This window comes from Ammoniphilus soli (genome assembly GCF_040813775.1).
On sequence record NZ_JBEGDL010000008.1, the window covers coordinates 115,344 to 230,686 of the forward strand.

General features: G+C 43.3%; 104 protein-coding genes and 2 pseudogenes (2 of these 106 cut by a window edge). 24 read left to right on the forward strand and 82 right to left on the reverse strand.

What is annotated here, in order from left to right; translation table 11 throughout:
- From ABLT31_RS17005 to ABLT31_RS17055, 11 genes are all read right to left on the reverse strand, one after another.
- Positions 1–477 carry the start of an acetyl-CoA C-acetyltransferase gene (locus tag ABLT31_RS17005; protein ID WP_367753715.1) on the reverse strand. The gene continues 705 nt to the left of window position 1, outside the view, so 477 of the gene's 1,182 nt are visible here — the first part of the coding sequence; it begins with the start codon at positions 475–477; its stop codon lies off the left edge, out of view.
- Positions 478–483: 6 nt separating this feature from the next.
- Positions 484–1,263: an enoyl-CoA hydratase/isomerase family protein gene (locus ABLT31_RS17010; protein ID WP_462976510.1), complete on the reverse strand. Its 780-nt coding sequence runs from the start codon at positions 1,261–1,263 to the stop codon at positions 484–486.
- A 13-nt stretch (positions 1,264–1,276) separates the two neighbouring features.
- Positions 1,277–2,134 carry a 3-hydroxyacyl-CoA dehydrogenase family protein gene (locus tag ABLT31_RS17015; RefSeq protein ID WP_367753720.1) on the reverse strand — a complete coding sequence of 286 codons (858 nt, stop codon included), beginning with the start codon at positions 2,132–2,134 and terminating at the stop codon, positions 1,277–1,279.
- Between the two features lie 317 nt (positions 2,135–2,451).
- The gene (locus ABLT31_RS17020) at positions 2,452–3,765 is read right to left on the reverse strand and encodes a TRAP transporter large permease (RefSeq protein WP_367753722.1); all 1,314 of its coding nucleotides are present in this window, start codon (positions 3,763–3,765) and stop codon (positions 2,452–2,454) included.
- A complete protein-coding gene (locus tag ABLT31_RS17025) occupies positions 3,766–4,281 on the reverse strand; it encodes a TRAP transporter small permease subunit (RefSeq protein WP_367753724.1) in 516 nt (171 codons plus the stop codon).
- A gap of 175 nt (positions 4,282–4,456) precedes the next feature.
- A complete protein-coding gene (locus tag ABLT31_RS17030) occupies positions 4,457–5,533 on the reverse strand; it encodes a TRAP transporter substrate-binding protein (RefSeq protein WP_367753726.1) in 1,077 nt (358 codons plus the stop codon).
- A gap of 125 nt (positions 5,534–5,658) precedes the next feature.
- On the reverse strand, positions 5,659–6,762 hold the full coding sequence (locus ABLT31_RS17035) for an amidohydrolase family protein (protein ID WP_367753728.1): 1,104 nt from the start codon (positions 6,760–6,762) through the stop codon (positions 5,659–5,661).
- A 20-nt stretch (positions 6,763–6,782) separates the two neighbouring features.
- A complete protein-coding gene (locus ABLT31_RS17040; protein ID WP_367753730.1) occupies positions 6,783–7,139 on the reverse strand; it encodes a Rieske (2Fe-2S) protein in 357 nt (118 codons plus the stop codon).
- Entirely contained in the window at positions 7,136–8,230 is a 1,095-nt protein-coding gene (locus tag ABLT31_RS17045) for an amidohydrolase family protein (RefSeq protein WP_367753732.1), read from the reverse strand. The genes ABLT31_RS17040 and ABLT31_RS17045 overlap by 4 nt, the downstream gene beginning before the upstream one ends.
- 22 nt (positions 8,231–8,252) lie before the next feature.
- Positions 8,253–8,909 (reverse strand): dihydroxyacetone kinase subunit DhaL, encoded by a 657-nt coding sequence (gene dhaL, locus ABLT31_RS17050; RefSeq protein WP_367753734.1) that lies wholly within the window; start codon positions 8,907–8,909, stop codon positions 8,253–8,255.
- A 12-nt stretch (positions 8,910–8,921) separates the two neighbouring features.
- Positions 8,922–9,920, reverse strand: a complete 999-nt coding sequence (locus tag ABLT31_RS17055; RefSeq protein ID WP_367753737.1) for a dihydroxyacetone kinase subunit DhaK — start codon at positions 9,918–9,920, stop codon at positions 8,922–8,924.
- Positions 9,921–10,085: 165 nt separating this feature from the next.
- On the opposite strand from ABLT31_RS17055, the gene ABLT31_RS17060 reads away from it, so the two are divergent.
- Positions 10,086–11,003, forward strand: a complete 918-nt coding sequence (locus ABLT31_RS17060) for a LysR family transcriptional regulator (RefSeq protein WP_367753739.1) — start codon at positions 10,086–10,088, stop codon at positions 11,001–11,003.
- 167 nt (positions 11,004–11,170) lie between these two features.
- Here the strand turns inward: ABLT31_RS17060 and ABLT31_RS17065 are convergent, their stop codons facing one another.
- The 3 genes from ABLT31_RS17065 to ABLT31_RS17075 all read right to left on the reverse strand — a co-directional run bounded on the left by ABLT31_RS17065 (position 11,171) and on the right by ABLT31_RS17075 (position 15,059).
- Positions 11,171–12,142: an alpha/beta hydrolase fold domain-containing protein gene (locus ABLT31_RS17065; RefSeq protein ID WP_367753741.1), complete on the reverse strand. Its 972-nt coding sequence runs from the start codon at positions 12,140–12,142 to the stop codon at positions 11,171–11,173.
- 563 nt (positions 12,143–12,705) lie between these two features.
- Entirely contained in the window at positions 12,706–13,851 is a 1,146-nt protein-coding gene (locus ABLT31_RS17070) for an MFS transporter (protein WP_367753743.1), read from the reverse strand.
- Between the two features lie 80 nt (positions 13,852–13,931).
- A complete protein-coding gene (locus ABLT31_RS17075) occupies positions 13,932–15,059 on the reverse strand; it encodes a 2-methylaconitate cis-trans isomerase PrpF family protein (protein ID WP_367753745.1) in 1,128 nt (375 codons plus the stop codon).
- A 148-nt stretch (positions 15,060–15,207) separates the two neighbouring features.
- Between ABLT31_RS17075 and ABLT31_RS17080 the strand changes: the two genes are divergently transcribed.
- Together ABLT31_RS17080 and ABLT31_RS17085 are read left to right on the forward strand one after the other, a co-directional pair.
- Complete coding sequence (locus ABLT31_RS17080) at positions 15,208–16,074, forward strand: LysR family transcriptional regulator (RefSeq protein ID WP_367753747.1); 867 nt, start codon at positions 15,208–15,210, stop codon at positions 16,072–16,074.
- A gap of 177 nt (positions 16,075–16,251) precedes the next feature.
- Entirely contained in the window at positions 16,252–17,562 is a 1,311-nt protein-coding gene (locus ABLT31_RS17085; protein ID WP_367753956.1) for a CitMHS family transporter, read from the forward strand.
- 80 nt (positions 17,563–17,642) lie between these two features.
- Here ABLT31_RS17085 and yyaC read toward each other — a convergent pair whose 3' ends face one another.
- The 8 genes from yyaC to ABLT31_RS17125 form a co-directional block, all read right to left on the reverse strand.
- On the reverse strand, positions 17,643–18,176 hold the full coding sequence (gene yyaC / locus ABLT31_RS17090; protein WP_367753749.1) for a spore protease YyaC: 534 nt from the start codon (positions 18,174–18,176) through the stop codon (positions 17,643–17,645).
- Positions 18,177–18,316: 140 nt separating this feature from the next.
- Positions 18,317–18,511 carry a hypothetical protein gene (locus ABLT31_RS17095; protein ID WP_367753751.1) on the reverse strand — a complete coding sequence of 65 codons (195 nt, stop codon included), beginning with the start codon at positions 18,509–18,511 and terminating at the stop codon, positions 18,317–18,319.
- 20 nt (positions 18,512–18,531) lie between these two features.
- Positions 18,532–19,941 (reverse strand): triphosphoribosyl-dephospho-CoA synthase CitG, encoded by a 1,410-nt coding sequence (gene citG / locus ABLT31_RS17100; protein WP_367753753.1) that lies wholly within the window; start codon positions 19,939–19,941, stop codon positions 18,532–18,534.
- 24 nt (positions 19,942–19,965) lie between these two features.
- A complete protein-coding gene (gene citC, locus ABLT31_RS17105; protein ID WP_367753755.1) occupies positions 19,966–21,009 on the reverse strand; it encodes a [citrate (pro-3S)-lyase] ligase in 1,044 nt (347 codons plus the stop codon).
- Between the two features lie 23 nt (positions 21,010–21,032).
- On the reverse strand, positions 21,033–22,574 hold the full coding sequence (citF, locus tag ABLT31_RS17110; protein ID WP_367753757.1) for a citrate lyase subunit alpha: 1,542 nt from the start codon (positions 22,572–22,574) through the stop codon (positions 21,033–21,035).
- A gap of 13 nt (positions 22,575–22,587) precedes the next feature.
- On the reverse strand, positions 22,588–23,460 hold the full coding sequence (locus ABLT31_RS17115; RefSeq protein WP_367753760.1) for an aldolase/citrate lyase family protein: 873 nt from the start codon (positions 23,458–23,460) through the stop codon (positions 22,588–22,590).
- A gap of 11 nt (positions 23,461–23,471) precedes the next feature.
- Positions 23,472–23,828, reverse strand: coding sequence for a citrate lyase acyl carrier protein (gene citD, locus ABLT31_RS17120; RefSeq protein ID WP_367753762.1), 357 nt, complete (start codon positions 23,826–23,828; stop codon positions 23,472–23,474).
- Between the two features lie 160 nt (positions 23,829–23,988).
- Positions 23,989–25,467 (reverse strand): NAD-dependent malic enzyme, encoded by a 1,479-nt coding sequence (locus ABLT31_RS17125; protein ID WP_367753764.1) that lies wholly within the window; start codon positions 25,465–25,467, stop codon positions 23,989–23,991.
- Between the two features lie 243 nt (positions 25,468–25,710).
- On the opposite strand from ABLT31_RS17125, the gene ABLT31_RS17130 reads away from it, so the two are divergent.
- Positions 25,711–26,589, forward strand: coding sequence for a LysR family transcriptional regulator (locus tag ABLT31_RS17130; RefSeq protein WP_367753766.1), 879 nt, complete (start codon positions 25,711–25,713; stop codon positions 26,587–26,589).
- 87 nt (positions 26,590–26,676) lie between these two features.
- Here the strand turns inward: ABLT31_RS17130 and ABLT31_RS17135 are convergent, their stop codons facing one another.
- The 4 genes from ABLT31_RS17135 to tcuA all read right to left on the reverse strand — a co-directional run bounded on the left by ABLT31_RS17135 (position 26,677) and on the right by tcuA (position 32,116).
- Positions 26,677–28,755, reverse strand: a complete 2,079-nt coding sequence (locus tag ABLT31_RS17135; protein ID WP_367753768.1) for a (Fe-S)-binding protein — start codon at positions 28,753–28,755, stop codon at positions 26,677–26,679.
- Positions 28,756–28,832: 77 nt separating this feature from the next.
- Positions 28,833–29,813, reverse strand: coding sequence for an electron transfer flavoprotein subunit alpha/FixB family protein (locus ABLT31_RS17140; protein WP_367753770.1), 981 nt, complete (start codon positions 29,811–29,813; stop codon positions 28,833–28,835).
- A gap of 14 nt (positions 29,814–29,827) precedes the next feature.
- Positions 29,828–30,583, reverse strand: a complete 756-nt coding sequence (locus ABLT31_RS17145; protein WP_367753772.1) for an electron transfer flavoprotein subunit beta/FixA family protein — start codon at positions 30,581–30,583, stop codon at positions 29,828–29,830.
- A 15-nt stretch (positions 30,584–30,598) separates the two neighbouring features.
- Positions 30,599–32,116, reverse strand: coding sequence for an FAD-dependent tricarballylate dehydrogenase TcuA (gene tcuA, locus ABLT31_RS17150; RefSeq protein ID WP_367753774.1), 1,518 nt, complete (start codon positions 32,114–32,116; stop codon positions 30,599–30,601).
- A gap of 203 nt (positions 32,117–32,319) precedes the next feature.
- Here tcuA and ABLT31_RS17155 point away from each other — a divergent pair, with 203 nt between their 5' ends.
- The gene (locus ABLT31_RS17155) at positions 32,320–33,177 is read left to right on the forward strand and encodes a LysR family transcriptional regulator (protein ID WP_367753776.1); all 858 of its coding nucleotides are present in this window, start codon (positions 32,320–32,322) and stop codon (positions 33,175–33,177) included.
- Between the two features lie 138 nt (positions 33,178–33,315).
- Here ABLT31_RS17155 and ABLT31_RS17160 read toward each other — a convergent pair whose 3' ends face one another.
- The 8 genes from ABLT31_RS17160 to ABLT31_RS17195 form a co-directional block, all read right to left on the reverse strand.
- A complete protein-coding gene (locus ABLT31_RS17160; protein WP_367753778.1) occupies positions 33,316–34,842 on the reverse strand; it encodes a tripartite tricarboxylate transporter permease in 1,527 nt (508 codons plus the stop codon).
- 12 nt (positions 34,843–34,854) lie between these two features.
- Complete coding sequence (locus tag ABLT31_RS17165; RefSeq protein WP_367753780.1) at positions 34,855–35,310, reverse strand: tripartite tricarboxylate transporter TctB family protein; 456 nt, start codon at positions 35,308–35,310, stop codon at positions 34,855–34,857.
- Positions 35,311–35,389: 79 nt separating this feature from the next.
- Positions 35,390–36,427, reverse strand: coding sequence for a tripartite tricarboxylate transporter substrate binding protein (locus tag ABLT31_RS17170; protein ID WP_367753958.1), 1,038 nt, complete (start codon positions 36,425–36,427; stop codon positions 35,390–35,392).
- 500 nt (positions 36,428–36,927) lie between these two features.
- Positions 36,928–37,992 (reverse strand): tartrate dehydrogenase, encoded by a 1,065-nt coding sequence (locus ABLT31_RS17175; protein WP_367753782.1) that lies wholly within the window; start codon positions 37,990–37,992, stop codon positions 36,928–36,930.
- A 110-nt stretch (positions 37,993–38,102) separates the two neighbouring features.
- On the reverse strand, positions 38,103–38,786 hold the full coding sequence (locus ABLT31_RS17180; protein WP_367753783.1) for a GntR family transcriptional regulator: 684 nt from the start codon (positions 38,784–38,786) through the stop codon (positions 38,103–38,105).
- Between the two features lie 158 nt (positions 38,787–38,944).
- On the reverse strand, positions 38,945–40,471 hold the full coding sequence (locus ABLT31_RS17185) for a tripartite tricarboxylate transporter permease (RefSeq protein ID WP_367753785.1): 1,527 nt from the start codon (positions 40,469–40,471) through the stop codon (positions 38,945–38,947).
- 12 nt (positions 40,472–40,483) lie between these two features.
- Positions 40,484–40,939 carry a tripartite tricarboxylate transporter TctB family protein gene (locus ABLT31_RS17190; protein WP_367753787.1) on the reverse strand — a complete coding sequence of 152 codons (456 nt, stop codon included), beginning with the start codon at positions 40,937–40,939 and terminating at the stop codon, positions 40,484–40,486.
- Between the two features lie 62 nt (positions 40,940–41,001).
- Complete coding sequence (locus tag ABLT31_RS17195) at positions 41,002–42,033, reverse strand: Bug family tripartite tricarboxylate transporter substrate binding protein (protein ID WP_367753789.1); 1,032 nt, start codon at positions 42,031–42,033, stop codon at positions 41,002–41,004.
- Positions 42,034–42,420: 387 nt separating this feature from the next.
- Between ABLT31_RS17195 and ABLT31_RS17200 the strand changes: the two genes are divergently transcribed.
- Entirely contained in the window at positions 42,421–43,284 is an 864-nt protein-coding gene (locus tag ABLT31_RS17200) for a LysR family transcriptional regulator (RefSeq protein ID WP_367753791.1), read from the forward strand.
- Between the two features lie 190 nt (positions 43,285–43,474).
- Here ABLT31_RS17200 and ABLT31_RS17205 read toward each other — a convergent pair whose 3' ends face one another.
- The 4 genes from ABLT31_RS17205 to ABLT31_RS17220 form a co-directional block, all read right to left on the reverse strand.
- On the reverse strand, positions 43,475–43,762 hold the full coding sequence (locus tag ABLT31_RS17205) for a hypothetical protein (protein ID WP_367753793.1): 288 nt from the start codon (positions 43,760–43,762) through the stop codon (positions 43,475–43,477).
- A 121-nt stretch (positions 43,763–43,883) separates the two neighbouring features.
- Entirely contained in the window at positions 43,884–45,101 is a 1,218-nt protein-coding gene (locus ABLT31_RS17210; protein WP_367753795.1) for a chromate transporter, read from the reverse strand.
- A 30-nt stretch (positions 45,102–45,131) separates the two neighbouring features.
- Positions 45,132–45,440, reverse strand: coding sequence for a PadR family transcriptional regulator (locus ABLT31_RS17215; protein ID WP_367753797.1), 309 nt, complete (start codon positions 45,438–45,440; stop codon positions 45,132–45,134).
- Positions 45,441–45,577: 137 nt separating this feature from the next.
- The gene (locus ABLT31_RS17220; protein WP_367753799.1) at positions 45,578–45,790 is read right to left on the reverse strand and encodes a hypothetical protein; all 213 of its coding nucleotides are present in this window, start codon (positions 45,788–45,790) and stop codon (positions 45,578–45,580) included.
- Positions 45,791–45,930: 140 nt separating this feature from the next.
- On the opposite strand from ABLT31_RS17220, the gene ABLT31_RS17225 reads away from it, so the two are divergent.
- Positions 45,931–46,158 carry a hypothetical protein gene (locus ABLT31_RS17225; protein WP_367753801.1) on the forward strand — a complete coding sequence of 76 codons (228 nt, stop codon included), beginning with the start codon at positions 45,931–45,933 and terminating at the stop codon, positions 46,156–46,158.
- An 80-nt stretch (positions 46,159–46,238) separates the two neighbouring features.
- On the opposite strand, the gene ABLT31_RS17230 is transcribed toward ABLT31_RS17225, so the two are convergent.
- The gene (locus ABLT31_RS17230) at positions 46,239–46,514 is read right to left on the reverse strand and encodes a chorismate mutase (RefSeq protein WP_367753960.1); all 276 of its coding nucleotides are present in this window, start codon (positions 46,512–46,514) and stop codon (positions 46,239–46,241) included.
- A gap of 266 nt (positions 46,515–46,780) precedes the next feature.
- Here ABLT31_RS17230 and ABLT31_RS17235 point away from each other — a divergent pair, with 266 nt between their 5' ends.
- From ABLT31_RS17235 to ABLT31_RS17245, 3 genes are read left to right on the forward strand one after another with little or no spacing between them, the layout of a single operon-like run.
- Positions 46,781–48,286, forward strand: coding sequence for a spore germination protein (locus tag ABLT31_RS17235; protein ID WP_367753803.1), 1,506 nt, complete (start codon positions 46,781–46,783; stop codon positions 48,284–48,286).
- A 6-nt stretch (positions 48,287–48,292) separates the two neighbouring features.
- Positions 48,293–49,384 carry a GerAB/ArcD/ProY family transporter gene (locus ABLT31_RS17240; RefSeq protein WP_367753805.1) on the forward strand — a complete coding sequence of 364 codons (1,092 nt, stop codon included), beginning with the start codon at positions 48,293–48,295 and terminating at the stop codon, positions 49,382–49,384.
- Positions 49,377–50,477, forward strand: coding sequence for a Ger(x)C family spore germination protein (locus tag ABLT31_RS17245; protein WP_367753807.1), 1,101 nt, complete (start codon positions 49,377–49,379; stop codon positions 50,475–50,477). The genes ABLT31_RS17240 and ABLT31_RS17245 overlap by 8 nt, the downstream gene beginning before the upstream one ends.
- Before the next feature lie 397 nt (positions 50,478–50,874).
- On the opposite strand, the gene ABLT31_RS17250 is transcribed toward ABLT31_RS17245, so the two are convergent.
- The 13 genes from ABLT31_RS17250 to ABLT31_RS17310 form a co-directional block, all read right to left on the reverse strand.
- Positions 50,875–52,191: a phytoene desaturase family protein gene (locus tag ABLT31_RS17250; protein WP_367753809.1), complete on the reverse strand. Its 1,317-nt coding sequence runs from the start codon at positions 52,189–52,191 to the stop codon at positions 50,875–50,877.
- A gap of 239 nt (positions 52,192–52,430) precedes the next feature.
- Positions 52,431–53,861, reverse strand: coding sequence for a sigma-54 interaction domain-containing protein (locus ABLT31_RS17255; protein WP_462976506.1), 1,431 nt, complete (start codon positions 53,859–53,861; stop codon positions 52,431–52,433).
- A gap of 277 nt (positions 53,862–54,138) precedes the next feature.
- A complete protein-coding gene (locus ABLT31_RS17260; RefSeq protein ID WP_367753813.1) occupies positions 54,139–54,693 on the reverse strand; it encodes a YitT family protein in 555 nt (184 codons plus the stop codon).
- A 16-nt stretch (positions 54,694–54,709) separates the two neighbouring features.
- Entirely contained in the window at positions 54,710–56,278 is a 1,569-nt protein-coding gene (pruA, locus tag ABLT31_RS17265; RefSeq protein WP_367753815.1) for an L-glutamate gamma-semialdehyde dehydrogenase, read from the reverse strand.
- 63 nt (positions 56,279–56,341) lie between these two features.
- Positions 56,342–57,604, reverse strand: coding sequence for a Glu/Leu/Phe/Val family dehydrogenase (locus tag ABLT31_RS17270; protein WP_367753962.1), 1,263 nt, complete (start codon positions 57,602–57,604; stop codon positions 56,342–56,344).
- 292 nt (positions 57,605–57,896) lie between these two features.
- Entirely contained in the window at positions 57,897–58,799 is a 903-nt protein-coding gene (gene rocF / locus ABLT31_RS17275) for an arginase (RefSeq protein WP_367753819.1), read from the reverse strand.
- A 367-nt stretch (positions 58,800–59,166) separates the two neighbouring features.
- Positions 59,167–60,858: a glycerol-3-phosphate dehydrogenase/oxidase gene (locus ABLT31_RS17280; protein ID WP_367753821.1), complete on the reverse strand. Its 1,692-nt coding sequence runs from the start codon at positions 60,856–60,858 to the stop codon at positions 59,167–59,169.
- Between the two features lie 146 nt (positions 60,859–61,004).
- Positions 61,005–62,495, reverse strand: coding sequence for a glycerol kinase GlpK (gene glpK / locus ABLT31_RS17285; protein WP_367753823.1), 1,491 nt, complete (start codon positions 62,493–62,495; stop codon positions 61,005–61,007).
- A complete protein-coding gene (locus tag ABLT31_RS17290) occupies positions 62,495–63,070 on the reverse strand; it encodes a glycerol-3-phosphate responsive antiterminator (RefSeq protein ID WP_367753824.1) in 576 nt (191 codons plus the stop codon). The genes glpK and ABLT31_RS17290 overlap by 1 nt, the downstream gene beginning before the upstream one ends.
- Positions 63,071–63,169: 99 nt before the next feature.
- Positions 63,170–65,596: a glycoside hydrolase family 31 protein gene (locus ABLT31_RS17295; protein WP_367753826.1), complete on the reverse strand. Its 2,427-nt coding sequence runs from the start codon at positions 65,594–65,596 to the stop codon at positions 63,170–63,172.
- 52 nt (positions 65,597–65,648) lie between these two features.
- Positions 65,649–66,950 carry a TRAP transporter large permease gene (locus tag ABLT31_RS17300; protein WP_367753828.1) on the reverse strand — a complete coding sequence of 434 codons (1,302 nt, stop codon included), beginning with the start codon at positions 66,948–66,950 and terminating at the stop codon, positions 65,649–65,651.
- Positions 66,951–66,971: 21 nt separating this feature from the next.
- Positions 66,972–67,451: a TRAP transporter small permease gene (locus ABLT31_RS17305; protein ID WP_367753830.1), complete on the reverse strand. Its 480-nt coding sequence runs from the start codon at positions 67,449–67,451 to the stop codon at positions 66,972–66,974.
- 107 nt (positions 67,452–67,558) lie between these two features.
- A complete protein-coding gene (locus ABLT31_RS17310) occupies positions 67,559–68,590 on the reverse strand; it encodes a TRAP transporter substrate-binding protein (RefSeq protein ID WP_367753831.1) in 1,032 nt (343 codons plus the stop codon).
- Between the two features lie 287 nt (positions 68,591–68,877).
- Between ABLT31_RS17310 and ABLT31_RS17315 the strand changes: the two genes are divergently transcribed.
- On the forward strand, positions 68,878–70,065 hold the full coding sequence (locus ABLT31_RS17315) for an ROK family transcriptional regulator (RefSeq protein ID WP_367753833.1): 1,188 nt from the start codon (positions 68,878–68,880) through the stop codon (positions 70,063–70,065).
- Positions 70,066–70,162: 97 nt separating this feature from the next.
- Here the strand turns inward: ABLT31_RS17315 and ABLT31_RS17320 are convergent, their stop codons facing one another.
- The 10 genes from ABLT31_RS17320 to ABLT31_RS17365 form a co-directional block, all read right to left on the reverse strand.
- Positions 70,163–70,411 (reverse strand): PDZ domain-containing protein, encoded by a 249-nt coding sequence (locus tag ABLT31_RS17320; protein WP_367753964.1) that lies wholly within the window; start codon positions 70,409–70,411, stop codon positions 70,163–70,165.
- 367 nt (positions 70,412–70,778) lie between these two features.
- Complete coding sequence (locus ABLT31_RS17325) at positions 70,779–72,719, reverse strand: M23 family metallopeptidase (RefSeq protein ID WP_367753835.1); 1,941 nt, start codon at positions 72,717–72,719, stop codon at positions 70,779–70,781.
- A gap of 196 nt (positions 72,720–72,915) precedes the next feature.
- Complete coding sequence (locus ABLT31_RS17330; RefSeq protein ID WP_367753837.1) at positions 72,916–75,993, reverse strand: efflux RND transporter permease subunit; 3,078 nt, start codon at positions 75,991–75,993, stop codon at positions 72,916–72,918.
- The gene (locus ABLT31_RS17335; protein WP_367753838.1) at positions 75,990–77,399 is read right to left on the reverse strand and encodes an efflux RND transporter periplasmic adaptor subunit; all 1,410 of its coding nucleotides are present in this window, start codon (positions 77,397–77,399) and stop codon (positions 75,990–75,992) included. Before ABLT31_RS17335 ends, ABLT31_RS17330 begins: the two co-directional genes overlap by 4 nt.
- A complete protein-coding gene (locus ABLT31_RS17340; protein WP_367753839.1) occupies positions 77,387–78,838 on the reverse strand; it encodes a stalk domain-containing protein in 1,452 nt (483 codons plus the stop codon). The genes ABLT31_RS17335 and ABLT31_RS17340 overlap by 13 nt, the downstream gene beginning before the upstream one ends.
- 179 nt (positions 78,839–79,017) lie before the next feature.
- The gene (locus ABLT31_RS17345; RefSeq protein ID WP_367753840.1) at positions 79,018–79,905 is read right to left on the reverse strand and encodes a hypothetical protein; all 888 of its coding nucleotides are present in this window, start codon (positions 79,903–79,905) and stop codon (positions 79,018–79,020) included.
- 204 nt (positions 79,906–80,109) lie between these two features.
- Positions 80,110–80,244: a hypothetical protein gene (locus tag ABLT31_RS17350; protein ID WP_367753842.1), complete on the reverse strand. Its 135-nt coding sequence runs from the start codon at positions 80,242–80,244 to the stop codon at positions 80,110–80,112.
- A gap of 647 nt (positions 80,245–80,891) precedes the next feature.
- Complete coding sequence (locus ABLT31_RS17355) at positions 80,892–82,403, reverse strand: hypothetical protein (RefSeq protein WP_367753844.1); 1,512 nt, start codon at positions 82,401–82,403, stop codon at positions 80,892–80,894.
- 964 nt (positions 82,404–83,367) lie between these two features.
- Positions 83,368–84,552 carry a replication initiation protein gene (locus ABLT31_RS17360; RefSeq protein ID WP_367753845.1) on the reverse strand — a complete coding sequence of 395 codons (1,185 nt, stop codon included), beginning with the start codon at positions 84,550–84,552 and terminating at the stop codon, positions 83,368–83,370.
- A 135-nt stretch (positions 84,553–84,687) separates the two neighbouring features.
- Positions 84,688–86,091 carry an MFS transporter gene (locus tag ABLT31_RS17365; RefSeq protein ID WP_367753846.1) on the reverse strand — a complete coding sequence of 468 codons (1,404 nt, stop codon included), beginning with the start codon at positions 86,089–86,091 and terminating at the stop codon, positions 84,688–84,690.
- A gap of 183 nt (positions 86,092–86,274) precedes the next feature.
- Here ABLT31_RS17365 and ABLT31_RS17370 point away from each other — a divergent pair, with 183 nt between their 5' ends.
- The 10 genes from ABLT31_RS17370 to ABLT31_RS17415 all read left to right on the forward strand — a co-directional run bounded on the left by ABLT31_RS17370 (position 86,275) and on the right by ABLT31_RS17415 (position 95,408).
- Entirely contained in the window at positions 86,275–86,718 is a 444-nt protein-coding gene (locus ABLT31_RS17370; RefSeq protein WP_367753847.1) for a MarR family winged helix-turn-helix transcriptional regulator, read from the forward strand.
- Positions 86,719–86,720: 2 nt separating this feature from the next.
- On the forward strand, positions 86,721–87,920 hold the full coding sequence (locus ABLT31_RS17375; protein ID WP_367753848.1) for an MFS transporter: 1,200 nt from the start codon (positions 86,721–86,723) through the stop codon (positions 87,918–87,920).
- Between the two features lie 138 nt (positions 87,921–88,058).
- On the forward strand, positions 88,059–89,654 hold the full coding sequence (locus tag ABLT31_RS17380) for a spore germination protein (protein WP_367753850.1): 1,596 nt from the start codon (positions 88,059–88,061) through the stop codon (positions 89,652–89,654).
- A gap of 11 nt (positions 89,655–89,665) precedes the next feature.
- Positions 89,666–90,856, forward strand: coding sequence for a Ger(x)C family spore germination protein (locus ABLT31_RS17385; RefSeq protein ID WP_367753852.1), 1,191 nt, complete (start codon positions 89,666–89,668; stop codon positions 90,854–90,856).
- Between the two features lie 11 nt (positions 90,857–90,867).
- Positions 90,868–91,101 carry a hypothetical protein gene (locus ABLT31_RS17390; RefSeq protein WP_367753853.1) on the forward strand — a complete coding sequence of 78 codons (234 nt, stop codon included), beginning with the start codon at positions 90,868–90,870 and terminating at the stop codon, positions 91,099–91,101.
- Between the two features lie 16 nt (positions 91,102–91,117).
- On the forward strand, positions 91,118–92,236 hold the full coding sequence (locus tag ABLT31_RS17395) for a GerAB/ArcD/ProY family transporter (RefSeq protein WP_367753855.1): 1,119 nt from the start codon (positions 91,118–91,120) through the stop codon (positions 92,234–92,236).
- Between the two features lie 200 nt (positions 92,237–92,436).
- A complete protein-coding gene (locus ABLT31_RS17400; RefSeq protein ID WP_367753857.1) occupies positions 92,437–92,697 on the forward strand; it encodes an HPr family phosphocarrier protein in 261 nt (86 codons plus the stop codon).
- 346 nt (positions 92,698–93,043) lie between these two features.
- Positions 93,044–93,127, forward strand: coding sequence for a YjcZ family sporulation protein (locus ABLT31_RS17405; protein ID WP_367753966.1), 84 nt, complete (start codon positions 93,044–93,046; stop codon positions 93,125–93,127).
- Positions 93,128–93,366: 239 nt separating this feature from the next.
- On the forward strand, positions 93,367–94,380 hold the full coding sequence (locus tag ABLT31_RS17410) for an HD domain-containing phosphohydrolase (protein WP_367753859.1): 1,014 nt from the start codon (positions 93,367–93,369) through the stop codon (positions 94,378–94,380).
- Positions 94,381–94,496: 116 nt separating this feature from the next.
- Complete coding sequence (locus ABLT31_RS17415; protein WP_367753861.1) at positions 94,497–95,408, forward strand: manganese catalase family protein; 912 nt, start codon at positions 94,497–94,499, stop codon at positions 95,406–95,408.
- A 201-nt stretch (positions 95,409–95,609) separates the two neighbouring features.
- On the opposite strand, the gene ABLT31_RS17420 is transcribed toward ABLT31_RS17415, so the two are convergent.
- The 13 genes and pseudogenes from ABLT31_RS17420 to ABLT31_RS17480 all read right to left on the reverse strand — a co-directional run bounded on the left by ABLT31_RS17420 (position 95,610) and on the right by ABLT31_RS17480 (position 108,310).
- Positions 95,610–96,239, reverse strand: a complete 630-nt coding sequence (locus ABLT31_RS17420) for a bifunctional 2-keto-4-hydroxyglutarate aldolase/2-keto-3-deoxy-6-phosphogluconate aldolase (RefSeq protein WP_367753863.1) — start codon at positions 96,237–96,239, stop codon at positions 95,610–95,612.
- A gap of 84 nt (positions 96,240–96,323) precedes the next feature.
- On the reverse strand, positions 96,324–97,172 hold the full coding sequence (locus ABLT31_RS17425) for an SDR family oxidoreductase (protein ID WP_367753865.1): 849 nt from the start codon (positions 97,170–97,172) through the stop codon (positions 96,324–96,326).
- Complete coding sequence (uxuA, locus tag ABLT31_RS17430) at positions 97,159–98,244, reverse strand: mannonate dehydratase (RefSeq protein ID WP_367753866.1); 1,086 nt, start codon at positions 98,242–98,244, stop codon at positions 97,159–97,161. Before uxuA ends, ABLT31_RS17425 begins: the two co-directional genes overlap by 14 nt.
- A 30-nt stretch (positions 98,245–98,274) precedes the next feature.
- Positions 98,275–99,693: a glucuronate isomerase gene (gene uxaC, locus ABLT31_RS17435; protein WP_367753868.1), complete on the reverse strand. Its 1,419-nt coding sequence runs from the start codon at positions 99,691–99,693 to the stop codon at positions 98,275–98,277.
- A 469-nt stretch (positions 99,694–100,162) separates the two neighbouring features.
- Entirely contained in the window at positions 100,163–101,188 is a 1,026-nt protein-coding gene (locus tag ABLT31_RS17440; RefSeq protein ID WP_367753870.1) for a LacI family DNA-binding transcriptional regulator, read from the reverse strand.
- Between the two features lie 383 nt (positions 101,189–101,571).
- Positions 101,572–101,916, reverse strand: coding sequence for a hypothetical protein (locus ABLT31_RS17445; protein ID WP_367753872.1), 345 nt, complete (start codon positions 101,914–101,916; stop codon positions 101,572–101,574).
- Positions 101,917–102,068: 152 nt separating this feature from the next.
- Positions 102,069–102,578, reverse strand: a pseudogene (locus tag ABLT31_RS17450) (cysteine hydrolase family protein).
- A 147-nt stretch (positions 102,579–102,725) separates the two neighbouring features.
- Positions 102,726–104,072, reverse strand: a complete 1,347-nt coding sequence (locus ABLT31_RS17455; RefSeq protein ID WP_367753874.1) for a TrkH family potassium uptake protein — start codon at positions 104,070–104,072, stop codon at positions 102,726–102,728.
- A gap of 17 nt (positions 104,073–104,089) precedes the next feature.
- A complete protein-coding gene (locus ABLT31_RS17460; RefSeq protein WP_367753876.1) occupies positions 104,090–104,764 on the reverse strand; it encodes a potassium channel family protein in 675 nt (224 codons plus the stop codon).
- 204 nt (positions 104,765–104,968) lie between these two features.
- A complete protein-coding gene (locus tag ABLT31_RS17465; protein WP_367753968.1) occupies positions 104,969–105,955 on the reverse strand; it encodes an NAD(P)H-dependent flavin oxidoreductase in 987 nt (328 codons plus the stop codon).
- Positions 105,956–106,439: 484 nt separating this feature from the next.
- On the reverse strand, positions 106,440–106,955 hold the full coding sequence (locus ABLT31_RS17470; RefSeq protein ID WP_367753878.1) for a DoxX family membrane protein: 516 nt from the start codon (positions 106,953–106,955) through the stop codon (positions 106,440–106,442).
- Positions 106,956–107,375: 420 nt separating this feature from the next.
- Positions 107,376–107,825 (reverse strand): CBO0543 family protein, encoded by a 450-nt coding sequence (locus ABLT31_RS17475; RefSeq protein ID WP_367753880.1) that lies wholly within the window; start codon positions 107,823–107,825, stop codon positions 107,376–107,378.
- A gap of 38 nt (positions 107,826–107,863) precedes the next feature.
- The gene (locus ABLT31_RS17480) at positions 107,864–108,310 is read right to left on the reverse strand and encodes a hypothetical protein (RefSeq protein ID WP_367753882.1); all 447 of its coding nucleotides are present in this window, start codon (positions 108,308–108,310) and stop codon (positions 107,864–107,866) included.
- 320 nt (positions 108,311–108,630) lie between these two features.
- Here ABLT31_RS17480 and ABLT31_RS17485 point away from each other — a divergent pair, with 320 nt between their 5' ends.
- On the forward strand, positions 108,631–108,804 hold the full coding sequence (locus ABLT31_RS17485) for a DUF3973 domain-containing protein (RefSeq protein WP_367753884.1): 174 nt from the start codon (positions 108,631–108,633) through the stop codon (positions 108,802–108,804).
- Between the two features lie 192 nt (positions 108,805–108,996).
- Here ABLT31_RS17485 and ABLT31_RS39020 read toward each other — a convergent pair whose 3' ends face one another.
- Both ABLT31_RS39020 and ABLT31_RS17495 read right to left on the reverse strand, forming a co-directional pair.
- Positions 108,997–109,182: a hypothetical protein gene (locus ABLT31_RS39020; RefSeq protein ID WP_462976507.1), complete on the reverse strand. Its 186-nt coding sequence runs from the start codon at positions 109,180–109,182 to the stop codon at positions 108,997–108,999.
- Positions 109,172–110,182, reverse strand: a complete 1,011-nt coding sequence (locus ABLT31_RS17495; protein ID WP_367753886.1) for a DUF3231 family protein — start codon at positions 110,180–110,182, stop codon at positions 109,172–109,174. Before ABLT31_RS17495 ends, ABLT31_RS39020 begins: the two co-directional genes overlap by 11 nt.
- Before the next feature lie 170 nt (positions 110,183–110,352).
- Here ABLT31_RS17495 and ABLT31_RS17500 point away from each other — a divergent pair, with 170 nt between their 5' ends.
- Positions 110,353–110,535: a DUF3231 family protein gene (locus ABLT31_RS17500; protein WP_367753970.1), complete on the forward strand. Its 183-nt coding sequence runs from the start codon at positions 110,353–110,355 to the stop codon at positions 110,533–110,535.
- A 7-nt stretch (positions 110,536–110,542) separates the two neighbouring features.
- Positions 110,543–110,782: pseudogene (locus ABLT31_RS17505) on the forward strand (YvdQ family spore coat protein); the annotation flags it as partial.
- A gap of 96 nt (positions 110,783–110,878) precedes the next feature.
- On the opposite strand, the gene ABLT31_RS17510 reads toward ABLT31_RS17505, so the two are convergent.
- The 5 genes in view from ABLT31_RS17510 to ABLT31_RS17530 are tightly spaced (at most 28 nt apart) and all read right to left on the reverse strand, a layout consistent with a single transcriptional unit that may run on beyond the window.
- On the reverse strand, positions 110,879–112,198 hold the full coding sequence (locus ABLT31_RS17510) for an ABC transporter substrate-binding protein (protein WP_367753888.1): 1,320 nt from the start codon (positions 112,196–112,198) through the stop codon (positions 110,879–110,881).
- A gap of 28 nt (positions 112,199–112,226) precedes the next feature.
- Positions 112,227–113,060 carry a carbohydrate ABC transporter permease gene (locus tag ABLT31_RS17515; protein WP_367753890.1) on the reverse strand — a complete coding sequence of 278 codons (834 nt, stop codon included), beginning with the start codon at positions 113,058–113,060 and terminating at the stop codon, positions 112,227–112,229.
- A gap of 12 nt (positions 113,061–113,072) precedes the next feature.
- Positions 113,073–114,023 (reverse strand): carbohydrate ABC transporter permease, encoded by a 951-nt coding sequence (locus ABLT31_RS17520; protein WP_367753892.1) that lies wholly within the window; start codon positions 114,021–114,023, stop codon positions 113,073–113,075.
- Positions 114,020–115,315 carry an alkaline phosphatase family protein gene (locus ABLT31_RS17525; RefSeq protein ID WP_367753894.1) on the reverse strand — a complete coding sequence of 432 codons (1,296 nt, stop codon included), beginning with the start codon at positions 115,313–115,315 and terminating at the stop codon, positions 114,020–114,022. The genes ABLT31_RS17520 and ABLT31_RS17525 overlap by 4 nt, the downstream gene beginning before the upstream one ends.
- Before the next feature lie 20 nt (positions 115,316–115,335).
- Positions 115,336–115,343 carry the end of an HAD-IIA family hydrolase gene (locus ABLT31_RS17530; protein WP_367753896.1) on the reverse strand. Its footprint extends 820 nt past the window's final position, so 8 of the gene's 828 nt are visible here — the last part of the coding sequence; its start codon lies beyond the right edge, outside the window — the gene reads right to left on this strand; it ends in the stop codon at positions 115,336–115,338.

Consider the following 115,343-nt stretch of genomic DNA (forward strand, 5'->3'; position numbering starts at 1 on the left):
CATTGTGCAATCGCCAACCGTATCATAAAGCCCATCCCATACCCAATCCTCTATGACGGGACCTCCTAACGGACTACCCCAACGCATGCCGCGGATGACATGCGGGGTCTGGCTCATATTTTCCGTTCCGCCAGCGAGGGTCATTTTGGCTTCGCCTGTCATGACCAATCGCGCGGCCTGAATAATCGCTTCCACCCCCGTTCCGCACAGCCTGTTGACGGTCACAGCCGGAACATGGATGGGCAGATTAGCCTTCAAAGCAACATGGCGGGCCAGTATATGGGCATTCACGCTAGATTGCTGAACATTGCCAAACACGACTTGATCAATCTCTTCCGGATCTACGTTAGCTTTTTGAATCGCGCCCTTTGCAGCAATGGCGCCTAAATCTATTGCCGTTATGTCCCTGAAGGATCCGCAGAACTCCGCGAACGGAGTTCTCGCTCCTTCCACAATCACGATGTCCTTTCGAAGCATGTCAAATCATCTCCCCACAAAATTCGCTTTTCTCTTTTCAGCGAAAGCTGTCATGCCTTCCACCCGATCTTCACTGGCAAAGGCGTTTCCAAAGCATGCCGTTTCCAGATCCAAAGCCGTAGCCAAATCCACTTGTGCCCCGCCATTCACGGAAGTTTTGATCATTTGCATTGCTACCGGAGCTTTCTCCGTCAGCTTCAGCGCCCATTCCGTTGCACATCCGATCAACTCTTCGGCAGGCACCACCTTATTGACTAGTCCATAATTTAACGCTTGATCAGCTGTAATCATGTCCCCAAAGAACAGCATTTCTTTGGCACGGGATTGGCCGATTAGTCTCTGCAGGCGCTGAGTCCCGCCACCCCCTGGAATAATGCCGAGATTTACTTCTGGCAAAGCAAATTTGGCTTTATCCGAACTGATGCGAAGGTCACATACCAGAGCAAGCTCTGTTCCTCCTCCTAAAGCTAAGCCGTTGACTGCTGCAATAACCGGCTTGGATAATCGCTCCAGTTTTTCAAAGGCTTTGCGGGAAGCTACGCCCATTTTGGCAACACCGGCTGCATCCAGCTGGCTCATTTCCGTGATATCGGCCCCCGCTGCGAAAGCGCGTTCACCGCTTCCAGTCAAAATGACCGCGCGTACATTTTCGTCATCCTCGATTTGTTCAAGCAAATCATAAAGCTCTACAAATAATTTCTTGTTTAGCGGATTAAATGGGGGACGATTCAAATAAATATACCCTACTCGATTTTCTACGCGATATTGTAAAGTTTCCATGATCAATTCATTCCTCTCTTTACTTGTTATAGTCATACCAGCCAGCTCCTGTCTTTTTGCCCAATCTTCCCGCCTGGATCAATCGCTTAAGAGACAATGGCGCAGCAAAGCGGTCATCCTTAAATTCTTCATAGAAGTAATCCATAACATGAAGGCCGATATCTACCCCTGCGAAATCCTGCAATTCAAATGGACCCATTGGATAATTCAGACCCAGCTTAACAGCCTTATCAATATCCTCCGGAGTTGCTACCCCTTCTTCGACCAAACGGATCGCTTCAATGAACTGCGGAGTCATGATACGATTAACGATAAAGCCTGGAGAATCCTTCTTCACTTCAATTGCTTCCTTGCCTAGCTCCCTTGAAATATGCATGAGGGTCGAAACCGTTCCATCGCTCGTCTTAAACCCTCTTACCACTTCTACCAGTTTCATGATTTGCGCTGGATTAAAGAAGTGCATACCAGCCACGCGATCTTGCCTTTTCGTAGCTTCTGCAATGACCGTAATAGACATAGAAGAAGTGTTTGTCGCAATGATCGCATCAGGCTTTAGGATTTTATCCAATCGGCTGAACATTTCTTTTTTAGCCCCTAAGTCCTCAATAATGGCTTCGATAACCAAATTAGCAGGCTCCAGCAATTCAAGCTCAGTAGTCGTTTGAATTCTTTCTAGCGTCTCACGCTTCTCTTCTTCCGTCATCTTGCCCCTTTGAATGCTCTTGTCCATAAAAGTGTTCATACGATCCAGGCATCTATTCAGTAAATCATCGTTCATATCCCAAAGAATGACCTTAAATCCTTTCATCGCTGCAAGATGGGCAATGCCGCCCCCCATCGTACCAGCACCCGCTACACCAATCATCCACTCTTTCATCTTCTTCCACCTTCATTCTAAAAATTTTTCATCAATTCCTTATATTCGTATTATAGAATTTCATGTGCTTGAATCATATGTTCATGGTGAAGGAAAACAAAACTAGTTTTCGGTTATCGTGAAGCAAAAAAGGTAAACAGTTTGCTAGAAAAAACTTGGCTGACGCTAAGCTTAAGTTCGGCGTCTAAAAGTTTTTCTCGTGGTGTCCTAATGGTGTACCGAAGTCATAAATTCTGACAGTAGAATACAAAAAAGAAGGAAAAAAACCTCCTTCTTCAATACTAATATTACTTCGAACCGTTCCCAGCAAATACATTTTACTTCATGACCAAATTAGGTAACCAAAGGACTACTTCCGGGAAGATCATAATGATTGCAATTACAATCATATAAAGGAAAACAAATGGAATAACAGCCCTATAAAGCTCTTGCATTTGAATATCTGGCGCAACACCCTTAAGGACGAATAGACTCATTCCAAACGGCGGCGTCAAATAAGCCATACAGCCGTTTACAATAAATAAGATACCAAACCAAATCAGGTCAAACCCTAGATCTTTAACCAATGGCAAAAACACAGGGGCCGTAATGAGCAGAATCGCTCCAGGATCTAAGAACATTCCTAGTATGAAATAAACCACTTGAATGGCTATTAAAATAACCCATCGATTCATCTCTAAACCGGAGATTAACTCGGCAACCCAAGCCCCTACCCCTGTGGCGGAAACAACTCGGGCATAAGCTACTGCTCCAATAAGCAGCCAAAAAACCATACTATTCAATTTCACTGTCATGACAACCATGTCCTTAAGGTTAGCCCATGTCAGCTTGCGCTTGATTCCTGCACATATTAAAGATCCTACAACGCCGACTGCAGCAGCTTCCGTAGGAGTGGCGAGCCCGCTAAATATGGACAGTAACACAAATACTATGATAAGCAGCGGCAAAATGACTCCTTTAAGGGAATCAAATTTCTCTTTCCAGGTAAACCTTTCCTCTTTAGGTAAGGATGGTCCCATTTTCGGATTAAGATAGCTAATGATAATGGCATAGCCCATAAAAATGATAGCCGCTAGGATGCCCGGAATAAATCCTGCAAAAAATAGTTTACCCGCAGATACATTGGACTCCATGGCGTAAATGATCATGAGAATACTAGGAGGTATAAGAATCCCAAGTGCCCCTCCGGCCATGATCACGCCGGAAGCCAGCTGATCATTGTAACCCCTTTTGATCATTGAAGGACGAGCGGTTAAACCAAGAGTAGCCGTTGCTACCGTTGCTATGCCCACCATGGCCCCAAACATGGCAGCGATAAACGTTGTGCCTGCCGCCAGCCCCCCCTTAATGCCTCCAAACCAGCGATAAATAGCTTCGTACAAATCATCCGCTAAATCGCTGAAGCGCAAAATTCCTGCCATGAGGATGTACATGGGTAGTGCAGTCAAAGTAAATTCCAACACTTTTCCATACGATCCGAGGATAAAACCTACGATACTCGCCTCACCGTTCCAAAACAGAAATCCGATCACAAGGGAGATGCCTCCCATTGCAAACCCTACGGGAACACCCAGCATTAAGAAGAATACTAGGGACCCAAATATGATAAAAGTTAAAAGTCCAGTGTCCAACTATTCTACCTCCTCCCACAATCGTTTCCCCGTCTTCGCGTGGTAAATGTCTTTGATTAAGTTAATAACGGCCTGAAGACCCAAGAATACCCCTCCGATGGGGAGTATGCTCCACTTGATCCATAATGGGATATTTAACCCAGTACTTGCTACGGCACCCGATTGCATGAATTGCAACACGCGAGCTCCCCCATACCGAACAAGGGCGAATGCTATGAATAAGGTGAAAATACCAGTCAAAATTCCAATAACACTCTTTCGCCTTTCAGAATAGCGATCATAAAAAATATCAACACGGATGTGCTCATTATGGAGCAAGATATATCCCCCCGTTAGGAATGCGGCAATTCCCGTTAACCATGTAGATAAATCGAAAGCAAACTTTGTAGGACTATTAAAAAAATAACGTGCAATAATATCATAGAAAACTACAAAACTTAGCAAAAATATAACGAAGCCACCTATGATACCCATAAATTGGTTAACCGTACCTAAGATACGAACTATTTTTTTCATATGAATCCTCCCGGGGCTTACTGACGAAACAAATGTTAACGGATAGCATGAAAATACGTAACATAAATAATTGCTTGTCCATAATGTAATCTCCTATAAAACAATAAAGCGAAAGAATATATAGGGGGATCTATTCTATCCCCCGCATATATCCACATTGATTGCCTTGCTTTAACTACTGCCCAGCCTTTTTCAATTCTTCTCGTAAAATCTCAATGATGCGCTTATTATTTTCACTCATGCTTGCGAATTTCTCCCAAGCCGCTTCTCCGCTTACCTTCCACTTCTTTACCTCTTCTTCTGGTAAAGTGATGATTTCAACATTATATTTCTCAGCCATCTTATTGTTATTCTCATTAAAGATTTTGGCACCCTCGATAGACTTCTGTTCCATATCTGCTGCAACTTCAGAGACAATCTTCTGGAGATCTTCCGGAAGTTTATTCCAAGCATTTTGGCTTCCGTAAGTAATCATATATGTTGAGGCATTTACGGCAGGTCTAATCATATATGGGGCCACTTCATGATAGTTAAATGTTTCGATATTATGATAGGGTGTTCCCGTAGCATTAATCGTACCTCTCTGCAACGCCTCGTAGCTTTCTACCACACTTACATTGGCTGGTGCAGCTCCCATTTTTTCATACCAGGCATTCCACAGGCCTCCGCCTGCTCTTATAAGAAATCCGTTAAAATCCTCAAATTTCCTAACAGGCTTATTACTTACGAATCCATATTCACCTGTCGGTCCCCACATCATGATTTTTGCTCCGTAATCTTCAATTTCTTTTTCTAAGATATCACCGATTTCTGTTTCTTTCAGAATATGGAAAGCAAATTCGTCCGATTGGGCCCAGAATGGAAGAGTAGAAAAGCCAGCTGAAGTTACGATATCCCCATAAAATCCCGGTGAAGTCAGTACAAAATCTACCGTACCTGCTGCTAGTGCATCCAACACTTCATTCTGGGGAATCAACGAATTGCTATAGGATTTTTCAAATGTAATACGGCCATTTGATTTTTCTTCAACCTGCTTTACGAACTCCTCCATCATATAATAGGCGGCCTCATAATCGTGTTTTGCAGCAGGAAAAACGGAGGTATACGAAAACTTAAATTTTTCCTGACTTGTCGCATTCGAACTGTTATTGCTATTTGAAGCGGGTCCTCCTGTGCTTGATGAACAAGCTGCTAACAAAATGAAAGACAGTATGGACATCCAGGAAATGTATAACCTAAGATTTTTCCTCATTATTTTCCCCCAATATTATTTATTTACTATTAAAATCATAATAGTTTGATAAAAACACTTCTGGAAAATATTATCTACCAAGTGATTATAAAAGTAAACTTTGCATTTCACTTCCTTACAGCTAACTATTTGCTAGAATGGCGGACAACCTGATTCACTTTTTCTTTTAATCCATAAAGGTTTATTGCATTTTCAGCAAATATTTTTTTCTTTATGTCTCTCGGGAATGCTGCAAGAGCCATTTGTGGATTATCGTTGTCCCAATGGGGGTAATCAGAAGAAAACATAATGCAGTCCTCTGCCCCAGCCATATTAATGATTTGCACTAAATATTCGGGATTTGGCGGTTCCTCTATCGGCTGCGTAGTCAATAATATATGATCCTTGATATATTCTGAAGGAAGTCTTTTTAACCACGGCGCTTGGTCTCGCAACGCTTTGTAGTTCTTATCCATCCTCCACATCAAATGCGGCAGCCAGGATATTCCTCCTTCAATTGCAACGAATTTCATTTTCGGAAATTTCTCAAATACACCCTCACATACTAAACTGTTTACTTGGCCCATAAAATTAAGAGGCAAAATATTTTCCCATTCCATAAAGCGCGTTGGATATCCGGATGGAGTTGGAGGAGGTGTTGGTCCTAATCCTTCATTCCCGGGATGTACCGCAACCGGCAATCCATTTCGTTCAGCGGCTTCGTATATGGGATGGTAGAATCTTTGTCCAAAGGGTATCTTTGAGGCACTGGACATAATGATTTGTACCATATCCGGATGACTTGCCATTCTGTCAATTTCCTTCACAGCTGCCTCAGGATCGGAAAAATTAACATGAATCGATCCTTTATAACGAGGATCCGCTTTTAGCCAAGTTTCTATGGTCCAATCATTCAGAGCGGATGCCAATGCATTCCCATAGTCCGGATCGTAACAGAGGGAAATGGCGTTCATTACCGGGGTGCCCGTTAATATGGCGTAATCAATCCCATACCTCTCAATATGATGGGAAATCAGGAAGTGAGGATCACTTGCGGGTTTAACACCTTCCTTCGGATTTGCATCTTTGCGATATACGCCAACCGGAGTAAACGCTTTCGATCTTTCCGTCCCAACGCCGCTTTCCAGCCATTGCTGATGCCACACTCTTGGCAGATAAGGAATCAGTTCTTTAGAATCTGCCATCGCATTGTGAACATCCGTATCGATTAATCTTGGAACTTCATGCACCCATGATCCCTCCTCTTCCTCTATCTGTTCAGGAGCACGTAAAGATCTTCTCCATCCTTTTCAATCGGGTAACCCCTAAGCTTAACCTTTTTATCAACCAGATGTTCTCCCGTTTTCAAATCAAATTCCCAACCATGCCATGGACAGCGCAATATCTGTTGATCCCGTCCATACTCATATTCATAGACCATGGATGGCAGTCGCGTTCCGCAAACGACGCCTTCACAGGCAGGAGCGGCAGCGTGAGGGCAAAAATTTCTCCAAGCGTAATATTCCCCATCCACTAAAAATATCCCGATTTCCAGGCCCTGCACTTCTACAATTTGACGGCCGGTTTCCTGCAGGTCCGACACTTTCGCAACAGCATATTTATTCATCGCACTTCACCTCCTGCTGGTACTTTTTCATATAATCCATAAAGTTTCATTGCATTTTTCGCAGCGATCTTTTCTCTCATGTCCCTCGGGAAGGCAGAAAGCGCAATTTTGGGATTATCATTATCCCAGTGTGCATAGTCTGAGGAAAACATCACAATGTCTTCTGCTCCGCACATTTTGAAAATTTGCACTAAGTACTCCGGATTTGGCGGCTCCTCTATGGGCTGCGTCGTTAAATAAATGTGTTCCTTGATGTATTCGGAAGGCAACTTTCTCATCCAAGGCACCTGATCGCGCAAAGCCTTATAATTTTTATCCATCCTCCACATCAGATGCGGCAGCCAGGAAATCCCGCCTTCTATGGCAACGAACTTAAAATCCGGAAATTTTTCAAATACTCCTTCGCACACTAAACTATTAACATGTCCCATAAAATTAAGAGGTAAAATATTTTCCCATTCCATAAAGCGCGTGGGATATCCCGATGGAGTTGGAGGATAAGTGGGCCCTAAACCTTCAGCTCCTGGGTGAACGGCTACCGGCAATCCATGTCGCTCCGCTGCCTCGTAAATAGGATGGTAGTACCTCTGTCCAAAAGGGATTCTAGCAGCACTGCACATGATGATTTGAACCATGTCCGGATGACTCGCCATCCGCTCAATTTCTTTTACAGCAGCTGCCGGATCAGAAAAGTTCACATGTATTGATCCTTTATATTTTGGACTGACTTGGAGCCAATTTTCTACCATCCAGTCATTAAGCGCTGATGCCAAAGCATTTCCATAGTCCGGATCATAGCAAAGGGAAATAGAATTCATATAGGGTGTACCAGTCAAGATCGCATAATCAATCCCGTTGGGCTCAATATGATGCTTAAGCACATAGCGCGGATCGCTTGCCGGCCTTCCCCCGTTTTCGGGATTTGCATCTTTTCTAGTCAACCCGACAGGACTAAACGGTTTTCCCCCTAGTTCAAAACCGCTCTCGATAAATTGCTGATGCCATACCTTCGGCAAAAACGGCAGCAGCTCCTTTTGATCATTCATGGAATTATGCACATCTGTATCAATTAATCGCGGTGCTTCAATCATTTCTCCATCTCCTTGTTTTATATCAGCTAATCTCATTGTTTCCTTGTTCAACCCATTCACGCATGGATTTCAATATGATCCACACTGAGGTCGCTCCAGCATCTTGATGCCCAATCGATCGCTCTCCTAGCGATTTGGCTCTTCCAAACTTTGATATATAGCTTTTCGTATTTTCCACTCCAACTCTTGCGCTTTCTTCTGCAGCCATCAGCCCGCCTAACAGGCTATTGGAGCCATTGGAGAATTCTTGCAATGCTTTGACTGCCGGTTCAAGGGCATCAATCATCGTCTTATCGCCGAATTCGGCTTTTCCCCGTTCTTTAACCGATTTCAAAGAATGGTCCAAAATCATAGTCAAGGTCTCTAAATTTAGAGTTTCTTTGGGAGGCAAATGTTTAACTCCACCTGCGAACATCGTTCCAAAAATCACTCCTGAGGCTCCACCCATCGAACTAATCATGGCCATGCCGATTGTCTTGAAAATGTCATTCACATTTGTCCAATCTTTTTCATTCAGTTTATATAGAGCCTCGGTAAAGCCTACAGACATGCCTATTCCATGATCCCCATCTCCGATGGCCCTATCAATTTCCGTAAGCAACGGTTTGCTTTCAATGATCTTTTCCCCAACATATCGAAACATTTCGCGTGTTTGATCTGGAGATAAACCCTTGGACATAATGAACAGCTCCTATCTACTTTTTTTCATATAAAACGGGGAATAGGCCGGGGAATCAAAGTATCTCTTCAGCTCCTCATCCAATCGCATTAGCGTTATCGATATGCCCCCCATTTCCTGCGTGGTGCAATAATTATTCATCTGAGTATTATAAATAGTAATGCCTTGATCCTGTAGAATATGTGCCACCTTCCGGTTTACAATCATGAATTCCATAAATGTCGTCGAGCCGAGTCCATTAACAAGAACACAAACCTCATCGCCCTTTTGAAAAGGAAGATCGCCTAGTATATAATCCATCATCTTTGCAGTTAGATCATCTGCCTTCATAACTTTCGTTCGTTGCACTCCAGGTTCCCCATGGATCCCCATGCCAAACTCGATTTCATCGTCACCAAGGGTAAAAGTCGGAAGCCCTGTGCTTGGAAGGGTTCCGGGAGTTAAGGCTACTCCAACAGAACGTATGGAATCGATTGCTTTTTGGGCAATCCTTGACACTTCATCCAATGGGAGTCCTTGCTCTGCTGCAGCACCCGCAAGTTTATAAACCAGTACAGCTCCTGCAATACCTCTTCGGTCTTCCTTTCTCTCTACTGGGGCAGATACCACATCATCGCAAACACGAACAGTTTTCGTAGTGATGCCTTCCATTTCTGCTAATTCTGCACCCATTTCAAAGTTTAGAACGTCACCCGAATAATTCACAATAATATGTAAAACGCCTCGCCCTGCGTCGACGGCTTTCGTTACCTCATGCACAGCGTTGGGAGTCGGAGCAGCAAAAACATTTCCAATGGCCACACCATCGGCTAAACCCTCTCCTACATAGCCCAAGAATAATGGTTCGTGACCGCTTCCTCCTCCGATGACGATCCCTACTTTGTCCTTTTTATTTTTTAGGACAACCCCATTTACCCCGTCTACTTTTTTGTAATCGTTACCAAAAGCAGCGATAAAGCCTTCTATCATTTCTTTGACTGCCTCTTCTGGTTGATTTAATATTTTTTTCATTAGATCTCCTCATTTCTTTGACAAGATTAATAAGTATAAGTAATTATTTTGATTTGAATAAATATTTTATACATTTATACTATAATAACAGTTATAATAATGTAAAATTAACATTTTTAAACTATACTTAAGTGAAAATGATATACGGGATGGGTGAGTGAATGAATGAACATAGAACAATTTACCTATATTGTTGAAGTTGCCAAAACAAATTCTGTATCCATCGCCTCGGAGAATCTGCATGTCTCCCAATCTGCCATCAGCCAATCAATCACTAAACTTGAAGAAGAACTTGGAGTCAAAATTTTCAAGCGTTCCCGGATGGGCACATTTCCTACAGAAGAAGGAAAAAGAGTTATTAAGAAATCATACGAAATTTTGTATAAACTACGGGAATTAGAAGAAGAAACAAAAATCTATAAGACACAGATCACAGGAGATTTGAAGGTTTCGGTTATTCCAAACATGATGATGCTGTTGTTCAATACATTGACCGCTTTTAAAAGTGAATACCCTTATGTGAATATTGAAATTATTGAAAAAGGGTCATCTGATATCTTAGAAGACCTGAAGCAAAATAAAACGGATATTGGGTTGCTTACGATCAATAGTAGTACCCTACATGCTAATGAGCACTTTATCTTTGAAAAATTGGTCAATGGAAAAGTAAAAGCCTTTGTCGGAAAAAATACAGCTTTGTCGTACAATGATTCCATTACCTCGGAAGAATTCATCAAATACCCTCTTATATTATTTAAAAGCGAATACGTCAAGCGACTAGTTCAAGACCTGTCAACTAAATATGGCCCATTGAACGTTCTGTTCACGACAGACAGCAATGATGTGGTTAAACGCGCTATCGTGGAAGGATTGGGAGTTGGAATCGGTACAAACCATATGATAAAATTCGATCCGCAAATAAGAAGCGGTGAGATTATCACCTTAGACATCAGTAATTACATTCAAGGGGATGAATTATATTTCGGATGGATGAGCACAAAAGGAAGAGAATTATCCGCTGCTGCAAAAAAATTTATTCATCACCTTAAACTTCAAATTCAAGAAGCTCAAGAAAACTATTAGCAGGAAAGGACGAGTACAAGTAAGTAGTGGCTAGCCTAAGAAGACTTGCCTTTTCACCAGGCGCCAAGTACTTTTTGTCTCGGCAATAATTTACGGTAACAAAAAAGGAAGAATTTCCTTCTTCCTTTTTTACTAAATATATTTTAGCAACATTACAATTTACATTCTTAGTTTTTAAGATGCTTATCCAAGAAATCAATCATAATTTTAATAACTTCCGGCTGATTCCAATGCGGTCCGCCATGACCCGCATCCTTAACCAGATAATATGTGGAATCCACCCCTTCGTCTAACAAAGCATCATGTAAGATTTCCGTTTGATTCGGAGAAACAAGTGTATCCTTATCCCCATGCATAATCAAGAATGGCGGTGCATCCTTCGTGATATAGCTTATTGGGTTAGCTTTCGCTGCTTTTTCAGGGTGATCTAAAATGGAGCCGCCAGGACTCATGACAGCCGGTCCATTTACCCACATCGCTTCTGGAGCGGAAGGTGATTTGTGAGCTTCCTGAATTTCCTCTAAGTAACCGAAACCAACTTTGGTTAAATCAGATAGACCATATAAATCGATAACCGCCTTCACATCATCCCGTTGGTTTAGATAATCTCCTTTGGTAAATTCAGTTAACTCATTTGTAGTTCCAGCCAACGCGGCAAGATACCCGCCAGCCGAGCTACCCATTACAGCTATATTTTCAGGATCGATATTAAACTTTGCCGCATTGGCCCGCAAGTAGCGAATGGCAGCTTTCACATCCTCGAGGGGAGACGGGAATGTACTCTGTGGCGTCACCCGATATTCAATACTCGCAACAACGTAGCCAGCCTCCGAAATCGCCATTCTTTGTTGGATGGATTTATCTTTATTGGAGGACATGAAACCGCCGCCAGGCACAAATAAAACGACAGGAAGGGGTTCTTTGCTTACAGGTTTTAAAATATCCATCTCAAGTTGGAAATTAGGATATCCGTAAATAGGCTGTTGAGAGTAAGCGATATCAGAAATCAAATCAACAGAAGGTGCCTTCATCGATACTTCCAACAATTTAGCCTTTTCTGCGGCAAAGGCAAATCCACTTGAAGAGGCAAGAATGCCAACCATCAATAAGGACAATAAGGGAGCTTTTTTCTTTTTCATGAATAATATCCTCCTTTAACTATGAAAGCGATAACTAGAATGGCTTATAGCTGCCCATGCAGATCATCTATTAAAAATATAAATTTTATTCTGTTAATTTAATACGTTCATGATACATGAAAAAAATAATTAAATTCCTGCACTGTGTTCACAAATAGTAATTGAAGTAAAACCGGTTAATAGTTTCTAAGGCTTGATTTACCTGCTAGTAACCGGCAAATTTGCGAGGAAAGGTAGAGAGATTTGAAGTAGGTGGAATTTCTCCAATTAAACCACAAGATCCTTAACTTTTCTTGAGTTTAGGTGGAAAAACGACCACTATTGGCTGTAAAACGACCAAAAATGATAGGATTGAGCTACTTAGGTGGCGATTTTCCCACTACTTCAACTTTTATTTGTTTAAATTTGCTTTTAGTTGGCAGTTCTCCACCTACTCGCCGTCCCCCCCTAAACACTCACAAAATAAAGCAAAAAGAGGCCAAATCTCCAAAGGTCCATTAAACGGACTTTTGGGACAGCCTCACTTCTTATTTTACGGAATGGAAATTGCCTCTCACCCCGTTTCACGATGCAATCACATCATCTTTGGAGTTGGATCTCGTCAAGAATGCTCCACCGATAAGAAATAACCCACTCATATAAAACACCGTCAGCAGTCCTCCCCAGGACCCTATCACACCAAAAATCAAGGGTGCTACAAGTTGAGAAAGCCGATTGGAAGCCAATCGAAGACCAAGGATTTCGCCTGTTCTTGTTTTAGGGGAAGCGTTGTAGGTGGTTGTCATCGAGAGCGGTTGTCCGCACCCCAACCCAATACCCATTATCGAACTAAGCAATCCAAACAAATATACATGTCCCACAATGGGAACCAAGATAAATGAAATGCCGGCAATCAAAATGGAGCCAAGCAAGACCAAATTCCGTCCATACTTATGGGTTAACCTCCCTAGAAACAAACGCACGGCCATCATGGATAACCCTTGGATCGCGATAATCCAGCCGATCTCGGATGCAGTCAAGCCAAAGTGCTGCCCGAGTAAAGGGAAATAGGCCACAAAGATATCCTTTGAATATAGCACCAGGGCACTGGAGGCTAGCGCTTTGCGAAGCAAAGGCAGCTTTAGCAGCGTCAACGGGCTCCCCAAGGCTGCTTCCCCTTTCATCTTTTGTACGCGTATCAAGGGAACGAAAAAGGAAAAGGCAATGGGTACGATCCCCAAAAGAGCGGCAATCAAAAAAGCAAGAGCATAGGATAAGTGCTCGGCCAAATAACCTCCAATGATCGGACCTATAAACGCTCCCATAGCGACGAACATGCTAAAAATATTGAAATAGTGATCCCGCGTTTCTTTGGTAGAGACATGACCGAGAACGTTCTGCAATGAAACAGCGAGGACCAAGTGAGACATACCCACAATTATTTGTGAGGCATATAGCATACTCATTGTCGGGGAGAAAAATGGTAGTGTTAATCCTACCGTACAACCAATGCTTCCCCATAATATCGGTATTCTATCCCCCATCTGATCCGAAATCTTGCCCGCATGGATGGCAAAAATCAGCGGAAAGAAAGCAAAAGCAGCTGTCAAAAGACCAATCTCAAATGTATTAGCTCCCAAACTAGAGGCGTATAAAGCAATGAGAGGTCTCGTTATGCTAACCATCGTATGAAAGCTAAGCGTAATGATAAGGACTGTTCTTAGTGTCATGTTGTTACACCCACCTGTTTTGAATTCCTCAACTGCTTAAAAGCCATACACATGGTATGGCTTTTCTAACTTTTCATTATTTAAGCTAATTGATAGGCAAGATCATAATTTTTTTTCGTATACACGTAGCCCTCTAAGATCATTCTCGCTGTACGTACAACCTTAATGGCACGTATGTGGCCTGCCAAGAAATCTACTTTTGTTTCCATAATACCCGCTGGGTGTGCCATTCGAAAAATCTCCTGTTTAATGTTTACCATATCAGACAGGATGGTATCCTGTAAAAAGGCTCCTGCTGTGGTACAGATGGCACCCGTGATTGCAAGGGCTTGATGAGGCTTTTGCATCGACATCATTCTAATCATCAAATCCATATCTGACGCTTTTCTTTCCGTTCCGCTCAGATCAACATAGTCCATCGGAGGTGCGATAATTGTCATTTTTGGCACAGCAGGAGATTTCAGTGTAGCCAATTTTCTATCAGAAAATTGGCACATTTCTGCTGCGATTGATCGGATTTCTTCTAATTCATTCAATTTTTCCTGAGAGTAATCCGCAGGTAACTCGCTTCCGGTCAGACCGATGTCCTGCGCCCTTACAAAAACGAGTGGATTGGCGACATCAATAATGGAAACGGGGATCAGACGGTCCTTTGTTTTAATCATGTCAACTGGATTGCCTGTTGGAAAGAGCTTTCCAGTAACCGCCCCTTCTGCACGAGTAAAAGAAAGATAAACGGGTGATCCTGTACCTGGCACACCTGGAATGGAGCAGCTTCCTTCGGTTTTCACTTGCCCATTTTCCACTTCTACTTCAGCAATAATCAGTTTTTGGGTATTCGTGTTAAAAATCCTTACCGTTGTAACTGGCTCTTGTGCCGGAACTAATCCTTGCTCAATCGCATATGGCCCTACAGCAGAGGAAATATTTCCGCAATTCCCTTTAAAATCAACCATTTGATTCTCAATGCTTACCTGCGCAAATGTATATTCCACATCAAATTCTGGTGAATCTGATTTTTTGATAATCGCTGCTTTACTTGTCAACGAATTCGCTCCGCCAAGACCATCAATTTGTCTGCGATCCGGACTGCCCATCACATCTAGCAGGAAGTCCCCCCAATTCGAGCGATCCGAAGGCATATGTTCAAAGTTTAAAAAAACACCTTTACTTGTTCCACCGCGCATTACTGCTACTGGTACTTTCATTGCTATAACCACCTTTTCTCGTCTATATTTTAGCAGTCCCGATTCCTATGAAAATATAGTATGATAGGTGTAGTGATAAGTAAAATACATGTTTTTTTAAAAAAACACACGAAAAAACTTATAACCCAAAAAGTTAGAGGTGATGGGGATGGATGAAAAAGACTGGGTTGCAATAAGCGTTTTATATGAGGAAAAAAATATCAGCCGGGCGGCAGAACGTTTATATATATCACAGCCAGCGTTAACTTACCGCTTGAAAAATCTGGAAAAAGAGATCGGGACGGAATTATTTTTCAAAATAAAAGGAGGTATTGAGTTTACATCAGAGGGCATCCATTTAGCGGGTTACGCGGAAGAGATGATCAAAAAGCTGCAAAAAACGAAAGATTATATACTGAATATGCAAAAAGAAGTGAGAGGCACGCTACGGATCGGCGTTTCCAGCAACTTCGCCCAATATAGGCTTCCTAAAATACTGAAAGGATTTTCAATCAAACATCCTCATGTTCAATTTAATGTGAATACAGGCTGGAGTACAGAAATTATGAATCTTCTTGATTCTTCCAATGTTCAATTGGGCATACTCCGCGGCAATTATGAATGGTATGGCATCAAGACATTGCTGAATAAAGAACGGCTTTGTTTAATCTCCAAAAAAGAAGTGGATCTGGAAAACCTGCCAAAACTCCCATTTATTAACTACAAAACAGACAGTTCATTAAAAAATCTAATTTACGGCTGGTGGCATGACAGATTTTCAGAGCCTCCATTAGTAACCATGGAAACCGATCGACAGGAGACTTGCAAAGAAATGGTTAAAAACGACCTAGGGGTTTCCATTTTGCCGGAAATATGCCTACAGCCATCAGATAACTTGTATACGTACGGGTTGTCCTATAAAAATGGGGAACCCTTATTAAGAAATACATGGTTAATGTATAACCAGGATTCCTTAAAACTCTCGACTGTGAAAAACTTTATTGATTATTTGAATAAAAATGCCAATCTTTATTAAGAAAAGCACAGTAAAATTATTCCCCCCATTTATTGTGCTTCTCTATTTTTCAGCCTGGAAAAAATGGGATTATAAGATTTTTTTTAAAAAAACCTTTAAAAAAATCGATTTTACTTATTTGGTCAAATGTACTATTCTGTCAATAGAAAGCGATTACTTCATCTGGGGGGGATCTATATTCTTACGTTCTTAGGAATTTCAATGGTCGTTGTCTTTACTTACTTAATTATGTCCAAACGCTTATCTCCGGTGGCCGCACTGACCATCGTTCCGATAGCCTTTGCTGTCATTGGCGGATTTGGTCCAGAACTCGGGAAGATGATGCTGGATGGATTAAAAGTTGTCGCCCCATCAGCCGCATTATTGCTGTTCGCCATCCTGTTTTTCGGCATTTTGATTGATGCAGGCCTTTTCGATCCGCTAATTAAAGCCATGTTAAAAATTATCAAAGGGGATCCCGTTAAAATAGCAATTGGAACCGCAGTAATCGCGATGACTGTTGCTTTAGACGGGGATGGAACCACGACGCATATGATTACGATTTCCGCTATGCTTCCGCTTTACCTGAGGCTTGGCATGAATCCGCTTATCCTTGCAACCATTTCCATGCTTTCTGTCAGTGTTATGAGCGGCATGACACCTTGGGGTGGGCCTGCTACAAGAGCGATAGCGTCTTTAGGTCTGGATGCTCATGAATTTTTTGTTCCGATCTTGCCGACCATGCTCGCAGGAATGGCTTCTATTCTCTTTACGGGATATGTGCTTGGAAAAAAGGAGCGCAAGAGACTTGGCGTGGTCGATATTAAAACCGCTCCTGCGATGAGAGCTGCCCTTGGTGAAGCAGCGGTTGCTTCCGCCATAGAAGATGATATGAAGCGCCCTCATTTAAGATGGGTCAATCTTCTTTTAACGCTTACTGTGATGGTCATTCTAGTTATGGGGGTAATCCCAGCGCCGGTATTATTTCTAGTAGGGTTTGTCATTGCGGCCATGATTAACTATCCTAATCTAGAAGAGCAAAGAAAGAGAGTTGCATCACATGCAGGCAATGCTTTAACAGTTGTCACATTAGTATTTGCGGCCGGTATTTTCGCAGGGATTTTTTCCGGTACGAAAATGGTAGACGCCGTCGCCAATTCATTAGTGGCCATCATTCCGGAATCTTTGGGCTCCTTCTTGCCAACAGTCGTTGCCCTGACTAGCATGCCATTAACCTTCGTTCTATCCAATGACGCTTACTACTTTGGCGTTTTGCCGATTCTTGCTGAAGCTGGAGCTGCTTATGGAGTGGATCCCTTAGAAATTGCGAGAGCTTCCGTGCTTGGACAGCCTGTGCATTTCTTAAGTCCACTGGTGGCATCAACTCTATTGCTGGTAGGGATGGTCAAAACAGACATCGGGGAATTCCAGCGGTACGCTTTTAAATGGACTTTATTTTGCAGTTTATTCATGATCATTGTTGCTGTATTCACAGGAGCAATCGCTTAATCATTCATCGAAATACGAAAAAGGGGATGTCCCCCAAACCATTTTTACAATGGTCTTTGGGACAACCCCTTTTTTGTTTTTTAACCGATTTCAGAACTCTCGTCGGCAGCTTGTACAACCATGCTTACTATCGTTTTCGCAAGGTTCATAACCGTGTATAAGCGAGTATCATTTAAAAATTGCATGCTTGGCAATGGATCTATATAATTGACCATCCCTATAATATGATAGTCCCCCACTTGAGGCAAGACCTTTTCCAGAGCTTTTCCCGGAACAAGCGGTCCTTCTTTCAAATATACATGACCGACCTGGTCTTGCTCGCCTAAACAAGCATCTACACTAAAAATGAGCGGCTTTTTAAAGCGTTTTTTAATTTCTTTTAAAATATCTTCTAAATTAAATGCATGAACAGGATGTTCCAAAGTCCCGTAAATACGATAAGGCACCTGGTTTTCTTCAAGCATCGTCCCAACTAAAGGTCCTAATGAATCTCCTACAGAACGGTCTGAACCAATGCAAAGAAAGATAATATCTTCATTTTGATAACCGGAAGACCGAATAATTTCTTTCATTTTCAATGCTAATCTTTCCGTATGTTTATCGTTCGGATCCACGAATGATTCTTCCCCTTTTACTTTAGATAGAATCCCCTACATCTTTATTATACAGGGTATAAAATGATAGTAAACTAAAAAACCCGGCTTCCCTTGCTTACAGGAAACCGGGTTTCACCTCTATTTATCCGAAACGACTTCTAGTCGCCAATATCCGCTCGATCCATCCAGATCACGTGTTTCACTGGTCCCACATCTACTTTTCTTTCATCAAGATAATAACTGCAGCTCTTATTACCGCATTGCGACTTAATTTCTTCCGCGACTTTCTTTTCTACATCTCTCAGAATAATCATTCGCTCATCCTCTAAGTAAAGTACCGCTGTTCCTGTCATATCTTATCACCTCTAAATAATTATTGTGTAAGCTCGTCCATAGCATGTAAAAAATAGGTTGCTGCCAGAAGATCTGCCGATCCTCCGGGACTGATCATTTTCTTGGAGTACTTTTCATCAAGCTCCTGAATCCGTGTACGACCTGGGGTTGTAAGCATTCCGCCGTCCGCCATGATGGAATGGGCTTCAGCCTGAACAGCGGCAAGGGTATCGATATCATGCCTATTTAAAATGGTCGTGTCTTGCGTTTCGCTCATTAATCCGATTAAGGCATGAACAAGCGCATCATTGACGGAAAGTCCTTCTCTTAAAGCCTCCCGGAAACAAGGCAGTCCTTTCATGTGTATGCTGGGAAGTCCTGATTCAATTTCTCCCCGTATTCCAGTTTTTCCATATTCCAAATACAAGCGTTCCCCAGCCGTTAGCTTTCTTTCAGGCAGCTTGCGCTTCATGACGGAAAGCTCACGTTCAACAAGACCTTTGCCTATTGCGGCAGCTTCAGCTAGAACAGCATCACTGGGTAAAGCTTCAGGCTGTTTTCGTATCGCAAGGGAGGCCGCGGCTGAAAGGATACCCATCAGAAACAGCATACCCTTTTGCGTATTTACCCCTTTCGTCGCTGAAAACATGGCTTTCTCCGCCTCCATGCCTATCTGGCGAAGAATGGGCAACAGCTCTTCAGGTTGTCCCTCATGATTCCATCCTGCCATGGCACAACGGTATATAGCGGGCGCAATGGCACTGCTGCTGATTAAAAAAGTATGAAAGTCCATATCCGAGTGAGCTCCGGAATGAAATCGGTCAACCAGACCAGGTGCAGGGCTGCATGCCGCTTCCATAAGCATGGCCTCCAATGCTACTTTGCCAATTGAAAGCACGGCTTCTGGCCATATGTTGGTCTGTTCTGCTTTAAAATGAATGATCTTTTTTTTAACTTTAGATAACATCGCGTCCTTTTGATGTGTTCCGGAACGGACACATTCGATAGCTGCTTTGGAACACACCATACATGTTCTCTCTCTCCAATCAAGCAAAGCACGGCTGATCTGATGTCCTTCGGTATCAAAAACATCGATATCGAGCATCCGTCCGAATGGGGTCTCTTCTTCCATGGAAACACCGAATGCCTTAATGACTGCCGCATCACCTTCAACAGCTAAAACGGCTGCCGGCCCGGTCAAGCCGTGATAAATCCTTTCTTCCAAGAGCACAAAGTTTTCAGTCCGGATACGTTTCCTTAGTTTCTCTAATGCGTAATAAATCAGATCGGCCGTTTCAACCGTATACTTGGTGCTGCCGGGCATATTCACGGTAATACTGACTACCGTTGCACGGTACCGTCTCCGAAGATCGGCTTGCAGCTGTGCACGCTTTTCTTTCCCCAGAAGGATTTCCTCGAACGTAACCGTTTGGTCATGTAATCCATTCATGTTTGCCTCTCCTCCGACTTAGATCTAATACGGGGAAGCTAAGATCAGATCCCGATCCACCGCAACTTTGGTGACGGCCGAGGTTAAATAATCATAAGTGCGATCTGGAACGAGTTTTTTAATGTCATTCCATACCCCTTGCTGAATAAGATGGCGCACCCTTGACGAACTGATCATTTCCCCGTCAACGAGCAATCGGTTCATGATTTTAACGCTAATCCCATAATCCGGAAGGATATCCAACATCGCCTGGTTGTAGGCATTAGTAACCGGACAATACGGCTCTTCACCTATATAGCGTTTTTTGATGCCTAGCCTGGGTGCGATTTGTGTCGCAAACAAGATGCTATCAAGGCGTGCCTGAGCAGCCGCTTTATCGTCTTCGCGAAGAAAATACGCTGGGAATGTTACAGGTGAAATGAAGTACTTGCTTCCCGGAACAACGGTAACATTGTCCATATCTGATACGCCTTCCCTCACGAGTTTTAAACGATCCACGAAGGGCAAGAGGGTCCTTTCTTCCCTGACAACAAAGACAATCACCATATCATTTTCCATCGACGCTTGCTGAATAAGGGCTCGGTGGCCTTTGGTAAAGGGATTTCCGTTCACCACTACCGCACCCCTTTCTCCTTTTGGATGGGCGATGCTCTTTTCAATGCGATCACAATATACGGCAACTGAACCTATCCCCGTTTCAAGCAACGAAACATAGGGTTCAGCCCGAACGATCTCAGTAAAGCCCAGTTTTTCAAATGCACGGGAGGTACATGGTTTCGTGAACACAAAATAATGAAACCTGCCCCGTCGGGCTTGTTCCTGCATCAACGCTGTGACAATGGTTGACACGAGTCCTGACCCACGCATCGATTTGTCCAAGGCAATATTTCGCAATATGCCTCCTTCGAAGGACCCTGTTCCTACAATCTTTCCCGCTTGGCGAAAATTGACTGTGTATTCAACACCCTGGTCAAAAGTAAGGCCAAATTGGGCAAGGTAAGCCTCTACCTCTACGTATTGATTGGCATCCTTAAGATTCACGATGTCCATTTCCACCCCACTGAACATGGTCCCCATCCTTTTCCATTCTTTTATAAAATCGGGCGTCTAATGACATCGATAATGGTGCCATCCCGATATTCCACGACACCGACGATTTCGTCACTCAACGCAATAGGTTCAGGCCTGCCGCCCCATTCATAGGCCAAATTCCTCAATTGATGGATGGACATGATCGGGAGTCCCGAATTTTTAAGGTTTTCAATCAGGTCCACCCTCTTGGGATTTACCGCGACTCCCCGATCCGTGACAATCACATCTACGGTTTCTCCAGGAGTTACGACGGTTTGGACAGCATCAGTCACCATGGGCAAGCGTCCCCGAAGCAGGGGGGCCACAATAATCGTGCACTTGGCTCCTGCCGATGTATCCGGGTGTCCGCCAGCTGCTCCCATGATGATGCCATTCGAATCCGTAATCACATTAACGTTAAAATTCACATCCACCTCTGTAGCAGCCAGAACGACAAAATCAAGCTGATTAACGATTGCGCCACGATTATGCGGATTAGCATAAAAGCCCGCGTCGATTTCCTGATGGCGAGGATTCGTCTTGATCGATTCGATGGCTTTCCCATCAAAACTCTGCGTATCAAAGATCGTCCCAATCAATCCATCCTCCAGCAAGTCAACAAATGGACCCGTGATGCCTCCAATGCCAAAACTGGCAGTTAGATTTTGCTTAAGCATCTTCTCCTTAAGATATCTACCAGTCGCTCCTGGTACCGCACCTGCTCCCAATTGCATTCCAAAACCATCCTTAAAGTACCCGGAAAATTCAATCACCTTAGCTGCCATTTGCGCGATGAGAAGATTCCTGGGATTCGACGAATACCGTAATGAGCCAGAGGAAATGCCCTTGGGATCACCAATTCGATCGATCTGCAAGATATAATCAACCTGTGTTTGAGGAATACTTACTGGGCAAATTGGATAGGGAACAAGGTGATCGGTTATGGCAACGACTTGGTCAGCATAACGGGCGTCGACCATGGCATATCCCATAGAACCGCACGCGGCTGGGCCATCCGTCCCATTGATGTTTCCATAAATGTCACACGTGGGTGCGGCTATGAACGCTATATCGATATGAAGCTCCCCGGACTCAATCGCCCGTACTCTTCCTCCATGGGAGCGGATAATCGTTGGTTTTTCAAGGGTGTGCATCGTTAGGAACCTTCCCAGTTCCCCTCTGGCGCCACTGGTTTCCACTGCGGAGATCACACCTTGCTCAATGAATGGAACAATCTCGTCATTCACATCTAGGAAAGAGCTTGGCGCGAGTTTTATTCCTTTGATTCCTTTTTTTGCAATCGCCGCGACCATTTTGTTGATGACATAATCCCCGTTGCGGAGAGCATGGTGAAAAGAAATGGTCATCCCATCTCTTAGCCCGGTCGCTTCAATCATCTCTTCAAAGGATTTTAAGACTTTATCTGATGATCGCGTATGGGCTATGATCTTTCGCCCAACCACACGGCCAGTTGGCTGAGTGGAAAACAGTCCTCGATAAGGCTTGACCACTTCGTAGCCTTTTAAGCTTTCTGGAATTTCCCTTCCAACTCCATTTCTCATGCTATTCCCTCCTCTACTGCTCCCTAGCCGCAGCCGAATAGGCCAATATGCGTTCAGCCCGCGTGATCATGGGAGCATCAATCATTTTTCCATTCAGAGATATAACGCCTGACTTGCGTTCCAGCGCTTCTTCATAGGCAGCAAGCACTTTTTGGGCGTTCGCAATCTCTTCTGCTGTAGGAGTGAATATTTGATAAACCAACTCAATTTGCCGCGGATTGACCACGGATTTCCCGTCAAACCCTAACTCCTTGATTAAAGTGGTTTCAGCGATGAACGTTTCATCGTCTTTGACATCAGAGAATACGGAGTCTATGGCGTAAATACCGGCTTCTCGCGCTGCCAGCAACAATTCCGTCCTTGCTACGAATAATTCCATGCCCGCTTTTGTCTTCCAGCCTTTCAATGATGTGACAAAATCTTCACCGCCGATGGCAAGGGCTACCATCCTTGGGCTTGCGGTTGCCATTTCAAAGGCATTCCTCAGCCCTCTCGGATTTTCTATGGCAGCCATCATTTTGATGGAACCTGATTCAAAACCATGCTTGGCTTCGGCTTGACTAATAATTTCATCGACAATCCTGATATCTTCAGAGGTTTCCCCCTTCGGCAGGCGAATGAGGTCAGGCTTGGCAGCCAATATGGTATCCAAATCTTCATATCCCCAGGGTGTACTGATATGGTTGATCCGCACAGCCACTTCACAAGGATAATCCAATTCTTTGATCGCATGATGAACTAAGTGTCTGGCACTATCCTTCTCCGGAATAGAAACTGCATCTTCCAGGTCAAATATGACCGCATCTGCGCCGTAAATCCCCGCATTCTGCAGCATGGCAGGATTATTCCCCGGTGCAAACAACATCGCTCGACGTAACTTCTCCATTTCGCTCTCCTTTAGCCGTTTGCCCGTGTGATGGCTGTCTTTACTCTTGCTTTAATCGTATAATCCAGGGCACCCTTATCGTTCGCATGAACATCTGCATCCTCGATTCCATGATCTTCAAGCACTTGAGCAATGACTTTTTTGATATGAGATCCATATTGCTGCAAGGTTGGGCTGATCAATTCGATATGAATTCCGCTTCCGCGGTCTGCCGGGGCCAAGATAATCAAAATATCAGATGATTCTACTGTTCCGGCTTGAGCGGATTTAAGCTGGCCACTCATTTTTAATCCCCCATTTCGATTTGCCTCAAAATCAGTGTCAGCCGGCTTCAGAAGCCGCCACCGCTTTACTTTGATATCAAACATTTGTGACAGCCTATGTTGTTTTCTATCATTATTTTCAAATCTCTCATCCACTCTATTGCATAAAATTGTATAGGTTCTATAACAATAAATAAAATATAGTTATTTTATTAAAAACAATAAAATATTTTTATGATTCAACGTCACTTATAAATGTGAAACACTAAACCCCAACTAAACTTAACTCACCAGATGCCTCTTTATCGGTTGAATGATCGTCTGTCTCAAAGCTGTCCTTGTCTTTGCGCGCAACTCCTGTTCGGTGTGCAGCCGCGATAACAGCCTTCCGAACCTTTTCAACGACCTTATGATTAAATACACTCGGAATAATATAAGTTTCGCTAAGCTCTTCATCTGTGACTACCGATGCAATGGCTTGTGCCGCCGCAAGCTTCATTTCTTCATTTATCTCTATTGCCCTACAATCCAATGCTCCTCGGAAAATTCCAGGAAAACAAAGCACATTATTGATTTGGTTCGGATAATCCGATCTTCCCGTTGCCATGACCCGTACATAGGGCTCCGCCAATTCAGGATCAATTTCCGGCATCGGATTCGCCATCGCAAATACGATCGGATCTTTAGCCATTTTTTTAATATCTTCAATATGAAGGATTCCAGGTGCGGATACTCCAATAAAAACATCGGCGCCTTTGATCACATCCGATAAATTTCCGCACTCGTTATGCGGATTCGTAATCTGTGCATACATGGTCCAGTGCGGATTAGTATATAGATCACTGCGGTTAATCGCTCCAGCTCGGTCAACCCCAATAATGTTGCGGACCCCTGCAGCCAATAGAATTTTTGTGCAAGCGATCCCGGCAGCGCCGATACCGGATAAAACCACCTTAATATCCTCCGGTTTTTTTCCTACAATCTTTAGCGCGTTAAGCAACCCAGCTAGCAATACCACCGCGGTTCCATGCTGATCATCATGAAAAACAGGAATATCCAAATCCCGCTTCAGGCGATCCTCAATCTCAAAACACCTCGGGGATGAGATATCCTCTAAATTAATTCCTCCAAAAGCGGGGGCGATCGCCTTCACAACGGCCACAATCTCATCCGGATCCTTCGTATCCAAACAAATCGGAAAAGCATCCACATCAGCCATCTGCTTAAAAAGCATAGCCTTCCCTTCCATTACGGGCATCGCTGCACTTGGTCCAATGTCACCCAAGCCTAAAACCGCCGTTCCATCAGATACAACGGCTACCGTATTTTTCTTTATCGTTAACGTGTAGGCCTTGCCGGGGTCTTCCGCAATTGCAGTACATATTCTTGCCACGCCTGGGGTATACACTCGGGATAAATCATCGCGGTTGTTTACAGGTACTTTGGATTTAACTTCAATCTTGCCTCCGATGTGCATGAGAAACGTTCGATCTGACACGTTTATCACTTTCACACCGCTAGTTCGGTACAGTGTATCCGTGATCCGTTCCCCATGCTTGGTATCTACCACATTAATCGTGATATCGCGAACCGAAAGCGACTTGCTTGAAGAGATGACGTCCGTTCCGATAATGTCCCCTCCAGCTTCGCCAATTGCCTTTGCAATGTCGCCAAAGGACACGAGTTCCTTTTCAAATTGAATACGAGCGATGATATGTAAACCTGCTCCAGTAGATATGGACATTTGAACTCCACCTCTCATTTGATTAACTTCAAAATATTACCTTGTTTAAATTGTATTAAAAATGCATCAATAAATAAAATATTGTTATTTTATTGTTTTATATAAATTTCTTTTATGATTAACTCTCAATCCCAAGGAAATTAATACACAAGATTTAATCAACAATAAAAATGTTGTATATTACTAAACATAAATTAGATTTTCTACCAAAATAAATTCTTCTGATGAAAGTAAGGATGAGTCATGGAATATAAAGATTGGCTAATATTAGTCACGATTCATAAAGAGCGAAATATTACCAAAGCAGCTGAACGGCTGTATACTACACAACCGGCATTAACCTACCGTTTACAGCACCTAGAAAAAGAGTTTGGGACCGCTATCGTTTCAAGGAGTAAAAAAGGCGTTGAATTTACGACTCAAGGCGAATATCTTGTTCAATATGCTAAAAAAATGCTTATTGAATTAGAGAAAACAAAGGATTATGTCAATAACATGGGGAATGCCGTTACGGGCAGTTTAAGATTAGGCACCTCAAGTGTTATTGCTAGATACAAGCTTCCACCCATCTTAAAAGATTTCCTTGAGTTTTACCCTGATGTTGAAATTAATTTAAAGACCGGCTGGAGTGTTGACATCAACCACATGCTTCATAAGGAAGAAGTACATCTGGGCATTGTCAGGGGAGATTACCCGTGGCATGGACAGAAGTCCTTTATCAGTGAAGAAACGATTTGCATTGCTTCCAAGAAAGAAATTAACTTTGAGGATCTGCCAAAACTGCCGCGGATTAACTATGGAACGGATCAGACATTGCTAAATCTGATTCAAAGCTGGTGGCAAGAAACGTTCAATGTACCACCATCGATTACGATGGAAGTAGACCGGATTGATACTTGCAAAGAAATGGTGCTGCATGGCTTGGGTTATGCTATTCTACCCAGCGTTTGCCTTTCGGAAGGTGAAAATTTGTATATTTATAAATTACACTCGAAAGACAATAAGCCAATAACAAGAAAAACCTGGCTGATATATCGGGAATCTTCCCTACAGCTGTCTATGGTAAAAGCATTTGTTGATTTTATGGAAAACAACACCAGGCCCATTTTACCTGCCCGATGACCATACATGCCCTCACCCATTTGATGATTGAAAAAAGAAGGGAGTACCCTCTAATAAAACAGGGGCCCCCTTCTTATTACTCTTACACTACTGTATTAAGGATCGTTCCACAATTTCAGCAATATCTAGCGTTTTAACTTGATCCTCCACCTCTTTAGCTTTTGTTCCATCACTCATCATGGTTAAGCAGTATGGACAATTGGTACCGATCGTTGTAGGGTTTAGTCGAAGCGCCTGTTCCGTTCTTTCTATATTAATGCGTTTTCCTTGCGTTTCCTCTATCCACATTCTCCCGCCTCCAGCTCCGCAGCACATCGCATCCTGTTTGTTTCGTTCCATCTCAAGGATTTGTACACCAGGAACCGATTTTAGAATATGGCGAGGGATATCGAAAATGTTGTTATAACGACCAATATAACAAGAATCATGATAAGCGATCGTTTCCTTTACATCCTGCGAGGGCTTAATCCGACCTTCCTGGATGAGCTGATAGATGATTTCCGTATGGTGATACACCTCAGCTTCCAATCCAAATTCAGGATACTCATGCTTGAGGCAATTATAAGCATGGGGATCAATCGTAACAATTTTTTTCACGCTGTACTGCTTGAAACTTTCAATGTTTTCTTGACACAATTGCTGAAACAGGAACTCATTCCCCATTCGTCTAGCCGTATCACCAGAGTTTCTTTCTTCGTTTCCTAAAATGGCAAACTTCACGCCAGCCACATTCATAATCTTGGAAAAGGACTGAGCGATTTTCTGACTTCGAGTATCAAAGGAACCCATGGAACCCACAAAAAACAAGTACTCAAACTCATCCATTTCATCAACCGTTGGAACGCAGATATCTTCCCGTCCTTCCCGCCATTGAATGCGCTGGTTTCGGTTCAACCCCCAAGGATTGCTTTGACGCTCAATATTTTGGAAATACCTTGACGCTTCATGCGGAATATTGCCTTCGGTCAATACCAGATAGCGACGCATATCGATAATTTTATCTACGTGTTCATTGGAAACCGGGCATTGGTCTTCACAGTTGCGGCATGTCGTACATGCCCACAATTCTTCCTCGGTGATGATATCCCCAATCAGACTTGGCGTTTCCAAAGCAGCCGCTACTTCCAACGACCCTTCCATTCTGGCTTGCAGGGCTAACTGATTGGCTTTTGCATCCTTAAAGACAAAGGCAGGCATCCACGGAGTGCGGGAAGTGATCGAAGCCCCCTTTTCCGTAAGATGATCTCGCATTTTAATAATGAGGTCCATCGGCGAAAGAGTCTTACCCGTAGCAGAAGCTGGGCACATATTCGTGCATCGTCCGCATTCCGCACAGGCATACAAATCAATCAATTGCTGCTGAGTAAAATTCTCAATCTTTCCAACCCCATACTCCTCAACTTCTTCATCCTCGAAATCGATCTTGCTCAATTTTCCGACAGGACCGACTTTCTTGAAGAACACATTGAACATCGCAAATAATTCATGCGCTTGCTTGGACTGCGGTACGAACACCATGAATGTAAGCACGATGAGTAGATGCACCCACCAAAAAACATAGAACAATACCGTTCCCGCTGTCGTGCCGATACCGAAGAACAGGGCCACAATCACTCCAGAGAAAGGAGCATAAATGAAATCCGGCTCATGCCCCAGCATGACCTGTTCAAAGCCCAGCATAAGCAGGATGGACACCGTCAGGGCGGTCAGCGCAATATAGATGAAGGCAGCTTTGCCATCACGCTTCCACTGCAGGCGCTTGAGCTTCTCCCCGTATCGGCGGTAAGCAGCGTAAAGCACCGCGCACAGCATGAGAAAGGTCGTCCACTCCTGCATAAGACTGAAGTATTTGTGTGCGTCGCCGAACGGAAACTCATAACCATTAATAAATCCTTTGATAATAATTTCAATGAGTCCAATTTGGATGATCATAAAGCCGTAAAACAAGATCAGATGCAAACAACCGCTTTTTTTATCTTTGAATAATTTTCGCTGGCCAAATACATTCACCAACACGGCATTCAATCGTTCTTTGAGGTTCGGTTCAAAATCGGGTTGCTTGCCGAGCTTCACAAACACGTAACGACTGTATACCACCTGGAAAAATAAATACAAAGCATACGCGGTCACTGTCAAAAAGATGATGAAATTGATCAACGTAACCAAGTGAGCTCACTCCTTTGTCATAAAAAAGATGAAAAAAAGTAGGAGGTTTCCCTCCTATCTTATCGTGGTAGATTCAATTATTTTGTGACCATGAAAACCTTTTTGAATTCTTCAGTGAGTAAAGGAACCACTTCAAACAAATCCCCTACGATTCCATAATCGGCCACTTTGAAAATGGGAGCTTCCGGATCCTTGTTAATCGCAACAATAATTTTGGAATTGGACATACCCGCCAAGTGTTGAATCGCGCCGGAAATTCCGCAAGCAATATAAACGTCAGGGGTAACTACCTTACCGGTTTGCCCTATTTGCATTGAGTAGTCGCAATAGGATTGATCACACGCCCCACGCGATGCTCCTACAGCTCCACCTAAAACTTCAGCAAGTTCCTTAAGAGGCCTAAATCCATCAGCGCTTTTCACTCCACGGCCGCCGGAAATGATAATTTTGGCTTCCGTTAAGTCGACCGTACCTGTTGTTTTGCGGACCACCTCTTTAACTAGGGTGCGCAAATCCTTGATCTCCACATCAAATGGAATAACGGTTGGGATTTGGCTCACATTGGGTTCGGACGTTGAGAAATTGTTTGGACGAATGGTTACAAAAATCTTGCCTTCTGCGATACGTTTTTGAGCAAAAGCTTTACCGGAATAGATAGGACGCGTAAAAACAAGTTCATCCCCATTTACCGAGACATCGACACAATCGGAGACTAACCCCAATCCAAGCCTAGCAGCTACCCTAGGAGCAAAATCTCTTCCAATCGCCGTATGACCTAATACGATACTATCCGGATTTAATTGTTCAACCATTTGTACAAAGGCTTGCGTATAGGCTGAACTTGTATACTGATCTAGCTGATCGTTTTCCAGGACATAGATTTTATCTGCTCCATACCGCGCAAGTTTATCGGCATGGGAATTCTCATTTCTACCAACTAGCACAGCGGATACTTCCCCGCCATCCGCTATTTTTCTGGCAACAGACAAGGCTTCCAGGGAAACATTTCGCAGCTGTCCATCTCTTGTCTCCGCTACTACTAGTATATTTCTGCTCATTTCTTTTCTCCCCTTTATGCAAGTTTTAGCAGCTCAACCAACTCTTTTGCCTGTTCCTGAAGACTGCCCTGAAGAATCCGCCCCGCTTCTTTCTTAGATGGAAGAAAGCGATGAACAAATTCTGTTTTCGCCTTCAAATCTTCTTCAGACAGATTTAAACCGCTAATTGCTAACCGTTCTAGCGGCTTTCTCTTGGCCTTCATTATGTTGGGAATGGATGGAAACCGTGGTTCATTTAAGCCTTGCTGCGAGGTAAACAAGGCCGGAAGACCTACTTCAATGACTTCCTTGTTTCCCTCGACATCTCTCTCTACTATGGCTTTGGAATCCTGGAGATTTAGCTTAACAATCGTTGCCACATGTGGGATTTCCAGCTCTTCCGCCACTCGGGGCCCAACTTGAGCGGATCCGTCATCAACTGCCATATAGCCGCCAATAATCAAATCATAGTTTTTGCCTTTAATATAAGAGGCCAGTATTTTAGAGATGACATATTCATCTCCATTTAAGTCTTCTCCTTCAATCAGTACCGCTTTATCCGCTCCCATCGCAAGGGCGGTGCGGAGAGCTTCCTCCGCCCTGCTAGGGCCGAGGGTAAGGACCGTTACCTCGCCCCCGTGATTTTCCTTAATTGACACGGCTTCTTCCACCGCGTATTCATCGTAAGGATTAATAATAAATTTAATTCCTTCTTCGCTTACTTCTCCATTGACAATTTCTATTTTTTCCTCCGTATCAAAGGTCTGTTTTAACAGCACTAATATATTCATTTGGCGCAACCCCCCCTATCCGATATTGGCTTCTGTTCTTGTCATCGCAAATTTTGCCGCCTGTTCTCCAGCTGTTTTTCCGAAAACGGATCCTGCCATGAGTCCCGTTCCGCCTGGATAGTTGAAGAAGAATAAGCCTCCAACCAATTCTCCTGCTGCATATAAACCTGGGATACTCAGGTCTGCTGTATTTTGCACTTCACACTGTTCATTGATCTTCAATCCGCCAAAGGTAAACGTAATTCCGCAAGTTACTTGGTAAGCTTCGAATGGTCCTTGATCAAACGGATTGGCCCAGTTTGTTTTCGGAACTTCCAGTCCCACTGTACCGCGGCCATCTTTAATATTCGGGTTGAAAGGTACATCCGCCTGAACGGCAGCGTTATACTGTTTGATATAGTCCAAAAATCCTTGCGGATCGACGCCTTCTAATTTGTGCGCCAATTCCTCTAATGTGTCCGCTTTAACTTTAGTCACTTGCTTAATCCGGTATTCATCACGCAGTAAATGAGTTACCTTTTGATCGAAGATTTGCCATGCAAATTGGCCAGGCTGTTCCAAAATGACCCTTCCATATTTCGCATAGGTGTAGTTGCGGAAATCAGCTCCTTCATCTACAAAGCGTTTTCCTGTAGCATTGACCATAATTCCGAATGGATAGCTATGCTTTTGGAAACCGTCTCCAACGGCAAGATCACCGAACTCAGGAGCATTATAATCCCAACCTACGGCATGGCATCCGGACCAATGTCCGTAGGATCTAGCCCCGATATCAAATGCCATGCGAATTCCATCACCCGTATTAAAGCGAGTCCCCCTTACTTTAGCTAGCTCCCATCCGGCACCTAAATAGCGGGTTCTCATTTCTGTATTGGATTGGAATCCTCCTGCTGCTAAAACGACCGCTTTACTTTTTATATTTACGGTTTTGCCTTTTAATTTCAGTTGAACGCCGTACACACCCTCATCGTTACTCAGTAATGATTTAGCCTCTGCTTCATAGAGAACGGTAATTCCTTCTCTTTCAGCCGCTTCGTGCAAGTATTGAACTAACCCTGGTCCACCGCCAACGGCTTCGATGGTTAACCCTCCCCAAAATTTAAACTTGCCATCCACTTTGAAAGCTTGTCGTCCATAAATCGGAGCAAAACGAACTTTCTTGGAACGCATCCAAACCATGGTTTCCAAGCTCTTGCTAGTCAACATTTCGGCCATCGTGGCATTTGTGCGATATTGCGTTACACGGCACATATCATCGAAGAATTGTTCTTCGGTATACGTCCCAAAATCCGTATTGGCGATTTCCTCCTCCGTCAGATCAGGGCATACCTTAAGCAAGTCTTCCAAACCACTGTAAGCGAAACGGATCGCACCAGCTGTAAAGGTGCTGTTTCCTCCTCTTTCTTTTTCCGGGGCTTTCTCCAGCACGATAACCTTTGAACCATTCTCTCTTGCAGCCAGAGCTGCACACATCGCCGCATTTCCTGCGCCTACCACTACTACATCTGTTTCGTATAAAAAATTCTTGTCCATATTTCTCTCCTCCATCCAATTAAAAAATGAGTTTTAATAAAATTAGCTAAAATCTAATTTGTTTAACCTTTAAGTAGATTATAGTATGATTAAACATATAAAATAAAATATGGTTTTTAAATATAAAGCCATAGAAATTTTCTATATCCTAAAAGTTTAGATCGGAACTTATACTTGAACAAAAAAAGCAATGGGAGGAACGTATGGAAGAAAAGGATTGGAATATGTTAATAACCATCCATGAAGAACGAAGTATCTCTAAAGCAGCTGAACGATTATATATCACTCAACCTTCGCTAACCTACCGTTTACAACAAATCGAGAAGGAATTTGATACAAAAATCGTGACAAGGGGAAAGAAGGGAGTAGAATTTACAACCCAAGGGGAATATCTCGTTCAGTTTGCAAAAGAAATGATATTTAAGTTAAGAACCGCCAAGGAATTTATTAGCAATTTGGATGACCGCGTGAAAGGGAAGCTTAGACTTGGAGTATCCAGGAATTTTGCCCGCTATAATCTTTCTTCTCTACTAAAAGGCTTCCATGATCAATACCCCGAGGTAGATATACACCTAAAAACCGGCTGGAGTTCAGAAATCATACACATGTTATACAAAGAAGAAGTCCATATTGGAATTGTTAGAGGCGATTATCGATGGCAGGAACAAAAATATTTAATGAGTGAAGATTGCGTATGCATCGTATCAAAGGAAGAATTAAGCCTAGACCAACTGCCTATGCTTCCTAGAATAAACTTCGATACAGACCAATCCTTGAAAACTCTAATAGATAATTGGTGGCGCGAAACGTTTACACGCCCTCCAACCATTACAATGGAAGTCGACCATATTGAAACGTGCAAGCAATTGGTGATAAGCGGTTTAGGCTATGCTATCCTACCGGGCATGAGTATTTTAAAAGAAGATAATCTCTTTAGCTATAAATTAAAAACAAATGAAAATGAACCTATCCTTAGAAAAACATGGATGATTTATCGTGACCACTCTCTAGATTTAAATACAGTTAATAGTTTCGTCGACTTTACAAAAAAGTTTATTTGAAGTTATATCCTCGTGCTGTCCAAACAATATAACTAAGTTACAAATTCTTAAAGTATAACAAAAGGAACCAGACGCAGGAGAACGTCTGGTTCCTTTTGTTAAAATATTTCGATTCGGGCAGGCCGCTCTCCGTTTTGACTAAGCTTCTTCATTAATAATCACATTTCTGCCCCTCATCTTTAAAATGATCGGGATCATCATCCACAATACTCCAATGATCAACAATATCAAAGACACCGGCTGTGTCAAAAAGATCATAAAATCCCCGTTCGATCCAGTCAATGCTCTACGCAAATTGTTCTCGATCATGGGTCCCAGAACCAAACCTAAAACAAGAGGAGCCACCGGGAAATCATTTTTCGTTAGGTAATATCCAGTGACCCCGCACGCGATCAATAGCATCAAATCAAATGTCGTGAACTGCACCGCATAGACCCCGAAAATGGAAATGGCAATGATAATCGGGAGCAGATATTTAACCGGTGCTTCAATGATTTTCGCAAACACCTTCACAAGCGGCATATTGAGTGCCAGGAGCATAATATTACCGACAAACATACTTGCCAAGAGTCCCCATGCCACTTGGGGATGGTCTGTAAAGAACAGTGGGCCTGGCTGAATGTTGTACATGATTAATGCACCCATTAAGATTGCCGTGGTGCCCGATCCGGGAATTCCCAATGTGAGCAGCGGAATCATCGCTCCACCGGATGCCGAGTTATTCGCAGATTCGGGACCGGCTACGCCCTCAATCGCCCCCTGCCCAAATTTGCTGGGGTTTTTGCTAAATTTTTTCTCCATAATATATGAAAAAAAGGAAGCCAATGTTGCGCCAGCACCCGGAAGAATACCGATAAAAAAACCTAAAAAAGATCCTCGTAAAATAGCGCCGCCGCTGTCTTTCATATCCTGTTTCGTGGGAAGAATACGTCCTACTTTAGCTACTTCTCCTCCACCGCTGTCTTTCTCCAGTATCGTCTTAAACACTTCTCCTAGGGCGAAGAGACCAACAGCCACAGTCAAAAATTCCAACCCTGAATACAGTACTGGCAAATCATAAGTAAAACGTGCAACTCCTGATACATTGTCCAATCCGATGGTTGCAAGCAATAAGCCCATAACGGTCATGATGAGGGCCTTCGTCATCGATTTTCCAGCCAAACCGCTTACAGCGCACAATCCAAGAATCATCAGCGAAAAATATTCGGCTGGACCGAACGATAACGCCAGTTCAGATAAGGGATCTGCAAGCAAAACCATGCCTACTAAAGAGACAATGCCAGCAGCGAAAGAACCAATCGCCGCAATGGATAAAGCTGCGCCCGCCCGTCCCTGCTTTGCCATTTGATAACCGTCCAAAGCGGTTACCACAGAGGAGGATTCCCCAGGGGTATTCAAAAGTATAGAGGTTGTTGATCCTCCGTACATGGCCCCATAGTAAACACCTGCCAGCAGAATAATCGAACTTGTAGCCGCAGACTCCGGATCAAGCCCCGATGTCAACGTTGCCGTCACCGGAATGAGTAAAGCCACTCCACTCATCGGCCCGATACCGGGCAATACGCCGACAGCCGTACCTATCAAAACACCAAAAAAAGCAAAGGCCAAGTTATGCCATTGGAAAGCAACCTCAAAGCCATCGAAGAGAAATTGAACAGTTTCCATCGGTTTTACCTCCTAGTTGAACCATATAGGGAAGCCAGGCAAGGAGCCCTCTAGTACTTCTACGAATAAATAATATACTCCGTAAGAAAATCCTCCGGAAATAAGAAGCGTTTTCCCCCACGCACCTTTTTCCATCACTTGGAAACCCAGCAGTAAAAATATGAAAGTAGAAATGACGTAACCCATAGTCTCAAGTAATAATCCATATAAGACCGCAGAGATTAATATAATAAAAAATCTTTTGTAATCGAGTAAGACTTTTTTAGATTTTACTGAGGAGTATTTTCTTGTTTCAAAGTAAAGGCGCAAACTTAAAAGGATAAGAATAACTCCTAAACCCATCGGGAATATGTCCGGCCCCACATTGCTTCCATAGGCACTTGCAGAAATCTTCCTGCTTTCTAGGATGAAACCCAGCCCAATGATAAAAAAAACTAGACTAGCATATCGGTCAAACGTGTTGCCCATTTCTTCTGTTCACCTCCAAAAAGAATGAATCAGAGGAAGAGATTACTCCTCTCCCCCTCCTCTATGACGGTGTTGCATTTTATTTTGCCATATCCAATGCTGCCAATAGTTCATGAATCTGTTTATTCTGTTCATCTAAGAATGCTTTGAATTCGTTTGCATTCTTATAGTCACTTTCCCAGCCATTTTCCCGTATTGCCTTCTTCCAATTTTCGGTTTCAACCATTTGCTTAATCTTCTTATTCCAGAAACTCAAAGCATCTTCACTCATTTCTTTAGGGCCGAAAATCCCCCGCCATATCGCAAATTCAGCATCTACTCCTTGTTCTCTCATTGTCGGAACATCCTTTAGCTCACCCTCTAATCGGTCTTGCGAAGCTACAGCCAAAACTCTTATCTTTCCTGCCTTTAAATATTCCAAAATAGAAGATGCATCAGACGCAATGACATCAGCGTTGCCGCCCAGCAAAGCGGCCATGGCTTCTCCTGTTCCATCATAGGATACATACTTGACGGATTTATGATCTGCACCCGATTTGTATGCAGGCAAAATGGATACCAAATGATACATCGAGCCCGGGCCCGAGCCCCCGGCAAACGTTATCTTTGTAGGATCCGCTTTTAGGTCATCAATCAATGATGTAAGGTCGTTATATTTGGAGTCCGCTCTTACCACAATAGATCCGAAATCCTTCGTTAGCTGGGCTAAAGGAGTAGTATCTTGATATCCGTAAGGACTATTTCCCTCTTTTTTCAGGTTGTTAATCAAAACAGGTGGAGAACCGGCAAACAGTTTATAATCATTCTTTGATTCACGACTAACATAATCCGCTAAAAATACGGTTCCACCGCCACCGGGTTTATTTTCCACCGTCATCGTTTTTTCAACAAGCTTAGATTCCGCCAATACTTTAACAAACGTTCGTGCTGTTCTATCCCAGCCGCCTCCCGCTCCTGAAGGCGCCACAACCACAATCGGTTTTTGCGGATAGTTCGCTGTTGCTTGTTCATTAGTTTCCATCCCACTGGTACCGGCAGATGGACTGCTTCCTCCTCCACAAGCGGTTAAACTTACTGCCATTAGTCCGCTTAATAGAAATGCTGACCACTGCTTCATTTTTCTCAATATTCTTTCCCCCCCTATACTGTATAATTACCGGAGAATCCAGCGAAGAGGATTGAAAGGGTTTCCAAAGGCAAAGGCCAAACCTTTTCCCACTTTTCCCATCAACCTACCAATTTACCTCATCATAAAACACTCTAAATTTAATTTCCCTTGATTATGAACCTCCTTTTTCGCAATAGGGTAAATGAGAATAATAAGAATATTATTAACTCACAAACATCATAACACAGGTTTATTATTAAAAATAATATTCAAATTCTATATTCAGTTATAGAAAAATTTTATATTTGAAGATCCCAACCAATTCTTAGATGACATGAGTAATTTGCTAACACCGCTATCTAGGAACCAACCCTGAAAATAACAAAAAACCATTTACTTCGTAATGAGTAAATGGGCTCTTGTCTTTTTATGCGGTTTTTCTTAGTACTTATGCGGATAATTTCCACCGTTTTGCGGAAAATTTCTTTTTTACGCGTAAAAACGTAAATCTAACGACCTAACAATCTAATCCTCTTACAAATCTCTTCCGTCACTTCACTAGTTGAAGCCTTACCCCCAATATCAGGCGTCTTCACCCCAGCTTCTGTCACATCCTCAATAATCTCAAGAAGCTTATTCCCCAATTCGAGCTCCCCAAAGTGATCCAGCATCATTTTCGCGGTCCAGATTTGGCCGATCGGATTAGCAATGCCTTTTCCAAGTATATCTGGAGCAGAACCGTGGACAGGCTCAAACATGGAAGGGTATTTTCCATTAAGGTTAATGTTGGCCGCAGGAGCGATTCCGATGCTTCCCATAATAGCTGCTCCTAAGTCCGTTAAAATGTCACCGAATAAATTACTTGCTACAATAACGTCGAAAATTTGAGGACGGTTCACGAAAAAGGCGGCTAACGCATCAATATGAAATGAAGTCGACTCAATAGCAGGATAGTCTTTCTTCACATCATTAAACACTTCATCCCAGAAAGGCATGGAGTGTACAATTCCATTTGATTTGGTGGCACTTGTGACATGCCCTCTTCTCTTTTGAGCCAGTTCAAACGCATATCTCATGGCGCGTTCGGTGCCCTTGCGAGTAAAAATGGCACTTTGGACCGCCATTTCCTCTTCTCCCCGATGAATCCTTCCGCCAATCTCACTATATTCTCCTTCACTATTTTCCCGCACAACAATCAAGTCGAAATCCCGGGGATTTACCAAAGGCGATTCAATGCCCCTCATCATTTTTGCCGGACGAATATTGATAACCTGCTCAAATCCACGTCTAATATTGACCAGCAATCCCCATAGGGATACATGATCAGGCACCAGCTTCGGGTTTCCGACAGCCCCTAAGAAAACCGCTTCAAAATTCCCTAACGTCTGAAGGCCATCTGCAGGCATCATCTCACCGTGTTCTAAGTAATACTCACAGCTCCAATCAAATGAAGTAAATTCAAACTTTAGACCTCCATGGACTTCCGAAAGCGTATTCAATACATCGAGAGCAGCAGGCACGACTTCCCTGCCAATCCCATCTCCAGGAATCACAGCTATGTCAAACTTCTTCATTGAACTTCCTCCCTCATTCAGACGACGGTCGACTGTTGATGTTTTATAGATTGATTATACCATACCCTCGACTTCTACAATATACTTATTTATAGAGCAAAAACCATGATTTATTGATCATGGCCTGCTGTTGAATGGGATATAACTCCCGTTAGATGTTGCAGATCACATTTCAAATGATCAATCATGGCCTGGGAGGCCCGATCAGTTTTTCTCTCCTTAATATAATGAAAGATTTCGCGGTGCTGGCTAAGTATGATCGTTGCTCGGTTGTCTCCCTTAAAATTCATGATCCGAAAGAGATACGTCAATGATTTAAGATCATTCAATTGCTTTTGCAATCGGCGGTTTTGCGTATATTCTATGATTAATCCATGGAACAACTCGTTAAGCGCAATAATCGTATTGCTTTCTTGCGACTCCTGTATAGCTTGTTCTGTCTTCAGAAGGGTTTGCTCGAGTTGTTCCATTTGCTCATCACTAGCCACTTCAGTAGCTAAACGAACGGCAAAAGATTCTAACGCCATCCGACAAAAATAGATTTCCTCCACATCTCTCATCGTAGGCTCATAGACCACGACTTTTGATTTTTCATCCACAAGCACTAAACCTTCTTTTTCTAAAACGCGAATAGCTTCCCGAACCGGGCTTTTGCTTACCCCAAACTCTCTAGCAAGCTGGGTTTCATTTATGCGTTCACCAGGTTTGAATTTCCCTTCGAAGATCATTTTCTTTATGGAATGATAAAATTGCTCATAATAGGGCGGTCGTTTTTCAATTGGATAATCGTTCATAGCTTTACTCTTTCCCCCGGTATTGTATGGTTATTTTATATTATAGTCCATAGCCATACAAATACCTATTCCCATCCCAAGATAAGCAAAAAGACGTTGAACATGAAGTCCAACGTCTTCTCTCTATCAAACTCTATCATCAACTCTAGTCGCCAATATTAAGCTTCTTCATTAATGATGACATTCTTTCCTCTCATCTTTAGAATGAGGGGAATAATCATCCATAAAGCGGCGATCACCAAGAAGAGAAGCGAGATCGGCTTTTGCAGGAAGATCAAAAAGTCGCCATTCGAAGTAGTCAAAGCCCTGCGCAAGTTATTCTCGATCATCGGACCAAGAACCAGCCCTAATACTAATGGAGCCACAGGAAAATCATTTTTTGTCAACATATACCCTACGACACCGCAAGAAATCAGCAGCATGAGATCGAAGGTCGTAAATTGAACCGCATAGACACCAAAGATCGAGATGGCAATGATAATGGGCAGTAAATACTTAGGCGGTGTTTCTATAATCTTCGCGAACACCTTAACCAACGGCATGTTAAGGACCAAAAGCATCAAGTTTCCAATAAACATACTGGCGATCAGCCCCCATGCCACCTGCGGATGATCGGTAAACAAGAGAGGTCCTGGCTGAATATTGTACATAATCAATGCACCCATCAGGATGGCTGTCGTTCCAGACCCTGGAATCCCCAAAGTCAACAGCGGGATCATCGCTCCGCCGGATGCTGCGTTGTTTGCCGCTTCAGGGGCTGCTACACCTGCTATGGCTCCTTGGCCAAACTGGCTTGGATTCTTGCTTAGCTTTTTCTCCATAATATAAGAGAAAAAAGAGGCTAGAGTCGCCCCCGCACCTGGGAGAAGACCGATGAAAAATCCAAGGAAAGACCCCCGAACGACTGGAACTGCACTTTCTTTCATATCCAACTTCGTCGGAAGAATCCTTCCTACTTTCGCAATCTGTCCATTTTCCGCATCCTTCTCTAATATCGTTTTAAACACTTCCCCTAAAGCAAATAAACCCACGGCAATCGTTAAGAATTCTATACCCGAGTACAGTACGGGAATATCATAGGTAAAACGTGCCACACCTGAAACGGTATCCATTCCGATGGTAGCCAGCAATAATCCCGAAATGGTCATAATCAGAGCTTTTGTCATCGATTTTCCTGCCAACCCGCTCACCGCACATAATCCCAGAATCATGAGCGAGAAATATTCAGCTGGGCCAAACGAAAGAGCCAAGTCGGATAACGGATCCGCCAGGGCTACCAGGCCTACGATAGATACAATGCCAGCGAAGAAAGAACCCATAGCGGCAATGGACAGCGCGGCTCCTGCCCTCCCCTGCTTCGCCATTTGATATCCATCCAAGGCGGTGACGACGGAAGAAGATTCTCCCGGTGTATTCAAAAGAATCGATGTCGTGGAACCGCCATACATCGCCCCATAGTAAACGCCGGCCAATAAGATGATCGAACTCGTTGCTGCCGATCCCGCATCCAATCCCGAGGTCAAGGTGGAGGTAACAGGAATCAGCAAGGCCACGCCGCTCATGGGGCCAATCCCCGGCAAGACGCCAACCGCCGTTCCGATCAGCACGCCGAAAAAGGCAAAGGCAAGATTATGCCACTGTAGGGCTATCATAAAGCCGTTAGAAAGAAATTGAAGGGTTTCCATCTTTTCTACCTCCTAGTTGAACCATACAGGAAATCCCGGCAAAGAGCCTTCCAGTACTTCTACAAACAGATAATAGACTCCGTAAGAAAAACTGCTTGAAATCGCTAGAGTTTTCCACCAGCCGCCCTTCTCCATCACTTGAAAGCCAATAGCCAAAAATACAAACGTGGTTAATACGTACCCTAGCGTCTCTAACAGCAAACCATATAATATGGCAGATAGCAAAATAATAAAGAACTTTTTATAATCTAAGGCTTGGCCTTTTGAATTCGCAGTCGCATAAAATCGAGTTTCATAGAAAAGCCGAATACTAAGCAAAATAAGAATAAAACCTAAACCCATAGGAAACATATCAGGCCCCACATTGCTCCCGTAAGCGCTGGCGGAGATCTTTCTGCTTTCAAAAATCATGGCCATCCCAATGATAAAAAAGCTAAAACTCGCATATCTGTCAAACGATTGGCTCATCGTTCCTACTCACCTCCAATAAAAATACTTGGGGGAAGAGAAATCCCTCCTCCCCTTTCTATCTACTCCTTCGAAATCCCGATCGCTTTCATCAAGTCGCTGATTTGCTTATCCTGTTCATCCAAGAACTTCTTGAAATCTTGGGAATTCTTGTACTCACCTTCTACGCCATCCGCTTCTAGCAATCGCTTCCATTCTTCCGTTTCGCTAAGGGCCTTGAATTTCTCATCCCAGTACGCAATCTCCGCTTCTCCCATTTCCTTCGGCCCCAACACCCCGCGCCAAATGGTAAACTCGGCATCCAAGCCTAGTTCTTTCATGGTAGGTACATCTTTCAGCAATCCGCCGAGTCGCTCACTTGAGGTCACGGCCAAAACTCTTACTTTCCCTGATTCCAAATAAGGAAGGATAAGCGATACCGGTTTAGCGGCGGCTTGGACATGGTTTCCTAGCAGGGCAGTGATCGCTTCCCCTCCGCCTTCATAAGAAACATATTTGACAGCTTTAGGATCGATCCCGTATTTGAATACAGGCAGCATGGCAAACACGTGATCCATTCCGCCAGGAGAAGAGCCCCCTGCAATCGAAATCTTGGTTGGGTCTGCTTTGATATCGTCCAAAAACGATTTTAGATCCTTGTATTTGGAATCAGCCGGAACGGAGATCGCTCCATAATCTCTCGTTAACTGTGCCAGTGGCGTCGTATCTTTATAACCGAATGGACTATTTCCTTCTTTTTTATGGTTGTTGATTAGAACCGGAGGAGAGTTGACTAATAGTTTATAAGGATTTTTTGTTTCCTTTGTGGCATACTCCGCCATATAAACGGAGCCCCCTCCGCCTGGCCGGTTTTCGACCGTAATGGTTTGTTCAACAAGTTTGGTCTCACCAAGCCCTTTTGCTAGTAGTCTTGCTGTTTTATCCAAACCGCCCCCTGCTCCATTGGGGGCTACCAGAGTAATAGGCTTCTCCGGATAGCTTGAAGCTGCCTTTGCTGCTTCCGACGTTTCTGTTGACGATTCTTGTGTTCCGCCGCAAGCTGTTAAACTAAAAAGCAGGACAGTAGACATCAAGGTTAATTTCCAATTTCTCATTATATTTTCCCTCCTAAGTAATTGATTTTAATCCAAAAAAGAAAACGGTTGCATTTTTATTAAAAGGATTTGAACTAAAAGGGAACTCATTGAAATTTTACAATACACTCGTTTGTATAAATATTTAAAGCAATATTTATAATTTTCTTCATAAAAATCACATGGATAATACCTGCTTCTAAAAGCTGTGATCCGGATTAATCATACATGGCCGCTTCCCTCCGCTGTGTTTTTTTGTTCTTGGAATAAATTTAGCATATAGGAATCTATCAAAAAAATACTAATATTTTATCTAATTCCATAAAAAAAATTGAAGAAACGGCTAAACGCCTTTACAATATCCATAATGGGCGTTTATCTATCAAATTGAGATAAGAGGATGAAACGATGGAAGAAAAAGACTGGGTATTATTAAAAACACTATATGAGCAACAAACCTTAACGAAAACCGCCGAGATTCTATTTGTTTCTCAACCTTCTTTAACCTACCGCATTCAACAGCTAGAAAAGGAGTTCGGGATCACGATTATCTATAGGGGGAGACGAGGGATAGAGTTTACGCCGCAAGGGGAATATCTGGCGAGATACGCCAAGGATATGCTGCATCAGCTGCAACAGACAAAAGAATTCTTATTTAGCATGGAAAACAAAATAGCAGGGACATTAAAAATCGGAACCGCCAGCAGCCTGGCCAGGTACAAGCTTCCAAACATACTCAAAGATTTTCATACTAAATACCCTGAAGTCGAGTTTAAAGTCATATCACAAAGAAGTTCAGAATTGACAAATCTAGTATACAAGCAAGATGTGCATATCGGATTTGTCCGAGGAGATTATAACTGGTCAGAAGAAAAGCATTTGATCATGGCAGAAAACATTTGGATCGTTTCCCAAAAAGAGATTTCTTTGGACGAGCTCCCTAACCTGCCGAGAATCATCTACAAGACGGATCTGTCATTAGAGAATGTCTTTGATAGCTGGTGGAAAGAAACTTTTTCGAAACCTCCTTCCATTACAATGGAAGTAGACCATATGGAAACTTGCAGAGAAATGGTATTGAGCGGATTTGGATATGCCATCCTGCCAGACATTGTCCTAAATGAAAACGAAAATTTGAATAAGATACAATTAAGAAACAAACATGGCGAACCGATCTTACGGAAATCGTGGATGATCTATAGAAAAGAATCGTTACAGATTACTCTCATCAAAGCCTTTGTGGATTTTATTAAAGAGAGAAGATTGATGTAGGTAAACTTTAAAAATAGGATTTTGCAATAAAAAACAATAAGATATATTTATTATTTTTGATTCAAATTTTTTATAGCTGTTTTGAGACGCGTTCAAGATTCCCTTGATAAAAGGAAAGAAGCCCCTTACCATGTGGTTGGGGACTTCAATCTTTCTTGGATCTATGAATTGAAATACGTAAAGAGGGAATCTAAGAGGAGCTTTTCTGATGGAGCATATCTACTTCCACTTCCAAACGGTCCACACGGGACACGGTTTTGTCAAGCTGTCGTTCCGTACGCTCAACCCGGTACAACTGACTCTTCATGTCCTGAATATCACTTTCCACTCTACCAAGTCTCACTTCCACCTTTTGCAGGATACCCTTTATCTCTGCTTGGTCTTTCTTCATTAATACCATGTCTTCTTTAAGTTCAACCAAGTGCCGGTTGTTCGCAGCAACCATCTTCACCAATTGTTGAAGAAGTTCTTCACTCATGCTTGTCACCTCCTTATATAGGGGTTATTATACCATGAGACTGCTACTTTTGAGCAAGGCAAGTCCTAGACTGCCTTAATTAAAAAAGCCTTCCACCATGGAAGACTTTTATCACTCTCTTTTAAAACAATCCAATCATCATCCCGCCTATAGCTCCTGCTATCACCACGACCCAAGGCGGGGTCTTCCAAAAAACAAGCATAATAAACAATATGGAAGCAAGGGCGAAATCAATCGGCGAAAGAATCGTACTGATCCAAATCGGGTCATACAGAGCCGCCAGCAAAATTCCTACTACCGCTGCATTAACCCCCACTAGCGCTCCTTGAATGTTCGGCTTTCTTCGAAGGGTATCCCAAAAAGGCAATGTGCCAATCACCAGCAAGAAGGCAGGAAGAAATATTCCGACCGTGGCTACGATGGCACCTAGCCATCCACCCATAATCGCCCCTAAGTAAGCAGCAAAGGTGAACAAGGGACCAGGAACCGCTTGAGTCGCCCCATACCCCGCCAAAAAGTCTTCTTTGTTTAACCAGCCTGTAGGAACGACTTCTCTTTCCAGTAAGGGAAGGACGACATGCCCCCCGCCAAAAACCAAGGACCCTGCCCTGTAAAAGCTATCGAATACAGCTAACCAATGAGAGGAAGCTAGATTTCGAATCAATGGCAAACCGAATAATAACAGAAAAAACAAAACGAGACTGATTACGGCAACGGATCGTCCAATAGGAACCCGCATTTCAGGCAAATCAGGTATTTTACTGTTTTTATAAAGGAGTAAACCAATGATTCCAGCGGCAACGATGACGACTACCTGACTTATAGCCGTCTGCCAAAGCAGCGTAATGGTTGCTGCGATAATCGCGATGGTTGCGCGATTTCGATCAGGGGTAAGCTTCTGTCCCATCCCTAAAACCGCATGAGCTACAATGGCAACGGCCACGAGCTTTAAGCCATGAATCCACCCGGCATTCCCCACATCAAATCCTTGCAGTAAAAAGGCAAAAAGAACCAATGCAATAACCGAAGGAAGCGTGAAGCCAATCCATGCGGCAATGCCTCCCAACAGTCCTGCACGCATGACACCAATTCCAATGCCGACTTGGCTGCTCGCCGGGCCTGGAAGGAATTGACATAGGGCAACCAAATCGGCATAACTGCGTTCATCCATCCATTTTCTGCGACGGATATATTCATCGTGGAAATAGCCAAGATGTGCAATCGGACCCCCAAACGAAGTCAACCCTAGTTTCGTGGAAACTCCCAGGACCTCCATTAATGATCCCAAACGATTCTTGCTTAGCCTCTCCTGTTTTTCTTCCATTGCAGGCTTACTCATTCAACCCTCTACCTCCTTTGGAACAAACTCTTATTCCTTAATTTCCTTAAAAAGTTCGTAAGCTTTCTTTCTAGCTTCCCTCAGTACATGGTTTCCTTTATCGGTGGTACGATAATACTTTCTGATCTTGCCCTCCACGTTTTTCTCTTCTTTGCTCAACAGACCGCCGGTCTCCATCTGATGAAGGATCGGATAAAGAGTTCCGGCGCTTATTTCATATCCATGCTCCTTCAGCTCTTCCAGCATCCATAAACCAAAAATAGGTTCTTCTTTTGCATGGTGCAGGATATGGATTTGAATGAACCCTAGAAATAGCTTCCGTAATACTTTGTCTTCCACAGCAGTTCCACCTCATTATACAATACCGATATCGGTTTACGATATAATCTTAACAAATACTTAACAATGTACAAATTGGTTAAATGAAATAACAAAAAGCCCAGATTCATCAACCTAGGCTTTAATCCCATATTTCCCTACCCGTTGCTGCGTCGAAGGGAAGTGGAATTTTGTATATCGAATTCATTATCATCTTCATTAAAAATGCGGTCCATTTGCATATTAGCATTTTCTGCATCATTAGGAGAACTCTTTTTGATCCATCCCGTAGGCTGCGTACCTTCTCCATAGAACTCCCGATTCAGTTCAATATTGGCTTCTGTCGTATTTTCATCGCGTTGCTTATCCATTTCAACCCACCTTTTTCATGTAACATCCTTTAGTTAATATCTCCCAAACTTAAATGTTACATCCAAAACTCAGCAACCGCCTAACGCTAAGCAACCCTCACCACATAAAATGAATGGAACCAGCTAAAGGAGGTCTTTTCATGAATCCATATCGGCAGCAAATGCCGTATGAGCAAGGCTACACGGTGCAAGTTGCCCAACAGAATTTCCTGAAACACGCGGCTCTTGCCGAGCATTATGAAAGATTAAAGATAGCTAATGCCGGGAATTCAACAGCTTACTATCGATATGCGGAGCTGCAGTATTATCACAAATCAAGGGCCATTCATTTTAAGGGATATTTTTCTGCTGCATCATGGATGGAATAAAATTCCAAATAAAAAGCTCCTTCGCTTTAACCTCGAAGGAGCCTTGATTTTTCCTTGCCAAATACTTAATAATTAGACAATTATTTTTTCAGAAGCTTCTCTTGCAGCTTCGAAGATTCATCAAATACCTGTTTAAAAATATTTTTTATCATCTCATTATCGTATGGACCTGTGTTACCCTTAAATAGGTACTCGAAAATCTCTTCTTCCCTCTTCGGATCGTAAGCTTCGGTACGCCCAAGCTCGAGCTTTTTCTCCCCAATTTTTTGCACAATTTTTCCGCGTTCATTGAGAATTTCAAGCAGTTGGATGTTTATTTTGTCTAGCTGTTCTCTTAAATTTGTTAAATCCTCCATACTCACTTCGATTGCCTCCCGCTGTTATGTTTTAAATCGTTAAAAACCCAAATTATATTTAAAGTCTATTTTACACTTAGCTGGAAGGTAAATCATCAAAAAATTTTATAGAGATGAAATTTTAATCTTTGTTGAGTACAACATTGAGATTTTTTCTCTCATTCCAAAAAGCAGTCAGAGTAGCCTATTGATAAGTAGAATGCTCATGGATAATCTTCCAGTTCCAGGGAAAATTATTATAAAACATCTTATTAGGCGGGATTGCATTGGGCCTTTGGAATGCCATTCGAAATTTATCTCAAAAAACAGCCAAACCGAACAACCAACAGGACATATCGTTTACTGAGTCCAAAGAAGAGATTACCCTCGAAAATATAAAACAGCAGTTCGCAAATGTTGATGATTTCGTAATAAAAGAAAAACAATGGGGAAATGAAAAATGCTTTCTTCTCTGCATTCGTTCCTTGGTGGAAACCATCACCCTTCAGGAAGTGGTGATCAATCCTCTGCATTCTCAAGTCGGCGGAAATCCGGAGGAAATTTTTCCTGTTTCTGAGACGCTGAAACAGGATCAATTGCGTGAACTCGTCATGGATATTTGCAGCGGATGTACTATATTGCTCTTTATAGAAAGAAAATTGATATTAAAAATCAATACGTTTAGCCCGCCCCAGCGGAGCATCAGTCCATCTGAAAGCGAATCATCCGTATTGGGTCCTCAAGATTCCTTTACCGAGTCTATTCAAACCAATCTGTCCTTAATCAAGCGCAGACTCAGGACGCCTAATTTAAAATCGACCACCCTCATTTTGGGAACAGAAGCAAGACAAACGGTTTCCGTTATGTATATGGAAAACATTGCAAACCAGGAAAACCTGGATCGGGTATTGTACCGGCTAAGAAATATTGAATTTCACGGATTTACGGGATTGCCGGTTCTTATGCAAGCCTTAGATGATAAGCCCTACTCCCCTTTTCCGCAATTTGGCATCACTTCAAGACCTGACAATGCTATGGCCTCTTTATTGGATGGAAGGATCATTTTCCTGATGGATGGAAGCCCTGATGTGGCCATTGCCCCAGCCACCTTCTTTGAGCTGTTTGCAAGCCCGGAAGATTTCTATAATCGCTGGTCGACCGCCTCTCTACTCCGGACGATCCGTTTCGTTGGTTTTTTTCTCACCATTTTATTTACGCCAACATATGTTTCGGTACTGACTTTCCATCAAGAAATGCTTCCCCCGGCCATGCTGACCTTACTCGCAGAGTCGAGGAGCAGGGTACCGTTTCCGCCTATTATAGAAGCATTGATGATGGAGATTACGATTGATATCCTGCGCGAAGCAGGATCGCGCATGCCCACCAAAATCGGCCAGACCATCGGTATCGTCGGCGGTATCGTTATCGGGACGGCAGCAGTCGAAGCCGGTTTGGCAAGTAATATTCTGATCGTCATTGTGGCTATTTCCGCTTTGCTTTCTTTCCTCCCTGCAAATTATTTGATGAGTAACGCCAGCCGGGTTGTGCGTTATATATTTATTTTGGCTGCCGGGATAATTGGGGTATATGGCCAGATGCTTGCTTTCGCTTGGCTCATGATTCACCTGCTTAATGTCACCTCTTTGGGAACACCCTATATGACTCCCGTGATTCCGAGAAGTATCACCGATCTCGGTAATAGCCTCTTTCGGGCTCCCCTTGTTTATTTCTTTAAAAGGATGGGAGCAGGCCGGGTAAAAAAACACTTTGTGCGACCGACTGACGAGGAGTAATGGCTAATGGACAAAGGTAAAATGAATAAGTTAAATAACTATCATGTCATCTTTCTGGTGCAGAACGTGATGATCGGGATAGGCCTGTTATCCTTTCCGCACTCAATGAGCCCACTTGGCTATGATTTATGGTGGATGCCGGTTGTCTATGGTTTCATTGCCCAAATCTCTCTAGCCTTTATGGTTCATGTCGGTCTCACCTTTCCGGGTCAATCTCTCTATGAAATTAACGAATCGCTCTTTGGTGCATGGATCGGAAGAATTCTGAACATTTGCATTATGTTTTATGGTTTAATTGAAGTCGCCGCCGTATGCGAAACCTATCTGCGCTTAATGCAGACGATCAGCTTGCCGGATTACACCATCACTCTTCCTTTAATTGCCTTCTTTACCGTTATGATCTACACCGTTCTGGGAGGAATTAAGCTTATCGCCAGACTGTGCATTCTTACCTTTTTTATAACCGGGTGGATGGCGTACTACTTGCAGTGGGGTATACAAAAGGGCTTCATCAGCCATCTCCTCCCCCTTTTTCATTTGGATTTCACCTTTACGGATTGGTGGCTGGCCGCGAAAGCTTCCTTTCCTACTTTATTCGGTTTTGAACTTATCCTGTTTTATTTTCCTTACATCCAACATCCGAAACAAGCTTTGAAATTAGCTTCTCTCGGTTTGTGGATATCCGTTACCTTCTATGTAGCCGTAAGCACTGTCAGTGTTTTGTACTTTTCGAAGTGGCAGTTGGATAATATCCTATACCCCATCCTGAATCTATTTAAGGCGGTAGAATTGTCGTTTATTGAACGCATTGAAAATTTGGGTCTGGCCTTATGGGTTATGCTCGTCCTATCGACCTCGACAGCGTATTTATGGCTTGCTAAGAAAGGGCTGGACCGCATTCGCATGAAAAATCGCGCTTGGCATATCTATGCCTGTGCTGCTGTCCCTTTCTTTTTCATCCAAGGACCCATAGCTTATGAAATTCGTCAGAAGGTCTACCTTGAATTCACTCTCTATCTAGGGTTTGCACTGATGACTTGGCCTGTTCTTATTTTGCTTATCCACCGGATAAAAAAAGGGGGAACGAAGAATGAATAAAATAACCCAATTATTTGCTCTTCTCTTTATCCTCCTTGCCGGATGTTCTGCGGATATCGAAAAGCCAACCCTCGAGGACTTGGGAATGGTAGGTGTAATAGGTTTTGATTATGTAAATGAGAAAGAAACCAAAATAACTGTGGCTCTTCCCCAGCCTTATGAACAAGCGAAGGAAAAATCCCAAGTCTATTCGACAGTCGTTCAATTAACCCAGCAAGCGCCCGTTGTCCTATCGGCGGTTTCCGAAAGGTCCATCAGCCTTGCCCAATTGCGCGTCATTCTAATCAGTGAGGAATATGCGAGGAAAACCGGAATTCATCGCATCATGGAAAGCCTGTACCGCGATCCGATCGTTGGAACTAACGTATTTATTGCCATTACCAAGGGATCGGCCGAAAGCTTGATGAAAGCCGATTACCCCAACAAGCCCAACATCACCGTATTTTTGAATGATCTCTTGCATCCCAGGGGTGAAACCGCATTCAGTCCGTTCACAACCATTCACAATTACATTTATTTCAGAACCGACGAAATATCCGAACCCATGGCACCCTATATCGAAAAGTTGGATTCGAGTATCAGGATTTCTAAAATTGCCCTATTCAAAAGGGATAAGCTCATCGGTTTTGTCGCCCCGGAAGAGGCGAAAATCATCCAGGGATTGAGACAACGAACGAAACTTCCGGATTTTATGGTCAAAATAAAGGAAGAAGAAAAAGATTCTGCGATCGTCCTCAATTTTGTAAATTCCAAGGTGAAGTTAAAAAGCAATGGAAATCTCCAAAATCCGGAACTGTGGATACACTTGGACTTGAAAGGCTCCGTACTTGAGTATACGGGAAAAAAAGATTTAGAAACCCAACAAGGAATAGATGCATTGGAAAAGGCGGTAAGCGAAAAAATCAGAAACGATTGCTACAAGCTTCTCGATAGATTCAAGAAATTGAAAATTGATCCCCTGTCTCTCGGCGACGCCTTTCGGAGAAAGCATCGCGGTACCTGGTCCAAAGAAAAATGGATAGAAGCATTCGCGAAGGCGGAGATTCATGTTCAAATAAGCACGGAGATTGTGGGCACTGGAACGTTGAAGTAAATGTGCAATTAAACCTTAGGGATAAACCCCTCCCAATCCGGCAATACGGGATTGGGAGGGGAGCGTTATGGGGCTTCCCCCATCGGGGACTATTAATTTCTAACTTTGCCCTTTTACATACTTAACATTAAATAAGAATAGCTTCATTAAAAGAAAGAGTGACGGTACTAGCATAAAACAAAAAAGTGTATTATCCCCTTCTAGTTCATAGTGCAGAAAGAATGACACCGCACTATAGGACTAAAGGGGATTTTTAGCTTAAAAAGGACAAGACAGTCCCATGTCTCCCCTTTTTTTCCGCTTTTGGATCACACTTATTGACCCGGTACATCATAAAGTTTTTAGGAATTTAAAGGGAGTGCCTCCGGCACTCCCTTTTATCCATACCTTGTTTTTTTCACCAAACTCTTAGAATTTCTCTAGCACTATTCTTCAATAAGATCAATTTGCTAGCCTCATAAGCACTGGAAAAGGATAGCTCCGATAGTTGCCCCTGCCCTTCACACCAATCCCCTGCAAAAAATGCATTTTGGTAATCAGGAAGAGAAATCGGCATCGGTTTTTGATTCATAGTCCACTTGATTTCCTGGACAGTAGCCCTAGCCGAAGTTCGAGGAACGACTAATTGTTCTCTCCAACCGGCAAAATGCTTATCATATAAATCCTCAATTTTTTGTTTATAGACTTCCACTATAGCTTTATTTCCGATTTCATCCTGCTTCATGTAGGCCGTAGCTTGCAGGAGCTGCCCCCCCTGCGGAACGCATGATTCATCATAATATGAAATATCCGTAATAAAAACCTGGTTCGCTTTATCATAAATATACGTGTAGGGAACATCGATCCGCTTCTTCAAGCCGATGTCGTAAACGAACACCACGCTTGGGTCATAATTCGCATAATACATCATCGGATGATAAATATCCGTTTCTTGAAATACCTTGACTAACTCTTTAGGCGGGATGCAAAAAATGAAGTCATCTCCTGTTATCCTGCGATCCCCCGTCTGCACCGATTGGATGTTCCCTTTATCAGCGGAGACCGATTCCACCTTGCTTTTGGTAAAAATATCGCCGTTGTGTTCCTCGATCACCCTGACAAATTCATCAATTAAAGCTTGCCAGCCTCCCCCAATGTATGACACCGGCTTATGGGTGTGAAACAGTCTTCGATAATAGGTAAAGAAGACATCCGAGGCGATCTTTTCCGGTTCTTTTGTAAAAAAATTAGACGAAGCTAGGGTCAGCATCATGTCTTTGACTTCTTCACTTAACCCTCGCAATTCCATCCATCTTTCAATCGATACATGAGGATGGCCTTTTTCTAATCTCGTCAAAGTTTTCAGGATCTCAAAAGTAAAGGTGATCTTGTCTATACCTTTTAAAATTTTAGTCCGAAAAAGTCCCCGAATATTGGCTGGAACGTCTGTCAGTTCCTCTCCGATATCATATTTGGCCTTATCCGGACTGAAATCGCGCCAATCGATATGAATTCCAAGTTTTGTTTCAAGCTGGCTCAATATCGAAGTGTCACGGCCATAAATGGCATGAGCCCCAAAATTAAAAGCAAACCCTTTGATATTTAAAGTAACGGCTCTCCCCCCTAGCGCACCTCGCTCCAAAACGGCAACTTTCTTTCCATGATGAGATAAATAAGCAGCTGCCGACAACCCAGCTAATCCTCCACCGACAATGACTACATCATAATGTTCCATAAGCCCCTTCTTTCTTGAGATCAATCTCTATGCAATAGTCACTTTGAAATCATTAATCCATATTTACCCTTCCCCATGGTGAAAAGGGCTTCTAATCAAGATTAAGCCATCTTCTTCATCAAATATTCGTTGCAAAAACAATGCCATATATCCTCTGTAAGAAATAAAGGGAATTATAATGAATGGAAGCAAAAAATTTTAATATCAAATGCAAAATACTTCAATGAAATGAAAAAAAATTAGGCATCGGAGCTAATGGATTGGGCTTTTAATCTTCTTAGCCGGTATTGCAAGCTTTGGCGGCTGATTCCCATCTCTCTCGCTGCACGAGAAATGTTTCCTCCGTTTTTTTCAATCATTTTATGGATATAGTCGCTCTCAAATCCTTTGATTTGATCCTTCAAAAGAGCAGGATGGCCATCTAGACCGTGTTGAGATGCGTCTGGACTGCCAGAACTGGCTGGATGAAGTACCGCCTGGGCTTTCCTAGAAAGATGATGGGTCGGCAAATGGTCCAGCAGGATCTCCTCTTCATCCCCCATCAAATTCATCGCGCCTTCGATGAAATGCTGCAATTCTCGAATATTTCCTGGCCAATCATATTCCATGAAATACTGATGCACTTCCTGGCTCACTCCCGCTACTTGCATCCCAAACAGTTGATTATATTTATGAATGAAGGAATGGACTAAAAGCGGGATGTCTTCTTTTCTTTCCCTAAGGGAGGGAATGAACAAAGTAACAACACCTAAGCGGTAATATAAATCTTTGCGGATATGATTATTGGCAATCGCTTCAATCGGATCCTCGTTGATGGCAGCAATGATGCGGACGTCCATTTCTTTATCCTTGGAATCCCCGATCCTGCGTATGCTCTTTTCCTGGAGAGCCCGCAATAGCTTCGCTTGCAGGGGAAGATTCAAAGAATTAATTTCGTCTAGGAAAAGAGTTCCTCCTTCCGCTTGTTCAAATAACCCGGCCCGCTCGATGGCACCGGTAAAGGCACCTTTTGCCGTCCCGAATAAAATGCCTTCGATTAAGCTGTCCGGCAAAGCCGCACAATTCTGGGAAACAAACGGTTCTGAGGAGCGGCCGCTGGCATGATGGATACTTTGGGCAAACAGTTCTTTCCCTGTTCCCGTTTCTCCGATAATAAGAACAGAAGAAGAGGTCCTTGCCGCCCTTTTGGCATTATGGATCACTTCCATGATGGCATGGCTTCTGCCGATTATGCTGTCAAATGTATATCTGGTATGACCTTTCTCTATCTTTTGTCTAATGATCCGCTCCATTTTTGTAACATCACTCGCAAATTCAATAGCTCCAATGATTTGATCGCCATCAAAGATCGGATACGTATTGTTGATCGTGGTAATTTCTTTTCCTTTACCATTGAAATACGTTTGTTTCACGTTTAAGGTGGATTTCCCTTCATGTAAGGCAAGGAGCAGCGTGCTTTCCTGCTTATCGGGAAAATGGAATACATCCAGCAAATTTTTGTTCAGCACATCTTGTGCCTTCATCGATTCAATTTCGGTCATCTTAGGATTATATACAATCGTTTGGCCATGTTCATCAATGACATGAACCCCTTCGTTCATTCGATTCAAGACTTGCTCGTATATGTGAAGCCGTTTGGCTAATAGATTCGGATTTTGATCCATTTTCATAGTCCCCCCTTTTAACATGTATTTTATCATACAATCCAGCGAACGCAAAAAATATTTGCTCAATTATGAAGTGTTTGTATAATTATGCAAAATTATTTTGCGTTTCACTCTAGGGATATGATCATGACTATTATCGAGGTAGATATTTTATACAATATCCGAATAAATATTCATAAGATATTCATGGTTAGGGTAAATAAAAAGAGGGTTCTCAAAAGTGATAAGGCACTTTTGAGACACCCTCTTCGTTAACTGAAATTTTTCCCTGCTGCTTCTGTTAACTGGATCGTATGGAAACCTTCCCCCAGCGCCTCCGAATGGTATACATCGCCCTCTCCTTATCCAAATAAAGCAGGGAAAGGGCGATCACTATAATATCGAAGACTAGCAAACTTTTCCCAACCGGCCATCCCCATTGGCGCTGCAGCAATTGGGCCAGTATATCCGTCCCGCCCGTTGTTCCCCCATAGCGAAGGACAAGACCTAACCCAATCCCGACGGACAGCCCCGCAAATAAAGAGGCAAGCAGCACGTCATCCATGGGAAATCGGGCATCCCTAAACAAATAAAGAAATATAGATACAGACAAATTCCCATAAATTGTATAAAGAAAAGGAATTTTCCCAAAATATTTCCAAACCAGATAAAAGAGGGGCAGATTCAGCACTAGATTAGTTAGGGCAAGATCAAAATCAAACAGATATTTTAACAAAATCGCGATTCCGGTAACTCCGCCCTCTGCTATTCCATTCGCCATATTAAAATAGTTAATGCCAAAAGCCATAATAGCTGAGCCAAGGAGAATAACTAGCAAATTTACCCATTTATCCATAAGCTGTGCTCTTCTATTAATTGATTTTTCGGGAACATGCTTTAGCCTGGGTAAATAACAGCAAATAATCGTGTCCTCCTGCTTTGGAATCGGTGCCTGACATATTGAAACCGCCAAACGGATGAACACCGACAAGAGCACCTGTGCATTTGCGGTTGATGTAAAGGTTTCCGCAATGGATGGTGTCTAAAGCTTCTGCAATTCTTTCCTCATCTGCAGAGAAGAAGGAACCGGTAAGACCAAATTCAGTGCCATTATAAATTTCAATCGCTTGCTTCCAATCCTTCGCCTTGGCAATAGCTAGAACCGGTCCGAATATTTCTTCCTTCATAATTCGGGCGTCAGGCTGTACATCGGCAAATACAGTAGGCTGGATAAAATATCCATTCCCTTCCGCTTTCTCCCCGCCAGCAAGTAGCCTTCCTTCTTCTTTGCCGACTTCAATATAGTTCAGGATTTTGGTGTATGATTTTTCATCAATAACTGGACCGGCCGCAAAGTTTTTCTCCGGCAAACCAATGGCTAATCCTCTTGTTAGCTTTAATACTTTATCTACTACTTCATCATAGACCGACTCAACAATGATGGCCCGCGACCCTGCGGAGCATTTCTGGCCCTGGAATCCGAAAGCGGAGCTTACGATCGCTTGAGCCGCTGCATCGAGATCGGCCGTTTCATCTACCACAATGCCATCTTTTCCACCCATCTCCGCGACTACGCGCTTGATCCAAATTTGTCCTTCCCGCGTCTCTGAAGCCACACGATTAATGCGCAATCCTACTTCTTTCGATCCGGTGAAACTGATAAAGCGGATTTTAGGGTGTTTCGTTAAATATTCGCCAACCTCAACTCCTTCACCCGGAAAGAAATTAATAACGCCTGCCGGAAGTCCCACTTCCTCCATTAACTCTACAAATTTATGGGCCACAATCGGAGTTGGCATCGCTGGCTTGAGTACGACTGTATTTCCGGAAACGACAGCCGCTGTTGTCATTCCCACACAAATCGCAAGCGGGAAGTTCCATGGCGGGATCACCGCACCCACCCCAAGCGGGATATAACGCAGATGATTTTCTTCTCCCTGGATTTTGGTTAACGGCTGATGTTCATTGATCTGATCTAAACGAACCATTTCCCTTGCGTAAAATTCCATGAAATCAATGGCTTCCGCCGTATCGGCATCGGCTTCCGCCCAGTTTTTTCCGGATTCAAAGACCATTGCAGCCGAGAATTCATGCTTACGCTGTCTCATTAAATCCGCCGCTTTAAGTAGATATTCCGCTCTTTGCTGGGCAGGCACCCTTTTCCAGGATTCGAATGCAACTAAAGCCGCCTGAATCGCTTTCTCCGCCAATTCGGGATTTCCCATGCTTACGCTTCCCAAGACTTCATCCTTGTTGGCCGGGTTAATGGAAGGGAGTTTTTCTTCCGTAAAAATCTGTTCCACGCCAATATGCAGCGGGTATTCACGGCCAAATTCTTTCCTTGCACCCTCTAATGCCTTTTCCATTGCTAGCTTATTTTCCTCCAGCTGGAAGTCTGTAAAGGGTTCGTTTACGAATGCGGGGATCATTATTTTTGTCATTCTATTTCTGGCTCCTTTTATCTAGCATATTGCTTTATATCAAAAGTCGATTAGGCTATCGAATTAAACCCATCCTCTCCACTCAACCGCTTCAGCCATCCGTTTAAGACCAACAAGATAGGCAGCTAATCTCATATCCACTTTTCTGTTGCTTGAAACCTGAAGAACATTGTGGAAAGAAGCGATCAGGATCTTTTCCAATCTTTCCTGAACCTCTTGCTCCGTCCAATAGAAACCTTGATTATTTTGTACCCATTCAAAATAGGACACGACCACTCCACCGGCACTCGCTAACACATCAGGAACCAGCAGTACGCCGCGTTCCGTAAGAATTTCGGTTGCTCTTAGCGTAGTAGGACCATTAGCGGCTTCTACGACAACCTTCGCTTTAATATCCGCTGCATTTTCCTCCGTGATTTGGTTTTCAATGGCTGCTGGAACGAGGATGTCACAGTCCTTGATGAGCAGCTCTTGATTGGTAATCGTATTCGTGAACAGATTGGTAACCGTTCCGAATGAATCACGGCGATCCAGCAGATATTGGATGTCCAGACCAGCCGGATCATACAAAGCAGCATAAGCATCCGATATGCCAATAATTTTGGCACCTACATCGTGCAAGAATTTGGCGAGGAAGCTTCCTGCGTTCCCAAATCCTTGAATGATGACACGCGCCCCTTTCAGGTCGATCCCTGCTACTTTCGCTGCTTCATGCAAGATGATCGTTACGCCTTGGGCTGTAGAGGATTCTCTTCCAGCAGAGCCGCCTAGGACAAGCGGCTTCCCCGTAATGAATCCCGGAGAGTCATACTCGCGTATGCGGCTGTACTCATCCATCATCCACGCCATCACCTGCGAATTGGTAAATACGTCAGGCGCTGGGATATCCTTTGTCGGACCGACAAGCTGGCTTATGGCTCTTACATATCCACGGCTTAAGCGCTCTAACTCCCGCATCGACATTTGACGGGGATCACATTGGATCCCGCCCTTGCCGCCCCCGTACGGAAGACCGGTAATCCCGCATTTAATGCTCATCCACATAGCTAAAGCCTTTACTTCTTCCTCAGTCACGCTAGGGTGAAACCGAATGCCCCCCTTGGTCGGACCCACCGCATCATTGTGCTGGGCGCGATAACCGGTGAAAACCTTAACCGAACCATCATCCATTTTCACAGGAATACGCACGGTCAGCACGCGCATCGGTTCTTTGAGCAATTCATAGATTGCCTCTTTAAATCCCATTGCTTTAAGGGCTGTCTCAATCGTTCTCTGAGTTCTTTCCAGCACGTTCAACTTTTCCTGTTGTTCCTTTGTTGCAACCATTAGATTTGTCATGGGATTTCCTCCTCGTATAAAAGCCGAAAGTTTAAGAATTCTTTTCACGCTTATCTGAATATGCAAAAGGCATGCCAATTTCAAAGGTTAGGATTCTAAAGCCATTCTTTTAAAAGACGCAGGGAGTATTAGAAAAATATTTTTGCATGCTTTTGTTTTCTTCATAATAAGCAAATTTTATTTGCACTTTAATAGAGATAGGGGTGATTTTTCCATAACAAAAAAGGATGTCCTAAAAAGCTAGGCTTTTGGGCACCCTCCATACATTACATTAATGCTTTTATAATATTCTTTTGCCCAATAAGGAAGCGATTAGTTCAACCGTTAATCTTGATGTCCGATTTTCCTTATCAAGCGTCGGATTGACCTCAACAAACTCTGCGGAAGTGATGATGCCTGACTCATGCATCAACTCCAGCGCCAGGTGAGCTTCGCGATAATTTACCCCGCCGCGGACAGGAGTCCCCGTTCCCGGCGCTTCGGCCGGATCCAAGCTATCTACGTCAAAGCTAAGGTGAACGCCATCCGTATTGGCCGAAACAATCTGAATCGCCTCCTCTATCACCCGGGCCATCCCGTACCGATCAATTTCATGCATAGTATAGCATTTAATCCCTTTGGAGCGGATCAATTCTTTTTCTTGCGGATCCAATTGTCTCGCCCCGATAATCACCACATTTTCCGGTCTGATTTTCGGACAGATTCCGCCTAATTCCGTAAGGGAAGGATCACCATACCCTAGGCTGGCGGATAAGGACATGCCATGAATGTTACCCGAGGGGCTGGTTTCCGCTGTATTCAAATCGGCATGGGCATCAAACCATATGACCCCCATATTCTTATACTTGGCAGCCAGGCCAGCAATCGTCCCGATCGCTATGCTATGGTCCCCACCCAGAATTAAAGGAAATTGGTCCTTCTTAAGCATGGCTGGCACCAAGGCTGCAACTTTTTGATTAATCTCCACGACTTGATCCAAAAATTTCAGCTTAGGGTTACCTACCTCCCCAGGTTCACTTTCCAGGAATAAAGCATCATAATTTTCTACTTGTACCCCGCTTTGATTTAGATACCGCCTTAAAATATATTCAACCGCACCAGGTCCTCGACTAGCTCCCCGTTTCCCTGCTCCCAAATCGAACTCCACTTGCAATAGCCCTATTTTCTTGCTGGTTGTAATCATGATCGTCCTCCTAAAATATGATTCACCTATTATCATGCAAGAATTGTGCCGTTTTTAATTAACTATCTTCTCCATAGTCTGATGAATCAATTCTTTTCTCTCTAGAAAACGGACTGTTCCATTACATGCTGGATAAACGAAATATGAGCGGATTAATTTTGCACATCTTGCAAAATAGCAAAACAATTATGCACGAAGTGAATTTAGCGTACGGACTACCCCCTGCCCCAAGACGAAAAGCCAATTCTTCTATAGCTGAAGGAATTGGCTTTTTATCTTGCAAACTGGCAACATTATAAAACTCTAGAAGTCAATGGAGTGGCACGTTATCCTTAGTGCTTCCATTAGTGCACAATCATTTTTACTCTCAAATAACGGATTTTTCCTTTTTCTCCCGTTCATTGCAAGGCACCACGGCATCATGCAAATGCAGCTCTAGCTGTTCAGTATAAGTGGCCTTTTGCTTCGCACTCCAGTTCAATGTTTTAGCCATTAGGTCAATCACGGGGCGCTTCCACTGATGAACCCACCTAATGTCAAAGAACAGGGCGCCCGTGCGGCGAACGAAAAAGTCAACCGGAGTCACCGTCATCTCCTCTTGAATGCTGTAGAGAACAGTCGCAAACAGATCGACTGGCAGCTTATATTCCTTTGCTTCATCGCCATGCCGGGTGATGTGTTCGAAAAGGTGATCAACATTGGATCCATACCTGCGAACTAGCTTTTCAGCCTGCTCAGAGGACAGACCTAATTTTTCGCCTTCTTTCACTTTCTTTTGGATAAACGAAGGAAAGCTTTGGGAACCCCCCACGTCGCCTCCGGAAATCGGCATGTTCCTGGTCATGCATTCGCTATAAGAGCCCTTTCCTTCCTCTGTCAGTTGCTTGGCGACAAGATCCACCACGGTATCCGCCATTTTCCGATATCCTGTCAGCTTGCCTCCCGCTATGGTGATTAATCCAGATTCGGACACCCAAATTTCATCTTTGCGGGAAATTTCGGAAGGTCCTTTTCCTTCTTCGTGAATAAGCGGACGAAGTCCGGCCCAGCTTGATTCGATATCCTCAGCGGTAATGCCAACCGTTGGGAACATATAGTTAATCGCATCAATAATGTAGCTTCGGTCTTCTTCTGTCATCCGGGGGTGTGCCTTGTCTCCGGTGTATACGGTATCTGTCGTTCCGACATAGGTTTTTCCATCCCGCGGAATGGCAAAAACCATCCTTCCATCCGCTGTATCGAAATAGCTGGCCTGCTTTAAGGGGAAACGCTCCTGATCAAAAACGAGATGAACGCCTTTGGTTAATTGTAGGGATTTTCCTTTTTTCGAACCATCCTTTTCCCGGAGGGAATCCGCCCAGGGACCTACAGCATTGACGATTTTTTTTGCAAATACTTTGCAGGTTTTCCCTGTAAGTTGATCTGCCACTTGGACACCTGCAACTTTACCGTCCCTGTAGATGAATTCCTCGACTTTTGCGTAATTTACTGCAGTTGCCCCTCTCCTCACGGCTTCCTTGATGACTTCTATTGTCAAGCGGGCGTCATCGGTCCGATACTCAACATAGTAGCCGCCGCCTTTCAATCCTTCCGTTTTCAGAAGCGGTTCTCTATCCATGGTTTCCTGTGCGCTCAGCATGCTGCGCCTCTCGCTGCGCTTGACGCCAGCCAGAAAGTCATACACCTTCAGGCCTATCGATGTACTAAATTTACCGAAGGTACCCCCCTCATGGATCGGCAGCAGCATCCATTCCGGCGTCGTTACATGCGGTCCGTTTTCATAAACAATCGCCCGCTCTTTTCCCACCTCGGCTACCATTTTCACCTCGAATTGCTTGAGATAGCGCAGACCTCCATGAACCAATTTCGTGGAACGGCTGGATGTGCCTGCCGCAAAATCCTGCATTTCGAACACGACGGTTTCGATTCCCCGTGTGGTGGCATCCAAGGCAATTCCTGATCCGGTAATTCCTCCGCCGATGACGATCAGATCCACCTGCTTATTATCCAATTCGGAAATGATATTTCTTCTATCTATGCTTGAAAACGTTAAACGCATTTGGTTTTCCCCCTTAATAAAAATGACGACGCAAATAAGGAGACCACAACACAAACAATCGCTGCCATATGCAGCCAATCGTAATGGTTATGGTCTCCAAGTCTCCAACCGTTATTAACTTAAGTTTATTATAGCATACTTTCGTTTTATTTAAAAGCCATAGTTGCCTTTATGGCCTTTTTCCAACGGTTGTACAATTCGCTGCGCTGCTCTTCCGCCATCTGCACATCAAAGCATCGATCCACATTCCACTGCTTGGAAATTTCCTCCTGGTCTTTCCAATATCCGGTGGCTAGCCCTGCCAAGTAGGCAGCGCCTAATGCAGTTGTTTCATTTATTTTTGGGCGCTCGACGGTCACTCCCAATATGTCGCTCTGAAACTGCATCAAAAAGTTGTTTTTTACAGCTCCCCCGTCCACGCGCAGCCTTTGTAATGAAATGCCGGAATCAGCTTCCATAGCGGTCAGGACATCCTTCGTCTGGTAAGCTAGGGATTCCAATGTGGCGCGTATCAGATGTTCCTTTTCCGTTCCTCGGGTCAATCCGAAAATGGCGCCGCGCACCTCGCTGTCCCAGTATGGGGTTCCAAGCCCTACAAAAGCCGGCACCACATATACCCCATTCGTTGAGGATATCCGAGACGCGTACTCCTCGCTGTCTTTCGCTTCCTTGATCATGCGGAGACCATCGCGGAGCCACTGTATCGCCGAACCAGCTACAAAAATGCTTCCCTCAAGCGCATACTCCACTTTTCCGTTTAGGCCCCAAGCTATGGTAGTAAGGAGTCCGTGCTTTGACATTACTGCCTTATCCCCCGTATTCATCAGCATGAAGCAACCTGTTCCATAGGTATTTTTCGCCATTCCTTGCCCGAAGCAGGCTTGACCGAACAGAGCGGCCTGCTGATCACCGGCCACGCCTGCAATCGGCACCTCCTGTCCGAAGAAATGGGTAGGATCTGTATATCCATAGACGTCGGAGGATGGGCGGACCTGGGGAAGCATAGATTTGGGGACAGTTAGAAGTTCCAATAATTCGTCATCCCAAGATAAGTCATGAATATTAAACATTAATGTGCGAGAGGCATTCGAGTAATCCGTCACATGAATTTTTCCGCAGGAAAGCCTCCACATTAACCATGTATCTATCGTGCCGAACAAAAGTTCTCCTCGCTCTGCACGACTCCTTGCCCCCTCCACGTGGTCAAGAATCCATTTCACTTTTGTCCCGGAAAAGTAGGCATCGATCAATAGCCCCGTTTTATTGCGGAAAAGGTCACTATGCCCCTGGGCTTTTAACTCTTCGCATATGTCTGCCGTTTGGCGGGATTGCCAAACAATGGCATGATATAAGGGCAGTCCCGTCCGTTTGTCCCAAACCACAGTCGTTTCTCGTTGATTGGTCAAACCAATGGCGGCTACCTGTTCAGCCTTCACTCCCGATTCGGACAAACAAGTGGCGATCACAGCAAGAACCGACCCCCAAATTTCATTGGCATCCTGCTCTATCCACCCTGGATTGGGGTAATATTGGGAAATTTCCCTCTGGGCCATATGCACAATATTTCCCTGGCGATTAAATAAAATGGCACGGGAACTCGTTGTTCCTTGATCGATGGATAAAACATAAGTTTCCATTATATCTCTCCCCCTGGATTATTTTGATAGTGCTTCCACAACTCCCGGTTTGATGTGGTGATCGCCTTCGCCCCCGCTCTCAATGCCCGCTCTACATCTTCCGCCGTGCGGATAAACCCACCCGCAAAGACCGGAATTCCTGTCTTCTCAACGACTTCTGCAATGATATGGGGCATGCCGCCCGGCATCACTTCGATATAATCCGGTTTGGTTTTTTCAAAAAGCGCATAGCTCTTTTCCAGCGCATTGGTGTCTAAAAGAAAAAGCCTTTGGATGGCTCGTATCCCTTTTTTCTTTGCTGTTAGGATTACATTGGCCCTGGTGGAAATAATCCCTGCAGGCTGAATGTCTTGACAAAGAAATTCTGTAGCAAATTCATCATTTTTCAACCCATGAATCAAATCCGCATGCAAGAAAATATGTTTCCCTTGAGATCGTGCCAGTTCATGCAGGAGTCTTAATTTTGCAATATGCACTTCAAGAAAAATTCCGTATTGATACGAGCTCTTTAGGAATTTTTCAAGGTCCTTCTCCTGTTTGACAGCAGGTATGATTTTTTGCTCCAGTAATTTCATCCGATATTCACCCTTTAAAAATGATGGAAAAAGCGAAAGCCGGTCTGCGAATTGAACCGGCCTTCCATTCTACCAATGTGTTCCATTTGAAAGATAAAGTCAATTATTCTTTATTGCTATGCTTTCTACAGATACTTGAAGAACGTTTATTGGATTCGACTTGTTTTCCAATCCATTGATGATAATCTTTCGTGTTTCAGAAGATGGGAAATACAGTCTGATTTGATGATATGGAAGAGTATATTCCCCTTCTTTTTCTATCGTGACTTCAATTTGATCTTCTGTCGTTTTCATCAAGACATGGATCATGGCATAATGACCTTTGGCATATCCATAGGAAACCCCATCATCCTCAAACAGGCTGTACTTGCTCTCCCCTTCCTTCTTGTGAGGGAAGAACATAAACCCTCTTTCATCCTTTGACTTCGTTTCAAAGGTGATTTCTGCATCATTAACGGGAAGGATGGACCCGCCTTTCACCAATAAAGGGGTATAGTCAAGAGGTGCGGGAATCGTCACGGTTGTTCCGCCCTCATACCATTTTTCCGTATGGAAATCATACCAGCCGGAATCATGTTTTGGCAGATACACTTCTCGTTCATATTTCCCTTTTTTCACAACGGAAGCTACCAGCAAACGATCTCCCAGCATAAAATCATCATTTTCTTCAAATGTATTCGGATCAGACTCAAAATCATAGAACGTCGGCTTGATAATCGGCTCATTATCTTTATGCGCATGATAAAGCAACTGATAAATATATGGCGTAAACTTGCTCCTGAACTTGATGAGCTTTCTGATGTATTTTGTTGCTTCCGGATACATCCACGGCACGTTGACCGTCCCATCATCATTCCAGGAATGGATAGTAAAGCGCGGATAGAAAATGCCGTTTTGCACCCATCGGATAAACAGCTCCGGTTCCGGCGTAGGACCGGCAAACCCGCCTACATCATGGCCAAAATTGAAAACTCCGGATAAGCTCAGACCAATTCCTGTCCGGATATTGTATTTTAGGGTTTTCCAGCTTGTACGATTATCTCCAGTCCATGTCTGCACATAGCGCTGCATGCCTGGACAGCCTGATCTCGAGATGAGATACGGCCTTTTCTCAGGAGCAAACTCTTTTTGCGCTTCATAGGAGGCTTTCATCATAAGCAGCGGCTGCAGCGGACGAATAAGACCAATCGGTATCTCTTCCCCAAACCCATGCGCTATAGCTTGACGGTCCCAAATCTCATATTCGTTGTTATCATTCCAGGTGGATTCGATTCCGTAAGAAAGCAACTGCTGCTTCACATTGGATTTCCACCATTCAATCGTTTTCGGATTGGTAAAATCCACATACGCACCGAGCTCATCCCAAAATTGCGCGATTTCCGGTCCTTCTTTGTCTCTTGAAAGCACAAACATGTTCTCATCTTTCAACTCTTGGAATTTAGGGTGATCCAATAATAAACATGGCTTAATATTGGCACACAGCTTCAATCCCTTTTCCTCGAAATCTGCAGCCAGTTTCTTTGGGTCTGGAACCTTGGAATAATTCCAATTGAAAACATATCGCTTATCTCCAATGGATGTGTATCCAGAAGAAAGCTGGAAGGAGTCGCAAGGAATATCATGCACTTCACAATCACGCAAAAATTGGAGAAGCTGCTCTTGGGCATTAGGGGCATCCGTATAAGTCATCGTTGATCCCGAATAGCCGATACTCCATTTCGGAGGCAGAATGGTATTCCCTGTCATCCAGGCAAATTTTTTAACCACATCATTTACCTTTGGCCCAAGGATCACATAGTAGTCCAGATCCCCGCACTCGGCCTGATAGTAGCGATAGTATCCATGATAATTGTCCAATTCAGATCCCATTTCAAAGATCGATGTCGCCAAATTATCATAAAAAAGACCATAGGCTAATTCTGTCTTTTGGTTCCGGGTGATATAAAAGGGGATATGCTTATATAGGGGATCCGTCGTTTCCGGATCATATCCCATCGGATCGACATTCATCATTCGGAATCGTCTGCCGTGCTTGTCTACATTGCCGGTTTTTTCCCCAAGGCCGAAGTATTGTTCATCCAAGGAACGTTCCAGATAATGAAAGACTCCCTCTCCTAGGCCATTGCCGAAATTATAGCTTTGCGTTTTGCGATCATTGGCTAGAAGTACCCATCCTGTTTCCGTTTTGGCATACCACTGAATCTTAAATCCGTTTAAGTGGATGACAGCTTTCAGTTTTGAAGTCGCTACAGTAAATTGTTCATTTTCGCCTTCCACCTCAAATTGAGGCAAAGAAAATGGCGTAAGGTCGAACCGGTCTCTTCCTTCAAAAGGAATATCATCCATTCCAGGTGCGACGAGCCAGGTTTTGTTTAATTCCAATTTATTGTCATTCAAGAAAATCACACGGAAAATATCCTCTTCCAAAACATACAGGCGAACCTGGATATTTTCATCTTTCAATTTAAAAAGCAGGCCATGATCAATTTCCGAGTCAAATTCAAATCGATAGTCGGGTTTAATCAAGACAGGCACCTCCGGCGTAATGATTTATTAAAAAATGGTATGGGTCATGCAACTACATGACCCCAAATAGTTTTGGAACAAACAGGGTAATGGATGGAATATACGTAACAAGCAGTAATGTAACAATTAAACCTGCCATGAAAATCAATAGCGGTTTTGTTACCGCCTCTATGCTGACTCCCCCAACACTGCATCCGACAAACAAACTGCTTCCCGATGGGGGACTCACGATTCCGATACAGAGGTTAAAGACCAAAATAATTCCGAAATGCACAGGATCCATGCCTATTTCAGTAACAATCGGCAAAAAGATAGGGGTAAAAATCAGGATTGCCGGTGTGATATCCATTACGGTCCCGACCAATAGCAATACGACATTCATAATCAATAAAATAACGATAGGGTTTTCTGAAATAGATAATACAGACTCGCTGATCGCAGTCGGTATACCACTAAACGCCATTACCCAGGACATGATGGATGAAGCACCAACCAGGAATAACACAATCCCTGTCATGACAACCGTTTCCATCAAAATCTTGGGGACATCTGACCACTTTATGGTTTTATAAAAGATAGAAAGAATCACGGAATAGAAAACAGCCACAGCCGATCCTTCTGTTGCAGTAAAGACTCCAGCCACAATTCCCCCGATAACGATAACGATGAGCAGTAAACTTGGAATGGCATCGATAACAATCTTTAGGCCCTCGGAAAAGCTAGGTCTCTTGGCTATTGGATACTTCTCTTTTTTGGCGATGATGTAGGCAATAATCATGACCGTTAGACCCATTAGGATTCCCGGTACATAACCCGCTACAAACAATGCCGCAATGGAAGTTCCTCCACTGGCCAAAGAGTATATAATCAGTGCTCCGCTTGGAGGAATCAATAGGCCCGAAGGTGAAGAAGCAATGTTTACAGCCGCGGAATACGCTTTATTATATCCTTCTTTTTCCTGAAGCGGAGCCAAAACACCGCCGATGGCAGCTGCTGACGCTACCGCGGAACCTGAAATCGAACCAAACAGCATGTTCCCCACAACATTGGTATGAGCCAATGATCCAGGAAGTCTTCCGCCAAGAAACTTGGCCAAATTGACGAGGCGAAGGGCAATTCCCCCGTTATTCATGATAATTCCTGATAAAATGAAAAAGATGACGGCCAAGAGGGAAAAACTATCTATTCCGGTCACAAGCTTTTGAGCTGCGGTATAAATGGCAACATCAAACGGCACAATCATTAAAGCAGCAATAAAGGATGATATCCCTGTGGCTACTGAAATCGGAATCCCCATTGCCATTAAAATAATAAAACTAACAACCATTACTAAACCTGTTTCTAGCGCACCCATGTAAAGCTCCCCCTTTCCTGTCTATACCGTTTCTTCCTTCTTTCTGATCCACTCGGGCATGTTCAAGAGCTGATAGATAATAATGATAATTCCGGAAATCGGCAAAATGGAATAAATCACTCCAACCGGAATCTGCAGAATCGGCGTCATTTGTGTCATGGTCTTAGCCACAATGTTTAACCCGCCTTTAATCATAACCGCACCGGCAAAGCCAATAATGAACAGATCATTCACCATTCTGAGCGCCTTTTGATTGTTCCCTTTTAATTTCTCCAATAAGGAGGTGATCGCCAAATGCTGATTGGTGCCGAAAGCATAGCTTGCTCCTAACATGGTGGTCCATATGAGTCCAAAACGAAGCAGCTCTTCTGTAACCGTGCTCGGATCGCCCAATACATATCGGCTAAAGACCTGCCAAATTGCCCCGATAACCATAACAGTGGTGAATACGCACCCGACAATCATAATCAGCCTATCCAGGAAACTGCGTAATATTTTCATTTCATCCTCTCCTCCCTTCAAATGGGTATTCTTCCCCAACATATAACAAAAGATCAAGCCCCATGTGTTATAACTCCTTGCAAGGCGGGGCTTGACCTTTCACCCTTCTATTTTAGAGCTTCAATAGCATCCATGACTTCTTTGACCTTAGGATCTTTCTTGCTGTATTCATCATGCATAGGCTTAACCTTTTCAATGAATGGCGCTTTATCCACTTCATGGAATTTCACGCTCATCTTGGATTCAGCTTCTGTTCTTGCCTCTTGGATTGCTTTATTCCATAGTTCCTTTTGGTATTCTGTAGAGGATTTAGCTGCCTCATTTAGGATTTTTTGCTGTTCTGGAGATAGTTTGTCCCAGGTATTAGAACTGATGACAAGAACATCCGGAATCATCGTATGCTCATTGAGCGAGAAATCTTTCGCCACTTCGCCGTGTTTTCCAGTAGTTAAAGCGGTTTCGTTGCTTTCCGCACCATCGATAACCCCCGATTGCAATGCCGTATAAACCTCTCCGTACGCCATTGGTGTTGGGTTACCACCCAGTAATTCCACCATCTTTATTGCTGTCGGTGAATCCTGAACACGAATCTTTAACCCTTTTAAATCATCCGGAGTTTTAATTGCCTTTCCTTTGGTATAGAAACTTCTTGCCCCGGAATCATAGTAGGTCAAGCCGACAAATCCTTTATCCTTGTTCGCACCATAAAGCTTTTGAACCGCTTCCGATTCCATGGATTTATAAAAGTGATCCTTGCTTACGAACAGATAAGGAACGCTGAACACGGCATATTCAGGAGCAAAGTTCTCCAGGGCAGCTGCACTCACTTTGGTCATATCCACTGCTCCGCCTTGAAGCTGCTCCAGCACTTCCTTTTCCGCTCCAAGAACGCCATTAGCAAAGATCTGAACTTTCATTTTTCCTCCGGACTTTTCTTCCACCTTCTTGGAAAAATCGGAAAGCGCTATGTGTACCGGGTGATCTTCACTCAAATTATGGGCTAGCTTTAGTGTTTGCTCCTTTTCTTCCGTTCCCTTTCCGGTTTCAGCAGCACCTGTATTGCCCTCGGTATTGCCGCATCCGCTCAAAAGTCCAGCTGCTAAAATTCCAGAAGCAACAAAAGATAACAATTTTCTCATCTGATTGACCTCCATTTTCTAAACGCTTATTTTTTCTAAATCAAACCCCAGTCCTTTTGATACCTCCACCCTTATAATCTCAAAAGTCCTGAAGTTTAAATCAGTAACCCCTTACATTTAGTTTCATTAGGTTTGTTGACTAAACAAACTATGTTTTTATATTATATGATTAACTGGTAGATTGCAATATCCCTAATTTCATTTCACAAATTTCTAACATTTTTTTAAAGATCAGATATAATCAATAATAGATAATATCAGCCTTGCCCTACTTTCAGGAGGTTCATATGAATACCGGAGATGCAGCATACATTCGAAATTTAAATAGAAAAATCATCTTGGAAAATATCATTCAGCATAAAAACATCTCACGAGCCGATTTATCCAAGATAACTGGACTTAATAAGGCAACCATTTCTAGTCAGGTTTCATCGCTTCTAGAGGATGGGGTCATCATCGAGACAGAACTGGATAAGTCCAGCGGGGGAAGAAAGCCTATTCTACTCACTTTAAATAAAGATGCTGGCTTTTCTATTGGAATTGAAATTGATACCACTCAAATATCTTTTATTATGACGGATCTTTCGGGGAAGATTCTTGATCAGCTTCATGTAAAATTTATTGATTCATCCTTTGAGCATATCAAAGAAACGATCATATCAACGATCAAGTCCATGGTCAATGCCAGACAGGAAACGCTCTATGGTTTAGTTGGTATTGGAATTGGGGTCCAAGGAATCGTGGATAAACAGCAACAGATTATTTTTACTCCCCGTCATCAGTGGAAAAATGTCGATTTGAAAAAACCTTTGGAAGAGGAATTTAAAGTAGAGGTCCATGTGGATAATAATACGAATTTATGTGCTTTAGCTGAAGTTGTATACGACCATCATGATACAAACAATCTGTTATGTATAAGTACTTACTCAGGCATTGGCCTAGGAATTATGATCAACAATGAAATCTATAGAGGAGATCACGGATTCGCGGGGGAAATCGGACATATGATCATTTTCCCAAAAGGCAAAAAATGCCCTTGCGGAAATTTAGGCTGCTGGGAGCAATATGCGTCCGAAAAAAGCTTTTTGGAGGAATTTAAAGAAATAAAAGGTCTTCAGGATTGTTCCTTGGAGGACGTTAAAACACTCATTAGGGATGATGACTCAGCAACTTTAGCACATTTAGACAATTTATCTTTTTCTTTAAGTATAGGGATCAATAATGTGATTAACATTTTCAACCCTGAAACCATTATTATCAACAGTCAATTAAGTAAAATTTATCCTGAGCTGATCAATCACATCCAAGGCGGCCTTGCTTCTTTCATCAATCACTACCGGACCATTCAGTTCTCTGATCTTGGAAAAAAAGCCTGTGTTTTAGGTGCTAATGCCATCAGCATTCAAAAATTTCTAGGTATTTCTAATATGCAATTTGAAAAATTCTCGGACGCAGAAACGCCCGAGCCCCTTTAGTTGAAATCTTCTTTCCATTGCCGTCAGCGCCCACTCGAATTGAGAAGGCGCTACGGTCAATCCCTTTACAGCAAAGTTAATTACTAACTTTGCTGCCCTACTTCTCCGAAATCACCGCCTTCAGCGTTTGCTGCGAACCCTCCCTGGAAATCAGAATTTCTATTGTAGAACCTATATCCGCTTGATCAATTCGGTCCGATAAATCCGATGTATTAGCTATTTTTTCACCATTAATCTCTAAAATAATGTCTCCTGCTTTTAAACCTGCTTTAGAAGCCGGGCTATCTGGGGCAACATAGGCAATCACGGTTCCCTCTTGATTTTCTGTCTCAAGATACTGGGCGATTGAAGGAAGACTTTCTTACTTTTCTTCGATGCTCCTTCATGCTGATATACTCTTGCACTTCTAGTTTTTCTTCTTTTATATCCATAAAGAAAACCCCCGTTTCAATCATTGTTCATGACTTCTTGTACTGGGACTATCCTAACAACTCTTAGTGAAAAATTAGAGAAAAAAAGGCTCGCACCCTACAGATTTCTCACAGCCTTCGATTTGGTGAGTTTATCTGCTTATTGTGTGAGCCCATCAAGCGGGTTACTTTAGGGGGAAAACATGAAGAATTTAATGCTGGACCTCTCCTTTATCGTACAGTCCAATAGTGAAATTTTGATGAAAACACAAAGTTTATTTTAGCTGCTGCCCAAAACCATCCTTATGCTCCTTCTTCCACGAATACCCAGAGTGGGCTGGAGAAATCAAAGTATTCGCTGGGGTCCAAGGCCTGGCCGTTTTCTAAGATTTCAAAATGCAAATGGGTGCCATAGGAATCCCCCGTATTTCCCATGGTTCCAATAGGGGTTCCTTTCTTGACGGTATCCCCCGTTTTAACTTCGATGGATTTTAAGTGCCCATAACGGGTTTGCACGCCGCTTTCCGGATGATAAATATAAACGACATTGCCATACCCATCCGCACGTCCGGCGTATTGTACAATGCCATCCGACATCGACCAGATCGGATCGCCATCAACTCCCTGTTCCATTGCCCCCACATCGATTCCTTTGTGAAACTCTTCGTCACGGGGACCAAAGGATGAGGTGATTCTCTTGGAGGAGGTGATCCATACCCAGTTATGCTGATTTCCGTACTGGACCTCTTGCAGGCTGTATACTTCAGGACGCCTCTCCTGATCCTGGACGGAAGCAAAGGTCATCCGGACACCTTGCATTTGATCGGAGATAGACTGAAGCTCTCCCTTTTCATTATAGGCATACCATATCTCGTTTCCTCTAGAATCTGTAATGCTTGCCACCTGACCTCCCGCATTGTAGTAAAAACTAATCTTCTGATTGGACAGATCAGCTATAGAAAGCAGCTTTCCGCTATCATGGTAAGTGTACGTCATGACATTCGGGATGATCTCGGTATCGGTCCATTTAGCCAGCTTCCCATTCGTATTAAAAGTCAATTTTGATCCATCCGGTTTAGACACGACATACATCTTGCCTAAGGGATCTAACGTTAGTCTTAAGCCACTGTCTTCCGATTCCAAATATCCACCCTTGTTATCCTGCTTAAAGAGATACTTTGTCCCATCCGTGTCCGTAAAGGAGACAGAATCCTCTTTTTCCGCTTCGACCCTTGTTCTAGCGTAAGCCAGCCATTGATAAAACTTCTCCTGGTCCCGGGCTTGTCCAGTTTCTAGCCTCATATGGCGAAGCGATAATAAGGCAGTAGGTTTCCAGGCTTGGATTCCCGCTTCCCCTTCTCCTGAAGAAGCCATCAAAGCATCAGGATAAAAGTTAAGTATGATTTTCTGATCCCCGACCCTTTGAGGGCCACCATTCAAATCCTTCACTATGCTCCAAAGTAATGGCAGATTTTTTCCTCGCTCGCCTATCAGATCATTTTCTTGTTGCCCATCGGCTAAAGCAATAGTTAATCTCACCTTCATTGGATATTGTTCCTTTGATGGGAGAGGACTTACCTGCACATGCATTTGTTGGTTCTCCGTATCCCATGTGACTTCAGGTACAACTCCATTGCCTCCTGCGATCGAAGGAATGAGCTGGGCGATCTTTTGGCCCTTATCATCTAATACATCGTAGCGCTCACTATTTCCAATTTCTTTTAAAGTCAATTTGCTTAGCGTCATGTCCATCGTAAACTGATGGGCAGCCTCTTGATCGGATATCATCAATTCTTCTACAACCGAATCACTTTCCGCCGTAAATTCAACATCCACACCAGGGTATACTTCTTTATACTGGATTTTATTTTTATTGACCAGGACCTGTTCTGGCTGCGCCTCTTGCGGCATGGAATCCATCATGCTATCCCCTAGCCTAAAACGAAATCTCACTTCGTCGGCAAATAAGGAGTCATAGCGGTTTGCTTTATTTTGCACCTTAAAAGCTTCTTCATCGGATAACACCAAGGTATTTTCGATGGGAACCCATTGAAGATCTTCATCTTGATAAAAAATGGATTGGGGATAAACTTCATAAGACATCGTCCCGTTTTTTTCTTGGAAGGTCTTGGAATGGGCTGTCCTTTCGGAAGGCAACTCCATTCTTTCCTCAGCACTCGTGTGGCTAGATATTGCAAAAAGAACATAGACAGCAATCGATATTGATTTCAATAAAGAGCCCACATCTCTTCTCCTCTAGTTGTTTTTCTCAAATTCTGGACCACTCCATATAGAGGATGTCCTTTTTGGCAAATTTGATTATAACGAATAAAAATGAAAAAAAAGAGAAAAGAGGCAGCGGGGATTTTGCATAGATATTAAAAAAATTTTAAAAAAAATAGGGAAAGAAGGACATTTCAGTCCCCCTTTCCCTAAAAAACTAGGATTCTATCGGCTTCCCCCCTGCCATCGGCTTCTGGGAGTTTCCCTTGCGGAACAAGCGTTTAAACCATGCGCCAATGTCATCCACGAACGTATACATGATGGGTATAAAAAACAGGGTGAAGATCATCGATATACTCAACCCAAAGATGGTCACCACTCCAATGGGCTGCTGCGTTTCGCTTCCTTCCCCCAGACCTAAGGACAGAGGAAGCATTCCAAGCACCGTTGTGACTGTCGTCATCAAAATCGGTCGGAGTCGTCTGCCTCCCGCTTCGATGATAGCCTCCACTTTATCTGCTCCTCTTTCTCTTAGCTGGTTGATATATTCAACCAGAATAATGGCATTGTTCACGACAATACCCGCCAGGACAATCATCCCAATAAAGACAGGGAAGCTTAACGGTAACCCCGTCGTTAATAAAGCGGCAACGACTCCTACAACCGCTGTAGGGATGGAGAACATGACAATGAAAGGCTGGGTAAAGGACTCAAATTGTACCGCCATTACGGTATAGACAAGGAATATCGCCAAACCAACGGTTAATAATAGATTTCCCAGTGAATCATCAAATTCTTGCCGCATTCCGCCCATCGTGACCTCATATCCATTCGGAACGGGAATTTGGGAAAGAAGCTGATTGACCTGTCTCGTCACTTCTGCAGCACTTGCCCCCTCTGCCATGTCAGCAGTCACGGTATACATTTGGCGTTGATTTTCGCGTTGGATCGAAACCGGCCCTTTCGTTTCCTCTATGCTGGCAATCGATTCTAGAGAAATATGCTGTCCTGCTGATGTTTGAACTAAAAATCCATGTAAATCTTCAATCGTATCGGATTCTGTCTCTGGCAATTGAACGACTACATTATATTCTTTTCCATCCTGCTGCAGCGTTGCAGCAGATAAGCCGTCAAAAACGGTGCTTAGCTGATTCATTACATCGCTTTGCGTTAAATCATACCTAGAGGCTATCGAATCGTCTACCCGAACGGTATATTGCGGCCTCCCGCTCACGTTTGGAACTTCTACATTTTCAAGCGTCGGAACCCTCGATAACAATAATTCTACTTGCTCCAGAAGCGTATTTAATACTTCCTGATCCGGACCTGCTAGACTCACCTGAAGGGCTGAATCACTCCCCCCGGCAGATCGGAACTGCCGGCCTACAGTAAAATTGGCACCCACGATATTTTGCTTTAAATCGGATTGGATCGCTGCACTCAACCCTGCCGTCGGCATCGTCATCTCATCCTCACTAGCTAGCTGGAGCGAGACTTGAAGTCTTGTGGTACTAATGGAGGTTTGCTGCAATTTAATATTCTTCTCGTATTTCTGCAGAATTTCTTCAACCTGATTGGCATAGGCTTCGACCTTAGAAAACTCCGTTCCTTCATCAAAGCTAGCGGATAAGTCCAGCCTTTGCTCCTGTGAACGGGGAAACGTTTGGACCTCGAAGGAAGAGAAAAAGAAGCTGCTTCCAACTGTGATCGCAACGACGGCAAGTGCAACGAGCCAGCGCATTTTCAAGCTCAATCGCAACAATCTTTCATAAACACGGATCACAAACCGAACCCAGGCAGGGTCCTTCGTAAGCCTGTCATTCTTTGAATTACTGAGCAGCTTGGACGCCACCATCGGGACGAAGGTGATGGCCACGATTAAGGCAGCTATTAATGAGAACGACACGATCACAGCCATCGGAACAAATAACTGCGAGATTTGTCCATTATCAATCATGATCAGCGGAAGGAAAACGACAAGTGTGGTTGTCGTCGAAGCAATTACCGCTGAGACGAGCTCCGACCCGCCTTTAATCGCGGCTTCCTTAGCGCTAAATCCATCCTGCTTATATTTGATGATATTCTCTAAGATGACAATCGAGCTGTCGACCATCATCCCAATGCCAAGTGCCAGTCCAGATAGAGTGATCACATTTAGGGTCTGATCCGAATAACGGATCAAGAGGAAGGTTGTCACCACCGCAAGTGGAATGGAAATACCAATGACTAAGGTAGCTCGCAGGCTGCTCAAGAAGAATAGCAAGATGAATACGGCGATCGCGCCCCCGATTGCAATGCTTTGGGTCACTCCGCTTATTGCATTTCGGATGAAGGTGGATTGATCATTAACAACCACTAGGCTGGTGTCCTCTCCAAGCTCCTTCTGAAGGTTTTCCGCCGTTGCTAGAATTTTATCTACGATATCTACCGTATTGCTGCCCGACTGTTTGGAGATCGAAAACAGCACGCCCTCTTCCTGATTGATCCGGGTTATGTTTTCTACTTCACTAGAGGTATTGGTAATGTCGGCAATATCATCAATCGTGATTGTTTTTCCGTCTTGCAGACGAATCGGAGTATTCGCAATCTGATCCAGTGATGTATACTCTCCATCCACGCGAATCTGGATCTCCTCATCTCCCTTAGGAACCGTACCCACCGTGCTTGCTGAATTTTTGTCCCTTATCGCATTGAATACGCTGCTTGCAGTCAGGCCGTATTGCTTAAGCAATACTGGATTGAGTATAATCTTCAGCTCCGCGGATCTCCCGCCTTGAACCGATACGCCTGCTACCCCTTCAATTCGCTCAAAATTCGGCGTCATGTCCTCAGCAAGCTGTTGCAGGCTGACCGTATCTTTTCCAACCAGCGCCAATGTCATCACGGGCATGCTATTCATGTCAAACTTGGACACCGTTGGCGTATCTACCCCATCCGGGAGCGACCGACCGACCCGCGACATTCTCGTTTGCAAGTCTGTAATCGCCTCGTCCAAATCAGTCGAATTAGAAAACGTCACCCGAATTTGGACCGACCCCGTGCTCGTAGTAGAAACCATTTCTTCTACGCCGCTTAGGGAAGCGATCTGGGCTTCAATCGGCTTTGTCACCATCTCCTCCATATCCTGGGGTGCCACATTATTGTAGGAGGCCGAAACCGTCACGGTTTTATTTTCTGTTTCTGGATACAAATCAATGGGAATGTCCCGCAGGGTCACCATCCCCACCAGCAACAAACAAATCACGAGCATGATGACCGTAACCGGACGCTGTACCGATCCCTTTATAATATTCACGGTCTGCCACCCCCGCCATTGCCGGCTGGCCCTTGTCTACGCGGCTGTCCTTCGCCCTGTTGCCCATCTCCATTCCCCGCCTCAGCACCCGGACCTGGTTCAACAGCAGGAAGTTCTTGTCCGGGAAGCAGTACCGTCATGCCATCCGACACGAGTTTGTGACCATTGACAATCAACTGCGCCTTCTCCTGCAGATCTCCTTGTACCGCGGTCAGATCCGTTTGACTATTGATGATTTCTACCTTGTGCTTAACCGCTTTTCCCTCTTCTGCGGTATATACAAACTGGCTGTCGCCTTCCTGCAAAATCGCTTTCGTTGGAATGATAAGGGCATTTTCCACCAGCGTTTCTGTAATGGTCAACTGTACCACCTCACCGCTGGTGACAGGACTATCCGATGCTGCAAAAGTCAGTTCCACTTCATAAAGCCCATTTTCATTGGCGGCTCCACTGACATAGTCAACTTTGGCCTTAAGGGTTTTATTTTCTGTAACCGTCAATACGTTCACCTCACGACCTTTAGGAAGAAGCGCTTTTTGATCCGCTGTAACCTGGGCAGTAATGGTCAGCTGCTGGTTATCCGAAATGGTGACAAGAGGCTGTTGACTGGATACATTCTCCCCTACCTTATAATTGACAGCCATCACTTCTCCGGAAATGGGAGCGCGGATGACACCATCACTCTGCGTATCCCGCACGTCTTTGATCGTCTGTTGAAGATTTACTTCCGCCTTTTTCACACTTAGCTCATTTTGCCTAATAGACAGATCCGCCTTTTCTAATTCAATTTCTAAAGAAGCCGCTTGATTCTCATAAGCCGTTTGTCTTTCCTTCTCAAGCGTCTGTGCAGATTTCAATTCACTTAAAGCAATGGCACCCTGTTCATAGAGATACTGAGCTTCTTCCAGTTCCTCCTTGGCATTGTCCCAGTCCGTCTTCGCCTGTTGAAGGTCCCGTTCATTCTGTTCAGCTTGCTTCTTGGAAATTCGGGCATTCTCAAGCTGCTGCTTGGCGCTTTCTACTTCAATTTCCGATTGGAGTATCGCTTCTTGTGTATCGGAGATATATACCGTGGCAAGAACCTGCCCTTTTTGAACCACATCGCCTTTTTTGACCTGAAGAGACAACAATTCCCCCGATATACCAGATGAAACCTCACTCACACTATCAGATACGACATTTCCAATTATTTTTTTGGTAACTGTCAAATTTCCCTTCGTTACTGGCTCTACTTCTACGGCGACAGTTTCAAAGGCTCCCTGACCTCGAGCAGCACCCATCGCTCCCTGCGGGCCCCCGGAAGAGCACCCTGAAACCAATAAAAAGGACACCGTTAAAAGTAACAGCTGGTTTCTCTTCATTTTGCTTCTCCCTCCTATCATGGCCTGTACTTCTAATTGGTCCATGGTTTATTCCACCTATAATTCAGCTGATCCATCTGAATCGCGATTTCTTCCAATTGTCTTTTCTTTTGGTTCACATTGTTTTTCTCCTTTTTGACATCCAGTGCAGTGACTAAACCTTTAGCGTATTTCGCTTCCGTGACACGCAGATTATCTTCCGCTGTTTGCAGATTGATTTCCAGCAGATGATACTGATCCTTCAGTCTTTCCATGTCGGAGTACATGTTGCGAATGGTTTCCTCCAATTGCTCTTTGCCGCTGGCTAATGCCGTCTGCGCTTTCTCGACATCCATCTCAGTTAGCTCATAGTTTCCGCCCGCATTGAAAGTAAATAGATCCACATCCAATTCAGCAAGCTCTACTTGTTTTTCAAGCAGCCAGATAGACGGACTGCTCGATATCATTCTTGTAATCTGGGTACTTACATCCCATTCCTCTGGTTCCGTATACGTTGGCTTATCCACTAACAGATAAGTACTATCCTTTGGTTTTCCCATAAGGGTATTGAGCTTCATCCAAGCATCAGAAAGAGCCGTTCTGGCTGTTTGCAGATTCTTTTCGGCTTCTTTCCTTGCCTTGATGATCTGATTTTTATCCACCTCGGAGATTCTGCCCACCTTGGCTTTCGCTAGAGCAGCCTGTTCTTCCATCTGTGCCGTTTCCAATGATTCTTCATTGCCTATGACATCATTTTGTTTGATGAAAAGATCATGATAGGCTTTCATCACACTGAACCGGACCTGATCACTTGTCACTTCAGCTTGTTTCTTTGACACGGAATAATTGATATTGGAAGAGGCAACCTGCTTAAATGCAGAGCGGGCCGCAGCATCGTCTTGGCCATTTCCTGTGCCTATAGGAGTATACTCCAGATTATCCGATGCTTCCTCCATTCTTATATCATTGCTTTCGATATTCTGGTGAGCGGTTTTCATATCATAGCTGTGGGCTTCCGCTGACTTCACCGCATCTTCCAAGGTTAAAGTAGCAGTGGTAGTGTCCAATTTTATTTTCTTTTGCGGAGACGTGATATGGACCGTTTTTGCCGCTTGGTCCCAAGCCACATCAGCCCCAAAGGATTCACTAATGACACGCAGCGGGACGAATGTTCTGCCATTTTGCACATAGGCCGGCACATCTACAGGAATCTGCTGATAATTTTTCAATAAAAAGGTTGAACCTATTTTCAATTGAATGGTCACCTCATCTTTGGTGGCTACGACCGTTTGCGTGGCTTGATTCCAGTTCACTTCCGCCCCCAATTTCTCGAAAATCTCTCTCATCGGAACCATCGTGAAATCATGTAAAATCATAGGTTCTTGGTCAAAGGATACTTTGTCATCATCTATGATTACCTGGACTGCTGCCGCAGCGTCTACGGACTGGTCCCAAGGTACAGCCATCAAGCTTAGGGCTAAGATCCCAGTTATGTAACGTTTCATTACGAATATCCACCTCCGTATTTCCCAGGGATAGTTACTACCCCCAGGCTTATCCTTATTTGAGTTTTAATGATTATAGAGGAGAATGGTGAAAAATCAGTGAAAATTTAGCAAGATTAAACATGTACACACAGAAATAGCCACATGAGTAATCTCATGCGGCTTATAGTCAAGTTGCACTACTTTTCTTCGCGATTTTGCATATCCGTCAATAATTGAGTCAAAAGCTCCTTGATTTTAGCTTCATCATTTGCGTTCACAGCTTCATCCAATTGACGGTGAAGATTGTTTTTGCCATGCTGATGGAAAGGGACTCCCAACTCCTTTAGCTGCTCTTGAGCCGCTTCCTCTTCGGTAATCGTTCCGGCTTTTACTTGCTCGCGGATGGCCTCCACTTTGGCTTTCGTTTCTTCATCTAACTGCTTACCAGCAAAGCCCTTGCGGCCAAAGTCTACTCCTAGCTCTTTCAATTGAGTCTGTGCTTCCTCTTCGGTAATCATTCCGGCTTTTACTTGCTCGCGGATAGCATCCACTTTGGCTTTCGTTTCTTCATCTAACTGCTTGCCAGCAAATCCCTTGCGGCCGAGGTCTACTCCTAGCTCTTTCAATTGAGTTTGTGCTTCCTCTTCAGTTAGGGTTCCGGCTTTTACTTGCTCGCGAATAGTATCCACTTTAGCCTTGGTTTCCTCATCCAATTGCTTGCCGCCAAATCCCTTTCGGCCAAAGTCTACTCCTAGCTCTTTCAATTGAGTTTGTGCTTCCTCTTCAGTTAGGGTTCCGGCTTTTACTTGCTCGCGGATTTCATTTACTTTTGTAAATGTTTCTTCTTGTTTATCAAAGATAGCCTGGAACTGCTCGGCCAATTCTGGGGTATACTTTTGAATCAATTCCAGCAGCTGCTCCTGATTTTCTTTTCTTTCTTCCAGATTCATTTTCTTTTTATTTTCAAAACCTTGACCAGCCTGAACCTCTGTATCTGTCGTCGTCGTTGCCGCAAATGCAGCTGCCGGTGCGATAACGGAAACAGCTAGAGCACCTACCATTAATGATTTCATCCACTTTTTCATCTTCAAGCACTCCTTTATCATTTGAAATGTATTTGGAACACTTCTTAATTTAAAGAAGAATGGTGAAAGAATGGTGAAAAATGGTGACCTGCCTAAAAATATATAAATCGTGATGCATCTTGCTCAAAATCCGGGGAGCATGGTGCTTGGGATAACAGGGGAATCTCCGGTTATTTCAATTTTTTGGGGAAATTTCGGGTGGAATCATAGCGAACGGGAGATTTGGCGGAGCTGATTATAGATGGGAAAGGGATCAAGCCTCTTTTCTTTTGTATCGAGTTCTGCCTTCGGAATGATATTGGCGTAACGTTCTGTACTGGATTTAGTTATACCCATCATTGTGGATTGTCCCTCCCTTAGTTAGCAAGTTATCAACATCGAACATGATGATTTTTTCCAGTTTCAGTAAGACTATCCTCTAAGTCACTTTATATGAATTAAATTAAACTTTATTTTTAAATACATCTTTTTTTAATACATATCTTTTATTAGAGAGCCGCAAGAGCTTCTTAGAAAAGGGATGGAAAAGCTTTTAGCAGGACAAAAACAAGCAATCTTTGCTAATCGAGCGCATAAAAACAAGAAGAAACTCCCTTATTTCATATAAAAACAAGTAAAAAATGATGCAAGCTTTTGGATAAAAAAACAGCGCATAGTTATCCACAAAACAGGGCAGTTTTCCTCCGTTCCCCAATTATCCACGATCGGTTTCTTGGTTTTGTGTAGAATGGCGAAAATGAGGAGGCTAACCCTCTCTTTTTTTATCCACATAACTAAGCTAATGTAGACTATACACAGGCAAGTTCTTGTTTTTATGTGGATATAACAAAAGAGAATCAATGTTTAACTTTTTGTGGATTGGTGTTTTGGTTTATTTATACAACAATATTGTAGAGAAAAGTTAATGGATTGGGAAGGATCTCGTGGGGGGTTCTAGCGGAGTGCAAGGCAAATAGCCCTCTTTCTTTGTTTTTCAAAAAAGAAGGCTATTTTTGGCAGCTAAGATGCTTTTCAACTAGGAGATTTTCTAGCTTAAAGTCATTCTGCACGTCAGGGATTATACTAGCGTACGGAAGTTTGTCCACTTGCTCCAGCGCAAATTGAAGAATCGCTTCGTTTGAATGGTATCCAAGCTCCATCTGACTGTATGCCCAGCGCTCGATGCTTTCATAAGCTATAGGATCCCGTTGCTCCCGGTGAGCTTGCAGACGGACTAAAGAAAATTCCTTCCATGGGCTCAATGCCTCTTCGATGACATACTGCTCTAAAGGAAGCGTTCGTTCGATGACGGTTGCTTGTAAGGCTTTAAACGCGCTTTGGCAGGCTTCCTTAATGGCTTTAAGAGGAAAAGCGCTCAGTTTAGATGCAAACTCCTGCTCCCGGTATTTCTTCTCCTTTTTAGGCGCATGAAGAGAGATGAGAGAACGTACGCCGGTTTCTTCTGCCGTTTGAAGGATTAAGGCTTCCGTTTTCGTTATTCTCTTTTCCCTGATAAACCTTGCAAGGTCTGCAGGCAGAGATCGATAGGTTTGGAAGTAGAGGATAAGCTGCTCCAGTACATGCTTCATGACGGAACGCGAGAGTTTGCTCATCCCTCTAATCAATTGAAAGGCATATTGCCCCTGGTTATATTCGAGGATTTCCCCTGCCTTGTGCTCCCATAGCCAATTTTTCACCCAACTGTAAAGCCGCGGATAGACTTTACGGGCTAAGATGGGCTCATGGTATTTCTGGCCCTTTACCGATTTCATGATGAAATAAGCATTCACGGAGTAAATGCCGACATAGGAGCCTTTCCCTTTTCGTTCTAATTTGCCTATGGAAAAGAGAGCTTGCCCATCCATGATAGGCAGCTCCGTGAGGTCAGTCAGGATCTGACGCACCTGATGGCGTTGATTTTTATGGGTAAGGGCATACATCCCGCTAAAGTCCTCCCCATCATTTTTAAGGGAGTGATACTGGGTGTATGCCTTTTTTCGTTGCTGCCCGACAGCTACATAAAAAAGCTTCTTGTGGGATAAAGGGAGCTTCGAAAAAGCTTCCGTGAAGATGACGGGGTGGAAAATCACGTAGCGGAGGATTCGCCCCTTCTCATGATCCCAAAAATAGTTTAATTGATAGTTGTACAGCCCTTTCGTCTCTTCTTCCTTGATGAGTCCATGCAGCTTGAACTTTTCGAGAGATTCATAGAACTGAGAGGACGAAATCGGATTTTCATAGAGATCAGCCAGCTTCTGATAGATCATGTGAGGAGTGACATTCCAAATCTGCCCTTGCGTGTTGCACACGACAAAAAGAACCGTCGCCACCGCTAAATCCGCATGGGTAAGGTGATTGAGCTGGCGGGGACGACTCTCTTTATTCATGGTAAAGGTCTCTTCTTTGCGTTTGAAGTTGATCTCCATACGAAATAAAGCTTTAAGGAAATCGTAAGTCATAGCAACGGGTTTCGTATCCAAAAACTCTTTTTGGGCTTTCTTATTTTGCAGAATGAACATGTCTATCACCTCCTGACTATTGAAAAATACTGGATTTCTCTGTATAATTTCTAAAAAAGGCAATAAGAAATACACCTTTTTAAATTATTTTTTAAAAAGGAACAGGAAAGCAGACCCCTGATGGGATCGATTTTTTTCTGTTTTCTATTTTTGGACAGGCTGAGGAAGCTTGTTGGTTGGTAGCCATCAAGTCTTCTTCCGTTGTTTTCCGTGAAAGTTGAGATCGATTGGTTGGTAGCCTGGGATCTCAGCAATTGTACGAGGGAGAGTGGTGGTACACTCTTTCTTCTGGGCTTCCGCTGTGGTAGGTGGAGGCCTTTTTTCTTTTTCCTCGTGCATTTTCTAGCCATGTTTTCTATGTATATTCAACATAATACTGATCTCTTTTAAAGATTTCCATAGTGTACCTTGACGTACGTATGGTGGTGTTCCCTCTCAACTTAGTGTACTTTAACGTACACTTTTTTTGTCTTTTTTTTAAAAATAGCAATAGATTTTTGGTGTACCTTAACGTACACTTTGAAAGAACGGAGGCTGGTTATCATTAGTGTACCTTGACGTACACTTTTGCCCTAATATGTTACCGATCAAATAACATTTCTAGTGTACCTTAACGTACAAACGATTAGTGGGGGAAGACAAAAAAACGTTAAAAATGCTGTCGCAAATTGGCGAATCCTTGATTTTAGTGTGAAATGAAACAATTGTGTCTATCCGTTTGATTAGTGTACTATCGCGTACGCTTTATTCATCGTCAAGGCCCAAAAAGTAGTGTACTTTAACGTACAATTCAAGATATCCACAGAACAAACATTATCCACAGCTTTAGTGTACTTTAACGTACACATTTTGAAACGGCGATTGGTGTACCTTCACGTACAGCAGGTGTACTTTAACGTACAAAAAAAATTTAAAATCAAAAGAAAAAAAGAAGCGTACGTTAAGGTACACTTCTTTTTTTGTTTTATGAGGACTTTGCTGCAATCTGTTTCAGGTTCCCGCTCATTAAATCATTAAACCATTTGGAAGGATAAAGTCGAATCGAATCTGCCTTCCTTCCCTCCCCGGCGAGTTTATAATCGGAAATAATCTCGAGCGATTTCAAGTCTTCGCATGCTTTTTTTATGGTTGCCTTATTTTTTCTGTCAATATCCGTGAGATGCAAGTGATGGTAAATCGTCTCTAGAGGAATTTCAAAGAAGCCATCTCCGTGATAGAATTTGCTTTGTTCTTCAGGAGCCATCCCTTTTAAGGCACTCAGGGTAATATACATCCCTTTGGATGAGTCAAGCCTCAGTTCATCAAGGATGGCCAGGCTCACTAAAGAATAGTAGCCTTCTTTTAATGATTGCAGAATATAGGGAGAAAATTGGAACTGATATTCGCGTGACCGGATTTTACCATCCTCTTGCTCATTCTCAATTAAATTTCTAGCGGTGACGAGATAAAAGCTTTTGGTGATAATGGTTCTTCCTTTTGCCTTTTCGTAGTATTCTTTTAGAACGACCTCTGTGCTTCGCAAGGTCTCGAGAGAATCCCGGACCATTTTGTATTGCTTTCCGCCTCCTCGGTCCAGGTTCATGCGTTGAAGCAACTCATACTCATTAAAAGAAAACCATTCCTTTTTTCCTTGGTCCTCCCAAATGCCAAACAGGGCAAACAATGTCTTAGCATCAAACATGCTGAGGAACTTGCCTTTATGGTTTTCGTATGTAAGCTGCTTAAGTCCATTTTTATCGATCAGGACCTTATTGCCCTCTTCCACCTGTTTCCTTTTGCCGCCAATGAAAAATGGAGAGTGAGTAAGCAGGTTGGTATCGACTCGATTTATTTGTCGATTTTTTTCCGTTCTTAAATCTTTTACTTTCGTAATGATTCGCCTAGACAATTCATTAATCTTAAACTGCCGCTTGTTAACGATCCCCGTACTATCCACAATGCTGCCCATCTTTTGGGCCAGATAGACAATGGCCTCATCAAAGTCCCTTGTCCCATAAGCCTTCGCGGCCTCTATGCTTTTTGCCGCATCATGCTCTAAATCATCGTTGTTGGTCGCTTCGAGAAGACTTCCTTCTACCTCATTCAAAATCTTTTCGGCTAATTCTTCCACTTTTGCTGTCAGTTTGAGAACGGATGATTTTACTCTCATCTTCCTTCACACTCCTTGCCACTTATCCATTCTCTTACATGCTGCAAGAAAATTCAATACTATAAAGTTGGCAAGCCAAAAGAAACAGGCTGCTCCAAACCTTGGTTTAAAGTCAGCCTTCCTCTTCCTATATTTTTAAGCTTTTTTCACATCGAGCTTTGGGTCTAACTCTTTTTTCTTTTTTCGATGGCCAAACTGGAGAATAAATACAGCTGTAATCATAATTACCATTAACGTAAGGACAAAGAAGATATTACTGAATAACGCCGCATCATGATTGATCAGCAGCGGATTCCATTGAATATCGGTTCCTTGGGAATCCAGGACTTTCCCATAGACCGTTGTAGCTATCGCACCGGCGATGAAATTAAACATCATATACAATCCCATCCCCACTCCAGCTTGGCCTTTGGATAAGGTTCTGGAGACGGTATTCGATAGGCCAATCTGGATAAAGGTTTGGCCAATATTCCCTAAAATGAGGAACCAGATAATGATCAAATTGGATAGGCCTGCGGAAATCGACAGCAGAAAAAAGGATGAAAATTGCAACGCGGCTGCCAAGGTAACGAGAAATACGTTGCCCTTCTTATCCGCTAGCTTCCCTCCGGTTCTGCCTAATAGGGAAGCGATAATGGCCCCCGGAAACAAGGTAAAACCGATCCAGGCCGGAGACAAGTGGTTCAAGCCTGCCAGCATCTGCGGGATGAGAAAGGGAATCCCAAAACTTACGGCATTGGTTAAAAAACTAACCAGTAGTGCTATCGAATATTGCTTATTCAGGAACAGGCTCGGGGCAATAAAAGGTTCTCTCGCCTGTTTTATGCGCATTAAGAATAGGAACAATAAGACTAAACCGACCAGCGATAAAACCAAGGAACCTTTTGTGATCCCAAGCAGGAAAAACGTGATGGTTACAGCAAGCAAGGATCCGCCCAAAAGATCGATGCTCCCATCATTGCCTGTTTCAGAATCCAGGTACTTCCGGTAGTATGGCAAGGTAAGTAAAACCAGCAAGGATAAGCCAAAGAGATAGCGCCAATCCGATAAAGTGGTGACTAGACCTGCCACGACAGGACCAATGGCTGCCCCTAAGGCTAAGCCCGAAGAAGTAATTCCGAGGGCCCTGCCTCGTGTAGCAGGCGAGAAATAACGGATCGGAATGACCATCGCCGTCGCTGGAATGACAGATGCCCCCATGGACTGTAAAACCCGGCCTAAAATGATCATCCAGAATTCTGTAGCCGCAAAGCCAACAAGGGAGCCAAGCGCAAAAAGGGTAAAGCCGATCGTAAGCAAATCTTTCAGTGGAAGTTTGTCGGCCAATTTCCCATAGGTCACGGAACCCACCGCGTAAATAATAATATAAGCGGTGACGACCCAGCTTACTTGAGAAGCAGTAAGCGTGAATTCTTGGGCAATGGAAGGAAGGGCGATATTAAACATCGTAGCGTTCATAACGGAAATAATCAGCGTAAAAGCGACAACCCGAATGAGCTTCTCTCCTGCTTGTTGCTTATCTATTTTTTGATTTTGCATTCTAAACCTTCTTTCGTTTATATATCTAAGCAGCTCTCACTTGGTTCATTTAAATATTAAAGAATAACATTTGTTTAGACAAGTAAATTTAGTCGACAGTAGTTCCATCTAATAACCATTGACATGTTTCATATGCTATGAATATAATTGCTATAGCATATAAATGAAAGGGAGTTAAAACCGTTGAATCTAGATCAATCTTTAGGGTTTCTCATTAACAATGCCGGCCGCCGGATAAGTCAGCTCCTTACCATTCACTTTCAGCCATTTGGCATTACCCCGGAGCAATGGACGGTATTGAATCGTCTAGCTGAACAAGATGGAATCAATCAGAAAGATCTTTCTCTTCGAGTAGGAAAGGACCAGACCAATGTAGCACGAATTTTTGATCAATTGGAAAGAAAAGGACTTGCCAAAAGAAAACCGAATCCGGAGGATCGAAGATCCTTCTTGGCTGTACTTACGGAAGAAGGACGTTTATTGAATGAAAAGCTTACTCCCATCGAGCAAGAAGTGATCCAGAGTGCCTTGACAGGGCTTCCCGACCAGCAGGTGGAACAACTCAAGAAATGGCTCAAACAAATTACAGATCAATCCACAAAGCTGATCAAAGAAATGGAGAGATAGAAGTGCAAAATCAAAAGTTATGGACACGCGATTTTGTGTTCGTATGTTTAAGCAGTTTTTTTCTGTTTATGACGTTTTATATGTTAGCAGTTACCCTCCCTATCTACGTAAAAGAAGATCTTGGAGGCGGTGAACAAGACATTGGGTTAACCATCACCGTATTTATTATATCCACCATCCTCCTGCGGCCTTTAGCAGGGAAATGGATTGACCAGTATAATCCGAGAAAGCTCGTCTTATTTGCTCTCGCGCTGTTTTTTAGCTGTACCGTGATGTACCTAGGAGTGCAAAGCCTGCTTGCCCTCCTTCTCTTGCGTTTCATCCATGGCATTGGATTTGGCTCCGCGACAACGATGACAGGGGCGATGGCCATCCAGCTTATACCAGACAGCCGGAAAGGAGAAGGGGTTGGCTATTTTGGACTCTGCATGAGTCTAGCCATGGTTCTTGGTCCGTTTATCGGATTGGTTGTTTTAGAGCATTTAAGCTATAGCTTCGTACTCTATGTCTGTATTCTTTTTTCCTTCCTTTCCTTTCTGTTCGGGGTTAACGTGCAAACACCGAATCGAGTGCCACAGCCAAAAGGAGAGCAGCTGACAGGCTGGAAAAGCTACATCGAACCCAAGGCCATTCCCATTGCTTTAACCGGATTAATGCTAGCCTTCTCTTACTGTACGATCGCTACGTTTATTTCCGTTTACGCTAAAGAGATTGGGCTATCCAGCTCAGCCAGTTATTTCTTTGTAGTCTTTGCTGCAGTGATTATCCTATCGCGGCCGCTTACCGGGAAGCTGCTTGATCGCCAAGGGGAGCATGTTCTCGTCTACCCAGGAATTCTATTGTTTTCCATAGGAATGGTCGCTCTTAGCCAAGTCGAATCCATCACGACTTTCTTGTTTTCAGGAGCCATCGTGGGCCTTGGATTCGGAGCCCTTCTTCCCTGTTTCCAAACGATTGCGATCAAGGCTGCACCGAAGCACAGGGGCGGACTGGCTACAGGAACCTTCTTTCTTTTTTTTGATACGGGCTATGGTTTAGGCTCTTATATCCTGGGTCTCATCGCAGGAAAAACCAGCTATCATACCATGTTTCTCATTGCCGGATTGACGGCTTTCAGCACCCTGGTCCTTTATTATCTTCTGCACCATAAACCAGCGGCGGCACCGATGCGACGTTCCATTGAAAAGATGGCAAATAAATAAGCAAGCGTGGCGAAGCCCTATTCTAATAAGAATGGGGCTTCTTCGTTTTATTCCTAAACCTGCGAAAAATGGCACCCATTCGTCTAAGTTCATTTCGAGTGGGAATAATTGGTACTAAAACAATCAATGGGGCATGTTATGAAATTCCTGAAACAAGCGATCAAACGAATCTTTAACGCAGCAAGCTCTCCTCCATCCCGGAAAGATGGGATTTTCAACGAAAAGCAGCCGCTTCATGCCCATCTGCAGGAAAACATAAGGTGCATCAAAGCGAGAGTTGGCAACAGTCCGGATATCATCTCGAGGGAAATCATGATCGGCCGATCCACTGAGCTAAAAGCTGCCTTATTTTTTACCGATGGTCTTGCAAATAACCAGACGATCTATGAATCCATCATGGCATCCCTAATGATGTTAAATATCGATGAGAAAGATTGGAAGCAAATCATGCAACAAGGAAATCTTCTGACGCGATTGAAGGAAAAGGTCCTAACCAATGGGGATATTCAGGAAGTCGATGATCTTGGCCAGCTCTTATCTTCCCTATTATCAGGACAAACGATTATCCTTGTGGACGGGCACGATAAGGCGCTTGCGGTCAGTACGGAAGGCTGGGAAGATCGGGGAGTTACCGAAGCGTCCGCTCAAACAGTAATCAGGGGACCCCGTGAAGCGTTTTCTGAATCACTTCGCACGAATACCGCTTTGGTGCGCAGGAGAATTAAAGACCCAAACCTTTGGATGGAAAGCCAAAAGATCGGCCGGGTTACGCAAACGAATGTTGCTATCATGTACGTGAAGGGGATAGCCGATGACAAGATAATAGACGAAGTTCGTCAGCGCCTCGGCGAGATCGACATCGATGGTATCCTGGAGAGCGGTTATATTGAGGAGCTGATTCAGGACGAGACGTTTACCCCTTTTCCTACGATTTACAATACGGAACGTCCAGACGTAATTGCTGCCGGACTATTGGAAGGGCGAATTGCCATTTTCGTAGATGGGACCCCCTTCGTTCTTCTCGTCCCGGCTTTGTTTGTGCAATATTTGCAAGCGGCCGAAGACTACTACCACCGTTCCGACTTCGGCCTGCTCCGCATACTCCGCTATTTGGCTTTGGGAATAGCCTTATTCGGCCCTTCCCTCTATGTCGCCATTACGACCTTCCATCAGGAAATGCTCCCCACCCCGCTTCTGATCAGCTTGGCTTCACAGCGTGAGGGTGTGCCATTCCCCGCCTTCATCGAAGCTCTTATGATGGAAGTCGCCTTTGAGATTCTCCGCGAGGCCGGGGTACGCATGCCGAGAGCAGTAGGCCAAGCGGTTTCGATTGTTGGGGCTTTGGTTATCGGACAAGCGGCGGTGGAAGCTGGAATCGTCTCGGCCGCGATGGTTATTGTGGTCTCCATAACGGCCATCGCCAATTTTGTCCTTCCCGCTTTTAATATGGCGATAGCGATAAGGATCTTGCGCTTTGGGTTTATCGGGCTGGGAGCAGCGTTTGGCTTATTTGGAATCCTGCTGGGGATTATCGCCTTATTGCTTCATTTGACCAGCCTTCGGTCATTCGGTGTTCCTTACATGTCCCCTATGGCTCCCTTTAACCTAGCGGACCAAAAGGATGCGATCTTCCGCCTGCCCCAATGGGGATTGTCGGTACGCCCCCGATTGATTAACCAGCGTAATATCACCCGCCAGCAAAGCCCAACTTCTTCTAAACGAAAAAGGGGGTGAATCATGTATTGATGAATCGAAAAAGGAGCCTATTCATGCTGTGTCTCCTTTCGCTGCTTCTGCTCTCCGGATGCTGGAGCCGGAAGGAATTGAATGAACTGGCGATTGTTCTTGGAATGAGTATCGAGAAATCGGGCAACCAATACTTGATTTCAGTCCAAGTCGCGGATCCGAAAGAAGTCGCTTCCCAGAAGGGCGGATCGGGATATGCACCGGTCATTTTATACACAGCAACCGGAGATACCTTGTCCGAAGCCATAAGAAAAGTCATGAGCCCTCGAGTGCTGTATCCCGCCCACCTCCGCGTCCTTGTGATTGGTGAAGAGTTGGCGCGGGAAGGAATTACCGAGTCGCTGGATTTGTTTTCCAGAGTCAGACAAGTGCGGCCTGATTTTTTTGTTTTGGTTGCCAGAGGGCAGAAAGCAGAAGATATCCTGAAGGTGCTAACGCCGTTAGAGAAGCTGCCTTCCAACAGTATTATGCGCATGTTAGAACGAATGGAAATCACGTGGGCGCCAACCATTGGGGTTACACTAGACGAACTGCTGTCCGATTTGTCCAGTGAAGGGAAAAATCCAGCTATTGGCGGAATCCGGGTTTGGGGGGATAAGGAAAAGTCTTCTGAAAAAGCGAACATTGAAAAGGCGAACCCTTCAGCGCTTTTGCAGCTTTCCGGTATCGCCGCGTTTGATCAATCAGGGAAACTCGTCGGCTGGTTAAGCGAGAGGGAAAGCAAAGGGCTGAACTATATCCTGGGCAATGTTGAACAGACGCTCGGCATTGTCCCTTGCCCCGAAGGGGGGAAAATGGCCCTCCGGTCTGTCCGTGCTGAAAGCAAGATAAAGGGCCATGTGGAAAAGGGAAAACCCCGAATCGATGTGGAAGTGCAGGTGGAAAGCGATATCGAGGAGGTCCTCTGCTCGATAGATATCATGCGTACGGAATCTATTGCTCAGCTGGAGAAGATAGCTGAAAAAAATCTCCAGGAGCTCATGGAAGCCTCGATCCGCAAAGCCCAGAAAGCGTACCGGTCGGACATCTTCGGCTTTGGCGAAGCGATTAACCGTGCTGATCCAGCTTTTTGGGAGGAAAGAAAAAGCGACTGGAATCAGATCTTCCCGCAACTCACCGTCGATGTGAAAACGAACGTAAAAATCAGGCGAACGGGAGTGATCGGTGATCCTTTTCAGGAAAAGCGATAGGAGGAATGCATATGGTGGCTCTATTTGGAATTGCAGCGGTAATCATTGGTATCGCCATTCTAGAAATACCAACTCTTTGGAAGCAGGGATGGAAAAGGGAAATGGGGGTCTTTTGCTTCCTGCTCCTATTAGGTGCCGGTTTAAGCATTGCCGAATCGCTGCAAATTGATCTTCCCAATCCCCAGGATGCAGTAACAGCGATTTATGCCCCCATCACAAAAGCATTATTCGGACTGCCAAAATAGAAATAAGGTGACATTGATGATTGAAAACGGAAAGATCACGGCACGCCAGTTTGCCATCCTGGTTTTCTTTTTTACCATTGGCGGCAGCGTTTTGATCCTGCCAGCTGAACTTGCCGAGCACAACAAACAGGATGCCTGGATTACCCTCATTTTTGACATCGGGATGGGGATGGGGTTGATTCTTTTGTACAATGCTCTGGGCAGCCTGTTCCCAGGGAAAAACCTAATGGAATACGCGGAAGAGCTTTTGGGCAAGTGGCTGGGAAAAGCGGTTAGCCTGGTCTTTGTGTTCTATTTTATTCACAGCACAGCCGTTTTCCTTCGGCAAATCGGCGCCTTCATGACCATTGAGATCATGCAGGAAACGCCCATTCAGGCGGTCCATATTTTTTTCCTGGCCGTGGTCATCATGGGCGTAAGACTGGGGCTTGAACCGATATCCCGAGTGGGAGAGCTTCTTTTTCCCTGGATCTTTTTTCTATTTGCTCTTCTTTCTTTATCCGTTGCCAATCAGATCGAAACGGTAAAAATCCAACCCATACTGGGGAAAGGAATCGAGCCGGTCATCATGAGCTCGTTTCGATTTCTTGGAAATCCCTTCTTGCAGCTTTCTATTTTTTTAATGGTTTTCCCTTATGTGAACCGGATTGCTGGGGCCAAAAAATCTTTTTTGACCGGAACCTTCATGGGGGGATGCTTCTTGCTTGTGATAACTTTCTTATGTATCGCCGTTCTCGGAGCAAGCAATACTTCGGTCCATTTTGCCCCTGCCTACTATTTGGCAAAAAAAATCAATGTGGGAGATTTTTTTCAACGGGTAGAAGCGCTTATGGCGGGAATATGGTTTGTAACGATTTTTTTTAAAGTGACGATTTGCTTTTACGCTTCCTGCTTGGGTCTCGCCCAGATCTTTAACTTGAGAGGCTATCGGTTCTTGACTTACCCATTAGGAATAATCGTCGTAGTCTTCTCTCTTGTCCTGAGTCCGAATATGGTACATTACCAGACGGTAGTGTTTGTTCATTGGACCGCCTATTCGCTTACGTTTGGACTGTGTTTCCCTTTGCTTTTGCTAGGAATAGCTGCGTTACGAAAGAAAAAGGCAATTGAGCAGGAAAAGGCCAACAATTCATAGGCGTAATTGGTCTTTTCCTTTTGTTATTATTCGAAAATCTGACAATATATTTCTGTGATCTCTTTTGGACTCATTCTTACTTAATTTTAGCGTGGGAAAATCTAACAAAATTAAAGCGCTTTTTTGCGGACCTATCTATAATGAAATCATCAGAGTCGGTCTTCAGTGAGGAGCTCATTTTTATAAAGGGGTGAAAGATTATGGTTTCCAAACAAGTATGTATCACCAAATTCTCTTCTAGGCGTGCTGTGGAATTTGCAAAAGTTGCAAGCAAATATAGATCCGCTATTAAGCTGAAAAAGGATCATGCAACAGCAGATGGCAAGAGTGTTCTGGGACTAATGCTAATGAGCATTCACAATGGAATGAAGATTAACATTGAAGCGGAAGGCAGTGATGAAATAGAAGCTTTAGCGGCATTGGCTGAGTTTTTGAAAAATAAATCCAATGTGGTGGCATAATGGAGAATTATGGATATGTAAGCGTTCCAGGCCATAACGGGAGAAAATCCAGTTATTTCAAAAAATGGGACCCAAAACGAGAGAATAACTGGAAATAGTCTGGCTAATATCGATAAAACCCTCCTGAAAACATCCTATTTATCTTCATTAGCAGGAAAAACTCCGGTTATTTTGCTTGAAATCTTAAAATATTTAACTATAGTCGGAGTTTCTCCGCTTATTTCTATCAAAGGCCTCTAGATAACCGCTTCAATAAATCCACAACTACCCTACTATACTTGCCCTTACGTCTCTCTCTACTTTTCATATACTATAGTACCTTCTAAAAGAAAGGAGGCTGAACTATATGAGTGCAGTAGGGTACGGCGGAGGCATTGCCTTCATTCTGGTCCTTTACATTTTGCTTGTCATTATTAGCCGCGCTTGGTAATTAACCCGTAACATCCACCACTTGTAAAAGCCCCTTAGACTCCTCCTTAATATAAGCGGAGAACGAGTTTCTCCGCTTTTTTTCAACCCCTTAAGGGACAAGCATGGTCTGTATATCCATTTCATCCTATAATAGCTATAAAGAATATCACACGCTGACATTTGGATCTTATGGTAAAATATTTTAATTAATACTATATTGGAAGCTAAGAAAAAATATATAGCTGATTGGGGGGGCCTATGGAACAAACCGCAACATGGTTCAGTCATTATCTTCGCTTAGCCGATGCCGTTGTCATCACAGATGAACATCATATCGTTCTGGAAGTCAATGAAGCTTATGAAAGGATCGCAGGTTACTTTGCAAAGGAAGTACGGGGCCTGAGAGCTGGATTCTTTAAATCCCATATGACTCCTTCGTCTACATTCAATCAGCTCAAGCAAACACTTAAAGAAGGCCGTTCGTGGTCAGGGGTTTTCATTAATAGAAAGAAAAACGGAGATTTATGGCATTCTTCCATGACCATAACACCCATTGAACAGGACGGTAATGTTTACTATGTTGGCATATTCCGTGAGCTGGAGCAGCTTCGTGAAGGAACTTATATCTCCAGGAGAAAAATCCTTCAATTGCGTACGGAGCTTTTAAGAGTGCTAGCCATTTCCTGTGAAATTCAGGATCCGGGGATTGAAGACCATTTAAAAAGGGTTCAGAAGTTGACCAAAAAACTCGTTTTTTTCCATAACCAGAGATGCCGTCTTGGTCTTTCTGAGGAATATATGGAGCATGTGGCAAACTCCAGCATCCTCCATGATATTGGTAAAGCCGGAATACCGGAAGGAATCTTGTATAAACCCGGCTCTTTATCTCATTATGAAAGAATGATTATTGAAACGCATCCGTTAGTTGGCGTTGATATTTTTAACAAAATCTCCAAGGAATTCGAAACGGATCTGTTACAGGAACATCACGAAATTACCCGAAATATCATCCTTCACCATCACGAAAAATGGGATGGAAGCGGATATCCATCTCGCCTAAAAGGGCAGGAAATACCCTTCGAAGCCAGGGTAGTATCCGTGATCGATGTATTTGACGCTCTGACGTGCCGACGTGCCTATAAAGAGGCTTGGCCGGTAGAAAAGGCATTATCTTTTATACAAGAGCAAAAAGGAGTATTTTTTGAACCGGAGATCGTTGATTCTTTTATCCAATTGAGGCATCAATTAAAAATCGCAGAAACCCCTTTTTAAATGCAAAGAGGGGTTCTTTATTATTTCTTTTTCCATTATTCACCTTCCCCTCCCCTGTTTATCTCCGGCCAATAAGGCAAAAATATCTTGGACTCACAAAATAAGGGGGACCCAACATGTTTTTTCATATAAAGGAACTGCAATACAATGCTAAGCCCGACAGGTCTGATCCGGTTTACGCGAAAAAGCTGCAAGAAGTTCTTGGGGGTCAATTTGGCGAAATTACGGTCATGATTCAATATTTATTTCAAGGGTGGAACTGCAGGGGGGAGCAAAAGTACCGCGATATGCTCCTGGATATTGGGACCGAAGAAATGGCGCATGTGGAAATGCTGGCTACGATGATTGCCCAATTGCTGGATAATGCTCCTGTCCGGGAACAGGAACAGGCAGCTGAAAATCCTGTACTGAATGCCGTTTTAGGTGGAACAAACGTGGAAGATTCCATTATTAAAACGGTTTTAGGCGGAATGAATCCACAGCATGGCATTGTATCCGGATTGGGTGCAACCCCTACAGATAGTGTAGGATACCCGTGGAATGCCCGCTACACGATTGCAAGCGGGAATCTCCTGGCTGATTTTCGGGCCAATTTAAATGCGGAATCTCAAGGTCGCCTACAGGTTTGCCGTTTATATGAAATGACAACGGATAAAGGCGTTAGGGATATGCTTTCGTTCTTGATTGCGAGAGACACGATGCATCAAAATCAATGGATGGCAGCAATTGAGGAATTGGAAATGAATCAAAAAGCCATCGTACCAAGTACTTTCCCGCAGGATTTGGAAAAACAAGAAGTATCCTACTCCTTTATGAATTTCTCGCAAGGGGAAGAAAGCCAAACCGGACGCTGGGCAAGCGGCCCAAGCATGGATGGTCAGGCCCAGTTCGAGTATATCTCCAGTCCTGTAGCCATGGGACAAAACCCCACACTCTTGCCATCGCCTCCTTATATCCATGGAACCCCACCTGCACCAGGGCAGCCTGCGGTTGAGGGAGTAAATAGTGCACACTACGTGACACAGTAAAATCGGCTTAAGGAAAAAAAGACCATTACTGGTCTTTTTTTGAGGTCTTGGGTATAACAGGAGTTTTTCCGCCTATTTCACTTTTTTCTAGAAAGAGGGTGAAATAAGCGGACTTTTTAATTGGACTTTCTCCCGTTATCAATCCGAACGACCGAATTATAGGACGATCTCGTTTCCACCTCGGTATGTATTTTTCTTGCCTCAATTTCTGGCTTCCCGAACTTTATCAACAAATCGTTTGGCTGTTTCTGTTATTTGCTGTGCGGTTCCTTTGGTGAGCTGGCTTCCCACCCCGACAGCGATTACGCCGTTTTTAAACCACTCTTGGACATTATCCAGGCTTACCCCTCCTGTTGGCATCACGTTGGCATGCGGGAGAGGTCCTTTCACGTCCTTGACAAAGGAAGGTCCGTAGGCGCTTCCTGGGAATAGCTTGATAATGTCGCACCCGGCTTCCATGGCCCGAAGCATTTCAGAGATCGTCATGCACCCTGCCATATAGGGCACCTGGTATCGATTGCACAGCTTCGCGGATTCCAAATCAAAGCTTGGGGAAACCACAAAATCAGCTCCGGCTAAAATGGCAATACGGGCTGTTTCTGAATCCAATACGGTACCTGCCCCAACAATCAAACCATTGGTCTCTTTTCTTGATGCTAAGGCCATGATGACTTCCGTTGCGCCTGGAACCGTATACGTCACTTCAAGAGCCGGGATCCCTCCCTCTGCGCAGGCATTGGAGATGTCAATGGCTTGATCCACACTTTCCGCTCTAATGACAGCTACAACTCCGATGTCTGTTATACGTTTCAATACATCCCATTTCTTCATATCTATCCATCCTTTCCGTTGGTTTACTTAAAAGAATCTACTAAACTCCGTTGTTTAGTAGATTCTTGTTGTTTTTATGCCCTCTTATACGCCGGAATATGCCATAAAGCCGCCATCTACAGGAATCACGATTCCCGTGACAAAGCCAGACATGTTCTCATCCGCCAGCCATAGTAAGGTTCCAAGCAGATCTTCAGGTTTACCGAACCGGGCCATTGGGGTCTGCGACAAGATTTTTTTGGATCTGTCCGTGAGGGAACCATCTTCATGCGTTAGAAGACTCCGATTTTGCTCCGTCTGAAAGAAACCAGGGGCAATCGCATTCACGCGAATTCCTGCATCAGCGAAATGAACGGCCAGCCACTGGGTGAAATTATTCACCGCAGCCTTCGCGGCACTATAGGCAGGAACCTTGGTCAAAGGCGAATGGGCGCTCATCGATGACATATTGATCACAGTGGCTCCTTTTTTCTGAAGCATATTCTTTGTAAAAATCTGAGTCGGAATGAGTGTACCTAAAATATTTAAATTGAAGACATGGTTAAATCCTTCCTCACTGAGGTCAAAGAACGTGGTGATTTCTCCCTTTTCCAAATCCTCCAGCTTCAAGGTTTCATTGGCCGTGACGCCCTTGGGATGGTTGCCGCCCGCTCCATTGATCAGAATGTCGCATGCTCCAAAGGTTTCGGTAACGATGGCTTCCGCTCTTTTTACGCTTTCTGCGTCCAGCACATTGCAAGCAACGGCTATCGCTTTTCCTCCTGCTTGGCGAATCTCTTCTGCGACTTTTTCTCCCTTTTCTGCCGTTCGATTCAAAATCGCAACGTTGACTCCCTGTCTGCCTAATTCAATCGCCATCGCACTGCAGAGCACGCCTCCTCCTCCTGTGATGACGGCTGTTTTTCCCTTCAGATTTCCATTAATTAGCAGCATGCGTTCCCTCCTTTTTCGCTCTTTCTAAAGAATCCCAGATCCCCCATAAATACATGATGCCTAAAGCTCGATCATATAATCCATATCCTGGTCGGCATTCTTCATCGAAAATATGCCTTCCATGGTCAGGCCTTGCGTACCCTGTAAAACCATTTTCATGATAAGCTCTGACCACATCATAAATATCAACGGAACCATCCTGCGTCCGATGGGAGGTTTCAATGAAGTCCCCATTGTCATAGATTTTGACGTTTCGAATATGGGCGAAGTGAATCCGGTCAGCAAATTCCCTGATCATCTCCGGTACGTTGTTGTTAGGGTTGGCCCCTAAAGAGCCGCTGCAAAGGGTTAATCCGTTGTAAGGACTCTCCACCAAGCTTAAGAATCTTCGGATGTTTTCTTTGTTCGTGATAATTCTTGGCAGTCCGAAAATCGACCATGGCGGATCGTCAGGATGGATGGCCATCTTGATTTGATTCTCTTCCGCCACCGGAATAATTTGTTCTAGGAAGTACTTCAGGTTATTCCACAAATCTTCTTCCCCGACATTTTTATAAGCTTCAAACAGGCGGGATAAATCTTTTAATCTCTCAGGCTCCCATCCCGGCATGGTGAATTGGGGATCATCCAATATTTTGTTGGCCAATTCCAACGGATCCATATGTTCTACTTTTGCTTTTTCAAAAAAGAGAGCAGTAGATCCATCTTCCATTTCTTTGTACAGATCGGTTCGGGTCCAATCAAATATAGGCATGAAGTTATAGCAGATGACTTTTACTCCAGCTTGGGCCAGCTTTACAATGGTTCTTTTATAGTTTTCAATATATTGATCTCGAGTTGGGAGTCCTAGCTTAATGTCTTCATGAACATTGACGCTTTCCACGACATCGATATTAAGGCCATATTCCTCGGCCTGTTTCCGGACCTTTAAGATATCCTCCATGGACCATTCTTCCCCTGCCGGAATGTCATGAAGGGACCAAACCACGCCCTCCACGCCAGGGATTTGCTTGATATGGCTTAAAGGGATGCGGTCATTCCCCTTGCCGAACCATCGAAATACCATTCTCATCTGAAAGGCACCACCTTTGATAGAATTTGATTAAGCTACATCAATGCTAAAATATCTTTTTGCGTTGTTATAGCAAATATTCTCAATTAGCTCTTTCAATAAAGCGGGATGATTCGGGATTTCCCCATCTTCTACCCAAGTCCCGATTAAATTGCAAAGGATTCGTCGGAAGTATTCATGCCGGCTATAAGAAAGAAAGCTTCGGGAATCGGTTAGCATGCCTACAAAATGCATCAAAAGACCTTGATCGGCTAAAGCAGACATCTGGCGTATCATGCCTTGTTTGGTATCATTAAACCACCAGCCAGATCCGAATTGAATCTTGCCTGCCACGCCGGGTTCGGTTTGGAAATTGGCCATAGTACTTCCAACCAAATCATTGTAGATTGGATTTAAGTTATAAAGGATCGTTTTTGGCAAATGATCTTCCTGGTCAAAAGCATCCAATAAGGCATTTAATGGTGCAGCCAATTGACCTTGATCATTGATGGAATCAAATCCAGCGTCTGGACCCAGTTTCTTGAACATTTTCGTATTATTATTGCGAATCGCGCCAAAATGAATTTGCATAGCCCAATCTCTCTTCTTGTAGCATTTCGCCAGAAAGATTAAGGTTGCCGTTTTGAATTTCTTTTCGTTTTCTAAGCTTACGGCTTGGCCTTTTCGTCCTGCTTCGAAAATGGCATCTAGTTCGCCGCTTTCGTCATATGAAGCAAACGGGATTTCTCCTAAGCCATGATCGGAAATTCTGCAGCCTTTTTCATGAAAGTATTGAACTCGCTCTTCCAAAGCCTTTAGGTATTCTTCGTAGGAAGCCAATTTTTTGTTTGTTGCCTTTTCAAGCTCTTCTACAAAAGGGACAAACGTATCCTTATTGATTTCCAATCCTTTATCAGGACGGAATGTCGGCAATACTTGCACAGGAAAATCTTTTTGTTCCTTGATTTGATCATGGTAAAACAAATCATCGGTCGGATCATCGGTTGTACAAATCACTTTGACGTTAGAGCGCTTAATCAAGTTTTGAACGGAGTAGTCTTCCTGTTTCAATAACTCATTGCAATGGTCCCAAATTCGTTCCCAATTATCCTCGCTTAATAATTCATTGATGCCGAAATAGCGTTTCAGCTCCAAATGGGTCCAATGGTACAGGGGATTTCCTAGAGTATAGGGAACGGTCCTGGCCCATGCAGCAAATTTTTCTTTGTCACTCGCATCTCCGGTAATATATCGCTCATCAATGCCATGTGCTCGCAATGCTCTCCATTTATAATGATCACCGGCTAACCATAGTTCGGTTATATTATTGAAGCGTCTATTTTCAGCAATCTCTTTTGGTGACAAATGGCAATGGTAATCATATATGGGCATATTTTTTGCATATTGGTGATATAAGTGAACCGCCGTTTGATTCTTTAGCATAAAACGATCATGGATGAAGGATTCCATATCTAATCTTCCTCCCCTATTTTTTCTTTGTTAATTTTAAAAACCGAACAATTTAGGAAGCATCATCGATATTTGCGGTATATAGGTGACCAGAAGAAGGGCTGTAAACATATATATTGTTTGCATATTTTAGTCATAATACAACTTGCACTTTATCGCTATCAAAGAATTGCCATCATACTCGAACTAACTGAGCTGTGCTTGTGAGATCATCGTTTGCTATAAATTCGTGTAATTACTCCACTATATTGTTAACGTGTGCATTAATCTGTAAAAAATTTCTCTAATTGCATTAAATCTAGTTGATTTTAACGCATTTAGAGGTGTTCATAAGACAACTTTACATCATTTTTATGCACACGTAAACATTTTTTTGTTTGCTAAATTGTGAAAACGCTTTTAATTAACATCTTCTGTCCTAATTACAAACTAGAAAAACTCATCGAGAGATGAGTTTTTCTAGTCCAACTTATACTTGCCTTTCTGAAGTTGAAAAATTATTATTCTTGACCGAATCCCTGATGATTAATTCAGGTTTAATATAGATTTTACCTTTATGCATATCGGTCCCTTGAATGATAGACAGTAGCTTTTTTGCACCTTCTTTGCTTACCTCGCTTATCGATCTCCTTACTGAGGTAAGGGAAGGAGTTGTAAACGGGCTGAATGGACTATCATCAAATCCAACAATCGATATATCGTCCGGAATCTTCAGCCCTACTTCAAAAATGGCTTTCATTGCTCCTACTGCCATTTCGTCATTGGAGCAAAATATGGCTGTTGGCGCAGGCTTAACTTCCAATAGCTTTTTCATGGCATAATATCCGCTTTCAATCGTGTAATCCCCTTGGACGATGTACTCCTTACGAATGGGGATCGCCTTCTCAATTAATGCAGCAAAAAATCCCTCTTTTCTCTCTACGGTAGCATGAAACCCTTTTTTCCCTTCAATTAAAGCAATATTTTGATGTCCATTACGTATAAGATGGATTACGCCCTCATAGGCTCCCTTTTTATCGGCTGATAATATGTTCACAATAGAAGGATCTGCAATCTCCCTATTTAAGACGACTAATGGGATTCCTTTCTCCAATACATGGTAAATGAATGGGTTGTCATTTTCGCTTTGACTCATCAGGATAATCCCATCAAATCTTTTCGTATCTATCGTTGTAAAATCGTTATAATTGTCAATCCCTTCTACTACCAGGTTATATTTTTCCGAAATAATACTATTAATCCCTCTTACCGTTTCATAAAAGAAATGAGGCGAGGTTGCTTGGCTAATCGTAGAGAAAAATAAGCCTATGTTGTACGATCTGTTCTGAACCAAGCTTTTGGCATTGTAATTGGGCACGTAATTCAATTCTTTAGCCATATCCTGTATCTTTTTCTTGGTTTTTTCACTGATAAGGGGACTATTGTTAAGTGCCCTTGAAACGGTTGTATGTGAAACGTTGAGAATTCTGGCCAAATCTTTAATGGTGACACTCATAAATAATCCCCCCTTCCAATAATATACCAAACTATATTCCAGAATTTAAATCACAAATTGAAACAATGTTCACGTGAACATTGTTTCAGCACAAAGAATATCAAACATGGAGAATTTTCCTATTGTGATTTATCATACATCCATACGATGAAAGCGATCAAGGTTATTTCCCCTTTATTACTGAATAATGGATGCGAGTATAGAGTTAAACGGTTATAGGATACATATTGGCATCTGGGAAACAGCATCGGAAAGGTTTAAAAACATAGCTCCGCTAAAACTTGTTGTTGATTTTGAAAAATGCTAAACCCACCAACTGAGAATGGTGGGTTTAGCATTTTATGGAACTATTGATTCTCTTTAATGTAGCGCAATAAGAAAACCTATAATTTTGAAACCACTAATCCTACAACTACAATAGCCAATCCAATGAATGTTTTCCACGTTGGTATTTCTGCATAAAACATATAGCCCATCAAAATAAGAATCAGCATCTCTAATCCTTTAGAACTGACTAGAACAAAAGTTAAGTTTCCTAAAGCTTTATAACCAAATTTAACACCATAACCAATGAATACATTGGCTATCAAGAAAAGAGGTAAAGCAGCAAACTGATATTTAAGGGTAGACCAAAAGGAAGGGTCAATATATTTGCTTTGGTATGAAAAAACCGAATTTGTAATTAATAATCCAATTGTGAAACAAATAACACCATATATAAGGAACATATGGAATTTCCCTCCGATGTGTCTTTGGAAGTATTTTCCCCTTTTTATGAAAACCAATGCTTAATGTAAAGAGATACTTGTGGTATTGCAGTAATCCTGTCCAATAGCACAAAAGGCTGCCATACGAGGGCAACCTTTTTTTCATTATAAAATTAGTTGTTCTTCAAGATCTTGTTAGCTTCTTGTTGCAGGAAATCCTCGGTCGAAACTACAGTGGCATATATTCCGTTAAGCGCACTAACAAACACATAATGAACCTGATCCGCTGACACTACCTTATCTTGATAAAATAAGTCCCTTGTCGTACATGCATCTTCAATAAGTGTACATTCAAAACCTAGCTCCTTTGCAGCTCTCACTGTGGTATCAATGCACATATGCGTCATCATACCGCAAATCACTAGCTTGGTCACTCCATTTTCTCTTAATTTGCTTTCTAATCTTGAAAAAGCTGTTAGGGGTATGTTTTATGATAATACTTTCATCTTCTATGGTAAAACAGATTCATTTATTTTGACTCCCTCCGTGTTTGGAAGAAAGAAGCTTGCCCCTTCTTGATCCGAGATATGCTGAATGTGAAAAATGTTATCGTTATTCTGTCTGAACCATTTAAGAATTTTACCTGCTTTGTCGGCTGCTTTTACAGGATTGCTTAATTCCATCTTTCCATTTGGAAAATAGTCATTTTGATCAATTTATTGCCCGCCATTTTCTACATAAAAGAATCCTAGAAACATGCCATCAGTTGACCGAAACTACAATTTTAACAAAACAATAAGAAACTCCCAGAATGGAAAGAGCTTAATCACTTATCCGATTAATATCTTCTCTTCAATGTACTTTACTTTACTTTTATTACTATACTTTAGCAGAGCAAATGCCATAGTTAATGGTCCAATCCTTCCAATAAACATCATAATCGTGATAAGAATCCTTCCAAGAGGAGAAAGGTCACCTGTTAATCCAGCGGACAGTCCCACGGTTCCAAATGCAGAAACGGTTTCGAAAAGAATAATGCTCATATCTGCCTGTTCAGTAAAAGAAAGTAGGAAGAATATAACAAATATGAATATAATTCCCGTGAGTCCAATCGAAAAAGCCTTATTAACTAATTCCCACGAAATTCTCCTCCTTAAAGCATTTACCTCGTCTTTATTGGTTAGAACTGACCATAAAGCAAGGAGTATCAAGGCAAAAGTTGTAATTTTGATGCCACCACCTGTAGAAGCGGAGGAAGCTCCAATAAACATGAGTGCCATAATAAAAATGAGTGACGGAAGAGTCATGGCTGTGATATCAATCGTATTGAATCCTGCTGTCCGTGGAACAACTCCCTGAAAATACGATGCCCACAGTTTGTCCGATAAAGGCAAATGAGCTAAAGTAGCAGGGTTGTTAAATTCAGCAACAAATATAATAATTGACGAAACCACATTAATAATTACCGTTATAAGTAATGCCAGTTTAGAATGAAGTGATAATTTTCGAATAGATTTTTTCGTCCACAAATCCATGATTACCGTAAATCCAATCCCACCAGTGATGAACAAAAAAGTGATGGCTAGGTTAATGATAGGGTCACCGACCCATTTGCTTAAGCTATCTGGTTCCAATCCGAATCCAGCGTTATTAAACGCCGATATGGAATGAAATATTCCATACCAAATGGCTTTTCCTACCGGCATTTCCATTGACCAACGGATAGAGAGAATGATGGCTCCTAATAATTCAATTAAGAGCGTGATGGTGATAATTCTTAATACAAGCTTTACGACACCTTCTAATGCAAACTGGTTTAACGTGCTTTGGAGAACTAAGCGCTCCTTTAGACCAATCTTTTTACCCAGTAGGACAACCATGAATACCCCTGTCGTCATAAATCCCCATCCTCCAACTTGAATGAGGACCAGAAGTACAGCTTCTCCAAACGGAGTGAACGTTGTGCCCGTATCAACAACCGCTAATCCCGTTACGCAAACCGCTGATGTGGCTTCGAATAGGGCATCAATAAAACTCAATCCATGCCCTTCCTCTACCGTTGCTATCGGTAACATAAACAACATGGTCCCAATAAGAATTAACGTCCCAAACCCTAAAATCAGAAGACGGGCCGGATGAAGTTCAATTAACCTCAATTTACTCTTTAGCAATGACATGAGATAACAACCTCTTTTTATGCATGGTAGCTAGAATGAATACTTTCCTCAAAACGCTTTAAATGGGTATTCTCACCCATCACCACTAGAATATCATCGGCTCGAATAATATCTCCCGCTTGAGGAGCAATGTTGATACGGGGTCCACTTTTTATTGCCATAACATTAACCCCAAACTTTGGACGGATATTTAAACCAAGAAGTGATTTCCCATCTAATTTTTCTCCCGCAACGACTTCAACAATACTATAGTCTGCGGCTAATTCAATGAAATCAAGGATGTTCGGTGATACAAGATTATGAGCCACACGACTACCCATATCCCTCTCAGGGAAGACCACCCTATCTGCACCAACTTTATAAAGTACCTTCCCATGACGTTCGTTTCTTGCCTTGACTGTAATGTTCTTAACACCCAATTCTTTTAAAACAAGTGTTGTTAAGATACTGGCTTGAATATCTTCCCCAATAGCAACGACAACCGAATCAAAATTTCGGATACCCAATTCTTTTAGGGCTTGCTCATCCGTTGAGTCAGCTTGAACAGCATAAGTGGTATATTGTACATGTTCTTGTATACTCTCCTCAGAAGAGTCTATTGCCATGACTTCATAACCCATCTCATAAAGCGTTTTAGCAACGCTAGAACCGAAACGTCCCATACCAATGATGGCAAATGTTTTCGCAGCCATAAAATACATCCCTTCTAAAACAATGTGTAAATGTAACACGATATAGGGAAACATCTGTATGCATATATCATTACCAATGAAAAAATAAAAAAGCCAACGAAAGCTGATTCCGTCCCCGTGCTATCGATCCCCGTTAAGCAACAAGAAAAGGAGTCAGGAAATTACACCTACTCCTTAACAATCGAATCATCATGACCGTTAGTTCTACCCTTTGAAGATGTTTACAAAACGTCTTTGTCCATTTTGAGCCGTAGAAATCATCTCATCAAACAATTCCTGAACTGTTGGAATAGTATTGATTAGTCCAATCACCTGACCAGCCCACCCGAAACCTTCTTCATGATTTCCATCATAAATAAACCTGCAATTTGCTTTTCCGCTAATCGCATCTTTTAGGTCTTCATATGTGGCTCCACTTTGTTCATGTTGAATGATATTAAGGGTAAAGTCTGATTTAAGAACACGCCCCGGAGCACCCAATGTCTTTTTTATAATGACTGTATCGGTCTCTTTCGCACCTAGAATCGCTTGCTTATATTCAGGGCTTGCATGAACACATTCTTGAGTAGTGATAAAGCGAGTACCCATTTCAATCCCTTCTGCCCCAAGTGCAAGTGCTGCCAATAAACCACGTCCATCGCCGATGCCCCCACTGGCTATCACCGGAATGGATACAGAATCTACGACACGAGGAATTAGTACCATTGTACCAATATCATCACGTCCTAAATGCCCTCCGCCTTCCTGTCCAACTGCCATTATTGCATCAGCACCAAGTTCTTCTGCTTTCTGTGCTTGTCTCACACCCGCAACGAGGACAAGAGTTCGAATATTTTCTCCTTTAATTCGTTCAAAGATAGGCTGAGGATTGGCTCCAGTTATAGAAATTGCCGGCACCTTTTCCTCAATGGCAACTTCCAGCAGTTCTTGATAGTGCCCATCGTGCCTTGCAATAGCAAAGTTTACGCCGAATGGCTTATTGGTAAGCGTACGTACTTTCCGGATTTCCTCCCGGAGTTTTTCTGGTGTACCCAGAGTTGCCGCAGTAATTTGTCCAAGTCCACCCGCATTCGAGACAGCTGAAGCTAGTTCAGCATAAGCTAGGTAAGCTAAACCTCCTTGAATAATGGGATACTCGATTCCAAAAATCTCAGTCACTCTTGTTTTCATATCTCTGCCTCTCCTTTTAATATTTTTTAAATTTCTATTACGAGTGAATCCAAGATGACTTAACACTATCTATAATTTACCATTTTTAACAAAAGAGGCGGAGGATTTTTTATCAAGTATTCCTCTTTCCCTTCAACTAAACTCCCTTTACTTTAACAAAAAGAAAGAAGACTGCCATAGCAGCCCTCCTGAACAACGATTCCCGTCCCTTCATAATAAGTTGCTGTCGAATTATTCACATTTAAAACTGGTGTCCATTACGGGACACCAGTTAGGCTGCACAAATAGTATTAATTTTTAAAACGCTCCAATACGTAACTATGAAATAATTCAGCCAAAACAAGAAGAAAGTCAATCTCCGCTGACGATTTACCCCTTTCAAGTAACGCTTAATATGGAGAATGCTCAATAATCCCACCTAACCATATTTGTTTTTCAGGTGGCAAAAACTTTTAGTTTATTTTTAGTTCCTTTGTAGTAGTATATTAGTAATAGATATTTCTATCTATTGTGCACTTTGGGGCAAGTTTTCTTGCTCCTCTTTTTTTTGTATTTGTTTTCTAAAATATGGAATAACCCAACGATCTAACCCAATTTTCCCTGCATTCATACCTGCAATAAGGATAACCATTCCTGCTATAACCATTTGTGGATTAGAGCTTACTGCGGCAGAGAACATATAAGAAAAATTCATAACTAATCCCATCAGTACCGCAAATGTTGTGAGGCATCCCAATAGAAGTCCTAATCCAACTAAAAACTCGCCCCAAGGAACAAGTAGATTAAAAAGTTCAACATTTGGCAGTGCAAAACCACTAATAAAGTCAGCCCACCATGATTGAACCGCTGGACGATCGCCTGATGCTTTCTGGACAGCTCCATGTAAAAATCCGCTTGCATCAAATTTACCACTGGTGATCTTCCCCCAGCCAGATGTCATCCATTTCCAACCAAGAAACAGACGAATCGTTAATAAGATATACGATGCGTAAGCATGTTCCCTTAAAAATTTCACAACCATACAAACCCTCCTTGAAAATGTGTATTCCTTTGCTTATTACTAATAATTATTATTAGTAATTTATTTTATGTAATTTATTTTTACTTAGTGCAACATTTTTTTATTAGGACAAAATATTTTATTTATCTCAAAAAAATAGATTTAATTGGTATCAGGATATTTGCAAGTAATTTAACTATTCTCCCGTTTCGTACGAACAAAAAGAAGAGGAGCCACAAAATTGACTCCTCAACTCTTTGTCTCCTTTAGTCGAATAACATCAAACTAGATCACGTTGCTCATTAGTTATGACATCCATGTATATTCCACTTTTTGTTACGCAATCCTGCCCAATACTTCAACAACAAAAAGAAACAGCGATGGCACACTGCTCCTCAACAATCGAATCCTGTTAGCACAACAAAGAAACCATTCCCAATCTTATTGAAAAGAGATCTTTTTGGTAAACAATTTATGTATTTTGTAAAAAAGCCAAAACAGAAACCAATCGGAAAGATATGAACACCCCATATTCCACCATTTATGGTACTCCATTTTTCCTGAAATAACGTGAGTCCATTCTATTCCAATAGCAACTGCGGTCCAGATGAAGAAGTATTTAAAAAGATTCCAAAAGGTTTGTTGTTTGGGCAGCCATTGGATAAACAAATAAGTGACAACAATATAAGTTTCCCAATCGTCCAATAGCTCTCGTACTAAAGTATGCGCACCATTATATTCCCATAATTCGTAATGACGCATAATAATATCTGTTGTACCCCCAAGATGCGCAGCAAAAAAACATATCGGAAATATCTCTCTCCAACGTTTTTTATCAGCAAAGATTAGCCATATAGCCCATGCGATAATAAATCGAGAAATGAAGAACATATAAAAAACTCCTGCCCTTTTGCGGAATAATTAAACATCTATGCTCCTAATACTTTCTTGATAAAGAAGTAATGCCAACGTAAGTAGAGGAACACCAAGAGATAAATCACCGCTGAATACCATATTTTCCACCCTTTGTAGACTAAAAAATAAACCTTCACCGAAATTGCCTCGAACACCACAGAGAAAATGACCCAACCGATAATGTACTTGATGAATCTTCCACGATCAGTAGGCATGAAGTTTAGGAATATGACCCCAAAGCTAGGCGGTACTGTGGCTTGAAACAGCAAATCAGAGAAGGTTATTTTGGATGAGACAAAATCGTACTTGTCCAGCAGATACCCAAAAAACAAATCCGTGTTGAGTGTAACGCTAGAGAGAATGCCCCAAGCTATGTAGATTTCCTGTCTGGTCAATCTTTTGGGCATGAAATAGATAATGGCTAGGTTAACGAAAAACATGATATACGCAAACCAATTCAAGGTATGTTCCTCATTTCAAAATTACATTTAATTAAATTTAATCAAACCGCGATTATAAAAGCAAAAATACATTGGATTACTTTACTTCCCAAGAGAGAGACAAATCAAAAAAACTCCCTATCACCCTTATTGATCTGCCCAATAAGAAGAGGAGCAGCTATGGCAGCCACTCCTCCGCTATTGAATCCCGTTCAATAAGATAAACCTGATAAATAAGACCGCCATAATCGTATCATGGGGTCCACATTTAAATTTGAAATAAAGGTGATTAGGTATTTATAACGAATACTTAAAGGTATTAAAGATTAAAGGGGGTTAAAATGTACTTTTGCTTAGTATGTGAGAAAATGCATCAAAATTCAACGGCAGAGAAAATCTTAACAACTGGATTTCGAACAATCATTGCAACGAAGGAAAAGCATCCGTTAGGTATCTGTAAAACGACGAATCAAATTTCCGAAACCAGCTCCCAAAACTATACAAAGTATTGGTAGCCAAATAGGACCTAAAAAATAAGGAGAAAAATGACTCCAATGGTTCCTAGGTAAGCGGAGATGACAAAGGGCAAAAACGAAAAAGGATTACCTCCTCCAGCATCTTTATAGGCATCATAGATAGCAAAAAGATAAAGACAAGGGTAAATCATCAGCCATCCGTAATCGGTCACTTCAATTGATTTTTTAATGTCACCTTGAAAGCTGAAGTATAATGGCTTGATTCAACCTTGCATTTACATTAATTAAGAACTCTAAAACAATAAAGTCAAATCCTATAAAATACTTTTGATTTAAAAATTGCGCAAATTCGGGTAGAGCAATACCCCATGCGATTTTCTCGATTCCCTCCAGTCTCGCCATACCATCACTTCTCACCGCTCGCTAAAGAAACACGATCATCTGCCGTTGGCGGCTGCTCCATCCAACCGTTATTAATCAAGAGGTTTGCTCCATCTTCTCCGTATTGCTCCATTTCTGATGCCAGACGTGTATATTGTGTAGCTAAATCTCGTCTCATGCATACTGCCAATGCTGCCCCGTAAAAAGCAACGGCTGTTTGCGTGTAAAATCCTGTATGAAACGCCATTAATTTATCCGAAAACGGTGACACGGTGGAATTGGCAACCTCGTCATCCCAAGATGGAGGAGAAGGGAGATTATCCTCATGAAGCAAGGAACTAAAGATTTCAAGATGCTTTGAAGAAAGTTGAGTTCCTCTCATGAAATACTCACGAACATCTTGTGCTTGTGCCACTTGACTAAATCCAAGAACCATGGCTTTTCCTAGAACCGTTTTATTCATATTAAAGGTAATGTTACTAATTTCAATTCCATTCAACGGTCGACGATTGCCGAACCACCCCGTTAAAAACCCTTGTTTTTTCACATATTGAGCCATTTCCGGCGGGTGAAGATATGGAGGTCTTGTATAGAGTCCTTTGGACAGGAGTAAATCAAGGGATCGATTAAATAATTCCATTGATTCTACATTACAATCAGAATAATATTTCCGAACATCAGAACGCACAGAAGTAGTAAAAGCAATGGCGTACCCTGTCAATCCATGTGCAGCCATAATGTGTATGTATTTCAAGAAAAGATTGTCTGAAAATAAGCGTGGAGCCTCTAAGTTGACATCCTCATCTGTAAATCCATAGGGGATAGGATATTTTTCTTCATGGAAAAATTCCTTAATCCTTTCAAGATGGCGTTGGGATAGAGTGAATGAGAATTCTAAAATCGAGCGAATGTCGGAATCTTCCACTTTCTTTAACATATATTTGAGCATACAAACTGACATGCTATCCCCCATGTATTGAGTCCAGAGATTCGTAAGTTCGGTTGAAACCAATTTTGGATTGTGTTCCGTTTCCATTTTACCCTCCTGAATACTAATGTTCTCTTTAGTATCCCTTAATAATGGGAAATTATTGTAAATTTATATCACGATAATCATAAGTTTCTTTCTTGATTGTAAAATATTCTCATATGTTTCGGGGACAATAAGACTGAAAAAGGAGTGGTAATATTGGAAACTGAACATAAATTAGACTCACTTCTGCTGAGTTAGGAAATCTTTGGTCTACCTATATGACCGATAGCATGTCTATTTGGGTTCTAAAATATTTTATAGCTAAGACTCAAGATACAGAAATACGCTCCGTTTTGGAATTTGCTCTCGGTATAAGCCAGACACATATTCAAGAGAGGGACGGAGATCTAGAATAAAGAAGGTCATCCTATACCTATGGGGTTTGGGGATAAAGACGTTAATTTAGACTCTCCCGCCTTATACTCCGATACTTATTTTTTAAACTGCGTACATAATATGTCAAAATTATCCATGCGGAACGGCGTGGGAAAAGCTTTACTGCTTGGATTTAGTCAGGTCGCTTACTCGCAAAAAGTTCGGGATTACATGGGGAGTTGTATAACAAAAGAGGACAGAAAATTCTGCCCTCCTGCTTTTACATAGATTTTTTCTCACAAAAGGATAAGGTTCTCTCCGATATAACTTTGATTAATGGTGGTTTACTAACTACCACTGTTAACTCGATAGGTGACAGACATTCTATTTGATTAATCTATTCGCTTCGTTCGCAGCATCCTTGATTGCCTGTTCAGCCGTTTTTTGTCCGGTTAAAGCGGCTTGAATGTTGTCCTGGACAATTTTAAAAATCCGAGTGCCTCCCTTGCCAGGGAAGTTGTTCCATTGGACCATGTCGTCGACCTGGGTGTAGGTGGTGTAGGCAGCAGGATTTTCCTTTAAATATTTGCCCAATAGGTCTTCACGTTCTACTGCGCTCTTGCGGGAGGCCATGTAGCCCATGCCTTCTGCGGTAATGGCGGTTCCTTCAGCAGATGTAGCAAATTTGATGAATTCCCAAGCGGCTTGTTCCTTTTCTGGGCTGGATTTCAGAATAAACACATTGTTTCCGCCCGCAGGCACGCGGCGAGGGTGAACTCCATCAACCGGGAACGGCGCAGTTCCCACTCCAAACTTGCTTTCCGCCTGTAAGCTGCGCAAAGAGGCTGTCGTATTGACATACACGGCTAGCTTTCCGCTGGTAAAACTTTGTACTGCTTGCGTGTTATCGATATTTGGCATCGTTTTGTCCGTATTGACCAGATCTACCCAGTATTGTAGAGACTTTATGCCTGGCTCCTGATCAAAGGCAACGCTCTTTTCATCATCCGATACCATCTGTCCGCCCAGTGTTTCGGTCATCGCTTGGAACATCCAGTTCCCCGTAATGCTGTAGTTGAAGAAAATTCCCTTTTGCTCACCGCTAGTCAGCTTCTTGGCAGCTTCGCGCCACTCGTCAAAGGTTTTCGGAGGATTCTCCGGATCCAAACCGGCTTGCTTGAACAGATTCTTATTATAATAAACAACCGGGGTACTCACAGCATACGGGAGACCGTATATCTGTCCGTCTTTGCCTTTTCCTAGCTCAAGCATTTTCGGGAAAAAGTCGGACAGGTCCATTTTTTCTTCATCGATATACTTTTGTACCGGAACCAGCGGCATATTGTCAATCATATAGTTCGTATAGCTAAAACCCGCCTGTGCGACTTCTGGAAGCTGCTTGGTGGCAGCCAAGGCCTGCATTTTTTCCAGGATTCCTTCATAGGAGCCTTCCACGAACACAGGGGTCACGCGAACCTTGTCCTGCTTCTTATGAAATTCATCTACCACGCGCTGAACAGTATCCTCAGCGGAGCCCCCATGAATATGCAAAAACTTGATCTCTACCGGCTGGCCGCTCTCGCTGCTCGTACTTGACGCAGAGCTTGCTGATGTTTCATTCGCCGATTGGGAGCACCCCACAATCGAAGTTAAACTTATACTCAAAATCAACAATTTAGACAGCATGGACTTCAAACGCTTCATTTTTCATTCCTCCTCTAATTTCGAATCATTATCCTTTCAAACCACTGTTGGAAAACCCTTCAACAAACTTCTTCTGAGCAATGAAATAGAGAATCAGTACAGGAATTGTAGACATCGTAGCAACGGCCATAGTCGGCACCCATTCCATGATCCCTTCATTCTGGAAGCGCACCAGGGCAATCGGGAGCGTCAGCTTCTGCTCATCCATCAAGACCATCAAGGGCCAATAAAACTCATTCCAATGATTAACGAACAGAATGATGCTAAGCGCAGAAACCGCCGGAAGGGCGGCTGGAACATACACATGCCAGAGGGTCCGGAGCGGCCCGCATCCGTCCACAGCCGCCGCATCAGCCAATTCCCGGGGAACGCTTAAAAGGAATTGACGCATGAGAAAAATCGCATAGCCGCTAGCCAAATGAGGAACGATTACTCCCGAGAACGTGTTAATCCAGTCGAATAAATTAATCGTAATGAATGTTGGAATCATCATTGCCTGCTCTGGAATAATCATCGTGGCCAGCACGAAATAGAATAGAACTTCACGTCCTTGAAAACGAAATTGGGCAAAAGCATAAGCTGCGAAAAAAGCAATCACCACTTGACCCGCGGTCTGTACAACCGCCACAAACAAACTGTTGGACGTCCAAGTAAAGAAAGGGGTCTGTTCAAACACTTGTGCATATCCCTCCAAAGAAATCGACGACGGGAAAAACCACAATCCCCCTTCGAACACTTCATTCACGGTTTTAAAAGATGTACTGATCATCCACAGGATTGGAATGAGCATTGCCAGCGTAACCCCGGCCAGAATACTGTGGGTTAGACCTGCGCTCAGCCATCTCATCGCCTTGTCGTTCATATCCATCCCCTCCTACTGATAGTGGATTTTGGTGTCCATCATCCGGATTTGAAACATGGTAATTGCCAGAACCAGGAAGAATAGAACCATCGACAGCGCACTCGCCTTGCCAATGTCGAAGAACTGGAAGGCTTCCATCCAGACCTGGTAGACCAGGACGTTCGTGGCATTATTCGGCCCGCCATGCGTCATCACGTGAATCGTCGTAAAAACCTGAAAGGATTGAATCAGGCTGACGATCAGCACAAACAGATTCATCGGAGCTAGCAGCGGCCAAGTGATCGAGCGAAATTGGATCCACTTGCCGGCCCCGTCAATGGCTGACGCCTCATAGAGCTGGCGGTCGATCCCTTTTAACCCCGCAATATACAGCACCATGTTGTACCCGGCACCCTTCCAAATTCCCACAAGAATCAGACTCCACATGGCCATTTTAGGATCATTCAGCCAATTGAAAGAAGGAAGGCCAAACAAGACCAGGAATTCATTCAGCAGCCCTCCGTTCGGATTCATCAGCAGCATCCAGACCATGCTAGTCACGGCCAGGGAAGCCACCACGGGTATGAATAACAAGAAGCGATAAGCCTCCTTGACCCGGTTTCGGCCCACACTCTCTACCAAAATGGCCAGAGCCAAGCCGATTGCCATGGTGACAGGGACCGTGCCCAAGGCGTAGATTCCCGTATTCTTTAAGGAAGTCCAAAACACATCATCGGCAACCAGGCTGCGATAATTCTCCATCCCGACATACTCCATTTCCGGGCTGATTAAATTCCACTGGCTGAAGCTAAGAAAGCCGGAAAAGAAAAACGGGAAGATAAAAAACACCGCATAAAGAATCAAGGCAGGAGCTAAAAAGAAATAAGGCCATGACCATTTTTTCCACTGCGCTGCCCTTCGGGCAGCTCGTACCTGACTCTTTTCTCTCCCATTCATTGGAATGGAAGTATCTACACTGTTCACGCTCGTACCTCCTTACCCTGAATCATCGTTTTTAGCACCTTCCCATCCGTCTCGGTAAGCTCTAGATTCAGGATTTCGGCAATCGTCGGAGCAATATCGACGATGTCCATCTCAGGCAGCTCCATCCCCGGGATAATATCCGGTCCAGAAGCGACAAAAATGGCTTTCAGCTCCTCCTTGTCCGGCAGATAGCCATGCATTCCCTTATATTTGTGCGTCCCAATCACCTGATCACCTTCCGCACCAAAATAGATAAAATATCCTTCCTTTGCTTCTATAATCAAATCGGGCAGATGCGGATGCTCATGGTTCGGCAAGCCCAAAGAAGCAAAATCCTCCCGCTCAAATACGCGTTCCACCACCCCAGTAGCCAATAGTTCCTCTTTCACCTGGTCTTTTAGCTCCTGATCGAACACATATACATAGCCGGATCCCCCGTTAGACACAGCCATGACTTGGCTTTTGGACGGATCCTCTTCATCAAACCAGCCCCTTTGCTTGAACAAGACATTCGGACTGAGGACACTATGGGCATCCCGAAAGCCATGATCGGAAACGATAAACCAATCGGTCTGCTCTTCCATGCCTTGCTCCTGCACGGCCTTACGAATCTCCCCAATCCGTTCATCAATGTAGTTCATGGCCCAGTAGGCCTCTGGGGAATGTGTGCCGTAGTCATGCTGGAGACTGTCGGCAAGCAGGAAGTGCAGCATCATGAAATTCGGCTGGTGCGTACGAATCAAATGCTTGGCAATCTCGGCAGTCAGCCAGTCCTGCATATGCCCGCGGGAATGGTCCTTGCTCCAAGCTCCATACTGTTCCACCGGAAACCCCTGCTCCTTCAGTTCGTTCCAGAACGAAGGCGTACAATGGCTTTCGAACAGCTCCTGCTCATAAAATTCGGGAATATTGAAATCCAGATGCTTCGCCCCACGCGTCACCGGCCAGCAAATAGCAGCTGTTCGAGCTCCCTTTTTATGAGCCAAATCATACACTGTTGGAACATGGACTCTCGTTTCCTTCTCTACATGCCGGTCTCCGAAAATCTCCACGACCTTGCGTTCAGCCCTGTTCACCACCCAATTTCCCAGCACGCCGTGTTTCTTTGGATAGACCCCGGTCACAATACTGGTATTCATCGCCCAAGTCGAGCTGGGGTAAGCCACCTTCATACTCTTCGCGCGGGTCCCCCTGTCCGCCAATTCCATCAGATTGGGCATACGGCAGCAGGGATCATCCAAATAATAGGCAGCTAGCCCATCGATACAGATCAAGATTACGTTCCTCTCCATAGTAAAGCCTCCTTGTATGTTTATCGAT

Coding starts and splice junctions, on each gene's coding strand:
- ABLT31_RS17015 (WP_367753720.1), bottom strand. CDS start 2,134: ATGAAAGAGTGGATGATTGGTGTAGCGGGTGCTGGTACGATGGGGGGC.
- ABLT31_RS17025 (WP_367753724.1), bottom strand. CDS start 4,281: ATGAAAAAAATAGTTCGTATCTTAGGTACGGTTAACCAATTTATGGGT.
- ABLT31_RS17030 (WP_367753726.1), bottom strand. CDS start 5,533: ATGAGGAAAAATCTTAGGTTATACATTTCCTGGATGTCCATACTGTCT.
- ABLT31_RS17040 (WP_367753730.1), bottom strand. CDS start 7,139: ATGAATAAATATGCTGTTGCGAAAGTGTCGGACCTGCAGGAAACCGGC.
- ABLT31_RS17045 (WP_367753732.1), bottom strand. CDS start 8,230: ATGATTGAAGCACCGCGATTAATTGATACAGATGTGCATAATTCCATG.
- dhaL (WP_367753734.1), bottom strand. CDS start 8,909: ATGTCCAAGGGTTTATCTCCAGATCAAACACGCGAAATGTTTCGATAT.
- ABLT31_RS17055 (WP_367753737.1), bottom strand. CDS start 9,920: ATGAAAAAAATATTAAATCAACCAGAAGAGGCAGTCAAAGAAATGATA.
- ABLT31_RS17060 (WP_367753739.1), top strand. CDS start 10,086: ATGAACATAGAACAATTTACCTATATTGTTGAAGTTGCCAAAACAAAT.
- ABLT31_RS17065 (WP_367753741.1), bottom strand. CDS start 12,142: ATGAAAAAGAAAAAAGCTCCCTTATTGTCCTTATTGATGGTTGGCATT.
- ABLT31_RS17070 (WP_367753743.1), bottom strand. CDS start 13,851: ATGACACTAAGAACAGTCCTTATCATTACGCTTAGCTTTCATACGATG.
- ABLT31_RS17075 (WP_367753745.1), bottom strand. CDS start 15,059: ATGAAAGTACCAGTAGCAGTAATGCGCGGTGGAACAAGTAAAGGTGTT.
- ABLT31_RS17080 (WP_367753747.1), top strand. CDS start 15,208: ATGGATGAAAAAGACTGGGTTGCAATAAGCGTTTTATATGAGGAAAAA.
- ABLT31_RS17095 (WP_367753751.1), bottom strand. CDS start 18,511: ATGACAGGAACAGCGGTACTTTACTTAGAGGATGAGCGAATGATTATT.
- citG (WP_367753753.1), bottom strand. CDS start 19,941: ATGAATGGATTACATGACCAAACGGTTACGTTCGAGGAAATCCTTCTG.
- citC (WP_367753755.1), bottom strand. CDS start 21,009: ATGTTCAGTGGGGTGGAAATGGACATCGTGAATCTTAAGGATGCCAAT.
- citF (WP_367753757.1), bottom strand. CDS start 22,574: ATGAGAAATGGAGTTGGAAGGGAAATTCCAGAAAGCTTAAAAGGCTAC.
- ABLT31_RS17115 (WP_367753760.1), bottom strand. CDS start 23,460: ATGGAGAAGTTACGTCGAGCGATGTTGTTTGCACCGGGGAATAATCCT.
- citD (WP_367753762.1), bottom strand. CDS start 23,828: ATGTTTGATATCAAAGTAAAGCGGTGGCGGCTTCTGAAGCCGGCTGAC.
- ABLT31_RS17125 (WP_367753764.1), bottom strand. CDS start 25,467: ATGTCCATATCTACTGGAGCAGGTTTACATATCATCGCTCGTATTCAA.
- ABLT31_RS17130 (WP_367753766.1), top strand. CDS start 25,711: ATGGAATATAAAGATTGGCTAATATTAGTCACGATTCATAAAGAGCGA.
- ABLT31_RS17140 (WP_367753770.1), bottom strand. CDS start 29,813: ATGAGCAGAAATATACTAGTAGTAGCGGAGACAAGAGATGGACAGCTG.
- ABLT31_RS17145 (WP_367753772.1), bottom strand. CDS start 30,583: ATGAATATATTAGTGCTGTTAAAACAGACCTTTGATACGGAGGAAAAA.
- tcuA (WP_367753774.1), bottom strand. CDS start 32,116: ATGGACAAGAATTTTTTATACGAAACAGATGTAGTAGTGGTAGGCGCA.
- ABLT31_RS17155 (WP_367753776.1), top strand. CDS start 32,320: ATGGAAGAAAAGGATTGGAATATGTTAATAACCATCCATGAAGAACGA.
- ABLT31_RS17160 (WP_367753778.1), bottom strand. CDS start 34,842: ATGGAAACTGTTCAATTTCTCTTCGATGGCTTTGAGGTTGCTTTCCAA.
- ABLT31_RS17165 (WP_367753780.1), bottom strand. CDS start 35,310: ATGGGCAACACGTTTGACCGATATGCTAGTCTAGTTTTTTTTATCATT.
- ABLT31_RS17170 (WP_367753958.1), bottom strand. CDS start 36,427: ATGAAGCAGTGGTCAGCATTTCTATTAAGCGGACTAATGGCAGTAAGT.
- ABLT31_RS17175 (WP_367753782.1), bottom strand. CDS start 37,992: ATGAAGAAGTTTGACATAGCTGTGATTCCTGGAGATGGGATTGGCAGG.
- ABLT31_RS17180 (WP_367753783.1), bottom strand. CDS start 38,786: ATGAACGATTATCCAATTGAAAAACGACCGCCCTATTATGAGCAATTT.
- ABLT31_RS17185 (WP_367753785.1), bottom strand. CDS start 40,471: ATGGAAACCCTTCAATTTCTTTCTAACGGCTTTATGATAGCCCTACAG.
- ABLT31_RS17190 (WP_367753787.1), bottom strand. CDS start 40,939: ATGAGCCAATCGTTTGACAGATATGCGAGTTTTAGCTTTTTTATCATT.
- ABLT31_RS17195 (WP_367753789.1), bottom strand. CDS start 42,033: ATGAGAAATTGGAAATTAACCTTGATGTCTACTGTCCTGCTTTTTAGT.
- ABLT31_RS17200 (WP_367753791.1), top strand. CDS start 42,421: ATGGAAGAAAAAGACTGGGTATTATTAAAAACACTATATGAGCAACAA.
- ABLT31_RS17205 (WP_367753793.1), bottom strand. CDS start 43,762: ATGAGTGAAGAACTTCTTCAACAATTGGTGAAGATGGTTGCTGCGAAC.
- ABLT31_RS17210 (WP_367753795.1), bottom strand. CDS start 45,101: ATGAGTAAGCCTGCAATGGAAGAAAAACAGGAGAGGCTAAGCAAGAAT.
- ABLT31_RS17220 (WP_367753799.1), bottom strand. CDS start 45,790: ATGGATAAGCAACGCGATGAAAATACGACAGAAGCCAATATTGAACTG.
- ABLT31_RS17225 (WP_367753801.1), top strand. CDS start 45,931: ATGAATCCATATCGGCAGCAAATGCCGTATGAGCAAGGCTACACGGTG.
- ABLT31_RS17230 (WP_367753960.1), bottom strand. CDS start 46,514: ATGGAGGATTTAACAAATTTAAGAGAACAGCTAGACAAAATAAACATC.
- ABLT31_RS17240 (WP_367753805.1), top strand. CDS start 48,293: ATGGACAAAGGTAAAATGAATAAGTTAAATAACTATCATGTCATCTTT.
- ABLT31_RS17245 (WP_367753807.1), top strand. CDS start 49,377: ATGAATAAAATAACCCAATTATTTGCTCTTCTCTTTATCCTCCTTGCC.
- ABLT31_RS17250 (WP_367753809.1), bottom strand. CDS start 52,191: ATGGAACATTATGATGTAGTCATTGTCGGTGGAGGATTAGCTGGGTTG.
- ABLT31_RS17255 (WP_462976506.1), bottom strand. CDS start 53,861: ATGAAAATGGATCAAAATCCGAATCTATTAGCCAAACGGCTTCACATA.
- ABLT31_RS17260 (WP_367753813.1), bottom strand. CDS start 54,693: ATGGATAAATGGGTAAATTTGCTAGTTATTCTCCTTGGCTCAGCTATT.
- pruA (WP_367753815.1), bottom strand. CDS start 56,278: ATGACAAAAATAATGATCCCCGCATTCGTAAACGAACCCTTTACAGAC.
- ABLT31_RS17270 (WP_367753962.1), bottom strand. CDS start 57,604: ATGGTTGCAACAAAGGAACAACAGGAAAAGTTGAACGTGCTGGAAAGA.
- rocF (WP_367753819.1), bottom strand. CDS start 58,799: ATGATTACAACCAGCAAGAAAATAGGGCTATTGCAAGTGGAGTTCGAT.
- ABLT31_RS17280 (WP_367753821.1), bottom strand. CDS start 60,858: ATGCGTTTAACGTTTTCAAGCATAGATAGAAGAAATATCATTTCCGAA.
- glpK (WP_367753823.1), bottom strand. CDS start 62,495: ATGGAAACTTATGTTTTATCCATCGATCAAGGAACAACGAGTTCCCGT.
- ABLT31_RS17290 (WP_367753824.1), bottom strand. CDS start 63,070: ATGAAATTACTGGAGCAAAAAATCATACCTGCTGTCAAACAGGAGAAG.
- ABLT31_RS17300 (WP_367753828.1), bottom strand. CDS start 66,950: ATGGGTGCGCTAGAAACAGGTTTAGTAATGGTTGTTAGTTTTATTATT.
- ABLT31_RS17305 (WP_367753830.1), bottom strand. CDS start 67,451: ATGAAAATATTACGCAGTTTCCTGGATAGGCTGATTATGATTGTCGGG.
- ABLT31_RS17310 (WP_367753831.1), bottom strand. CDS start 68,590: ATGAGAAAATTGTTATCTTTTGTTGCTTCTGGAATTTTAGCAGCTGGA.
- ABLT31_RS17315 (WP_367753833.1), top strand. CDS start 68,878: ATGAATACCGGAGATGCAGCATACATTCGAAATTTAAATAGAAAAATC.
- ABLT31_RS17335 (WP_367753838.1), bottom strand. CDS start 77,399: ATGGACCAATTAGAAGTACAGGCCATGATAGGAGGGAGAAGCAAAATG.
- ABLT31_RS17340 (WP_367753839.1), bottom strand. CDS start 78,838: ATGAAACGTTACATAACTGGGATCTTAGCCCTAAGCTTGATGGCTGTA.
- ABLT31_RS17345 (WP_367753840.1), bottom strand. CDS start 79,905: ATGAAAAAGTGGATGAAATCATTAATGGTAGGTGCTCTAGCTGTTTCC.
- ABLT31_RS17350 (WP_367753842.1), bottom strand. CDS start 80,244: ATGATGGGTATAACTAAATCCAGTACAGAACGTTACGCCAATATCATT.
- ABLT31_RS17355 (WP_367753844.1), bottom strand. CDS start 82,403: ATGTTCATTCTGCAAAATAAGAAAGCCCAAAAAGAGTTTTTGGATACG.
- ABLT31_RS17360 (WP_367753845.1), bottom strand. CDS start 84,552: ATGAGAGTAAAATCATCCGTTCTCAAACTGACAGCAAAAGTGGAAGAA.
- ABLT31_RS17365 (WP_367753846.1), bottom strand. CDS start 86,091: ATGCAAAATCAAAAAATAGATAAGCAACAAGCAGGAGAGAAGCTCATT.
- ABLT31_RS17380 (WP_367753850.1), top strand. CDS start 88,059: ATGAAATTCCTGAAACAAGCGATCAAACGAATCTTTAACGCAGCAAGC.
- ABLT31_RS17385 (WP_367753852.1), top strand. CDS start 89,666: ATGAATCGAAAAAGGAGCCTATTCATGCTGTGTCTCCTTTCGCTGCTT.
- ABLT31_RS17390 (WP_367753853.1), top strand. CDS start 90,868: ATGGTGGCTCTATTTGGAATTGCAGCGGTAATCATTGGTATCGCCATT.
- ABLT31_RS17395 (WP_367753855.1), top strand. CDS start 91,118: ATGATTGAAAACGGAAAGATCACGGCACGCCAGTTTGCCATCCTGGTT.
- ABLT31_RS17400 (WP_367753857.1), top strand. CDS start 92,437: ATGGTTTCCAAACAAGTATGTATCACCAAATTCTCTTCTAGGCGTGCT.
- ABLT31_RS17405 (WP_367753966.1), top strand. CDS start 93,044: ATGAGTGCAGTAGGGTACGGCGGAGGCATTGCCTTCATTCTGGTCCTT.
- ABLT31_RS17410 (WP_367753859.1), top strand. CDS start 93,367: ATGGAACAAACCGCAACATGGTTCAGTCATTATCTTCGCTTAGCCGAT.
- ABLT31_RS17415 (WP_367753861.1), top strand. CDS start 94,497: ATGTTTTTTCATATAAAGGAACTGCAATACAATGCTAAGCCCGACAGG.
- ABLT31_RS17420 (WP_367753863.1), bottom strand. CDS start 96,239: ATGAAGAAATGGGATGTATTGAAACGTATAACAGACATCGGAGTTGTA.
- ABLT31_RS17425 (WP_367753865.1), bottom strand. CDS start 97,172: ATGCTGCTAATTAATGGAAATCTGAAGGGAAAAACAGCCGTCATCACA.
- uxuA (WP_367753866.1), bottom strand. CDS start 98,244: ATGAGAATGGTATTTCGATGGTTCGGCAAGGGGAATGACCGCATCCCT.
- uxaC (WP_367753868.1), bottom strand. CDS start 99,693: ATGGAATCCTTCATCCATGATCGTTTTATGCTAAAGAATCAAACGGCG.
- ABLT31_RS17440 (WP_367753870.1), bottom strand. CDS start 101,188: ATGAGTGTCACCATTAAAGATTTGGCCAGAATTCTCAACGTTTCACAT.
- ABLT31_RS17445 (WP_367753872.1), bottom strand. CDS start 101,916: ATGTTCCTTATATATGGTGTTATTTGTTTCACAATTGGATTATTAATT.
- ABLT31_RS17455 (WP_367753874.1), bottom strand. CDS start 104,072: ATGTCATTGCTAAAGAGTAAATTGAGGTTAATTGAACTTCATCCGGCC.
- ABLT31_RS17460 (WP_367753876.1), bottom strand. CDS start 104,764: ATGGCTGCGAAAACATTTGCCATCATTGGTATGGGACGTTTCGGTTCT.
- ABLT31_RS17470 (WP_367753878.1), bottom strand. CDS start 106,955: ATGGTTGTGAAATTTTTAAGGGAACATGCTTACGCATCGTATATCTTA.
- ABLT31_RS17475 (WP_367753880.1), bottom strand. CDS start 107,825: ATGTTCTTCATTTCTCGATTTATTATCGCATGGGCTATATGGCTAATC.
- ABLT31_RS17485 (WP_367753884.1), top strand. CDS start 108,631: ATGTACTTTTGCTTAGTATGTGAGAAAATGCATCAAAATTCAACGGCA.
- ABLT31_RS17495 (WP_367753886.1), bottom strand. CDS start 110,182: ATGGAAACGGAACACAATCCAAAATTGGTTTCAACCGAACTTACGAAT.
- ABLT31_RS17510 (WP_367753888.1), bottom strand. CDS start 112,198: ATGAAGCGTTTGAAGTCCATGCTGTCTAAATTGTTGATTTTGAGTATA.
- ABLT31_RS17515 (WP_367753890.1), bottom strand. CDS start 113,060: ATGAACGACAAGGCGATGAGATGGCTGAGCGCAGGTCTAACCCACAGT.
- ABLT31_RS17525 (WP_367753894.1), bottom strand. CDS start 115,315: ATGGAGAGGAACGTAATCTTGATCTGTATCGATGGGCTAGCTGCCTAT.